The following is a 111,858-nucleotide window of genomic DNA, read 5'->3' as shown; positions in this document are numbered from 1 at the left end:
CCTGGGACGGTGACAAGCTCACGCTTTGGACCTCGAACCAGATGATCGCCTGGGGCGTAACCGACATCGCGAAGACGCTGGGTATTGCCAAGGAGAATGTTCGCCTGGTCTCGCCTTTCGTCGGCGGCGGTTTCGGCGGCAAGCTATTCGTGCGTTCAGATGCATTGCTTGCGGCGCTAGGAGCCCGCGCCGTCGGGAGGCCGGTGAAGGTGGCGCTGCAGCGCCCGCTGATGTTCAACAATACGACACACCGTCCGGCAACGATCCAGCGCATCCGCATCGGGGCCAACAGGGACGGCAAGATCACGGCGATCGGCCACGAGGAATGGTCGGGCAATCTGCCCGGCGGCAGGCCCGAGGGCGCGGTCAGCCAGACGCGGCTGCTTTATGCCGGGGCCAACCGCATGACCGCCACCCGCCTCGCGGCGCTGGACCTGGCCGAAGGCAACGCCATGCGCGCGCCGGGCGAAGCTTCGGGCATGATGGCGCTGGAGATTGCGATCGACGAAATGGCGGAGAAGCTCGGGATCGATCCGATCGAGTTTCGAATCCTCAACGATACCCAGAACGATCCGGAAAGGCCGGCGCGGCCATTCTCGCAGCGTCAGCTCACCGAATGTTTTCGCACCGGCGCCGAGCGCTTCGGCTGGAGCAAGCGCGATCCACGGCCGGGCCGGGTCCGTGATGGACGCTGGATGATCGGCATCGGCGCCGCCGCCGCATTCCGTAGCAATTTGCTGGTCAAGTCGGCCGCACGCGTGCGGCTCGACAGGGCCGGCATTGTAACGGTCGAGACCGACATGACCGACATCGGCACCGGCAGCTACACCATCATCGCGCAGACCGCCGCCGAGATGATGGGCGTGCCGCTGGAGAAGGTGGTGGTCCGCCTCGGCGACTCGAGCTTCCCGGTTTCATCAGGCTCCGGCGGGCAGTTTGGCGGCAACAATTCGACCGCCGGCGTCTATGCCGCCTGTGTCAAGCTCCGCGAAGCGATCGCGCAGAAATTAGGCTTCAATTCCGCGGAGGCCGAGTTCGCCGATGGCGAGGTGCGCGCCGGCAATCGCCGCGTGCCGCTGGCGCAGGCCGCGGCCGATGGTGGCCTCACGGCCGAAGACGGCATCGAATACGGCGATCTCGACAAGAAATACCAGCAATCGACCTTCGGTGCGCACTTCGTCGAAGTCGGCGTCGATAGCGCGACCGCGGAGATCCGCGTCCGCCGCATGCTCGCGGTCTGCGCCGCCGGCCGCATTCTCAATCCTAAGACGGCGCGCAGCCAGATCATCGGGGCGATGACCATGGGCGTCGGCGCGGCACTGATGGAGGAGCTCGTGGTCGACAAGCGCGCGGGCTTCTTCGTCAACCACGACCTCGCCGCCTACGAGGTGCCGGTACACGCCGATATTCCGCATCAGGACATGATCTTCCTCGACGAGACCGATCCCGTATCATCGCCGATGAAGGCCAAGGGCGTCGCCGAGCTCGGTATCTGCGGCGTGGCGGCGGCGGTCGCCAACGCGATCTACAACGCGACCGGCGTGCGCGTGCGCGAGTATCCGATCACGCTCGACAAGCTCCTTGAGCAAATGCCGGACGTCGGTTGAGGCTTGAGCGCGGCCGCATTGAACTTCGAGGCCTGACCAGTCATCACGTTCGAGCCCGGTGCGCGCACGGCACATCCGAGGGGATGACGTGGTGTATGTGGCGCGCCATATCCCCGTTATTGCGAGTCATCGGGCGCGCGTTCGCGCGACCCGGTGGCGGGATGACGGCTTGTGTGGTTCGGCACTTTACGTCAATGCAAGCCAACGGGTCGGCCCCGCCGCGCGTCTCGAACCATGAGGCCGCTGGCCTCAACCTGCGCCCGCTCTTTTCGCCCCAATCCCATTTCCCCTTGGCTGAAAAACGCTTTATGGTGGCCCTCGCTTCGCGCTTGGCGAAATCTAATTCATGATCAAGATCAAAGGCTTGGCATAGGGCTGGCGCCTTTGGAGGGTGGTTTGACGCGCTATATTTCTACGCGGGGGGAGGCCCCGCTCCTGGGTTTTTGCGATGTGATGCTGACCGGGCTCGCCCGCGACGGCGGGCTGTACGTGCCCGAGGTCTGGCCGCAGCTCTCGCGCGAGACCATCGCCTCGTTTTTCGGCCGGCCCTATTGGGAGGTCGCGGTCGACGTGATCAAGCCGTTTGCCGCGGGCGAGATCTCCGACGCCGATCTCGGCCGCATGGCGAACGAAGCCTACGCGACGTTCCGTCATCCGGCCGTGGTGCCGCTCGATCAGACCGGGCCCAATCAATTCCTGCTGGAGCTGTTCCACGGCCCGACGCTGGCGTTCAAGGATGTCGCGATGCAGTTGATCTCGCGGCTGATGGATCACGTGCTGGCCAAGCGCAACCGGCGCACCACTATCGTGGTCGCCACCTCGGGCGACACCGGCGGCGCCGCTGTCGACGCATTTGCGGGTCTCGACAATGTCGATCTGGTTGTGCTGTTCCCGAACGGGCGCATCTCCGACGTGCAGCGGCGGATGATGACGACGACCGGCGCATCCAATGTGCACGCGCTCGCGATCGAAGGCACCTTCGACGATTGCCAGGCGATCGTGAAGGCGATGTTCAACCATCACGGCTTTCGCGACGCGGTCGCGCTATCGGGCGTCAATTCGATCAACTGGGCGCGGATCGTCGCGCAGGTGGTGTATTACTTCACGTCTGCGGTGGCGCTCGGCGCGCCCGCGCGCACCGTGGATTTCACCGTGCCGACCGGAAATTTCGGCGATATCTTCGCCGGCTATGTCGCCAAGAAGATGGGGCTGCCGGTGCGCTGGCTGCGCATCGCCTCCAACATCAACGACATCCTGCCGCGCACGCTCAAGACCGGCATCTATGAAGTGCGCGAGGTGCACGCCTCCGCTTCGCCCTCGATGGACATCCAGGTCTCCTCGAATTTCGAGCGGCTGTTGTTCGAGGCGAGCCGCCGCGATGCCGACACGGTCCGCCGGCTGATGGCCTCGCTGAAGCAGTCCGGGCGTTTCGTGCTGCCGGATGCCATGCTGGCCGCGGTCCGCGAGGAGTTCGACGCCGGCCGCGCCGACGAGACCGAGACATCGGCGGCGATCCGCGCCGCCTGGCGCGAGGCTGGCGATCTCGTCGATCCCCACACCGCGGTGGCGTTGGCGGTGGCCGATCGTGACACCTCCGATTCGAAGATCCCCAACATCGTGCTGTCGACCGCGCATCCGGCCAAGTTTCCCGATGCGGTGGAAGCCGCATGCGGCGTGCGGCCGCAACTGCCGGCCTGGCTCGACGGCCTGATGACCAAATCCGAACACATCACGGTGATGAAAAACGATTCGGCCGAAGTGGAGCGATTCGTGCGCTCGGTCAGTCGCGCCGCCAAGCAGGGAGTTGCCGGATGAGCGTCGACGTGACCAAGCTGCCGTCCGGCCTGACCGTCGTCACCGACACCATGCCGCATCTGGAAACGGCGGCGCTGGGCGTCTGGGCCGGCGTCGGCGGCCGCGACGAAAAGCCGAACGAGCACGGCATCTCGCATCTTCTCGAACACATGGCCTTCAAGGGCACCACCAGGCGCTCCTCGCGCGAGATCGTCGAGGAAATCGAGGCGGTCGGCGGCGATCTCAATGCGGGAACCTCGACCGAGACGACGGCCTATTATGCGCGGGTGATGAAGGCCGACGTGCCGCTGGCACTCGACGTGCTTGCCGACATCCTCACCAATCCGTCCTTCGTGCCGGACGAACTGGAGCGCGAGAAGAGCGTCATCGTGCAGGAAATCGGCGCGGCGCAGGATACGCCCGACGACGTCGTGTTCGAGCATCTCAACGAACTCTGCTTTCCGGATCAGCCGATGGGCCGTTCGCTGCTCGGCACCGCCAAGACGCTGAAAAATTTCGATCGCGACATGCTGCGCGGCTATCTCGCAACGCATTACCGCGGGCCCGACATGGTGGTGGCCGCCGCCGGCGCGGTCGACCACAAGCGCGTGGTGGAGGAGGCGGCGCAGAAATTTTCAAGCTTCGACGCCACGCCCGCGCCGAAGCCGCAGCCGGCCATGTTCGGCAAGGGCGGCTCACGCGTCGTGCACCGCGATCTCGAACAGGCGCATTTGACGCTGGCGCTCGAAGGCGTGCCGCAGACCGACCTGTCGCTGTTCTCGCTGCAGGTCTTCACCAACACGCTCGGCGGCGGCATGTCGTCGCGGCTGTTCCAGGAAGTGCGGGAAAAGCGCGGCCTGTGCTACTCGATTTACACCTTCCACGCGCCCTATACCGACACCGGCTTTTTCGGCCTCTACACCGGCACCGATCCCGGCGACGCGCCGGAGATGATGGAAGTGATCGTCGACGTCATCAACGACGCCGTCGAAACCCTCACCGAAGCCGAGATTGCCCGCGCCAAGGCGCAGATGAAGGCGGGACTGTTGATGGCGCTGGAAAGCTGCTCGTCGCGGGCCGAACAGCTGGCGCGGCACGTGCTGGCCTATGGCCGGCCGCTGACCGTGGAGGAACTGGTCGCCCGGATCGATGCGGTCTCCATCGAATCGACGCGCAACGCGGCGCATGCGTTATTGTCGCGCAGCCGGCCGGCGGTCGTCGCGCTTGGCAGCGGCAGGGGTCTGGACACCGCGGTGTCTTTTGCGGAAGGATTGACGACGTCGAAGGCAAGAACGCTGCTACACTAGCGTTAACCTCGCCCCGCTTGCGGGGAGAGCATAGGCCGCCTTCCGGCGGCCGTACTGGCAAACGCCGAGGCGACAGGCTCGGCTACGGCGAAGCGCCGGGTGAGGGGCTCTCTCCGCGGATACGGCTCGTGGAGACAGCCCCTCACCCCGACCCTCTCCCCGCAAGAGCGGGGCGAGGGAGGGCTAGTTAGAGCGGGGGAGAGAAGGCATGGCCCTGTTTCGTTTGCCATCCAGCGGACCGGCCGCGCTCGCACCGCGCGGCCACGGCCTGTTGCTGCGCGCTCCCCAGATGTCCGATTTCGTCCAATGGGCGCAACTGCGCGAACAGAGCCGGGCCTATCTCACGCCGTGGGAGCCGATCTGGCCGTCGGATGATCTGACACGCGCCGGTTTCCGCCGTCGGCTTCGCCGCTACGCCGAGGATATTGCCGCCGACCGCTCCTATCCGTTCATCATCTTCCGCGAATCGGACGGCGCCATGATCGGCGGCATCACGCTCGCCAATGTTCGCCGCGGCATCGCGCAGGCCGGCACCATCGGCTATTGGGTCGGCGAGCCCCACGCGCATCGCGGCTACATGACGGCGGCGCTGCGAGTGCTGCTGCCGACGCTGTTCGGCGAGCTCAACCTGCACCGCATCGAGGCCGCCTGCATTCCCTCCAACACGCCGTCGATCCGGGTGCTGGAGAAGTGCGGCTTCACGCGCGAGGGGCTGGCGCGGCGCTATCTCTGCATCAACGGCATCTGGCAGGACCACCTGCTGTTCGGCCTGCTGCACGAGGATTTCCGCGGCTGAACCGTTGATTTCTAAGCCTTTTGGGTGCCTTGGGTTCGCCGCCATTGGGCTGCTATAACGCCGCCGGGAAACAATGACGCGGGAATGGGGATTTCAGGGACTCGCATGGGTGACAATCGTTTGGCCAAGGTGATGGCCGCGGCGGCCGTTGCGGGCGGTCTGGCCTGCCTGATCGTGGCGCCGGCGTCGGCGCAATCGCTGACCGATCGTTTCAAGAGCTTGTTTGGCGGCGGCAAGTCGGAGGAGGAGCCGGCCGCCAATGCGCCGGCGGCTCCCCAGGACACCGGCGATCTGACCTGTCCGCCGGTCACCGTCAGGTCGGGCGCCTCCACTTATGCGGTCGGGGCGCCGGGCAAGCAGCCGGTCGGCAATGACCTGCGCTTTCAGGCGACGATCAGCAAGATGGCCCGGGAATGCAGTCTCAACGGCGGCGTGATCACTGTGCGGATCGGCATTCAGGGCCGCGTCATCGCCGGCCCCGCCGGCGCGCCTGCCTCGGTCCAGGTTCCGATCCGGGTTGCCGTGGTGCAGGGCGGCGTATCCGAAAAGACCATCGCCACCAAGGCCTACCAGACCACCGTCAATATGACCGAAACCGGCAGCGAGCCCTTTACGCTGGTCGCCGAAGATATCAGCTATCCGGTGCCTCCCGGCGCTGCGGGCGACAGCTACATCTTCTATATCGGCTTCGACCCGCAGGCCCTGAAGCCGGAACGCCCGGCGCCGAAACGGAAGAAGCAATAGAAAAGCCGGCGCGAGATAATCGCGCCGGCTTTTTGGTTGGTGTAAGCCGATCAGTTCAGCTTGGCGCGAACCTCGGCGATACCCTTGGCAAGCAGGTCGTCGGCAACCGAGCCCTTGACCGATTGCGATAGGATGGTCGAGGCGGCTTCGACCGCGGCGTTAGCGGCCGCCGCGCGGACGTCGGCCAGTGCCTGGGCTTCGGCGAGCGCGATCTTGCTCTCGGCGGTCTTGGTGCGGCGAACTACGAAGTCTTCCATCTTGGCCTTGGCGTCGGTCGCGATGCGCTCGGCTTCGGCCTTGGCGTTGGCGATGATTTCCTCGGCCTCTCGCTCGGCGCTGGCGCGGCGGGTCTGGTACTCGCCGAGCAGCTTGGCCGCCTCATCCTTGAGACGGCGGGCGTCGTCAAGCTCGGCCTTGATACGTTCGCTGCGATGATCGAGCGCCGTCAGCACCGTCTTGTGAATGCCGAGATAGGCAAACAATACCATCAGGATGACGAAGGCGATTGCGACCCAGGTTTCCGGTTCGGTGAACATCGGTCTATCCCTTCAACGAAGCATCGACGGCTTTGCTCACCGTCTTGCCGTCGGGCAGCACGCCGGTGAGCCGCTGCACGATCGCGCCGGCCGCGTCCGCGGCGATGCCGCGGACATTGCTCATCGCGGTTTCCCGCGTCGCCGCGATCTGCTTCTCGGCTGCGGTGAGCTTGGCGGCGAGCTGATCTTCCAGCGCCTTGCGCTCGGCTTCCGCGGCCGCGTTCAGCTTCTCGCGGGTCTCGTTGCCGATGGCCTGAGCGCGGGCGCGGGCGGAAGCGAGTTCGGTCTCATACGCCTTGAGCGCTGCGTCCGACTCGTCTTTCAGCTTCTGCGCCGCCGCCAGGTCGCTCTCGATTGCGTTCTGGCGTGCGTCGATCACGCTTTCGACGCGCGGCAGTGCAAAGCGGGACACGATCACATAGAGCGCGACGAACGCAATGAAGAGCGACACCAGCTGCGAAGCAAACGTGTTCGACTCGAACGGAGGAAAGCCTCCGCCGTGTCCGCCGTCGGCTTCGGTGTGGGCGCCGGTGCCCTTGGCCGGGGTACCATGACTTTTTTCAGCCACGGGGGTCTCCTGTTGCTGTCAGGCGCGCCGCCCGGGGGCGGCGCGAGTGGGTGCAGCTCAGAGCGGAACGAACAGCAAGAGCAGCGCGATCAGCAGCGAGAAAATGCCGAGCGCTTCAGTCACGGCGAAGCCGAAGATCAGGTTGCCGAACTGGCCCTGGGCTGCGGAAGGATTGCGCACGGCAGCGGCAAGGTAGTTGCCGAAGATGATGCCCACGCCGACGCCCGCGCCGCCCATGCCAATTGCTGCGATGCCTGCGCCGATAAGTTTAGCTGCTGCCGGTTCCATTTCTATAGCTCCTTGAGGGGTAAGATAGAGGTGTGGGTGGAATTCCCCGGACCGCTTAGTGTCCCGGATGAATAGCGTCGTTGAGGTAGATGCAGGTCAGGATCGCGAACACATACGCCTGCAGGAAAGCCACCAGCAGTTCGAGCGCAGTCAGCGCGACGGTGAGCGCCAGCGGCAGCACGCCGCCGACCCAGCCGATCGCGCCGAGCGAAACGCCCAGCATGGCGATGAAGCCCGCGAACACCTTCAGCGCGATGTGACCGGCCAGCATGTTGGCGAACAGACGAACGCTGTGGGAGACCGGCCGCAGGAAGAACGACAGGATTTCGATGAACATGACCAGCGGCAGGATGTAGATCGGCACGCCGGAAGGCACGAAAATCTTGAAGAACTTGAAGCCGTTCTTGTAGAGGCCGTAGATCAGGACGGTGAAGAAAACCAGGAACGCGAGTGCCGCGGTGACGATGATATGGCTGGAAACCGTGAACGTATACGGGATGATGCCGATCAGGTTCGAGATGCAGATGAACATGAACAGCGAGAAGATCAGCGGGAAGAACTTCATCCCTTCTGCGCCGGCGGTAGAGCGGATCGTCGAGGCGACGAACTCGTAGGAGATTTCCGCGATCGACTGCAGCCTTCCCGGAACCAGCTGCCGGCCCGCCATGCCGCCGATCATCAGCAGCGAAATCACCGCTACCGAGAGGAACATGTACAGCGTCGAGTTGGTGAAGGCGATCGTATGATTGCCGATATGGCCGATCGTGAAGAGGGGTTCGATATTGAACTGGTGGATCGGGTCGATTTTCATCCGCGCGGCTCTTTATCCACCGGCCTGGCCGGCAATCGAATTTCACATGTCGTTACTTTCCGTCGATGCTCAGCGTCTGCGGGAAGCTACGCCTGCAGATCTCACCACGTTGACCACACCGGCGACGAAGCCGAGCAGCAGAAACACGATGAAACCGAACGGCGATGTCGACAACAAACGGTCGAACCCCCAACCCAACGCCGCTCCGACGACAACGCCCGCGACCAACTCCGAGGAAAGCCGGAAACCCAGCGCCATCGCAGATGCTCTGGCTGCCGTATCTCCGCTTTCAGTTCCGGGTTGATCAGTCCTGGGTTTCCGGCTGTCGCGAATTTCGGACAACCGTTGATCCAGACTTCCGAGCCTTGCGGAAAGCGCAGCTTCGTCGGAGGACGGCTGAGCGCGATTTCCACCTGCGTTGCTGTTTTTGTCTTCGGCCATGCCCAAGACATTAAACGATGCCAACGGTTGATGGAAATTACGTCCGTCACCCTTGAAAGCCGCGCGGACCATACTTACCGCGCCTAATCAAGTCAAGATTGGGCCCTAACCAGTTAGTGCATTGATTTGATTGGGATTATTCTGGCGCCGCCGGCGATGCTGTGGACTGTCACTGCAGTGCAGCAGCTAATCCCGAGACGATCGATCTTGCGCCTGTCTGGGCGGTCTGTTGGGATGCTCCGAATGAAGCGAGAATCGTCCCGGGAGGGCGCATGCCGCGTCAGGTCGATTACTATTTCTCGATCCAATCGCCGTGGGCCTATATCGGCCACCAAGCCTTTCGCGATCTGGTAACTACCTACGATCTCAAGGTAAATCACAAGCCGGTGGTGCTGGTCGATCTGTTCTCGGAGACCGGCGGCCTGCCCTTGATGAAGCGCCACCCGGTCCGCCAGCGCTATCGGATGGTCGAACTGCAGCGCTGGCGCGACAGGCGCGGTCTGAATTTTCATCTGCAGCCGGCGAACTGGCCGTTCAACGCGCGCCTGGCCGATGGCGTCGTGATCGCGGCGCTGGAGAGCGGCCTCGATCCCGACCGGTATCTGCGGCGGGCCTTCGCCGGCGTCTGGGAAGATCAGCTCAATCTCGCCGACCCCGCAACGATTGCGAAACTTGCCGACGAATCCGGGCTGCCCGGCAAGCAGCTGGTGGAGCGCTCGCGCTCGGAAGACATCACGGCGGCCTATGAGCAGAACCGGCAGGATGCGCTGGCGGCCGACGTGTTCGGCTCGCCGGTCTATGTGCTGGATGGCGAAGTGTTCTGGGGACAGGATCGCCTCGAATTGCTGGAGGATGCGTTGAAGTCCGGCCGCGCGCCCTATAGCTCTAGGGTAGGGCCGCCTTGAAAGCGCCCCGGCGGTCGAGGAAACCAGTACCGTCCTGAGGCGGGAGCAAGCCGATGCGCACAGCGAGATCGTCCTCGAAATTTTTGAAGTCAGCCGTGCTGGTCGCGTGCCTCGCCGGCGCGGAAGCCGCCTTCGCGGGAATGCCGGATGCCGAAAACGGCCGCTACACGCTGTCGACGACGGCCGATGGCGTGCTCCGCCTCGACACCCGTACCGGCGCGGTCTCGACCTGCAATAATTCGGGCGCGGGCTGGGCCTGCTATGCCGTGCCCGATGAGCGCGCGGTGATGGACGCGGAAATCGGCCGGCTGCAAGCCGATATCATGCGGATGCAAGCCGAGAATGAACGGCTCAAGGCCGACCTCGCTTCGCGCGAACCCACCGTATCCGGCAAGATCGAAGAGCCGCTGCCGAAAGCGGATTCGCTGAAGCCGAGCGAACCGAAGATTGCCGAGGGCGAGCGCAAGATCGAAATCCCGCTGCCGAGCGATCGCGACATGGATCGCATGATGTCGTTCCTGGAGCGGGCGTGGCGGCGCCTGATCGAGATGGCCAACCGCGTGCAGCGCGACATCAACGGCAAGATTTGATAGGCATTGACCTTGTAGGGTGGGCAAGGTGAAGCGTGCCCACCACCTTTATCGTTGCAAGAACTGGTGGGCACGGCGCGAAGCGCGCCTTTGCCCACCTACGAGATTAATTTCGATGCCCGCATCCAAATCGTTTTCCCGCACCACTCCCTCTGTCGTTGCCGCCGATGCCGTCGTGTCTTCGCTGCTGACGGTGCAGACATCCGGCATGGGATTCACCGATCTCACCGCCGAAGTCGCGCAGTTCGTGCGCGAGGCGCGGGCGCGTGAGGGCGCGGTGACGCTGTTCATCCGTCACACCTCGGCGTCGCTGACGATTCAGGAAAATGCCGACCCGACCGTGCTCGTCGATCTGACGACGGCGCTGAACCGGCTCGCGCCCGAGAATGCCGGCTGGCGTCACGATACCGAGGGGCCGGACGACATGCCGGCGCATGTCAAGACCATGCTGACGGCGACGTCGCTGCACGTTCCGGTGCTTCAGGGCGCGCTCGCGCTCGGCACGTGGCAGGCGATCTATCTGGTCGAGCATCGCGCGCGGTCGCACCGCCGCGAGATCGTGCTGCAGTTCGTGGGCAGCGTCAATTAGAGCATCCGCAAAAGCAAACCGGCCGCGGATCGCTCCGCGGCCGGTTCGTGATGACGTCCGGCTTGCCGCCGAACGCAATCGATTACTTCGTGATATCGACGTCCTTGGTTTCCGGCAGGAAGAAGAAGCCGACGACCGCGGTGATCGACGCGAAGATGATCGGATACCAGAGGCCAGCGTAGATATCGCCGGTCGAAGCCACGATCGCGAATGCGGTCGCCGGCAGCAACCCGCCGAACCAGCCGTTGCCGATGTGATAGGGCAGCGACATCGAGGTGTAGCGGATCTTGGTCGGGAACAGCTCGACCAGCATCGCCGCAATCGGCCCGTACACCATGGTTACGAAGAGCACCAGGATGAACAGCAGCCCGATGATGGCCGCGACGTTCGGTTTGAAGATATCGAACGGGTGAGCCATCTTCACGATCTGGGCGTCGCCAGGCTTGGGATAGCCTGCGGCCTGCACCGCTGCCAGGACAGCCGGATTAGACGTCTTGGCGTCGGCGTAAGCCACGTCCTTTCCATTGACAACGACCTTCACGCCGGAGCCTGCAGCGCCATAGCTGGTCGTGTATTTGACCGACTGCTGTGCCAGGAAGGCGCGAGCGGTATCGCATGGCGCGGAGAAGACGCGGGTGCCGACCGGATTGAACAGGTCGCCGCAGCCCTTGGCGTCGGCCACCACCTCAACCTTTACCGTTTCGATCGCCTTTTCCAGCGCCGGGTTGGCGTTGGTGGTGATCATCCGGAAAATCGGGAAGAAGGTCAGCGCCGCAATCAGGCAGCCCGCCAGGATGATCGGCTTGCGGCCGATCTTGTCGGATAGCGCCCCGAACACGATGAAGAATCCGGTGCCGAGCAGCAGCGACCAGGCGATCAGAAGGTTGGCGGTGTAGCCGTCGACCTTGAGAATCGATTGCATGAAGAACAGCGCGTAGAACTGGCCGGTGTACCAGACCACGCCCTGACCCATCACGCCGCCGATCAGCGCGAGGATGACGAGCTTGGCATTGCTCCAGTTGGCGAAGGCCTCGGTCAGCGGCGCCTTCGAGCCCTTGCCCTCTTCCTTCATCTTCTGGAACACCGGCGACTCATTCAACCGCAACCGGATCCAGACCGAGATGCCGAGCAGCACTACGGAGACGAGGAACGGAATGCGCCAGCCCCACTTGGCGAAATCTGCCTCGCCAAGCGCCGTGCGGGTGAACAGGATCACCAGCAGCGACAGGAATAGCCCGAGCGTGGCCGTGGTCTGAATGAACGAGGTGTAATAACCGCGCTTGCCCATCGGCGCGTGCTCGGCGACGTAGGTCGCCGCGCCGCCGTATTCGCCGCCGAGCGCGAGGCCCTGCAGCAGGCGCAAACCGATCAGGATGATTGGGGCCGCAATGCCGATGGTGGCCGCGTTTGGCAACACGCCGACGATGAAGGTCGACAGGCCCATGATCAGAATAGTGACGAGGAAGGTGTATTTGCGGCCGACGATGTCGCCGACGCGGCCGAACACGATGGCGCCGAACGGACGAACGATAAAGCCCGCGGCGAACGCCAGCAGCGCGAAGATGTCCCGCGTGGCCTGGTTGAACATCGGCTGATTTGTTGCGGAATCGATGACGCCGAAGAACTGCGCGCCGATGATGCTGGCAAGCGAACCGAACAGGTAAAAGTCGTACCATTCGAAGACGGTGCCGAGCGAGGAGGCGAGAATGACGAAACGTTCGTCCTTCGTCATCCCGGCAGCCTTGCCGGATGTGGCAGTCATAGTAGACATTTTGGATCGCTCCCCTTCCTTTTTGACCCACAAGGATGTGCGTTGCGTCGGATCGACGCTCAATTATTTTTTAGGTTTCCTACATGTTCGGGGAGTTTGGCCCAATAGTACTTTAGTACTTTCGGCTGGCATCGAGCAGCTGCGCCCGATTCAGGATGGGCCCCTTGCTGCTGCCCGTTGTCTGAATTCTTCCTGCGCAATCAACAGACAGCGTCGATTTCCGGAACACGGGATGTCTTGCATCCAGGCCTGTTCTCAATGCTTTGGTAGCCGGCCCAAAAACAGCAAGCAGAAACCCAAAACCCGCCGGTTGGCGCGGTCTCAAACTAAAGTCCAATAACGGACAAGAAAGCGCGATGGTCCACAGCGCGATCGAGATCACCGCGGTCCAGCAGTGCGAACTGCAAATAAGTCTCGAAGGGGCACGACCAAAATACGGCGATCACGGGATCGGTGCCCTTGCAGAAAAACCGCCAGACGTAATTCGGTGAGTCTGAATCTGCCATCAAGCCGAGCAACACCTGGTGAAGCATTGTGTATATCAACGTTGCCGGAATGAAGTTGGAAATGCGGAAGTACCGGTAGCTTGGCGAGATGTTGCTACGTCCGCGGGTATGTCGACCGCATCGTGCAATGGCACGTCGACTCTGCATTATCCGGCCAACCAAGCTGCGGATTTCGTGCCTGGTTCAGTTCGATTGAGCCAAAAGTCTTATAAGATGGCCGTCTCATTAGGATTAGACTGGTTTCCGCGCTTTCGCTCCCAACAGATGGGAAGGAAGGCAGCGGTGGCTCGCGGCGCCGAAGGCCGTTTGAAGCTCTTCTCGGGTGGTTCAAAATACCTCGAGGTCAGGCGCTGTACGTAAACGTCGCCCAAAGCCCTCGGGCCCCGAGAAATTAAAGCTCTGAGAAAATGCGAGGTGATGCCCTGAAATCATAGGAGCCGTAGATGGCAATTCAAATTCCGAGCGATTTCCGTCGCGTGATCATCGCCGCATCGGTGGGAAATATCATCGAATGGTATGATTTCTATATCTTCGGCAGCTTGGCCGCAGTTCTGTCGGTCAAGTTCTTTGAACAATCCCATCCGGTTGCAGCTCTGCTGAGCACGATTGCACTGTTCACTGCAGGATTTCTGATCCGTCCATTGGGAGCGTTCCTTTTCGGATGGATGGGCGACCGGGTGGGCCGCAAGTATACGTTCCTTATTACGCTCACCGGAATGGGACTGGGCACCGGAGCGATCGGGTTGATCCCGACCTACGAGTCGATCGGGCTGACCGCCGCATTCATTCTCTTCGGCTTGCGGATGGTCCAGGGCCTGTGCCTTGGCGGCGAGTATGGCGGCGCTATCACCTATGTTGCGGAGCATGTGCCAGATGAAAGCCGCGGTTATTACACCGGCTGGCTGCAGACCTCGCCGACACTCGGGATCGTGGTGTCGCTGGCCGTGATCATCGCGACGCGCAGCTACTTCGGCAACCAGGTCTTCGACCAATGGGCCTGGCGTGTCCCGTTCCTGGTGTCCTTCCTGCTGGTGGCCATTGCAATCTACATTCGGCTCCAGTTGCAGGAGACGCCGATCTTCCAGGAGATCAAGGCCAAGGGCCAGATGACCAGGAATCCCTGGAAGGAGGCCTTCATCAGCGCCAACATCAAATATGTTGGAATCGCCACCATCGTGCTGATCGGGCAAGGCGTGGTTTGGTATAGCGGTCAGTTCTGGGCGTTGTATTTCCTGCAGCAAGTTTCCAAGGTGGACCCGCTGACCTCGGCTTACATCGTGGGTGCTGCGCTGCTTATTGCAACGCCGAGCTTGATCTTTTTTGGCTGGCTGTCCGACGTCATCGGCCGCAAACCGGTGATCCTGGGCGGCATGTTGCTCGCCGCGATCACTTACTATCCGCTGTATTTGTGGCTGGGAACGGTCACGCAGCCCGGCAACATCAACTATCCGATCGCGATCTTCATCATCTTCATCCTCGTTTGCTATGTCGGGATGGTGTATGGGCCGGTCGGGGCGTTTCTGGCGGAATTCTTCCCCGGCAGGATTCGATACACGTCGGTGTCGGTGCCGTATCACATCGGCAACGGTTGGGGTGGTGGATTGGTGCCGTTCGTCACTTCGGCAGCCTTCGCGGCCACCGGCAGCATCGGCTACGCGCTGATCTATCCCATCGTGGTGCCCGCGGTGTGCTTCGTGCTCGCCGTCTTCCTGATGCCGGAGACCCGTAAAATCAGCATCTGGCAACCGATTGAGCCCAGAACCGCATCATAACAAGGTCGCCTGTGTGCAGGGCCGCCAAGCCCTGCACATCTTTCTCGCGACCTCCTATTCAGGAATTAACGCAGGACGTCTTCGGAGCGCGAAGCGTTTTCTCCGAGTTCCCGTTTTGGGCGGTCCGACTTCCCGGGTTGTTCATTTTGCATTGCACCATTCGCAGGGAATCGGCGCCGATTAACTGCTTTTGCGCTATGCGGGAAAGGTTGCCTTGCAAGTCGCCCGCCGACGGGGGACAATCAAATTTGCTGTCGAACAGCAGCGAGTTGCATGTTTGCCCGACGTTGCGTCGGTGTTCCGGATCAGATGACTGCTGCCAATACCCACCTCGTCATTGCCGATGACCATCCGCTCTTCCGCGACGCGTTGCGGCAGGCGGTCGCGAGTGTCGTGGCGTCGGCCGTCGTCAGCGAGGCCGGATCGTTCGACGACCTCACTGCGCTGTTGGAGCGGGATTCCGACGTCGACCTGATCCTGCTCGATCTCACCATGCCCGGGATCTCGGGCTTCTCCGGCCTGATCTATCTGCGCGCGCAATATCCGGCGATTCCGGTGGTGATCGTGTCCGCCAGCGACGATGCCGGCACGATCCGGAGGTCGCTGGATTTCGGTGCCTCGGGCTTCATCCCCAAGCGCTTCGGCGTCGAGACATTGCGCGACGCCATCATGAAGGTGATGGAGGGCGATGTCTGGATTCCGCCGGACACCGATCTCGCTTCGGCCGACGATCCCGACATGGCCCGGCTGCGTGACCGCCTGGTCACGCTGACCCCGCAGCAGGTGCGCGTGCTGATGATGCTGTCGGAGGGCCTGCTCAACAAGCAGATCGCCTATGAGCTCGGCGTCTCCGAAGCGACCATCAAGGCGCATGTCTCGGCGATCCTGCAAAAGCTCGGCGTCGAAAGCCGGACGCAGGCGGTGATCGCTGCCGCAAAAATCTCCGGCGGCCAGTGGCGCCAGGGCACGCCGACGGGGTAATCGGGGAATGTCCGGCTCCGGAAGGGCGCTGCTGTTCGACATCGACGGCACGCTGGCAGATACCGACGCGTGCATCTTGAAGCGTTCAATCGGGTGTTCGCGCCTCACGGCCATGTCTTCGATCGCGCCCGCGCCTCGAAAGAGTTGATGGGCTTTTCCAATATTTCGATTAGCGAACGGTTTTTGCCGGGCCACCCGCCGGAGCGCCAGGCGGCCATCATGACGGAAAAGGAAGAGGCGTTCCGCGCGCTCGCGTCGGGGCAGATCAAGCCGGTAGCCGGTCTGATGAAACTGCTTGAGATAGCGGATCGCGCCGATGTCCCCTTGGTGGCGGTCACCAACGCGCCGCGCCTCAACGCCGAGATGATGCTTTCCGGGCTTGGCATCATGCAACGGTTCAAGGCTGTGATCATCGGCGACGAGCTTGCGCATGGCAAGCCGCACCCGCTGCCCTATCTGGATGGCCTGCGCGCCGTTGGCGCCGCGCCCGGCCGCTCTCTTGCGTTTGAGGATTCCTGCTCCGGCGTGCAAGCCGCCTCCGCCGCTGGCATCGCGACGATCGGCATGCGGACGAGCCTCGGTCATGACGACCTGATCGCCGCCGGCGCGGTCGCTACCGCCGCGAGTTTTGATGATCCGGAACTGGTCAGGCTGGTCGCGCAGAAGATGGACTGGTAGGGGTCAACGAGCGGCAGCCCTCGGTGACGCCATGGAATGCCCTCGGGATGAGATCGAATCTCTCGCTGCCGTCATTCCGGGGCTGGTCCTTCGGACCATCCCGGAATGACGGCAGGATCACTCCGCCGCGATCATCTGCTGCGCGCGCCACTGGCCGAGCAGGGCGCGGAGCGAGGCCGGCTTGACCGGCTTGTTGAGGATCGCGATGTTTTCCTCGCGCGCGGCGGCGCGGACGTTCGGGCTGCGGTCGGCCGTGATCAGGATGGCGGGAATGTTTTCGCCGAAGCGGCGGCGGATCTCGCGGATCGCGGCAACGCCGTTCCCGCGGTCGAGATGATAGTCGACAAGAAGGCCGGTCACGCTTTGGCCGGAAGATTCGATTGCCGCGATCGCGGCCTCGGGGTCGGCCACCGCGATCACCTCGGCGTCCCAGGCCGTGAGCAGCGTTTTCATTCCGTCGAGGATCGCCGGGTCGTTTTCGATGCAGACGATCAGGGCGCCGCTCATCGGCGTCTTCGACAGCGGCGTCGCGCTGGTGACGGCGGCGGTGTGATTGATCGCCTTGGCGACCGGCACGGTTACCGAGAACACCGAGCCGCCGCTGGCATTGGCGTCGATCGCGATGCCGTGGTTGAGCACCCGCGCCAGCCGCTCGACGATCGATAGTCCAAGACCGAGGCCGCGCGCGATCCGCGCGCCCTGTTCGAGCCGATGAAACTCCTTGAAGATCTCGCCGCGCTTCGCCACGGGAATGCCGACGCCGGTGTCGTAGACGGCGATCTGCAGCGACTGTCCGTGACGGCGGCAGCCGACCAGCACGCGCCCGCGCGGGGTGTATTTGATCGCGTTGGAGATGAAATTCTGCAGCAGCCGGCGCAGCAGCGAGCGGTCGGATTGCACCGGCAGCGAGCAGGGCACGAAGGTCAGCTCCAGCCCCTTGGCACGGGCGATCGGTGCAAACTCGATCTCAAGCGACCGCATCAGATCGGCCATCTTGAAGCTGGAGATCGAGGTGGTCATTGCCCCCGCATCGAGCCGCGAGATGTCGAGGAGCGCGCCGAGGATCTCCTCGATCGCCTCCAGCGAGTCGTCGATGTTCTCGACCAGACGCGAATCCTCGCCGCCGTTCTGCCGTTCGACGAGGCTCGTCACATAGAGCCGCGCCGCATTGAGCGGTTGCAGGATGTCGTGGCTGGCCGCCGCCAGGAAACGCGTCTTCGAGATGTTGGCGTCCTCGGCGGTGCTCTTGGCCTGCGCCAGTTCGGAATTCAGGCGGGTGAGTTCCTCGGTGCGGTCGCGCACGCGCTTTTCAAGCGTCGCATTGGCGCGTTCCAGCGCTTCGGCGGCCTCGAAGCTCGGGGTTACGTCGGAGAAGGTGATGACGAGGCCGCCACCCGGCATCCGGTTGGAGCGAACCTCGATCACCATGTGGCGGTCGGGCAGGCGCTCCAGATAAGGTTCGCCTTCGGTGGTGTAGGCCTCCAGCCGCCGCGCCAACAGCGCATCGGAATCGCCGGCACCGGACGGGTTGACCGCGTCCATGAATTCGAGAATTTCCTGCAAGGGAATGCCGAGCTGCACGAGGTGCGGCGGCAGCGCGAGAATTTCGCCGAACTGGCGGTTCGAGCAGATCAGTTGCAGATCGGCATCGAACACCGCGATGCCCTGGCGCACGTGGTTGAGCGCGGTCTGCAGGATCTCGCGGTTGAAATGCAGCGCGGCGTGGGAATCGTCGAGCAGCTTCAGCGCGGCCTTGGCGGAGACGGTACGCTTGCGCAACAGCAGCGACATCACGAGGCGCGAGGAGGCTGCGCCGATCGAGGAGGCGATCAGGCGTTCGGCGTATTGCAGCAGCTCGAAATCGGCCGGCGCGGCCGGGTCGACAGCGCCGGGATGATTGGCCGCAAAGTTCGCGAAGGCCTGGGCAGCGCGCTCGGGGCCGAGATATTGTGCCACCGTGCTCTGGATGTCCTGCACCGTCACCGTGGTGCGCCAGCGCCGGAAGGTCGGGGCGATCGGCGCCAGCGTATTCGGCACGAACAGGTCGGCTTGCAACCGTTCGATCGAGGACGGCTGGCGCGCGATCGACATCAGCACGTAGGTCAGGATGTTGAGCGCCAGCGACCAGAACACGCCGTGCATCAAGGGCGGCAGATCGGTGCCGAGCAGGGCCTGCGGACGCAGCGCCGTGATGCCGAATGGGCCGTGCTGCAACAGCAAAAGACCGGCCGTGCCTTCCAGGAAGCTCGGCAGGAACAGCGTGTACGCCCACACCGCGATGCCGACCAGCATGCCGCCCATCGCTCCGCGCGCGGTTCCGTGCCGCCAGAACAGGCCGCCGAAGAAGGCCGGCGCCAATTGCGCGAGCGCCGCAAACGACAACAGGCCGATCGCCGCCAACTGGGTATTGCCGAGCGCGCGATAATAGAAATACGCCATCACCATGATGCCGAAGATCGCGAAGCGCCGTATCCTGAGCAGGAAGTCGCCGAAATCCTTGCTGCCGTCGCGCGCGCCGGGGCTTCCCTGCAGCACCATCGGCAGCACGATATCGTTGGAAACCATGATCGAGAGCGCGACGCATTCCACGATCACCATCGCGGTCGCAGCCGACAAGCCGCCGACGAACACGACAACGCTGAGCAGTGTGGAATTGGCCTCGATCGGTAGCGCCAGCACATACATGTCGCTGTCGACGGCGCCGAACGGGAAGGTGACGAGACCTGCGATCGCGATCGGAATCACGAACAGGTTGATGGCGATCAGGTAGAGCGGAAACAGCCAGCGGGCGCGGTGGACCTCCTCGAGGCTGGAGTTCTCGACCACGCTGACGTGAAACTGCCGCGGCAGCAGCATGATCGCGCAGAACGACAACAGCGTCATGGTCAGGAAATTGCCGATCGACGGCACATAGCTGATGGCGCGCACCGCTTCGGGGCTCTTCATTGCACGTTCGATCAGTTCGACGGGCGTGAACATCCAGAAGGTGACGAAGGCGCCAGCGGCGATAAAGGCCACCAGCTTGACGATGGATTCGGTGGCGATCGCCAGCATCAGGCCGTGCTGGTGCTCGGTGGCGTCGGTCTGGCGGGTGCCGAACAGCACGGCGAATACCGCCATCGCCACCGTGACGACCAGCGCGATGTCGCCGATCAGCGGGATCGAGGAGAACAGCTTATCCTCGGTCAGGATCGTCTCCAGCGAGGATGCCACCGCCTTGAGCTGCAGCGCGATGTAGGGCACGGAGCCTATGATCGCGATCATCGCTACCGTGCCGGCGACCGCCTGGCTCTTGCCGTAGCGCGCCGCGATGAAGTCGGCGATCGAGGTGATGTTCTGCGATTTGGCCAGGTGGATCACCCGCCGCAAGAGCGGCGTGCAAAGCCCGATCATCAGGATCGGCCCGACATAGATCGCAAGAAAATCGACGCTGGTGCGGGTGGCGAAGCCGACCGAGCCGAAGAAGGTCCAGGAGGTGCAATAGATCGCCAGCGACAGCGGATAGATCAGCATGCTGGCGCGGCCGCGCTGGCTCGGCGACAGGCGGTCGCCGTAGCTGGCGACGACGAACAGCAAGCCGATATAGGCGAACGCGGCGGCGACTACGCCCCAATCGTGCAGCATCGCTCTCGGGTCTCCGTTAATCCCGGCACTTGGATTGTGAACGTGCTTCTTCACGGCGGCCGGGCACGTGCAAGCGCCATGGCCGGAACAGGGGAATATAAACACTTTGGGCCAGCCGCGCACCGCGCGACCGGCCCAACTTGCGAGGTTTGGCGGGTAGGGTTACTCGGCTGCCAGCGATTTGCGGTTCAGCTTCAGGCCGAGGCGGTCCCAGACCTGCAGCAGCGCTTCGGCGAGCTGATCGATCAGGCCGTCATCGTGGTAGGGCGAGGGCGTGATCCTTAAGCGCTCGGTGCCCTTGGCGACCGTCGGATAGTTGATCGGCTGGATGTAGATGCCGTGCTCCTCGAGCAGGATATCGGACGCCTGCTTGCACTTTTCGGGGTCACCGACGAACAGCGGCACGATATGGGTGTCGCTCGACATCACCGGCAGCCCGGCGGCATTGAGGATCGCCTTGACGCGGGCGGCGCGGTCCTGGTGGCGCTCGCGCTCCCAATTGGAGGTCTTCAGGTGACGGATCGCGGCGGTCGCGGCCGAGCAGATCGCCGGCGGCAGCGCGGTCGTGAAGATGAAGCCCGGCGCATAGGAGCGCACCGCGTCGATGATCTCGGCCTTGCCCGCAATGTAGCCGCCGAGGCAGCCGAAGGCTTTCGCGAGCGTGCCTTCGAGCACGTCGATGCGGTGCATGACGCCGTCGCGCTCGGCGATGCCGCCGCCGCGCGGGCCGTACATGCCGACCGCATGGACTTCGTCGACATAGGTCAGTGCGCCGTATTTCTCGGCGAGATCGCAGATTTTGGCGAGCGGGGCGACGTCGCCGTCCATCGAATAAAGGCTCTCGCAGACGATCAGCTTGGGCCTATCAGGGCCTGCCGCGATCAGGAGCTCTTCGAGATGCGCAAGGTCGTTGTGGCGGAAGATCTGCCGCTCGCAAGCAGCCTGGCGGACGCCTTCGATCATCGAATTGTGGTTGAGCGCATCCGACAGGATCAGGCAATTCGGGATCAGCTTGGCGATCGTCGAGATGCCGGTCTGGTTCGAGACATAGCCCGAGGTGAACAGCAGCGAGGCTTCCTTGCCGTGCAGGTCGGCCAGTTCCTGTTCGAGCTGCACCAGCGGATGATGGGTGCCGGCGATGTTGCGGGTGCCGCCGGCGCCGGTGCCAACGCGGGTCGCAGTCTCCACCATGGCGCCGACCACCTTCGGGTGCTGGCCCATGCCGAGATAGTCATTGGAGCACCAGATCACGACATTTCGGCTGCCCTTCGGCGAGTGCCAGACCGCATGCGGAAACCGTCCCGCGATCCGCTCGAGGTCGGCGAACACGCGGTAGCGCCGCTCGTCATGCAGTCGGGTGAGGGCGGTATTGAAAAATTTGCTGTAATCCATCGCAAGACCTGGAACGGAACCGGCCGAATTGGCTCGGGCCTTTTTAGAGCTTTTCCAGCTTTGATGTCTACGCGAATTCCCACACCTCCGGGATGCTACTTAGCCCCTGGAAACGTTGATCCGGATCAAGGTGCTAGCTGTGATTTGCGGTCCCGGTATTTGCGGCTGCGGAAACGCAATCGGCGGTTTCCGCGTCAGGTGGTCCGGAACCGCAGCACGCCGTCGCTGACCTCGCAGGTCAGACGGCCTTCGACCAGCATGTAATTGACGTGTGCCACCAGCTCGCCGGCGGCAAAGCCCATCTGGTGCTCGTCCAGCACGTGCTTGTGGAACACCACCGGTACCAGCTCCTTGGAGGTCTGCGGCACTTCCCGGCAGGCTTCCGCAATCAGGCGGCAGCGGTCCTCGTGATGGTCGGCGAGCTGCTTGATGCGGGTCTTCAGCCCGTAGAACGGCACGCCATGACCGGGCAGCACCATCACGTCATAGGGCAGGGTGGTGGTGAGGCTGGCGAGCGAGGCCAGATATTCCCCGAGCGAGTTCTGGTCGGGCTCGACCGCCCAGACACTGACATTCGGCGAAATCTTGCTCAGCACCTGGTCGGCGGAGAGGAACAGTTTGTCGGCGGCGCAATACAGCATCACCTGGTCGAGCGCATGGCCGCCGCCGGTGATCACCTTGAAGCGCCGCGTGCCGATCACGACCTCGTCGCCATGCGAGATGCGGCGATAGGACGGCGGCAGCACGGAGACCCGCTTCAGATAGTCCTGGCCGCGCCCGAGCAGCCTGTCGGTGAGGTCCTCGTCCATGCCGTGGCGTCGGAAGAACAGGCGCTGCGCATTGCGCCGTTCCTCGGTGCCACGGTTCTGGTGATAGACCGACTGGAGGTATTCCACCTGCGACATGTAGAGCGGGCAATTGAAGCGCTCGGTGATCCAGCCCGCCAAGCCGACATGGTCGGGGTGCGAATGGGTCACGATCAGGCGCTTTACTCTCACGTCAGCGAGCGGCCCTTCGAACAGCGTGGTCCAAGCCGCAATCGATTCCTCGTTGCCGAAACCGGAATCGACCATGGTCCAGCCGTCACCATCGGCGAGCAAATAGATGTTCACATGATTGAGGCGGAACGGCAGTTTGAGGCGCGCCCAGAGCACGCCGGGCATGACCTCCACGACCTGATCATGGCCGGGGTGGCTTTCCCAGGGATACCTCAGGGTCTCCGCGATGGACTGGATGCTGTCGGTTTTCGAATGCATGCTACCGGCTTAGCGGTAGAGGCCGCGCCGCGCTAGCTGAAAAACGGGCTGGCTGTCATTCCGGGGCGATGCGTCAGCATCGAACCCGGAATCTCGAGATTCCGGGTCTGGTCCTTCGGACCATCCCGGAATGACGGCGTACGTCGTTAGGCAGCCCGGATATTCGTCAGGAACGCGTCGATTTCCTCGCGCAGCACGTCGGCCTCGCGGCGCAGCGCGTCGGAGGCGGTCAGCACCTGGCCGGCGGCAGTTCCGGCCTGGGCCGAGGCGCTGGAAACGCCGACGATGTTGGTGGAGACCTCGCTGGTGCCGCCGGCGGCATGCTGGATGTTGCGGGCGATCTCGCGCGTCGCCGCACCCTGCTCCTCGACCGCGGCCGCGATTGCAGTGGTCACCTCGTTGATCTCGGCGATCGTGCTGCTGATGTTCCGGATCGCGGAAACCGCCGTCTCCGTCACCGTCTGCATGCTGACGATCTGCTGGCGGATCTCGTCGGTGGCCTTCGCGGTCTGGTTGGCGAGGCTCTTCACCTCGGAGGCCACCACGGCGAATCCGCGCCCGGCATCGCCGGCGCGCGCCGCTTCGATGGTCGCGTTCAGCGCCAGCAGGTTGGTCTGCGAGGCGATGGTCTGGATCAGGTCGACCACCACGCTGATGCGCGCGGCGTTGTCGGCGAGCCCCTGCATGGTGGCGTCGGTGGCGCCGGCATCGTCGACCGCCTTGCGGGCGATCTCCGCCGAGGTGATGACCTGACGGCCGATTTCCTCGATCGAGGAGGACAATTCCTCGGTGCCGGACGACACGGTCTGCACATTGGCGGAAGTCTGCTCGGCGGCGGTCGCAACCGCCGTCACCAGTGCGCTGGATTGATCGGCGGTCGCCGACATGCTTTTCGCGGTCGATTGCATCGAGCCTGCCGCGGTCTGCAGGCTCTCGAGCGCGGTGCGGACGGTGCTTTCGAACTCGACAATACGGGCTTCCATGCGCGAGGCGCGCTCAGCCTTGGCGATGCGGTCCTTGTCCTGCTCGGCGGATAGCGCGCGACTCTGGATCATGCTTTCGCGGAACACCTGCAGCGAGTCGACCATCGCGCCGATCTCGTCCTGCTGGTGGCTTTGATAAACCTCCGATTCGAGGTCGCCGCTCGACAGCAATTGCATCGAGCGCTGCAGATTGCTGATCCGCCGCAGGATGTTGCGGCCGACATAGAGCCAGACGAACAGGATCGAGCCGACCAGGGTCGCGACGCCGAGGGCGAGCATGACGATGGTCCCGAACGAAATCTCCTGACGCGCCTGCCAGGCGGCCGCGTCGGTTTCCTTCTGCACGGCGTCGACGAGTTGCTGCACGCTGATGCCGAGGCCGACATTGAGCTTGCGGGTTTCCTCCAGAATGGTCTGGCCGTAATCGTCCGCGTCCAATTCCTGCTGGCGAACCTTGAAGATGCCGTTCTTGCCGTCGGCAAGCGCCAGCAGGTCCAGCGTTGCTGTCCGGACGACATTCATCGCCGTGGTCTTGGGCAACTGCTCGGCATTCGCCTTCACGCGCGCCTGCGCGGTGCGGAAGTCCTTCGCGATGGCCTCTAACGTATCACCATTGGTCGCCGAAAGCGCGGCGATCATGTCGAACGCCATCATATTGCCGCTGGCCGCGATGTCGGCGAGCTGGTCGGCGGTCTTGTGGGCCTTGATGGCGTCAGATTGGGAGAAGTTGGGCGCGGCGTAGATGCTGTAGAGGTCGGTTTGGGCGTCGATCGCGGCGGGGCCGGCGGCGGCGATGAAACGCCGCTGTGCCTTGCGCACGGCTTCGTAGAGTCGCTCGTGCTGCGCGGCCAGTTCGAGCCGCTCCTGCGCGGCCGCGCCGAGGCTCTTGATCACCTCATCGATGCTCTTCATGTTCTCGGTGAGCGCGGCAACCACCGCCTTGTCCGCACCGAGCTCGACGATCTCGCCGAGCTTCTGCAGCGCGACCGCCTGGGTCTCCTTCATTTTCCTGGTGCGATCGTTCAGCGCCTGTTCGCTGCGCGCGGCCAAAAGCGCCGGCCCCTGGCTGGCGAGGCTCGCGCTCTGCGCCGAGAGCTGCAGGCTGGCGGCGAGACGGGGGATGTCCCGTCCGCTTAAGTCCACCATGGTCCCGCCGAGCCGCCCGAGCATCAATCCTGCGCCGGCAGAGATGACGATCGCCATGCCGGCGATGACGGCGAAGGCGGCAAACAGACTGCCTCGAACACCGAAACCTTTGAATCGTGATTTGGACCGTGCCGTCATCTGCCCGCTTCCCCGTCTACGCTACCTTGGGATGTTCCCTCGGCGCGGCAGTATCGCGGTACCCGGTTAACAAGTTTGGAAAAACGGGACTATTTTCGCCATTATTTCGGCTCGTTTGCTGCACCGGGTTTTTTCGCACACCGGAAAACACAGCACCAACGCAAAAAGGCCGGCATGAAAGCCGGCCTTCTGCAATTCGCGGTTGAAAGCGCTCAGTAGCGGGCGGCCACCGGGCCTGCGAAGTTGAAGCGATAATTGACGCCGGCCTTTAGCGTATGGTCGTCATTGTGGAAGCTTCCGAACGGCGCCAGCGCGGCAGGGCTCACGAAGCGGGTGCTGCCGAAGTCGTAATACATGTATTCGCCTTTGACCGACCAGTTCGGGGCGAACATGTATTCGACGCCGCCACCGACGGTCCAGCCGTTGCTGTGGTTGCCGTCGAGCAGGAAGGGGATCGGCGCACCGGCCAGCGTCAGCCTCTCGCTGTTGTCGGAATAGGCGTAACCGCCTTTGACGTAGACCAGGCCCGGGCCCCAGGTGTAGCCGAGGCGGGCCGTGATCGAGCCGAGGCCGCGCTGGTCGTTGGTGTAGACGTAGCCGCCGGGGAAGGTGGCGGTGAGATTGTTCTTGCCGAGCCAGGAATACTGGCCCTCGGTGCCGAGCACCCAGTTCGGCGCGAATTGCCAGTCGATGCCGGCCTGAACGCCGCCGAGCAGGCGGGCGCTGGAATCGCTCAGCACCGCGCCGTTGAAATCGTGGCTGCCGGTGAACGCGCCGCCGAGATGGCCGCCGATATAGAAGCCGGTCCAGTTGTAGATCGGCGCCGCATAGGCGGGGGCCTTGTTGTAGTAGGGGCGCGCGCCGAGATCGGCGCCGACGGCCGGCACAGCGACGGTAAGGGCTGCGATGGCCACGAGGGCTGCGAGAATCTTCTTCATTGTGCTGGTCTCCGAAAACCGTTCGGCGACACCCCCATGCGGGGCGCCATCCATGGCCACGCACTTAGACAGCTTTTATCTAAAATGCTGTCACTCCGAGGTGACAGCAGGCTGTAACCCAACCCATTGGCCGACAAACGTTTTTTGTACTTAATGAAGGCCTAATCAAAGGTGAGCAAAGGCTTAATTTCGCGGAGCCGTTCGGCCTTCACGTTAAGCTTTGCTTAAGCAATGCGGCGCCGGACGTCGCTGCGCATCTGTTCGCGGAAGGCCTGCCGGCGCGCCGGGCGATCTTTTACCGGCACGTCGTGGCGGTCGAACACATTGAACATTTCGAGGATCGGATAGCGGTCGCTGGCCATCGCTAGGATGCGCAGGAGCTCGGCTACCGGGCCGGTCGGCCCGGTGACCTCCCATTTGCGGATGGTGTCGGCGCCATCGGACGCCGGGAGCCCGCAGAGTTTGGCCATGTCGGCTACCGACAACGGCTGGCCGATGGCCTCACCGAGATGCTGGCGAAGTTTCTTCAATTCGGCTCCGGTCACGGGTTCCCCATTACAACTCGACATTTGTGAAGTGCGTCACACACCAGATCGGACGCGAGGACTATACGCAGCCTATTAGGTTTCCTGATGAGGAGGATAACCATGCGCCGATTGCTTGAAAGCCTTACACCGGAGGCCCGCCAGATCTATTGGAAATGGGTCGGCGGCATGTTCGCACTCTATGTCGTCCTGATGCTCACTGCTGCCGGCGTATTCATCGGTCACGAATCACCGCGCAAGCTGGCGCAGGAACCGGCCACCGCTGTGGCAAGCGACGGCCAGCCGCGCGCCACGCCCGAGGCCGCATCGCCGCTGCGGCAGGCTGCGCGGTACTAGACGCCAATTGCGTTGCGCGCCACCACGTCGCGATAGAAAGCGACGCTGAGTTTTGGTGTCCGGCGCTGCGTCTCGAAGTCGACGTGGTAGAGCCCGAAGCGCTTTCCGTAACCGAAGATCCATTCGAAATTGTCCATCAGGCTCCAGAGGAAATAGCCGCGGATCGGCACGCCTTCCGACGTCGCGCGCTGCAATTGCCGCAAATAGTTGCGCAGATACATGATGCGATCGAGGTCGTAGACCTGGCCGTCGGCGTGCAGCTTGTCTTCTGACGAGGTGCCGTTCTCGCTGATATAGATGGTCTTTATGTTCCAGACTTTCGCCGCCAGCCGCGGCGCCCAGTAGATCGTCTCCGGTCCCACTCTGAGCCATTCCGAATTCATGTGCGGGAACGAGGCGGGAAACGGCAGCACGCTCCAGCCCGGCGCCTTGTCGGAAGCGGCGATATAGAATTGCGGCGCGTAGATGTTGAGACCGACGAAGTCGTTCGGCTCTGAAATGATCTTCAATTCAGAATCGGTGAATCTCGGCGCGTTCTTGCCGGCGAACCGCAGAAACCCGTCGGTGTATCTGCCTTCCAGGATGACGCCGAGGAAGCCTGAGTTCAGTTCGCGCGTCGCCATCTCGGCGGCGCGAACGTTTTCCGGCGTGTCGAATGCCGGCACGCAAGCCGCGATGTTTTCGGCCGGCCCCACTCTGGTGCCCGCGCGCCCCTGCGCGCGGATCGCCTGCACGGCAAGGCCATGCGCCAGTGCCACATGGTGACGGACCTGGTTGACTTCCGCGTCCGGCAGTTTGAGACCGGGAGCATCGATGCCCCATCCATAGCCGAAATTCACAAACCTTCCGGCTTCGTTGATCGTGAAGATCGATCTGACGCGATCGCTGATCCGCGCCGCTACATGGCCGGCATACTCCCCAAACGCTTTTGAGGTTTCGCTGGAGCGCCAGCCGCCGACCCTGTCTTCGAGCGCCTGCGGCAGATCCCAGTGATAGAGCGTCGCGTATGGCTCGATGCCCTGGTTGAGCAGTTCGTCGATGAGGCGGTCGTAGAAATCGAGGCCCTTGGGATTCGGCTTGCCCGTTCCTTCCGGAAACACCCGCGGCCAGGCGATCGAAAACCGGTAGGCCTTTGCACCCACTTCCCGGATCAGGCCGATGTCCTCCTTGTAGCGGTGATAGTGTTCGTTGGCGCGGTCGCCAGAGGTGCCGTCCTCGATCTTGCCCGGCGTGTGTGAAAATGTGTCCCAGATCGAGCGGCCGCGGCCGTCCTCGTTCACCGCGCCCTCGATCTGATAGGACGAGGTCGCGGTGCCCCATACGAAGTCCTTCGGAAAACTCGCCAGTGTGGGGCGGTCGGCTTCGGATTGCGCGGCGGCATCGACAGGGCGCGCGGCCATGCCGAGCGCCGACAGGCCGGCAAGCTTCGCAAAATGCCGGCGCGAGAATTTTCCGAACATCGTCATCTCCGGTCAGCGTTCGTCAATTTGGTAGGCGGATATGCTGTCGATCTCGAATGCGACGGTCGCCGGCGTTTCGCCGTCGACGAATCCGACACCCTCGAAAAATTTCGAACCCATGGCGAGATTGACGATCATGTACATCGGATCGTCGAAGCCGACCGGGACCTTGATCTCGGAGACCGGCTGGCGGTCGATGAAATAGGTGATGCGGTCCGGCTGCCACAGCACGCCATAGTTATGAAAAACGGTCGCTGCATCCGCGACCTTGACATCGAATCCGCAGGATTCGATGCGTTGTGTGGATGGAATCCGCCAATGCGTCGTCATCACGATATCGCCGGGCCGTTGTCCGCGGCCCTCCATAATGTCGACTTCCGGCGGCCAGCCGCCGTCATCGGCCAGCATCCAGAACGCCGGCCATACCGCGGTGCCGACCGGGACCTTGGCGCGGATTTCGAAGTATCCGTACTTCTGGGAAAACCGGCTCTGCGTCGTCAGCACGCCGGAAATATATTCATTGTTGAACAGCACGCTCTTCAGCGCCGGCGGGGTGCGGCTGGCTGTGATGGAGAGAATGCCGTCGTTGACGCTGAACGGATCGAGGCCGAGCGGCGCTGTTTCCCGCCCGCCATAACGCGGATCGACATAGATCTGCTGCTCGCCGTTCCAACTGGTCTTGCGCTTGAAATCGGAACCATCGCCGCCCCAATAGCGCGCTTCCGGCCAGGCGGCGCCGCCGGCGTAATGCGGTACCCACCTGTCGCCCTGCAGCGGATGGGTATCGAAATCGTCGTGGAAGGTCCGGTGCAAAGACACCGACGCAAATGAAGCGGGGTTCGGCGCCTCGACGCGGCGGCAGCGCTCGCCAAGCATGGCGGTCGCGACCTGCAGTGTGAGTTTGGCCGTTGCGTTGGCGAGATCGGCCTGCGCGAACGCCGGCACGGCGAACAGGCTGCCGGTCATGACCAAAGCGCACAGCATCGATCCCTCGGCCGCCGATTGGCTTAGAGACGACGGAAGATCGGTCACTGACGATGCCCTCGATCTGATGGTGTTCTGAACGCGATCTGATAGTGTTCTGAAAGGCGGACGGCGTACGTACCTCGTTTGAGGTACGTAGTTATACGGGGTGGAAGCTTAACGGCAAGGTAGCCCTGATGTCCGAGAGTAGGGTGAGTTAGAGCGTCTGATGCCGCTGGCGCCGAGTGTCGGCTCGGTCTTGCGAACCATCGGCAGAATTGCTCAATTTCTTTTCAGTTCTGCAATATCGAGAGAGACCGTTTCTTCATTATTGGTGCGTACGGATTCTTCCTGAAATGCTCGTCTATTTTGTCACAGACGAACCGACGAAGCTGCCTGCGATTCGTGCCATGCTCGAGCCGCAACACGCCGTCGTGCCGTGGGTGCTCGATAGCGACGGCACCGGCATCAGGGCGCATGGCGTGCTGATGGTCGACGTCGATTTGCGGCAGATGCCGCGCGCCGATCAGCTCAAGCTCATCCTGCAAGAGCTTACCGCGGTTCCGGAGCGGCTGTTTGTCGTTCCAGCCCACGCCCGTTCGATGGTGGCGCAGGCCTATGCGCTTGGCGCGACCGCGGTCATTTCGCGCGCCAAGGAAGCTGTCCCCAAGATCGCGCAGATCGAATACGCGGAATCTGCCGCGGAGGCCGCCGCGGATCCGGCACTGGCGATGGACTCCGGCGCGGCCGCCTTCGCCTCGATGTTTTCGAACGTGCGCCTCGGCAGGCCCCTGAAGGTTGCGGATGCGAAGCGCGCGACGTCAGAGATCGTGCAGCGCGTCGGACAAGACGGGCTTTCGACATGGCTCGACGAGGTCCGGCGCTATCACGAGGGCACGTTTCAGCACTGCCTGCTGGTAACAGGCGTCGCGGTCGCCTTTGCGCTGGATGTCGGATTCTCCGAGCGAGACGTATCGCGGCTCGGCATGGCAGCAACCCTTCACGACATCGGCAAGGCGCGCATCCCGCTGTCGATCCTGGATAAACCGGGACGCCTCGATCCCGACGAGGAAGCGATCATCCGGCGTCATCCCGCGATCGGATATGATCTGTTGAGGGGCGTCGCCGGCATCAGCCCGGAGATCCTGGACGGTGTGAGGCATCATCATGAGTATCTGGATGGCTCCGGCTATCCGGATGGACTGAAGGCATCGCAGATTTCCGATCTGGTCCGGTTGCTGACGATTTCAGACATCTTCGCGGCGCTGATCGAGTCGAGGCCGTACAGGGCGCCGATGCCACGGCCCGACGCCTACGAGATCCTGCGCAGCATGGAAGGCAAGCTGGAGGGAGCGCTGCTCAGGGCGTTCCGCAATGTCGCGCTCGGGTCGTGAACATCGGCTTTGCGCTAGTTGGTCGGGCTGTTGGCGCCAGCATTTGCCGTCGAGCTTCTTGTCGAACGCCTCTATTTGGCTTGGCAGCGGCGTTACCTCTTCTGATCGGCCGGCAAGTTTTCAATGACCTAGGAGGCTGCAGCCCGGGCGATGTCAGCCATTCGTTGATGTGAGCGGCCGTACTTGCTTGTCGGGCTCGCCGTAGAAGCAGTTCGCGGGCAGTGCGCGGAGGAAGCTTGTCTGCTGCCTCCTGAAAGCGTTGAGCCTCTTCTGCTAGCCGCTCTTCAAAAGTCTTCGCGTGTTTGACCCGTCTCCGCCGTTGATCCATCGGGTCCTCCTCACTCCTGCCTTGGTCACTCCAGGTAATCAAAGACCCTTGGGCCGCCGCGTCTGTCCGGCGGCCGACCAATCAAGCCGGCCATCGCAGCGGATTATGAGCTTTATCAGCGGCCGCGCCGCACGAGCTGCGGCGACTTCCGCGAGACGGTCTGTCCGCTCAATTTGCCAGAGTGGCCTCATGCTCGACGAGCGTCTGATAGCATTCGCAAGACAGCCGCTCTAACGCGCCGCGGTCCAGTATTTTAATGACGCCGCGCGAATAGGTGATAATGCCTTGCTCCTGGATCCTGACGGCCACCTCTGTCACAGAGGTCCTACGGACTCCAAGCATGTCGGCAAGGAGCTCTTGCGTCAGCGTGACGGTATCACCTGCCGCTCGATCGGCTGACTGCAATAGCCAGCGACAAAAGCGCTGATCGATTTGATGCAGCGCATTGCACGCCGCAGTGATGCGGGCCTGATTTAGCAGCACTTCATTGTAGTTGATGCAGATGTCCCGTACCTGTGGGCTTGAGGCGACGGCTCTCCTGAAAGCTGCCGAGGATATCCTGCTGGCTGTCATCGACAACTGAACGTTCACGCGGACAAGCGATTTGTAGAGACCCAACCCCGCCATTGCGCCGACCACACCCTCACGTCCGACTGTTGCGGTCTCGATAGACTTGCCGTCGCGCATCACGGAGAGCAATGAAAACATGCCGTTGTGAGGGAAATAGACCTGTTCAACCTCGCCGCCGGCTTCATAGACGGACGTACCTTGAGGTAGCATAACGGTCGTAAGATGAGCCGCGACTGCCTCAAACGCGCTGCGCGGCAGCGAGGCGAGCAGCTTGTTGTCCAGCGGCGTGGTTGAAGGCGCGTGCAATTGCGGTGTCCATGCCCGGTCGGTCGGGCGATCTACCGCAGATGATGGATGCGAGCTCCGAGGGGACGCTCCGCGGGATCAAGTTACAGTAAAAAACACTGATGGTCCTTGTCCGTCCGGTTTCCGTCTCAGGACCAAGCTTGTGCCGAATCGCGTACAGGGCCTGCCTGTAAGGTCGCCGGTGCTTTCTATCGGAAAGCTGTGTCGTCAGAGCCCTCAACTGTCGGAAGTCCGACACTGTCATCTAGACGGGCAAGAGCCATCCTGACGCGGCCTTTGGCTCTTCTTCCTGTGTATTGGGCGCTCCTTGGAACGAATAGTCAACAAGCGAATTGGCTCCTCGACACCGCCTACGTCCGATTTCCGACGTTAGGAATGGGGTGGAAGCGCACCTGCGGCAGGGACGCAGGTCTCAAAGCGCCAAGTTCGGCAATTCGACAGTTAGCAGGGTCCGATGGAGCATTTAGCTGGCCGTCGCCCGGTCGTGCTCGTCGTCGAGGACGAGGCGATGCTGCGATGGCATGCCGTAGCAATGATCGAGGATGCCGGCTTCGATGTGATCGAGGCGGCAAACGCGGCCGAGGCAATTGCCGTGCTCGAAGCACGAACAGATATTCGCGTGATCTTCACCGACATTCAGATGCCGGGTTCGATCGACGGCTTGCGGTTAGCCCACTTGGTGCGAAACCGCTGGCCGCCGATCAAGATCATCGCGACCTCGGGTCGGCTCCGGCTCCGCGACTGTGAACTCCCCGAGGGAGGACGGTTCTTGACCAAGCCCTACAGCGTGAACGAGATCACCGGGACGCTGCGCGAGCTGATGGGTGCATAGGACGCGGAGACTGAAAGCGCCACAGGCTTGCTCCAAAGGCAATGTAAGGTTCGTCCTCAAAGCCGTTCGGCAAAAACCTTGTAGAGCTCACCCGAGAAAGTGCTGATTTGTTGAATAGAGACGCTTGGCAGGGCAGGCCATTCGTAGAACATCGCGCAGTCCTGGGTGCATCGCAGCCGTGGGTCTATCACGCCCAGCGCGAAATGCTCACGTCGTTCAGCAGCTCGTTGGTGCCGATAGGAAGAGATGGTGCTGCCAGACAGGATTGAACTGTCGACCTCTCCATTACCAATGGAGTGCTCTACCACTGAGCTACGGCAGCATGCCTGGTATTCAGGAATCGGCCCTAGAGGCCCTCAGGCGGCCGGTTCTTGCCACAAGGGCCCCTTTGGTGCAAGCGCGCGGGCAGGCCGGGAGGGGCCCAAAATCGTCAAAAATCGGCACAGGCGGCATCAACGGGGACAACTTCGGGCCAATCCGGTTCCCGTCCCTCCACCTCTTGACCTCGAAGTACGTGGAATCGGAGTTCAGCGGCGAGAGAGCGATGCGGCCTCGCCCGGCGCGCCTGCTCCACTGGGCAGTGCACAGATGTCGCGGTTTGGTTATGCTTTGCGATCGCGGTTATTGGGTCGGGCATGAAGGGCGATCGAGGCAAGGACACGGGAAAAACCGGCGCGGCTGTGAAGGACTCGCGACGCGACCGGCTGAAGCTGGCGTTGCGCGAAAACCTCAAGCGGCGGAAGGCGCAGGCCCGCGGGCGCAGCGATGCCGGACCTTCCGAAAGTGCCGATACGTCCCTAAATGACGCCAGCGGAGAAAAGCCGGGCGCGTAAGCGTCGAGACAAAATTCGCCCACGCTGCCCTGGCACGCTCTCTGCACCGTTCTGTTTCTTTTTTGGGCGATGACAATGAGTGCAGATACCACGACCGGTCCGGCGGCCGGCGTCAATGCTTACGCGTTTCCACGTCATGAGCAGACTTTTCCGGTCCTGATGCCTCAGGAAATCGAGCGCATGCGCCGGTTCGGGGAATTGCGGAGCTATCGGGACGGCGAAGCCCTGTTCGAGACCGGCAAGGTCGGTCCCGGCATGTTCGTGGTGCTGTCAGGCACGGTCGCCATCACCCAGCGCGATGGCCTCGGTCACATCACGCCGGTCATCGATCAGGGGCCCGGACAATTCCTGGCCGAAATCGGCCAGCTTTCCGGCCGCGTCGCCCTTGTCGACGGCCATGCCGACGGCGACGTCGAAACGCTGCTGATTCCGCCGGATCAGTTGCGCGCGCTTCTGGTTGCCGAAGCCGAACTCGGCGAGCGCATCATGCGCGCGCTGATCCTGCGCCGGGTCAGCCTGATCCAGGGCGGCGCCGGCGGCCCGGTGCTGATCGGCCCGACCTCGCTCGGTGACATGGCGCGGCTGCAGAATTTCCTGGGACGTAACGGCCAGCCGCATCACGTGCTCGATCCCGCCACCGACAAGGACGCCGCCGACCTCGTCGCGCGCTATGCCACGTCGCGCGCCGACCTGCCCTTGGTCGTGTGTCCCGACGGGACGGTGCTGCGCAACCCGTCGGAGCCGGCGATTGCCTATGCGATCGGCATGATCGGCGAGCACAACCATGAAAAGCTTTATGACGTTGCGGTCGTCGGCAGCGGGCCGGCGGGGCTGGCCACCGCCGTCTATGCGGCCTCCGAAGGATTGTCGGTCGCCGTGTTCGATGCGCGCGCCTTCGGCGGCCAGGCCGGCGCCAGCGCCAGGATCGAAAACTATTTGGGCTTTCCGACCGGCATTTCCGGCCAGGCACTCGCCGGACGTGCCTTCAACCAGGCGCAAAAATTCGGCGCCGAGATGCTGATCCCGGTCTCGATCAGGTCGCTCGATTGCAGCCGCAACGACGGCGTCTTTGCACTGGCGACCGACTGCGGAAAGTCGATGCGCGCCAAATCCGTCGTGGTGGCGAGCGGGGCACGTTATCGCCGGCCCGAGATCGCAAATCTCGAAAAATTCGAGGGACGCGGCGTCTGGTACTGGGCCTCGCCGATCGAGGCGAAGCTGTGCATCGGGCAGGATGTCGTGCTGGTCGGCGGCGGCAACTCCGCAGGTCAGGCCGCGGTGTTCCTGTCCGGCCATGCGCGCAAGGTCTACATGATCATCCGCGGCGGCGGGCTCGGGGCCAGCATGTCACGCTATCTGATCGAGCGCATCGAGGCGACTGACAACATTGAACTGATATTCAACGCCGAAGTGGTCGGCCTCGAGGGTGATGAAGACGCCTCGCTGGCGCGCGTGCGCTGGCGCAGCCGCCTCGCGCCCGAGGAGCACTCGCTCGACATCCGCAATCTCTTCTTGTTTGTTGGCGCCGATCCTGCAACCGGCTGGCTCGAGGGCTGCGGCGTCATGGTCGATCGCGGCGGCTTTGTCGTGACCGGCGCGCAATGCACGCAGAAAGACGGGCCACCGGCGTCGCCGCTGGAGACGTCCGTGCCGGGCGTGTTCGCGGTCGGCGACGTGCGCTCCGGCTCCGTCAAGCGTGTCGGTGGTGCGATCGGCGAGGGCGCGCAGGTGGTGGCCGCGCTGCATGGCTATCTGGCCGATGCCATGAAACCGGCGCTATGATGCGGCATGGCGTGACGCGATGACGAGAAAGGATTGCAGCCATTAGATTCAATTCTTCCGCGTCTTCTCTGCGGGCATTTGTCACAAGTCTGCAAATATTTCGTGCATCATACTACTTTGGTTGATGCGTCATTCATGCCTGCCTTGCCGCTGCCGCACGCGATGATTGTGGAAATATTCCATGCCGCGTCGTAACGTCTGCGAAGTTTCCAACGAGGGGGCGCATCATGATTTTGGGGATGAGTTTGGCGACATTTGTTCTCGTGCATGTCATCATCAGCCTGATCGCCATCGTGGCGGGCCTGGTCGTGATGTTCGGCATGCTCGGCTCGAAGCAGATGCCTGGCCTGACCGCGATCTTCCTGGTGTTCACGATCCTGACCAGCGCGTCGGGCTTTCTGATCCCGCCGCTATTGTCCGACAAGCTGTTGCCCTCGCACATGATGGGCATTCTGTCGCTGGTGCTGCTGGCGATCGCCTGCTTTGCGCTGTACGGCATGAAGCTCAACGGCGCCTGGCGCTGGATCTACGCGCTGACCGCGCTGGTCTCGCTCTATCTCAACGTATTCGTGCTGGTGATCCAGAGCTTCCTGAAAGTGCCGGTGCTGCACGCGCTGGCGCCGAGCGTGCCGCCGGCCGAGCCGCCATTCGCCGTGGTTCAGGGCATCGTGCTGGTGTTCTTCGCCGTCGTGATCATCGGCGTGCTCCGGCGCTACCGGCCGGCGTGACAGCTTGATCGTCATTCCGGGATGGTGCGCCAGCACCAGACCCGGAATCTCGTTCAACAACATCCAGATTCGTCCACGCGAAGACGCGTGTCCCGGAATGACGGCCTAACAAGAGGAGAATTCGTAATGCCCACCATATCAACCAAAGACGGCGTCGAGATCTTCTACAAGGATTGGGGCAAGGGGCAGCCCATCGTGTTCAGCCACGGTTGGCCGCTCTCGGCCGACGACTGGGACGCGCAGATGCTGTTCTTCCTCAACAACGGGTTTCGCGTGATTGCCCATGACCGGCGCGGCCATGGCCGCTCCAGCCAGGTCGCCGACGGCCACGACATGGATCACTATGCCGACGACCTCGCGGCGCTGACCGCGCATCTCGATTTGAACAATGCCGTTCACGTCGGCCATTCCACCGGTGGCGGCGAGGTGGTGCACTACATCGCCCGCCACGGCGAGAGCCGGGTCGCGAAGGCCGCGATCATTGCGGCGGTGCCGCCGCTGATGGTGCAGACGCCGGCCAATCCGGGCGGCTTGCCGAAACAGGTCTTTGACGGCATGCAGGCGCAGCTCGCGGCCGGTCGCTCGCAATTCTATCGCGATATCGCCGCCGGCCCGTTCTACGGCTACAACCGACCGGGCGCCAAGCCGTCCGAAGCCGTGATCGAGAACTGGTGGCGGCAGGGCATGATGGGCGGCGCCAAAGCGCATTACGACGGCATCGTCGCCTTCTCGCAGACCGACTTCACCGAGGATCTCAAGAAGATCACCGTTCCCGTGCTGGTGATGCATGGCGACGACGACCAGATCGTGCCGTACGAAGACTCCGCGCCGCTGTCGGCGAAGCTTCTGAAGAACGGCACGCTAAAGACCTACAAGGGCTTCCCGCACGGCATGCCGACGACGGAGGCGGAGACTATCAACGCCGATCTGCTGGCGTTTATCAAGGGCTGAGCGTCCGCGCGTGAGCGTCATTCCGGGGCGCTCATGAAGTGAGCGAACTATGGGGCGCCCTCGCGCAACTGAGAATCTCGAGATTCCGGGTTCGATGCTAACGCATCGCCCCGGAATGACAGCCTGTGGCCCTGAGCATCCACCCCATCAAATCGCCGCAAATCTCACCGCTTCTGCTCCTGACGCGCGCTCATAATTTGTGCAGACCAGGGGGTGGCATGGACCGCATTCGTATTGTCGGCGGCAGCAAGCTCAACGGCACCATCGCGATTTCGGGCGCGAAGAATGCGGCTCTGCCGCTGATGATCGCAGCCCTCCTCACCGAGGATACGCTGATCCTGGACAACGTGCCGCGGCTGGCCGACGTCGCGCAATTGCAGCGCATCCTCGGCAATCACGGCGTCGACATCATGTCCGCGGGCAAGCGGCCGGGCGACCGCGCCTACCAGGGCCAGACCCTGCATATTTCCGCGGCTGACATCATCGACACCACGGCGCCTTATGAACTGGTGTCGCGGATGCGCGCCAGCTTCTGGGTGATCGCGCCCTTGCTTGCGCGGATGCATGAAGCGAAAGTCTCGCTGCCCGGCGGCTGCGCCATCGGCACGCGGCCGGTCGATCTCCTGATCATGGCGTTGGAAAAACTCGGCGCCGAGCTCACCATCGACGGCGGCTATGTGGTCGCGAAGGCGCCCGGCGGCCTGCGCGGCGGTATAATCGATTTCCCCAAGGTGACGGTGAGCGGCACCCATGTGGCGCTGATGGCGGCAACGCTGGCCAAGGGCACGACCGTCATCACCAATGCCGCCTGCGAGCCGGAAATCGCCGATGTCGCCGATTGCCTGAACAAGATGGGCGCGCGCATCCTGGGGGCCGGCACGCCGCAGATCGTGGTCGAGGGAGTCGAGACGCTGCATGGCGCGCGGCACACCGCGCTGCCTGATAGAATCGAGGCCGGCACCTATGCGATGGCGGTCGCCATGACTGGCGGCGACGTGCAGTTGTCCGGCGCCCGGCCCGAGCTGTTGCAGTCGGCGCTCGACGTGCTGGCCGAGGCCGGCGCCGATATCACCATCAATAATGGCGGCATCCGGGTCGCCAGGAATGGCGCCGGCCTCCGCCCGGTGACGGTGTCGACCGCGCCGTTCCCGGGTTTCCCGACCGACCTGCAGGCGCAATTGATGGCACTGATGGCCTGCGCCGGCGGCTCCTCGCAGATCACCGAGACGATTTTCGAGAACCGTTTCATGCATGTGCAGGAACTGGCGCGGTTCGGTGCGCGTATATCGCTGGACGGCGAGACCGCGACCATCGACGGCGGCGCAAAACTGCGCGGCGCGCCTGTGATGGCGACCGATCTGCGCGCGTCGGTTTCGCTGGTTATCGCAGGACTTGCCGCCGAGGGCGAAACCATGGTCAACCGCGTCTATCATCTGGACCGCGGCTTTGAGCGGCTGGAGGACAAGCTTTCGGCCTGCGGTGCGTCGATCGAGCGCATCAGAGATTGAATACGATCGAAGACCAGCGAGGCATTAGCGAGATTCTTGGGATGCCAGCGGACCCGCTCAAACTGATCGCGCTCGACGCCGACGATCTCGCCGTCATATCGGCCCATGTGCAGGATGCCCGCGTCCAGGCCGCCGATATCGTCTGGCGGCAGGACCAGAAGCGGCTGGTGGTGGGCCTGGACCGGCTGGACTGGGAGCAGACGCTGTCGGGTGGAACCGAGCCGCGCCGCTCGATAGCGGCGCTGCGCTTCGACCGGGTTCTGGCCTGCAAGTCGCGCAATATCGATCTGCAGCAGCCCCAAGCGGTGCTGGAACTGGTCGGAATCGAATTTCACCCCGGCGAGGCCCCCGCCGGCAGCGCGCTGTTGCTGTTTGCCCACGGCGGCGCGCTGCGGCTCGACGTCGAATGCCTGGAATGCGAGCTGACCGACCTCGGCACCGACGATCTCGGCACCAGCGACCTCGCGATCGCGCCGCTGGGGCCGGAGGGGTGACAATCCGTCATTCCGGGTTCGATGCTGCGCATCGCCCCGGAATCACGGTGCATCCCAACCCCCATTCGCCCCAACCCGGGACAGCAAGGGTTGACGGCCCCTGGCTGCCGCGCCATTGAGCATGGGCCTCCGACGTCTCCCAGAAAGCCGCCATGCCCGTTCGTCTGGATACCAGCAGCGCCGATTTCGGTTCACGATTTGCGCAATTCCTCGCCGCCAAGCGCGAGGTTTCGGCCGATGTCGAGCGCGCCACCAGGGCCATCATCGAGGACGTGGCGGCGCGCGGCGATGCCGCCCTGATCGAGGCGACCGGGAAATTCGACCGGCTCGAGCTCGACGCGGCCGGCTTGCGCGTGACCACGGCCGAGATCGACGCTGCCGTGGAGACCTGCGACGCCGCCACCGTCGATGCCCTGAAATTCGCCCGCGACCGGATCGAGGCCTTCCACCTCAGGCAACTGCCGAAGGATGAGCGCTTCACCGATGCGCTGGGCGTCGAGCTCGGCTGGCGCTGGAGCGCGGTCGACGCGGTCGGCCTCTACGTGCCCGGCGGCACCGCGGCCTATCCATCGTCGGTCTTGATGAATGCCGTGCCGGCCAAGGTCGCCGGCGTGCCTCGCGTCGTCATGGTGGTGCCGGCGCCGGACGGCAAGCTCAACCCGCTGGTGCTGGCGGCTGCCCATCTCGGCGGCGTCTCCGAAATCTACCGCGTCGGCGGCGCGCAGGCGGTGGCGGCGCTGGCCTATGGCACGGCGACGATCGCGCCGGTCGCCAAGATCGTCGGCCCCGGCAACGCCTATGTCGCCGCCGCCAAGCGGCTGGTGTTCGGCAAGGTCGGCATCGACATGATCGCCGGTCCCTCGGAAGTGCTTGTCATCGCCGACGACACCGGCAACGCCGGCTGGATCGCCGCCGATCTGTTGGCGCAGGCCGAGCATGACGCGAGCGCGCAGTCGATCCTGATCACCGACAGCGCGGGCCTCGCCGCCGACGTCGAGCGCGTGGTGGAGTCGCAATTGGCGACGCTGCCCCGCGCCGATATCGCGCGGGCCTCGTGGAACGATTTCGGCGCCATCGTTATGGTCAACAAGCTCGACGACGCCGTGGAGCTGGCGAATGCGATCGCGGCCGAGCATCTGGAAATCATGACCGCGGACGCGGAAGCGCTCGCGGCCAAGGTCCGCAATGCCGGCGCGATCTTTCTTGGGCCCCATACGCCGGAGGCGATCGGCGACTATGTCGGCGGCTCCAACCACGTGCTACCGACCGCCCGCTCGGCGCGGTTTTCGTCCGGGCTCGGCGTGCTAGACTTCATGAAGCGCACCTCGATTCTCAAATGCGGGCCGGACCAGTTGCGCGCGCTGGGGCCTGCTGCGATGACCTTGGGCAAGGCCGAGGGTTTGGACGCCCACTCACGCTCCGTCGGATTGCGCCTCAATTTGCCATGAACAAGCCGCCGCCAGACGATGACCAGCACAACCGCATCGTCGCGGTGACGCTTGACGAGGAATCGATCGGCCGTTCCGGTCCGGATATCGAGCATGAGCGCGCGATCGCGATCTATGATCTGATCGAGCAGAACTTGTTCGCGCCGGAAGGGGCGGTGCCGGGGCCGTATACGCTGCACATCGCCATTACCGGCAACCGGCTGATGTTCGACATCCGCCACGAGGACGGCACGCCGGTGGTCGCGCATTTGCTGTCGCTGACGCCGTTCCGGCGGATCGTGAAGGATTATTTCATGATCTGCGACAGCTACTACCAGGCGATCCGCACCGCCACCCCCGACAAGATCGAGGCGATCGACATGGGCCGCCGCGGCATCCACGACGAAGGCTCGCGCACGCTGCAGGAGCGGCTGAAGGGCAAGGTGCGCGTCGATTTCGAAACCGCGCGCCGCCTGTTCACGCTGATCTGCGTGCTGCACTGGAAGGGGCAGGACGCATGACGCCGAGCCAAAGGTCCGCGCTAGCGAAAGGTGCGAAGCGGCTTTCGGATCACGTCATGCGTGAAAGAAGAAGCATGATGTCGCACAGCCGGATTTCGTAACGCATGGAGGCGCCGCTCCGCGCCCGCCATCCGCAGGCCGTGCTGTTTGCATGCGGCCTGAACAGCGTCCGTTCGCCGATGGCGCAAAGCCTGCTGCAGCAGATGTTTCCGCAAGGCCTCTATGTCAGGTCCGCCGGCGTCAAGAAGGGCGAGCTCGATCCGTTCGCGGTCGCCGTGATGGCCGAGCTAGGCCAGGACATTTCCGGCCACAAGCCGATCACGTTCGAGGAGCTCGAGGATTGGGAAGGGCTCAATTTCGATCTCATCATCACACTGTCGCCGGAAGCCCACCACAAGGCGCTGGAGCTGACGCGCACCATGGCCGCCGACGTCGAATACTGGCCGACGCCCGACCCGACTGACGCGGAAGGCAACCGCGAGCAGAAGCTCGCCGCCTATCGCGAGGTCTGCGACGGCCTGCTGCTGCGCATCCGCCGCCGTTTTTCCAGGGCGGGCGCGCCGAGCGGGTAGATGGTCGCCCGCGTTTCCCTTCACCCTCCCCTGGAGGGGAGGGTCGCCGCTCATGAAATGAGCGGTGGGGTGGGGTGACGGTCTCTCCGCTCGGAACAGCGCCCGAGTTGAGAGACCGTCACCCCACCCCGTCCCGCATTTCGCTGCGCTCCATGCGAGCCGACCCTCCCCCTCCAGGGGACGGTAAGCAAGAACGGTCAGCCAGAAACGAAAGTGCCCTCAATCACTTGCCCCCCGGTTGTGGAATGGAGTGCCTTCCGATAGTTTCCGCGCGCGCGATCCCACCCGAATCCTTATCCCCGACAAACTCCGCATGCTTGGCCGTCCCAAACTCGTTCTTGCTTCCGGTTCGCCGCGGCGGCTCAGCCTGCTCAACCAGGCGGGCATCGAGCCTGATGCGCTGCGCCCGGCCGATGTCGATGAGACGCCGAAGCGGGGCGAACTGCCGCGCGCCTGCGCCAACCGCCTGGCGCGGGCCAAGGCCGATGCGGCGCTGAAATCCGTGCATCTGGACGACGAGCTGCGCGGCGCCTTCATTCTCGCCGCCGATACCGTCGTCGCGGTCGGCCGCCGCATCCTGCCGAAGGCCAATCTGGTCGACGAGGCCGCGCAGTGCCTGCGGCTGCTCTCGGGCCGCAATCACCGCGTCTACACCGCGATCTGCCTGGTGACGCCGAAGGAGGCGTTCCGCCAGCGCCTGATCGAGACCCGGGTGCGCTTCAAGCGGCTCAGCGAGGACGACATCCAGGCCTATATCGGTTCCGGTGAATGGCGCGGCAAAGCCGGCGGCTATGCCGTGCAGGGCATCGCCGGCTCCTTCGTGGTCAAGATGGTCGGCTCCTACACCAACGTGGTCGGGCTGCCGCTCTATGAATCGGTCACGCTGCTCGGCGGGGAGGGCTTTCCGATCCGGTTCGGCTGGCTCAATGCCGGCTAAGCCGCCCGAGGATGCCGGCGCGCCCAAGCCGCCGCCGAAACCCTGCCCGGTCTGCGGCAAGCCGGCCGATGCGGCCACGCTGCCGTTCTGTTCCAAACGCTGCCGCGACGTTGATTTGAACCGCTGGCTATCCGGCCATTACGTCATCCCCGGCCGCCCCACCGATCCCGAAGACGCGGAATAGCCGTGTTCTGCCAAATATTTGGGGATGGGACGCCAGGCGGGCAGCGCCCGGCGCAGCCAACGGCCAAGCCGGGTGGACACGGCCGCCCGACCTCTCTATAAACCGCCCGCTCGGTTCGGCCTTCGGCCCTTCGAGTATGCCCAGGTAGCTCAGTTGGTAGAGCATGCGACTGAAAATCGCAGTGTCGGTGGTTCGATCCCGCCCCTGGGCACCATTCCTGTCTCAATTCGGATTGGTCTGAGGTGAGGGCGCTATGCGCCATCGCGGAGCGCGATACCGCGACCAATCCTGCTCAGGAACCTGCTAGGTCCAAAAATCGTTTGGACCGGGCGAAGCTCATTTCATCGTCATAGCTCGTTCCTGGCCAGGTTTCCGCGCCTGAAGGACGCCTAAAAATGGCCAAGAGGTTCAAGATCGGCAATCATGTCAAATGGAATTCCGAGGCCGGTCGAGTCTCGGGAACGATCATCGCCATTCACACCCGTGATTTCGCTTACAAGGGTCGCGTGCGCCACGCCTCGCCGGACGATCCTCAATATAAAATCAAGAGCGACAAGACCGACCATATCGCAGCCCATAAGGGCAGCGCGCTCGATCATGCGTAGCGAAGGCAGCGCGTGACCCTTCCGTTCTTCACGATCGGCCATTCCAACCGAAGCCTCGAGGAGTTCGTTGCGCTCTTGACGGGAAACGGGATTGACCTCGTCACAGACATCAGAACCGTGCCGCGGTCGAGAACCAATCCGCAATTCAACAAGGATACGCTTCCCGAAATCCTGGCGTCCTTCGGCATCGCCTATGAGCATATGGCGGCCCTCGGCGGTCTTCGCGGCAAGGCACGAAGCCTGCCTCCGGCCGTCAACGGTTTCTGGACCAACGAGAGCTTTCATAACTATGCCGATTATGCACTGTCGGCGCAGTTTCGCGCGGGCCTCACGCATCTGCGCGACGAGGGACACCAGCGACGTTGCGCGATCATGTGTTCAGAAGCGGTATGGTGGCGCTGTCACCGTCGCATCGTCACCGACTATCTCATCGCGTGCGGGGAAACCGCTTTCCACATCATGGGGCATGGTCGCCTGGAGCCTGCCCGCCTTACTCAAGGCGCCGTCGTTCAACCTGACGGGACGATCGTTTATCCGGCTATGAATCAGCCGGACTCATGACCGCCGATGGATGCCGTTTGAGAATCGTGAACCGCAGAGGTTGTCAAAAAAGAAGGAAATCGTGGCGATGGTGATAGCAAGCTTAGCCCGGATGAGCGAAGAGACATCCGGGTTTTGGCCGCATATCGCTTTGCTCATGCGGGCCACTTGCTGGAGCAATGGTCATTGAAGGCGGCACGTCGACCGCCCCTGAGCGCGGGCATCCTGATGTACCGATGCAGCGGCACGGGGCTCGAAGTCCTCCTCGTGCATCCGGGCGGACCATACTGGCGACGCAAGGACGAGGGCGCATGGTCGATCCCGAAAGGAGAGATGGACGGAGAAGAGGATGCCAGCGCCGTTGCGAGGCGTGAATTCGCCGAGGAGACCGGCGTCGTGCTTGCGGGTCAGCCACTCGAACCGCTGGGCGAAATTCGCCAGCGTGCTGGAAAGCGGGTGATCGCCTTCGCCGTCGAGGGCGATCTCGATGTTCACGCCATCCGGAGCAATATGTTTGAGATCGAATGGCCGCCGAGAAGCGGCAAGATGCAGGCATTCCCGGAGATCGATCGTGCGGAATGGTTTGACCTCGCTGCTGCACGGGCGAAGATTCTCGAAGGGCAGCGGCCGCTGCTCGATCGCCTTGCCGAGCTTGTCGGCCAATCAGGAACGCCGCCATGAATGATCCGTTTGATCTGAAGCGTTTTGTCGATGCGCAAGCGCCGGTTTACCAGCGCGTCGTGGACGAGCTGAGCCGTGGCCGCAAGCAAAGCCACTGGATGTGGTTCATCTTCCCTCAGCTCGCCGGTCTCGGCTTTAGCGAAATGGCGGAACGCTATGCGATCACCTCGCGCGACGAGGCGATCGCCTATCTCAAGCACGATATCCTGGGGGCTCGGCTTCTCCAATGCACCGCTCTCGTCAACGCCGTTGAAGGCCACACCATCCGGGAGATTCTCGGCAGCCCTGACGATCTGAAGTTTCGCTCGTCGATGACCTTGTTCGCCTCGGTGTCTTCCGATCCCGCGTTTCCTGCCGCAATCGCCAAATACCATGGCGGTGTGGCCGATCGCCGAACGCTCGAGCTGCTTGGCCGTTAGGGCCTAAGCAAACGTAGCCCGGATGAGCAAAGCGATATCCGGATTTTCGTCGGTGTCGCCCCCGCACATCGCTCCGCTCATGCGGGTACCTGCCCCTTGCCAAAAACAAAAGACCCCCGGCGTAACCGCCGCGGGCCTTCACCTCAATGAGGGGATGCAACTCCCTCATCAATACCACTCGCCAGCGCAGCAATGCGCTATGAACCTGGCTCGCGCGCGAGACGTTCGGCTTTCAGGCGCTCAAAGTTGGCGCGGAAAGCTTCGTCCGCCGCTTTGCGTTCGCGGACTGCCTGCTCGGCATCGAGGCGGCGCTGCTCCGCCTTCGCGGCGCGCTCCTCTGCCGAGGTCGGGGGCTTCTCTCGGTGTTCAAAAGGATGCATGCCTATCAACGCGCCAAGCGAACCGAAGTTCCCTCATGTGACGGCCTCAGCCCCTTCCAATAGCTTTTGAGATATCTCGTTGTTCAAGCCCGTTGGCCTGCTGACGGCGCAAGGCATGCGCTCAGGAACGGCCTGTTCCTAGGAAGCCAGGGATATCAGTTGCTCCGCCCTGAAGCGCTGGTAGGCGCTGATGGCATTGTTCGAGAGCAGCAGGCGTCGCCGCTCGCCGCGCCTGATCATCGCTTCAATCGTATCGAGCAGATGATTGGCCGCGACGTCGGGGTTGCCGAGCTCGCCGGTTGCCTCGAGGTAGTCCCAGGCAATCTCGAAAGAGTCCGCAATCAGTTTTGCCAGCGTCTCGCGCATGACGGGCAACGTCATCGCGTCCGCTCTGTTCCTTCTGAAGCTCGAAAGAGCTTGCGCGCACATCCGCTTCGGCGATTGCGATGATTGATCTTGCAAGCGTGGCTCGTTTCAATTGCTGCACATGCGCAAACAGCCTTGAAGCCCCTGTTGGGACGCCGGCGGAGCCTGTCAACAGGCGCTCAGTCGCGCGATCCGTGGCTCATGGCGGGCGACGTGCTGCCGCTGATTTGCCTTGCAGCGCAAGTGCAAATTGCTGCTCGCGAGGTGCGACCAATTGGCACGACGGGCAAATCAGTAAAACCTGTCCAGCCCCTCGGCGCAAAAATATTCCGCTTCACTTGCAACCCAAATCAAATCCATAACTCCGCGCATCTCACCCACCCAAGGGGCGTTGGCCACGTCACGAACGCGCGGTGAGATGCGGTGGACGTGAATGGCGCTCGCTGACGTAAAGCGCCTGAAGCGGACGGCGAAGTCGTGTGGTTCGGACGCCGCGGTGCTGGCGTTAAGTCCCTAAGAAGCGAAGCTTCTCGGGGGCGACGGAGGCAAAAGAGCCGTTCTCCGGGAAGAGCACGAAGTAAGCCGTAACCATCGCGCAGGGAAAGCCGGAATGCCTCCGCTGCCCTGTATGCTCGTGTGCGTTTCCTCTATGCGCAACGGCACACGAGACCTCGGGTGCAGCGTGCACCCGGCTTTCCCTGCGCCCTTGGTTCGTTGGAGGGCGAAAGTTCAAGCAATACTCGGGCGCCTTACGCCGCGAGAATGCGGACGCACACCTCCCGCTGTTTGACAGTTGGATCCGAGCAGCGACTACACGACGAGCTCTGAAAGCGACAGGCGGAGCGATCGCATCGGCGTTAAGGAACCAACCACCGCCATCGCGGCCGATCTCCGTGATTTTACGGAGGCCTTCGACATAAACACTGAGCGTGAATGAAACCGGAACTTAAGCCTGCTGCGGCTAGGTTTCGGGGATTGCAGGACCTCGGCAGTTCCCCGCGGCGGCTATTCGGGCCATTCGGGCGGAGACAGTCGATTTCATATTTGAAGGCGTTGCCATGCTCTGCGAGCGTCACTCCGTGGTTCCGGCTCGCGCACCGTCGCGGGCCGTGACTCGTGCCCGTAGGCTACTCCGCAGAGCCGCGAACGGAGTTCTGCGAAATGCCCCGATGCAGATCGCGCTGTTCTTCTTGCCGCTGGTCTGGGCCGGCTACCTCGCGATCACGTCGCAGGAGAGGACGGAAGCGCTGCAACAGGCGCGGGCCCACGGAGACAGTGTCGCCGAACTGTTCGAGGAAAACACCGAGCGGATATTCGAACGGGTGGATCAGTCGCTGCGGGTTGCGCGCGCGCTTTACGCAAAGGATCCGGCCGCCTTCGACCTGAAATATTGGGCCGACAAGGCGCAGATGGCGAGCGGCGACGTGGTGCAGTTCGCGCTGATCGGACTGAACGGCTATATGATCGAAACGACGGCCGGCTATTCCGGTCCGCCGCTCTACCTCGGAGACCGCGAGCACTTCATCAAGACGATGGAGATGGCCGAAGACCGGCTCTATGTTGCAAAGCCGGTGCTGGGGCGGGCGTCGAACAAATGGACCATCCAGCTCGCAAGAAAGCTGTTTGACAACGCGAAGAATCCGGCGGGCATCGTCGTCGGCTCGATCAGCGTGGACGTAATCGGGAGGTTCTACGACACCGCAAAGCTCGGTGTCGGAGGAACGCTTGTTCTGAGGAATGCCGACTACATCGTGCTCGCCGCGCGGGGAATAGACCAGGGCACGGTGCTGGGACAGTGGGCACCCGGCCACGTTCAGAGCGAGTTACGGGACGGCTTCTACAGCCAATATTGGAATTGGAGCGAAAACGAAGGCCGCCCGAACCGCAGCAACAGACTGGTCACAGCGCGCCGATCGCACGCGCTTCCGCTGATCTTTACCGCCGGTATTTCGGAGCAGGAGATCTATTCGCGCGCCCAATCCAGGCAGAAAATCTATCTCAGTGGCGCGCTTCTGCTCACGTGCATCATCCTGCTTGCGACCGCGCTCTACTGGCGGCGACAGCGGGCGCTCGACGGCGCACAGCGGCAATTGCGCGACTCCGTCAGCAAATTCGAGGACGCGCTGCGAAATCTTCCGCAAGGTTTGAGCATGTTCGATGGAAACGATCGCCTGATTGCATTCAATCGGCAATGGCTCGACTCCTATGTGCTTTCGCCTGATGACATTCGCATCGGCATGGACTTCCGGGAGGTGTTTTCGAAGCAGGAAGCCGTGCGCGATCTCGATGCCTATCTGGCTGACCTGAAGGGCCGTCTCGCCAAATCGGAACACACCTCGAATACGGTGCAATTCCCGGATGGGCGCGCCATCTATATTTCCTATGGACGGCGCGAGAGCGGCGGTTGGGTTGCGACGCATGAAGACATCACCGCGCGCAAGGCTTCCGAGGACCGGATCGAGAGGTTGGCCCACTATGACAGCCTAACGGGCCTTGCGAATCGTAACCTGTTCCGGGCGTGCCTTGACGAAGCGCTGGACAAGTATTTCGCGCTCAATACGCCGTTTGCCGTGCTCCTGCTGGATCTCGACAAGTTCAAGTCGGTCAACGACGCGCTCGGCCATCAATGCGGCGATGCGCTGCTCAAGCAGGTCGCTCGCCGGATCAAGGCGAAGGTCCGGGACGTCGGGACGACGCCGGCCCGGATCGGAGGTGACGAGTTTGCGCTGGTCGTGGCGCCGGGGCAGGCCTCGCTGCAGGACAGTGCCACAACGCTCGCCGCGCGGTTGGTCGAAGCCATTGCCGAACCCTATGAAATAGATGGCCACCCGGTCGTGATCGGCTGCAGCATCGGCGTCGCCATGGTGCCGGAGCACGGCACGCGCATCGATGAGCTGCTTCGCAACGCCGACCTTGCGCTCTACAAGTCGAAGAATGCCGGCCGCAATTGCTTCAACGTCTACTCGCCGGAGCTCAAGGCCGAAGCCGACCAGCGCAACATCCTTGAAATCGAGCTGCGCGAGGCGATCTGGCGCGAAGAGATTGAGGTCTTCTATCAGCCGGTGTTCGAGCTCGGCACGGGGCACGTGAAATCGGTTGAGGCGCTGGCGCGCTGGCGCCACAGGACCAGAGGCTTGATCCCTCCGGCTGAATTCATTCCGGTTGCGGAAGAGAGTGGGCTGATCGTTGAGCTCGGCAATCTGGTGCTCGCCAAGGCGTGTCGCCACGCCGTGATGATGCCTGATGATATCAAGGTTGCGGTCAACCTCTCCGCCCTGCAATTTACCGGCGGCAATCTTGTCGATTCCGTGATGCTGGCGCTGATGGACAGCGGCCTTGCCGAAACTCGGCTGGAGCTCGAGATCACCGAAAGTGTTTTTCTGGCCGACAGCCAGGACAATCTCAAGACGCTCGAACGCCTGAAGCGGCTTGGCGTTTCCATCGCACTCGACGATTTCGGCGTCGGCTATTCGTCGCTGTCTTATCTGACCGCCTTTCCATTCAACAAGGTCAAGATCGATAAGTCGTTCATCGACAGGATCGGCCGCTCCGAGACCGTCGCCGTCCTCGGATCGATCGTCCAGCTTGCAAAGACATTGAATCTCTCGATCGTCGCCGAAGGCGTCGAGACATTCGAGCAGGTCGAAAAGATCCGCTCGCTCGGAATTGCCTTGGGTCAGGGTAATTTCTTCAGCGAACCCGTGCCGCTGGGCGAACTATTGCTGCAAGGTTTTGCCGATAGCGAACGGCAAGCCGTCGCCTAGCCGGCGGATTGCTTGCCCATCCAGACAGGAACTCAGCTCCGCATGTCGCGTTGCGTTACGAACGGAACACGCCCAATCCGATTGGTTCGCCGTAAGCTGGAGTAAGTGCCATGCCGCGATCCTCAGGAAGAGCCAAGATCGGCGCAGGTCAAATCATCTTGCTCAGTGTACTTGCCGCTCTGCTTGTCGTCACAGGTGTCTGCGCTGCGTACGTCTGGAATGCCAGCAGCGACGTTCCGATGAGCGTGCATGGCTGGATCGCGCTCGGGCTTGGCACTTTCTTCTCGCTGCTGATCGGATGCGGCCTGATGGCTCTGATGTTCTTCAGCAGCCGAAGCGGTCATGACGAGGCGGCCACTCCGCATTTCAGGGAGCCTCGCGAGGGCGAAGATCGCGGGTGAGTTTGTCTTTAAAACCCGAACACGCTGAAGATCGCACCGAAGATCGCCGCGATGACGGCCACGACGCCGAACAGGACGGCGGCCACTGCATCGAGCAGCATTTCGATCATGTCCGATGCGGAGCTCGCGGCAACGATCACGACGCAGCAACCGGCGCCGATCAACAGTGACGTGACCATACTGAACATCATGATCCACAGCGTCATAAAGATCAGCCCGCCGAGCATGACCGCGACCGCAATGCGACGGGCAGGGCTGCCCTGCAATGCAGGCCGTGCAACTGGCTCTGGCGAATTCATGACCGGCATCCCTCTATCCGATGATCCCGATTGTCGTTGTCGGGCCGGAAAAGGTTCAAGCCGGTCAGGTCAGCCGCTGCGTTCTGTTCCGCCGCCTCACGCCGCCAGCGCGTCCGGGTTCACCTCGCCCTTGGCGATCTCGGTGAGCAGCGCATCCGCCGCCTTCTCCTCCTCCAGGCTGGCGTGCAGCATCGCCTGGTCGTTGCGCAGGTCCAGCTGGCCCGCGAGCGCTGCGGCCGAGCCGTAGGCGGCGATTTCATAATGCTCGAGCTTCTGGGCCGACGCGATCAGGCCCGCGTCGCGAAGATCGTCGCCCTCCAGTATGCCGAGCATCTTCCGGGTTTCACGGATGAGTGCCTCCATGGCCTGGTCGACATGCGCCGCCGGGTCCACGCCATGCTGGTTAAGAATGGCTACAAGGCGATCCTTCTGCGCGATCGTCTCCGCATGGTGATCCACTAGCGCGTTCTTCAGCGCCGGGTGAGATGCGGCTGCCGCCATGCGCAACAACGCTTCCGCAAGCTGGTCCTCGACGCTGACCAATTCCTGCAGCTCGGCAAGGTACATGTCCTTGAAATGGCTGATTTCCATGACGAAATCCTTCCTGTAAGGATGCGTGTGCGATTGCCGGCAGTGGCCCTGTCGTTTTCCCGGATGAATACCGGTACGGGCCGCGCGCTGTTTGCGTCCAGGCCTGCAATGTCCTTCCAACGGAGCGGCGACGCATCTGGTTCCGGTCCAAGACCGAAGAGGCTGCGATGACCGAATGGTACTTTGTCTGGGTCGAAGGCCTGCGTGGGCCGATGCCGCAGAAATGGTCGTCAGACGGGCTTTGGGGGCAGATCAGCCGCCAGGATGTCATCGTTCGTTTTGCGCTGAGCGACGAAGAGGCGCATCTGTCGCTGGACGAATTAGCGAGGCGGCATCCCATTCCCGACGGCAGATAGCGGCTGCGGTTCCGCGATGCCAACAGCGCCTGCAATGTTGTTCCCGTCGCTGCCCGCAAATTTTTTCAAACAGCGACTTTCTGCGGAACATTGCGAATTTAATTTTGTTGCCGGGTTGAACGGGCCCAAAGAGGCACCATTGTCCCGAATTCAATTCGCGGTGCTCGCGGAATTGAAGGCGAACCTGCGAGCCAGCTCACGATGCTGGTCGGGGGACGAGCAATCAGGATCAGACACTCTGCTTGATGCCTTTCGTATCCTTCGCAGGAAGCAGCCGCGTGCGGTCAGCCGTCGCGCAGTCCTCAACCAACCAAAAGCGAAGCAAGGAGTCGTGCATGAAATTGAACTCGGCACAGGTGGAACGCGCTCTGATGCAATTCGAAGCCCAAGCGCTTCCCGACGACCATCCGGTGGTCCCGCAACTGGCCAGCATGTTTGGGGATCATACATTCTTTCTCGACAGCGGCGGGCTGAACGTCCTGGAGCCGGCTGAGGCCTCCAAGCCGGAATCGTCCGTCGGCATGATCGTCAACCTTGCTTATTGGAGCGATGAGACGCTGACGAAATTGTCGCCGCACGAGCCCGAACCTACAGGCGTGATCGTCAGTCTCGAATCCAGGCACTGAGTCGTCGAGTCCGGAACTCGCGCTGTCAGCGACTTGTCGTGCGCGGCCGCGTGCTGCGCACGGCGTGGCGGCGCCGGTCAGGTTTCGAAGTGGACCCCGATCCGCGTCTCTTTTCGCCAGACGACGCGGCACGGCACATGGATATGGTCGGCCTCGATCACCAGCGTGAAGCGCTCGGGAATGCCGACGGGCGAAATCACCTCGAGCGCGGCGCCGGTTTCGGAAAGATTGCGGACCGTGCAATCGATGGCGGCGCCGCCGCCAAACGAAATCTTGCCCGACTTCAACAGCCGACGCCGCGGTGCTATTCTGTGCTCGTCCGCCACATGGACCTCCACCTGAACAGGGAAGTTTCCACGGGCGAGGTTACTATCCGGTTACCGAGCGCTGCAGCCTTGATGCAACGCCAAGTAGTTGGTCCGCGCACGGCCGCCCGATCCGGTCATTGGGCGCGGCCATCCGTTCGTGCCCGCCGCCCCTCGATCGGATAAGCCGGGTCGTTGAACCCCGGCGTCGAGGGATGCCCGCTCACCACCAGGCGATCAATCAGCGCCTCGTCTTCGGCCGTGAAGCGGTAGTCGAGCGCCTTGATATAATCGTCCCATTGCTCCTCGGTGCGGGGGCCGGCGATCACCCCGCTCACGAAGGACGAATTCAGCACCCATGAAACCGCGAACTGCCCGGCGGTGATGCCGCGGGCCTCGGCGTGCCGCCTGATCTCCTGGGCGAGCTGCAGCGATTCCGGCCGCCACTCGGTCTGCATCATGCGCTTGTCGGCACGGCCGGCGCGCGTCTCCTTGTCCGGCGCGGCATCCGGCCTGTACTTGCCGGTCAGCACGCCGCGGGCCAACGGGCTATAGGGCACGATGCCGAGGCCGTAATAGCCGCAAGCCGGGAAGTGCTCGACCTCGGGCATGCGGTTCATGGCATTGTAATAGGGCTGGCTGACGATTGGGCGGTCGATGCCATTGACGTCGCAGATGTTGCAGATCTCGGCGACGCGCCAGGCGCGGTAGTTCGAGACGCCGAAATAGCGGATCTTGCCCTGGCGCATCAAATCGCCCATCGCGCGCACCGTCTCCTCCAGCGGCGTCGCGTGGTCCTCCTTGTGCAGATAGTAGATGTCGATGAAGTCGGTGCCGAGCCGCTGCAGGCTTTCGTCCGCCGCCTGCATCACCCAGCGCCGCGACAGCCCGCCGCGATTGGGATCGTCGCCGATCTGGTTGGCGAGCTTGGTCGCGAGAATCCAGCTCGCGCGATTGTTCGAAATGGCGCGGCCGACCACCCGCTCGGACTGGCCGTCATTATAGGCGTCCGCGGTATCGATGAAGTTGATGCCGGCCTCGCGCGCCTTCGCAATGATACGCGACGACGTCGCCTCGTCGGTCGGACCGCCGAACATCATGGTGCCCAGACAGATCGGCGAAATCTTCAGGCCGCTGCGGCCGAGTTGGCGGTATTGCATGGGGTGGGTCCTCATAGTGCGTACCGAACAGCATAGCGGCTGGGTCTCGTCATTGCGAGCGAAGCGAAGCAATCCATCTCTCGGCAAAGAAAATATGGATTGCTTCGTCGCTTCGCTCCTCGCAATGACGGGGTAAGGGCGACGACTATCAACCCTCGCTCTTCAGTATTTTGAACACACCGCTCGCCATCGCGATACAGCGCTTGTCGACGGTCACTTCCGTCGTGATGAAAATCAGGCTGCGGGTCGAGCGCACCACGTGCGGCCTCGACACCAAAACCTCTCCAATCTTGCCGGCCTCGACGAAGTGGGTATCGAGCTGCACGGTCGCCAGCGTCGGCTTGCCGGAGACGAAGCGGGCGGTCATGCCGCAGGTGCGGTCGGCAAACGTCATGATCACGCCGCCTTGCACCAGGCCGCGCCGGTTGTGGTGCTTGTCCTCGGTCAGAAGCGCGTATTCATGGTTGCCGTCGACGACGCGTTGCCACAAGGGGCCGATCAGGTGCAGGAAGCCGGTGGTTTCGACGATCTTCCAGCCGTCGGATTTGAGCTTGTCCGCGGCCTTGGCCGTCATGTCGTGCCTTCCGATCTCTGCGGTCTGTCATGCTGTCCGGATCATTTCATCTGATGCGCCGGTGTTGTAGTCAAGCAGGATGGCCTGGTCATTTGACGATACCACACGGGGGAATATTGCAGACCTCTGCGCGGCGTTCACGCGCTCACCATCGGCTGAGACGACATCCGGGCTGAAGCGCGCCGCGGTCGCCATTGCCCTCACCGAGGCCGAGGCAGGCGGCGGCACGTCGTTTCTTCTGACCCGCCGCGCGGCGAACTTGCGCTCGCATGCTGCTCAATGGGCGCTGCCGGGCGGGCGCTGCGACCCGGGCGAGACGCAGACACGGGCGGCGCTGCGCGAGCTTCACGAAGAACTTGGCGTGAACTTGAGTGAGGGTGATGTGTTGGGCCTGCTCGACGATTATCCGACGCGCTCAGGCTATCTGATCACGCCGGTGGTGGTCTGGGTTAGCGCCAGTGCCGATATTGTTCTTAATCTAGCGGAGGTCGCCTCGGTGCACCGCGTCGCGCTCGAGGACATCGAACGAAACGACGTCTTCAGCTTCACCACCATCCCGGAAAGCACACGGCGGGTGATCCGCTTTCGCCATGCCGGCCAGCACATCCACGCGCCGACCGCGGCATTGATCTATCAATTTGCCGAGGTGCTGGCTGGGCGGGAAACACGGGTGGCGGAATTGGAGCAGCCGGTGTTTGCGTGGAGGTGAGACCGTCGTCGTGAGCGACACATTCATCTCACCATGTGAGATATGACGGTTCACGATGACGAGCGCCTGGTCCGGCAGTCAACTTGCGAATAGTACTTGTTTCAGCGACGATGGCGTCCAACAAAAAGAACATTCCTGGGAGCGCGCTTGTCATGTTCACGTGGATCAAGAGCCTGTGTGTTGCCGCTGCACTGCTCGGTGCGAGCGTAGCCATCGATCCAGCGCGCGCCCAGACCTATCCCGCCCGCGCGATTACCTTGGTCATTCCATTCGCGCCCGGCGGCAGCACCTCGATCGTCGGCCGCGCCATTGCCGACAAGATGAGCGAGTTGCTCGGCGAAAAAGTCGTGGTCGATAACCGTCCCGGGGCCGGCGGCACCGTCGGCACCAGGGCCGTCGCGAAAAGCGATCCGGATGGCTACACGCTGCTCCTGGGCTACACCGGCACGCTGGCGATCGGTCCCTCGCTGTACAAGAATCCCGGCTACGATCCGCGCAAGGATTTTGCACCGATCGGCATGATCGGCAACGCGCCGAATTCGCTGGTGGTGCATCCGTCGTTTCCGCCCAAGACCGTCGCCGAATTGATTGCCTATGCCAAAGCCAATCCCGACAAGGTCAATTTCGGCTCGGCCGGCGCCGGGACCGCCAGCCATATCACCGGCGAATATTTCGCCCGTGCGGCCGGCATCAAGCTGGTGCACATCCCCTATAAAGGCACCGGCCCGGCGCTGACCGATCTCCTCGGCGGCCACATTCCAATGGCATTCGCGCCGATCCCGGCCTCACACACCAATGTCGCTGCCGGCAAATTGCGCGCGCTCGCGGTCACCAGCATTACCCGTTCCGGCCTGTTGCCCGAGGTGCCGACGATGATCGAAGCGGGCCTGTCCGGCTTCGACGCGTCGCTCTATTACGGCCTTGCCGCTCCTGCCGGCACGCCGCGACCGATCGTCGCCAAGCTCAACAAGGCGTTGCGCGACGCGCTCGCCGCCGACGAAGTGAAGAAGCAACTCGGCAATGATGGCACCGAGATCACGCCCGGCACACCGGAAGATTATGCCGACTTCATCGACAAGGATGAAAAGAAATGGTCGCAGCTCGTGAAAGCCAGCGGCGTGGAGCAGGAGTGACTTTCTTCCACAAGGGAAGAAGGAAGAGAAGAGCGCCTGTTGTCGCGCCTTTCGGGGGCTGACATCTCGGGCGCGCTTGCTACAACGGTGCCATGCGCCTGCCATTGATTCGCATTGGTTCCGGATTAGCTGCGCTCGCGCTGCTCGCGAGTGCGCCGCCTGCCGTGGCCACGGAGCTGCTCCCTCCCTCAACCGCCGACGCCATGGCGCAGGCGGCCTCGCCGCAGGCGATGGCCGAATATCGCCGCAAGCTGAAGGAATATCAGGAAGCGCGCGCCGCGTTCGAAGAGGAGGCCGGCGCCTATTGGGCTGCGATCTCGGAAAAGCGTAAGGGCCGCAACGCCAAGCGTCGCGAGCGCCAGGCTATTACGCTCGACGACTACGTGCTGACGCAGCCGCCGGTCTACACCGGTCCGAAGCGCCCGGTCAGTCCGGAGCCGGAGGAAGAAGCGCCGCCGCGCGAGCGCAAGCCGCTGCCGGTGGTCGCCGATTTCCTCAAGGCCGCCGCCGACCATTTTCAGTTCGTGCCGCAGCGTCCCGCCACCGAAATCGAGTTCAAGCGTGCCTATGCTCGCTACGCGCTCGCGGCCGGACTGACGCGTGAGCAGGCGGTGCGGGTCTATTCGTTCGAGACCGGCGGCAGCGGCAATTACGACATGCAGTCGGGGCTCAATCCCGCGAAGCCAGGCTCGCGCGCGATCTCGACCGCGATCGGCTACAATCAGTTGCTCACCACCAACAGTGTCGAACTGCTCGCCGAGCAGGGCCACGAATTCATCAAGGAACTGACGGCGAGGGCCGCGACGCTCTCGGGCGCGCCGCGCAAGACGATGGATCACAAGCTTGCCGTGCTGAAACGGATGGTGGCGTTCACGCGCACCGTGCCGGACACCTGGTCCGAGCATGAGAAACTCGCCAATACGCCGCAAGGCTGGGCTGTGCACGCCATGGTGCTCGACATCGACGTCGGGCCGATGCTGCAGACGCACAAGCTGTTGACGTCGGTGATCTTCGCGCGCGCCAAAGGCTACAATCGGCCGCTGACCGCCGCCGAACTCGAAATGATGAACCTGACCGGCGACGGCACCGGGCTCGACATGGTGACCATGCCGCAAGCGATGCGTGAGCGGGTGCCGACCTCGAATTTCTTCCAGCGTGGCGGTTACGAGCGCAACCCCGTCGCGATCCGTCACAACACGGTGGCGAAACTATTGGCCGTAACCGACGAGCGCATGGATTTCAACTCCGGCAAGCCCGGCGCGAAAGAGCTGGCGGGAGTGTTTTAGTCGTTCCGCGCCTTCAAACTGTCATGCCCCGCGAAGGCGGGGCATCCAGTATTCGGCGCAATCAGAGCAAAGTCGCGGACCGTGCGGCGTACTGGATCATCGCGGATGATGACATCCTGTTCGCAGCAGATCGCCCCTCACTCCGACCCGAACATGAACTTGCCGTCGGGTTCCAGATAGGGGCCTGAGCGCATATAGAGCTGCCCGTTCTGGCCGATGAAGAACAATGTGCCCTTCGGCACCTTCTTGGCGCCCTTGAGCAGAAGGCCTGCATTGTTGGTGCCCAGCTTGTACGCGAGCGTCTTGCCGTCCTTGCTGTAGGCATAGCCCATGTCGGACTTCAGCTCCCAGGGCGTGGGCGCCTGCGCGAATGCCGATGTCGCCAGTCCGGTCAGTAGGGCTGCCATCAAAACTGATTTTGTAGAAACAACCGTCATCGTCATCCTCCCCGCGGGCATAAGCGGCTTCTGTCCCACGCTTTGAACAAATCACGAACGGTGTTGCTCCGTCAATTGACACCTTCGACGCATCACACGGCCCTTGAGACTTTGTGATTTCCCGCCTCCGACTTCGCGACTATGTTCGCGTTTCCGGCTACAAGCATGCATTGCGAAAAACCCCATAGGGATGGTCAGGATGAACTACGTCATGAAGATCGGTTGTGGTGTAGCGCTGTCGTTCATGACGCTGGCTTCCGCGGCGGCCGAGAATTTCAAGCTCTCCAACAATCAGCGGATTGCCTGCAGCCGCGGATTGAGTGCGGGCAAGCTCAATACCTCGACCTGCAAATCCTATGCGTACGTGTTCAATACCAAGACCTCTGAATATTTCCGTTGCCAAGTCTCGCTAGCGCTGACGCGAGACAACAAGGAGGTCATCAACGTGCAGGCCGACGGCGGCTGCGCCAAGAGGCCGCGCATCTTCGATACCGATTCGAGTTATTCGTTCGATGCCACCGAAACTGAAGGGCCGAACACCAATTCGTTCTTCGGTCCCGGAGGCTATGCGGTATGGGCCAGCGACAACGATACGCTGAAGGTGCGTGGTTGCATCATCATCTCGTCCGGTCTCGGCTCCGACATCTCGAAATGCATCGACATGAAATTCGAGTGAGCCTCGTTCACGGCAGCTTGCCGGAGCCGGCCGCAAGCTGGGAACGGGAGCGAGCAAATTTTCGCACTGCCACCGGCTTGCCGAACAGGTAGCCCTGGACCAGATCGAAGCCCATGTCATGCACGGCGAGATAATCGGCGCGGCTCTCGATGCCCTGGGCGGTGGCGCGGGCGCCGTTGTCGCGGGCGAGTTCGATGATGCGCCGGCATACCGTCTGCTTCAGCCGGTTGTCGGCGCAGCCGCTGACATATTGCTGGTCGACCTTCAGTTCGGCGAACGGAAAACTGCGAAGCTCCAGAAGCGAAGGCCATTCCGCGCCGACATTGTCGATGGCGATCGCGATATTGTGCAGGCGCAGCCGTCGGGCCGCGTCGATCGCAAGCTCCGGATTGTTGATCACCTCGCTGCTGTCGACTTCGATCAGGAGTCCGCCAAAGGCCGGGTGAGCCGGCATCGCGCGGCATAGGTCGTGCACCGCAGCGCCATTGCCGAAGAACGCTACCGGCAGGTTGATCGAGAGATCGACCGGACCCTGGCTCTCCAGGAGATAGCGCCAATCCTCGATGGCGCGGCCAACTACGAATTCAGACAGGCCGCGAAAATGCGGATCCTTGTCGTCCGGAATGAAGTAGGCCGGCGGGACCACGCCCCAGGCAGGATGCCGCATCCTGACCAGCGCCTCGGCGCCGCTGGGCATCAGCGTGCGCACGTTGATCTTCTGCTGATACCACAATTCGAGCCAGCCGGCCTTCAACGCCTCGGCGACATCGACGGCGGGGCTCGGCGCCGGCTCGGCCGGCAGCAGCTCCGCGACGCTGGCACGCAGGCTCGCGGCGCCGAACGGCGTCGGCAGCGAGGCCAGCATGGCAATACCGTATTCTTCGCCAATTTGCCTGACGGCTTTAACCATGATCGAGTCGGGCTGACCGATCACGAGAACCTTGCCGGTGAAATTCCTGCGAACGATGGCTTCGAGAATTTCGCCGACATTGAGCCCGTCGACACAGACACTGAGCACGATCAGATCCGGCTGCTCCGCCTGCAACACGCCAGCCAGATCGCCGGCCTGCCCGCATTCGCTGGTGATGAAGCCGAGATCCTCCAGAGCGTCGGAAAGGAACGATCGGAGGTGCTTTTTGCTATCGACGACGCAGGCCCTTGGCGTCAGCTTCCGATGCCCGAAATGCGCTGCGCGCGAATACTCGCCAAAGTTGATCTGCTCCATGACGCCCTCCCGACAGATACCCCGGCGTCAGTCGTACATCCGTGTTGAGGTCGCAATAATGGAATTTTTCGGGAGGTCACATGATTACTTCAGTAGGGTTAAAGCCGCTGACAAGAATAAAATTTTAGGGAAACTGCCGGCCTCAGCGGCCTATTGGCGAGGTCGGACATGCCTATCCGGCGATTTCCCAGGTGTCAGTTAGCCGATGCCATATCTGGGCAATATTTGATCAGCGCGGCTTGTTAATCCCTGTGTCGCTTGTCGGCGCCGCGCCGGTCATGGAAGCGCACTCTGGGCTGAGGTGCCTCCGCAGAACGTCGCAGGAGCAGCAATGGTGCGACGCACGCAACTTATTCAGGCAAAAAATGACCGCGGCCCTCGACAGGCCGCGGTCGCTGCAACCAGCATTCCGGATGTCGCGTCAGCTCGACCAGGACGGCGAATATTGAAGCCTAGCCGCCGACGCCCTTCTCCTTGAAGTATTTCAGCGCGCCGGGATGGAATGGGATCGGCGAGCGGTCCTGCACCTGGTTGTCGAGCGAGAAGCTCTCGGCCTCCTTGTGCACGGCGACGATGTCGGCCTTCTTCTCCACCAGCGTCTTGACGATGGTGTAGGCGTCCTCGTTGCTCATCTTGTCGCCGGTGACGATCAGATTCCACACTTCGGTGATCGAGTTATCCTTGTCGTAACCGGGATAGGAGCCCGCCTTGATCTTGCTCGCCGAATAGAGCTTGCCGTATTTGGCATTCATCTTCTCGGCCAGGTCGCCATGGTCGATCAGCTTCATCTTCAGGCCGGGTGTCGCCGCGAGATCGGTAATTGCGGCGGTCGGAATTCCGCCGACCCAGAAGAACGCGTCGATCTTGCGGTCCTTCACCGCGTTGACGGATTCGGCAACGCCGAGCCGCTCGCGCTTCATATCCTTGTCCTTGTCGAGGCCGGCCGCCTCGATGACGCGGAATGCCATCACTTCAGTGGCGCTGCCGGGCGAACCGGTCGAAACGCGCTTGCCCTTGAGGTCCGCCATGGTCTGGATGCCGGTGCCTTCCACCGTCACCACATGCATGCGGTTTGGATAGACCACGAGCAGCGCCTGCAACGGCACCTTGCCGCTCTTGAACTTGTCCTCTCCCTTCAGCGCATCGAGCGCGGCGTCGGCCATGGTGAAGGCGAGCTCGCTTTTTCCCGCGCCGATCAGCTTGAGATTGTCGACCGAGCCGCCGGTGACTTCGGCGGTGGCCTGCACATTGGGCAGGTTCTTCGAGAGCACATTGGCGACGGCGCCGCCGAGCGGATAGTAAACGCCGCCGGTGCCGCCGGTGCCGATCGACATGGTCTTCTGTTGGGCATGGGCTGCGCCGGCAAAGGCGAGCCCCAGAGCCATCGCCAGTATCGCTGCGGTCTTTTTCATTTTTGTCTCCTCAATCGCTTCTTCTCTATGTTGTGAGCGCGGGTCGCTCTGGCGACCGCGTTCTGGCCTGCCACAGCAATACGCCGAAACCGATGATCAGGCCCGGCACATAGGTGTAGCTGATATCGCGTCCAGTAATCCATTCGACGATTGCCTCAATCAGGCTTGGGAACACCAGCAGCAATCCGGATAGCAGAAGTAGTCCGCGCTCGACCGGTGTATTTTGTCGCAGCGCCCAGTTCTGGGCAAACGCGGCCAGTGCCAGCAGGCCAAGGCTTGTCTTGACCGTGATCTCGATGATGTCGAGCCACGATCCGCCCTTGGGGATCGTCATCAGCAGGCCGCCGCCCTGCGGGTCGAGCACGAAGACGAACGGCACCAGGAACGCGGGCAGCGTGTATTTCCAGGACTGCAACGTAGTCTTGTAGGGATCGCCGCCGGTAATGGCCGCCGCCGCGAACGGCGACAGCGCCGTCGGGGGCGATACCTCCGATAGCACCGCATAATAGAAGATGAACATGTGCGCGGCGTAGTCGGGCACGCCGAGCTTGGTCAGCGCGGGTGCTGCGATGACGGCGCATATGATGTAGGAGGCGGTCACGGGCACTGCGAGGCCGATGATCCAGACGATCAGCGAGGTGTAGATCGCAGTCAACAGCAGGCTGCCGCCGGCATAGCTGATCACGATCGACGAAAATTTGAGGCCGAGACCGGTCAGCGTTACGATGCCGACGACGATGCCGGCGCAGGCGCAGGTGGTCGCCGCATTGAGCGCGCCGATCGAGCCATCGGCCAGCGCCTTCACCAGTTTGCTCGGCATCAGCGCGGTCTCCCGCCGCAGGAAGCTCAGCGCGAACGTCACGACGATGGCGTAGAATACCGACAGCGACGGCGAGTAGCCGATCACCATGAACACGACGACGGCGAGCAGCGAGATGAAATGGAAGCCGTAGCGCGCGGTCATCTGACCGAGCGACATCTCGGGCGTGAAGGTCACGTTCTTGGCGTGGAATTTCTTGGCGTCCAGCTCGACCATGAACAAGAGCGACATGTAGTAAAGACAGGTCGGGATGGTCGCCATCCAGATCACGTCGAGATAGCTGATCTTGAGAAACTCGGCGATCAGGAACGCGGCGGCGCCGAGCACCGGCGGCGACAGGATCGCGCCGAGCCCGCCGGCTGCAAGCAATCCGCCCGCGGCGTTTCGCTCGAAGCCCGCCTTGGCCATCATCGGATAGGCCACGGTGCCGATCATCACGGTAGTCGCGACGCCCGACCCGGAGGGGCCGCCGAGCAGGAACGACGACAGCACCACGGTGCGGCCGGCGCTGTTCGGCTTGCCGCCCATCAAGGCCAGTGAGAAATCGATGAAGAACTTGCCGGCGCCGGAATGCTGCAGGAACGCGCCGTAGATCGTGAACAGGATGATCAGCGTCGCCGAGACGTCGACCGCGACGCCGAAAATGCCTTCGAGCGTGATGAAGAGGTGGCCGACCAGACGAGCCAGGTCGTAGCCGCGATGAGTCCAGGGCGCCGGCAGATATGGACCAAGCATCGCATAGGCGATGAACAGGAGCGACACCACGGGCATGATCGCGCCGGTGGTGCGCCGCGTCGCTTCCAGCAGCAGCACGATAAAGACGATGCCGACGATCACGTCCCAGCGGTCGGGTACGGTGGCGCGATCGGTAAAGTCCTCGCCGCCCCACAGCGCATAGACGATGGTCGCGACTGCGACTATCCCGGGGACGATGTCCCACCAGCGCACGCGGTTGCGAAAGCGCGTCGCCAGCGGAAACAGCAAGAAGCTCAGGACCAGTGTGAAGGCGACGTGGGTGTAGCGAAGCTCCTGAGTTGGCACGATCGCATAGGCCGCATAGAGGTGGAACAGGCTCATGGCCACGGCGATCGTGGTCGAGATTCTGCCCGCCCAGCCCATCAGGCGGTTAGCCGCGCCTTCTTCCGCCTCGATGTAGGCTTCCGCCTTGTGCAAGGCCTCGTCCGAAACGGCGACGACCTCGTCATTGGGCGGTGTTGTCTTGTCTATGGCCATACTTCCCCCGGGGACCGGTTAACTTTCCGGCCCGACTGCGGCGGGCCTCCTTCGCGGGCCGCATTCAGTCCGGTTTGGGCGGCGGTGGCAAGGGGCTTTTCGGCCTATGTTCAAGTCGCTGCTTTAGCTTTTCGGACAGGTTGACCCGGGGCCGCCGTCCGTCCAATTTCCCGGCCCAAAATTCGGATGCGCCCCGTTTGTGCGCGCTGCAATGCAACGACAACCCAAAGGGAGAAGAAGTCGATGGAACGGCTCAAGGGCAAGGTGGCGATGGTGGTGGGCGCGGGATCGATCGGTCCCGGCTGGGGCAACGGCAAGGCGACCGCCGTCACCTTCGCGCGCGAAGGCGCGCAGGTGTTCTGCGTCGACCGTAACGCCGCCGCGGCGCAAGAGACCGTCGACATCATCATGGGCGAGGGCGGTAAGGCAACCGCGTTCACCGCTGACGTCTCGCGCGAAGCCGAGGTGGCAGCGATGGTGGCGGCGTGCCTGAAGGCCTATGGCCGCATCGACGTGCTCGACAACAATGTCGGCATTGCCGAAATGGGCAGCGTCGTCGAGGTCAACGAAGCGGAGTGGGACCGCGTCTTCGCCGTCAACCTCAAGAGCGCCTATTTTGCCATGAAGCACGTCATTCCCCTGATGCAGAAGCAGGGCGGCGGCTCGATCATCAACATCTCGTCGGTCGCATCGATTCGCCATCTCGGCATTTCCTACGTCACCTATGGCGCCTCGAAGGCGGCGATGAACCAGATGACGCGCACGACCGCCGTGCAATTCGCAAAAGATCATGTTCGCGTGAACTGCATCCTGCCGGGGTTGATGAAAACGCCGATGGTCGAGCACTCGGCCGGTCTGGCGGCCAGCTATTCGGCCGGCGACGTCGAGGCGATGTGGCGGGCGCGCGATGCGCAGGTGCCGATGGGTCACATGGGCGACGCCTGGGACGTCGCCAATGCCGCGCTGTTTCTCGCGTCCGACGAATCCCGCTATGTCACCGGGATCGAGTTGGTGGTCGATGGCGGGGTCACCGTGAAATCGACCTAGCCGCTACAGCCACTCGCTGGTCGTCCCGGCGAACGCCGGGACCCATGCTCCATGTCTTGTCATTTGAAGAAAGTCGGCAGACGCTGCCTGTAACAACAAGCGCCGCGGGGTAAGGGGCCGGGCGTTAGCCCCGCGCGCTCAATTCTGCCCAGTCCAGTTCTTCCTCGAGCTGGTGAAATGCATCGTCGCCGATTTCCTCAGATTCCCGCAAGGTGAGGATCGATTGCCGCGCGGCGCGAATGGCGCGCCGGCGCAACGGGTCGGCCGGCAGTTCGCTGCTGGAAACACCGCCATCGTCACCGGCGCCGAGCAACAGCGCGCGATATTCAAGCCGGAGAAGCTCCGCTGCCTCGGATGGGTCGCCGTCGATTTCATTTAGCGCCGCCCGATAGGCAGCGGCACGAGCGCGCGCCACTTCTGACGTCACCGGGTTCTCGTCCCGCAGCCGCAGCGCCGTGATCAGCGGCCGCAGTGTCAGGCCCTGAATCACGAGCGATCCGAGCACCACCGTGAACGCCGTCAGCAGCATCAGGTCGCGATAGGGAAAGTTTTCGGGCAGCGCGAAAGCCGCCGCCAATGTAACGATGCCGCGCATGCCGCACCAGGAGACGACAATGCCGCCCTGAAAGGTGGGGGCGGTCATCGGCCGCTCCGGGTGCAGCAAGCGGCGCGCGATCACAAGCCGCAGCACCGCACCATACGACATCACCCAGGCGATGCGCGTCAGGATGACGATGCCGAGCACGGCGGCGGCTACCAGACAATACTTCCATCGCACGGGATCATCGAGCCGTTCCCATATGGGGCGCAACTGCAGGCCGATCAGCACAAATGCCAGCACGTTGAGGACAAAGACCATGGTTTCCCACACCGCATAGGTGGGCACACGCAGCCGCGCCGGCATTTGCGCCGGCGAGGTGCGTGCGAGCGTGATCGCATAGACGACGATGGTCAGGATGCCGGACAGGCCGATATGCTCGGCGACGATCCATACCGTGAAGGTGCCGGCAAATTGCACGATGATCGCGCTCGGCGCCTCCGTGATCCGCCGCGTCAGCGGCGTCCAAAGCCGGGCGCACAGATAACCGGCCAGCAGACTTCCGATCAGTGCGAAGGCGATCGAGGGGGCATGCTCGCTCCATTTAAGATGCTGGACCGCCACCGCGCCGACCGCGACGCGATAGATCAACAGCGCGCTGGCGTCATTGAGCAGGCTTTCGCCTTCGAGAATCTTGAGCAGCCGGTAAGGCAGCTTGACCTGGCGCAAGATTGCGGTCGCGGCCGCGGCATCCGGCGGCGCGACGATGGCGCCAAGGGCGACCGCTGCTGCCCAGGGCATGTCGGGCAGCAGCCAGTGCACCAGCATCGCGACCGACGCGGTGGTGAGGCCGACCGCGACGAAGACGAGGGTAGAGACCGGCAGCCAATTGTTTCGGAGGTCGCGAACCGAGGTGTCGAAAGCCGCATCCAGCAACACCGGCGCCACGAACAGCGCCAGCGCCAGATCTGGCTCAAGCGTCCAGGACGGCCCCGAAGGCACGAATGCCAGCAACATGCCGCCGAGTGCAAGGAATGTCGGGTAGGGCACCTGGAGCCGCCGCGCCAGCGCGGACAACAGTACCGCGCCAAGCAGCAGCCCAATAATCCATTCGAATGCAAGCAAATCGGAGATTCCTGCCGGTCGAGATCGATGTAAGCATCAATCTAGCATCAAAACCGGCAAGTCTTGCTGACTTGCAAGCCTTTCTGACCACGAAGATCAAATCCTCGCCGGACGGCCGCGTCCGGGCTACTGCGCCATCGCAAGGATGCCGCCGGCGAAGGAATGCCAGAGTGGCGAGAGACTGATCGGCCAGTTCAGAAACTTGATGGCGATCAGGGCAATGCCGCCATAGACATAGACGGGATGCGGCCGGCCGCGCATGCGCCAGTCGAAAACCATGGCGACCACGAGCAGAAGATAGGCGACGATGGCGGGCGGAATGGTCACCGGGACAGGCGGCGGGCCGAGCGGCCCGGGAGGCGCCAGGAAGGTGAGAAACCAGCGCGCGACCGCGGCGTCCAGCAGCGAGATGGCGGCCAGCAGCATCAGCCGCTTGTGCGTTTCCGGCCGGCGAACGGCGGCAATGGCGAGCGTAAACACCACGGCGAAGAACAGAATTCCGCTTAGTGGAACGATCGCGAATGCGATTCCGTCATCGGCCAATCCCGCCGCCGCCGAGCGCTTCATCGCATTGACCGTGACCAGGAAGCCGAAGATCGTCATCGCGGTTGCCAGCGAGACACCAATCATGCCGATGCTACGGTGCCGGGCGACCTTGCCGGACGCGGCGAGCCAGCTCTGGAATACGAAATAAAGCGACCAGGCGAAGAACAGCAGGCCGTGAAAGTGCACGACGGGCGATGCCGAGAACGATCGCTGCGCCATTGGCAGCCAGTAGGTCGGCGCGAAGCCGAGAAAGGCAACGGCCGTGCAGGCCAGCGCCATGTAGAAGTAAAAATAGCCGGTTTGGGATTGCGCGATGGCGCGCGTCGGATTGAAGTCGGTCAATGTGGTCATGGTTATTGAGTCCGCGAGAACTGCAAAAGGTTCACCGCAGATTTTCTCACGGATCGTATTCTTCCATGTGTGAAGAGAATTACGTTTCCCGCAGGTCACGTTTCGGCCAAAATGTGGTGCCGCGACGTGATAATCGGAAATTCGAAGCCGGCCGTTGTCGAAAAAGTGCACCCCTTGCTAGGATCGGGCGGCAATCAAAGCGTATCCTGGATCAATCGATGCGATTCCATCCCGACATCCGCAGCCTAGTTGTGGCTTCCCTGCTGTCGATGACGTCAGCCAATGGAGCGTTGGCGACCGGCGCGGAGCCCGTCAAGGATGTGCGGATCGATCCTGCGACCTGTCTTGCTGCCAGCCTTGCGCATGATCAGGACCGAACGATCCATGTCTGCAGTGCGCTGATCGACAACGCAAAGACCGAAAAGGGCGATCGCATCAAGGCGCTGATCGCGCGCGCCAGCGCCTACGAACGCAAGGACATGATCGATCGCGCGATTGCCGACTATGACGGCGTGTTGCGCCTCGATCCGGCGCATGCGGATGCGTATAATGCGCGCGGCGAACTCTGGCGCAAGAAGGGTGATCTGCCCAAGGCGGTGGCGGATTTTGCCGCGGCGATCAAGCTGAACCCGGATCACGTCGTCGCAAGGGCCAACCACCGGGCGCTGGCGCAGGAGGCGGAGCGGCAGGGCGTCCTGAAAGCGATCGCCGGCAAGCCGAGTTTTGACTGTGCCACCGCGCGCCGCAAGGTTGAGAAGGCGATCTGCGCCAATCCCGAACTGGCCGATCTCGACCGCGAGGTTCAGGGATCGTACCAGAGGGCGACCGCCGAGAAGTTGGCCCCGCAGCAGGCGCGCAAGCTGCGGCGCGAGCAGGACGAGTATCTCTCCCGCCGCAACAGGGAATACGGCCGGCCCGGCTACGATCTTAAGAAGGCCATGCGCGACCGCCTGCAACAGATCAACGGGATCGACGGATATTAGGCCGTGTGGATCTCGAGGCACGCTTGCCCCTGGACCTTCGAACCTCGGCGAGATCCGCGGCGACACAGTGATCGGGTGCGGCATGGCCGCGACGTACTTCATTCATTGAAGAGCCGATCATGCGATCATTCATTTCGCCAGTTGTCGCGAGCGCGGCGCTAACTCTTGCCATCCTGACTTCCAGTGGCGCCCGCGCCCAATCGACGACCGCCGAGCGGCCGGTTGTCTGTGCAGCGCTTTCGGTTGCCGAGCCCGCGACGCTGATCGATGTTTGCACCGCCCTGATCGAAAATCCGGCGACGACAGAAAGCGAGCGGCTCGACGCCATGATCACCCGCGCTGCCGCGCTGCACGGCGCAGGCCGGACCGACAAGGCGTTGGCCGAAATCGATTCCGTCATTACCAGGGATCCGAGCCGCGCCCGCGCCTTCCGCGCTCGCGGTGAGATCCTTCGCCAGACCGGCAAGGTGGAGGCCGCGTTCGACGCGCTGAACCAGGCGATCCGGCTGGAGCCGGACAATGCCACCGGTTACGCAAATCGCGGCAATGCGTTCAACAATGTCAGGAAGTACGATCGCGCCATCGAGGACTACAATGAGGCGCTGCGGCTGAAGCCGGACTTCGCGCAAGCCTTTGCCGATCGCGGCGCCGCCTGGTATTTCAAGGGCGAATACCAAAAGGCGATCGCCGATTACGACGAGGCGCTCCGTCTCGAACCGCACCGTGCCCGGACCTACAGCAACCGTTCCGCGGCCTTCCGCAAAATCGGCCGCAACGAACGGGCGATCGAGGACGTTACCACGGCGATCCGGATCGACCCGACCGAGCCGGAATTCTTCGACAATCGTGGGCTCGACCTCGCCGGCAATGGCGATTACGCGGGTGCAATCGCCGATTATGACGAGGCGATCAAGCTGCGTCCCGAGGCGAAATTTCTGACCAACCGTGGCGACGCGTACCAGGCGCGAAAGGATTACGACCGCGCTATTGCGGATTACGATGCGGCGTTGAGGCTCGATCCAAAGTTCCAGCGCGCCTACAACAATCGCGGCGCGGCCTGGGTCAAGAAGGGCGACCGTCGCCGCGCGCTGCAGGATTATGCGGAAGCCGTTCGTCTCAATCCCTCCGATGGCACCGCCGCCGCCAATCACAAGGAGATCATGCAGCAAATCGAGCGGCTCGGTTCGCTCACCTACCAGAAGAATCTGCCGAGCTTCAATTGCGCCACCGCGAAGCGACAGGTCGAAAAGGCGATCTGCGCTGACGCAAGCCTTGCCCAACTCGACCGCAACATCAGCGACATGTTTCTGCGGGCGATCGCGAATGCGGAAGCCGATAGCCATCGTGCGGCGCTAGCGCTAACCCGGCAGCAGCGCGACTTTATCGAGAAGCGCAATGCCTCGTTCGGCAAGCGCGGCTATGACCTCCGCCAGGCCATGGAGGCGAGGCTGGAGAAGCTCAACGCGATTGCCCGGCAGTGAGGCTTAGCCGGGCGGTCGAGCCATTCTTGGCTTGATCTGGCGCAACTTCCCGTGACAATGCCTGCAATAATGCTTGCCCAGCCGTCATGGCCGGGCTTGCCCGTCTTCGCTAGAGCTTCGCCGGACTAATATCGTATGCCCGGCGAAGCCTTGGCGTAGCCGGGTCCCCGGTCATCCACGCCTTGCGGTCTTCGAACCAAAGCAAGTACGTGGATGCCCGGGACAAGCCCGAGCCATGACGACAATGGGCGAACGATCGGGAAGTGACGCCATGAACATCCAGGACAACAGCCGCTACCACGAGGTCCATGCCCGCTCGCTGGCCGATCCGGAAGCGTTTTGGGCCGAAGCCGCGCGCGAGATCGACTGGATCGAGCCGGCCAGGAAGATCTTCGATCCCTCGATGGACATCTATGGCCGCTGGTTCGCCGGTGCCGTGGTCAACACCTGCTACAACGCGCTCGACCGCCATGTCGCGGGCGGACGCGCCGACCAGGTAGCGCTGATCCACGATTCGCCGCTGACCAACACCATCTCGAAATTCACCTACGCCGAGATGCTGAAGGAGGTGCAGACGCTCGCGGCGGTGATGCAGGATTTCGGCGTCGCCAAGGGCGATCGCGTCATCCTCTATATGCCGCTGGTTCCGGAAGCGGTGTTCGCGATGCTGGCCTGCGCGCGGATCGGCGCGGTGCACTCGGTGGTGTTCGGCGGCTTCGCGGCGAAGGAACTCGCGACCCGCATCGATGACGCCAAGCCTAAGCTGATCTTCTCGGCGAGCTGCGGCATCGAGCCCGGCCGCATCGTGCAATACAAGCCGCTGCTCGACCAGGCGATCAATCTTTCCAGCGCAAAACCGCAAGCGTGCATCATCCTACAGCGGCCGCAGCACGGTTGCGAACTCACCGCCGGCCGCGATCAAGACTGGGCAACGCTGCGTCGCGCGGCGCTTGCGGCGGGCAAGGCCGCGCCGTGCACGCCAGTGCTCGCGACCGATCCGCTCTACATTCTCTACACCTCCGGCACCACGGGAATTCCGAAGGGGGTCGTGCGCGACAATGGAGGGCATCTGGTCGCGCTGAAATGGTCGATGTTCAATCTCTACGGTGTCAAGCCGGGCGAAGTCTGGTGGTGCGGCTCCGACATCGGCTGGGTGGTCGGCCACAGCTACATCGTCTATGGCCCGCTGATTCATGGCGCGACCTCGATCATGTATGAGGGCAAGCCGGTCGGCACGCCGGACGCCGGCGCATTCTGGCGCGTCATTTCCGAGCACAAGGCGGTTGCGCTGTTCACCGCGCCGACCGCCTTCCGCGCCATCCGCAAGGAAGACCCTGACGGCGCCTTCATCCGCAAGTACGACCTGTCGAAGTTTCGCACGCTGTTCCTGGCCGGCGAGCGCGCCGATCCGCCGACGGTGGAATGGGCGGAGGCGCAGTTGAAGGTGCCTGTCATCGATCACTGGTGGCAGACCGAAACCGGCTGGTGCATCGCCGGCAATCCGGTGGGCCTTGGCATGTTGCCGGTCAAGCACGGCTCGCCGACCGTGCCGATGCCGGGCTATCAGGTCGACGTCGTCGACGAGGCCTCCAGGCAGGTCGCAGCGGGCGCCATGGGCTCGATCGTGATCAAGCTGCCGATGCCGCCCGGTTGCCTGCCGACGCTGTGGCAGCAGGATGAGCGCTTCAGGGAAGCCTACCTCACCGAATTCCCCGGCTACTACAAGACCTCGGACGCCGGCTATAAGGACGAGGACGGCTATGTCTGGGTGATGGGCCGTACCGATGACATCATCAACGTCGCCGGTCATCGGCTCTCCACCGGCGGCATGGAGGAAATCCTCGCCTCTCATCCGGATGTCGCCGAATGCGCCGTGCTCGGCATCAAGGACGCCATCAAGGGCGAAGTGCCTTGCGGATTCCTGGTGCTGAAGGCCGGCGTGACGCGCAAGCCGGCCGAGATCGAAGAGGAGATCGTGGCGCTGGTGCGCGACAAGCTCGGCCCGGTCGCCGCCTTCAAGCTCGCCATCACGGTCGGGCGGTTGCCGAAGACGCGTTCGGGAAAAATCCTGCGCGGCACCATCAAGAAGATCGCCGACGGCGAGAGCTGGGCCATGCCGGCGACCATCGAGGACCCGAAGGTGCTCGATGAAATCGCCGAGGCACTGAAGGGCAGGGTGTAGAGTTCCTCGTCATGCCCGGGCTTGACCCGGGCATCCATCGCCTTAAGAAGCTGCCATCTTTTCGATGGATTGCCGGGTCATCCCCGGTCAAGTCGGGGACAGGCGCCCGGCAATGACGAGTTGGAACAACGGGAGCCCCGCATGCAGTCCGGACTTGCAAAGCACGTCATCGCCCTCATGCTGGCTGCTCCGCTGCTCACCGGCTGCCTTGAGCGCGGCCAGCCGACCATGGTCGACACCAGCACCGACGATGACGCGTTCTGTCGCTCGAACAATGTCGCGGTAGGATCGAATGATTACGTCAATTGCCGCAAGAACCGCGATGTGCAGCGCGGCAATGCCAACGCGCGCGCCGATCGCGCCCAGCGCAATCTCGCCGAGCAGATGCTGAACAATCCGACCAGGCCGTGATCAGGAGGTCCGTATGAACGAAGATGTCTTCAATGTCAGCCTGCGCAAATTTCTCAAGCAAGTCGGCGTCACCTCGCAGCGTGAGATCGAAAAGGCAGTGCGCGATGCCATTGAGTCGGGAAAGCTGAAGGGCCACGAAAAGCTGCCGGCAAAGATGGTTCTCACGATCAGCGGCATCGGCCTGTCGCATGAGATCGATGAAGAGATCGAGCTGGGCTGAGTGGTTTGTTCGGGAACCTGCCGGCGCAGGCGCGAAGCCCCTGTTGCGGCAGCGAACGGCCGTTGCGCAGAAAAGATACTTTGCAGTAACGGCTTGTCCCTGCCACTGCCGCTCGCGTTTCGAATCGATGCTATAAGTCGGGCATGGAACAACTTGCAATCAAGCTGCTGGGGTTTGCCGCAGCGACGTGCACAACCGTCGCTTATGCCCCGCAATTCATCAAGGTCTGGAGAACCCGCTCCACCGAGGACATTTCACTGGGCATGTTCCTCGTCATGCTGCTTGGCCTCGTGCTTTGGCTGCTGTACGGCCTGTTTTCCGGCGATGTCCCGCTCATCATCGCCAATGCCATTACGATCATCCTGGCCGGCGGGATTCTGCTCATGAAGCTGAAATACGGCTGAACCCCCAAACAAAAACGCGGCAGGTTGCCCCGCCGCGCCTGGCATCAGCCGTAGCCGATAATCCCTACTCTTCCTCGTCCTGCTTCTTGCCGCCGATATTCTTGAGCTTGGCGAACACCGCGTCGACGTTGAGGTCGTCTTCCCTCTTCTCGCTCGGCTCGAACTCCGGCTCCTTCTTCGTGGTCTCGGACGCGGGCAGCAGGGTGGCGCCGCCATAGGCCGCAGGCACCGGCTTTTCCTTGGCGGCGCGCTGCACCTCGAAATCGAGCTCGATCTGCGAGCAGAGGCCAAGCGTCACCGGATCCATCGGGGTCAGCGTCGAGGCATTCCAGTGGGTCCGGTCGCGGACTGAGGCGATGGTCGTCTTGGTGGTGCCGACCAGCCGCATGATCTGGGCGTCCTTCAATTCGGGATGGTTGCGGACCAGCCAGAGGATCGCGCTGGGGCGCTCGTGGCGGCGCGACACAGGGGTGTAGCGCGGGCCCTTCTTCTTGGCGGCGGGCGGCAGTACGACCTTGCTCTCGCCGAGCTTGAGGCGGTAATTCGGGTCCTTTTCGCCCTTTTCGATCTCGTCGCGGGTCAATTGCCCGGTCGAAATCGGGTCCATGCCCTTGATGCCCTGGGCGGCGTCGCCGTCGGCGATGGCGCGGACCTCAAGGGGGTGCATTTTGGTGAAATCGGCCACCTGGTCGAAGGTCAAAGCGGTATTATCAACCAGCCACACGGCCGTCGCCTTGGGCATCAGCGGTGCATTGCTCATGGCAAATCTCCTTTGTGCCTCGCCCACCTCTTTCGGAGGCGAAGCCTATGGTCATCGGTGATGACGGGAATTCAACGCCTATATAGGCCTTCCGGCCCCATTGGCGCAATGGCCTGCTAAAGTGCCTTGACACAGGCCCAAAGCAGTCCCAAGTCCTTATCCGAACTGGCCGTTCCCAGCCCGCCGGCTAGGGGTGATTCGGTCCCGAGATAGCCCCCATGCCTGCTGTGCCGACGTCAGCCAAACCAGACCTCCGAATCGTGCTTTGTTCCCCCCGTGGCTTCTGCGCCGGGGTGGTCCGTGCCATCGATACCGTCGAGCGGGCGCTCGCCATCTATGGCGCCCCCGTCTATGTGCGTCACGAGATCGTGCATAACCGCTACGTGGTCGACAGCCTCAAGACCAAGGGCGCGATTTTTGTCGAGGAACTCGCCGAAATCCCCGACAATACCAACGCGCCGGTGGTGTTTTCGGCCCACGGGGTTCCGAAATCGGTTCCGGCCGAGGCCAAATCCCGCAACTTCTTCTCGCTGGACGCGACCTGCCCGCTGGTCACCAAGGTGCACCGCGAGGCCGCGATCCACTTCAAGCGCGGCCGTGAAATCCTCCTGATCGGGCATTCGCACCACCCCGAGGTGGTCGGCACGCTCGGCCAGTTGCCGCAGGGCGCTGTGACATTGATCGAGACCCCTGACGACGCCATGACCTTCACGCCGAAGGATCCGGACAACCTCGCTTTCGTCACGCAAACGACCCTGTCGATCGATGACACCGCCGAGATCGTGGCTCTCCTGAAGGAGCGCTTCCCGAACATCAACGGCCCGCACAAGGAAGACATCTGCTACGCCACCACAAACCGCCAGCTTGCGGTGAAGAAGGTGGCGCCAGTGGTCGATGCCCTCATCGTGGTCGGCGCGCCGAACTCGTCGAACTCGCAGCGCCTGCGCGAAGTCGCCGAGCGCGAGGGCTGCAAGATCGCGATCCTGGCGCAGCGCGCCTCAGATCTCGACTGGTCCCGCTTCGAAGGCATCAAGAGCCTCGGTATCACCGCCGGTGCCTCCGCGCCGGAAGTGATCGTCGAGGAGATCATGGGCGCCTTCGCCGAGCGCTACGAGCTGCATGTGGAGACGGTTTCGGCCGCGGAAGAGAACGAATTCTTCCCGCTGCCGCGCTCGCTGCGACCCGACGCCGCCTGAGGTTCTTCATGGCGGTTTACACCGACGTCGCCGCCGAAGACCTCGCGGAGTTCCTGAAGGGCTACGATATCGGCGAGCTGCTCTCCTACAAAGGCATCGCCGAGGGCGTCGAGAATTCCAACTTCCTGCTGCACACCAGCACGGGTTCTTTCATCCTCACGCTCTACGAAAAGCGCGTCGCGGTCGACGACCTGCCATATTTCCTGTCGCTGATGGCGCACTTGGCCGAGCGCGGCGTGCATTGTCCGCAGCCGGCCAGAAACCGCAACGGCGAGGTCTATAGCGAACTCGCCGGGCGCCCCGCAGCGATCATCAACTTCCTGGAGGGCATGTGGCCGCGGCGGCCCAACGTCGCCCATTGCACCGGTGTCGGCGGGGCGTTGGCGAAGATGCATCTGGCAGGCCGCGACTTTCCGATGTTTCGCAAGAACCCGCTGTCGGTCGAGGGCTGGCGGCCGCTGTTCGATGTTGCCGCCCCGCGCGCCGACAGTGTCGCCCCGGGCCTGCAGGACTTCATCGCGCGCGAACTTGATCATCTCGAAGCGTCCTGGCCGAAAGATCTTCCGCTCGGCGTCATCCACGCCGATCTGTTCCCGGACAACGTGTTCTTCCTCGGCGAGAGACTGTCCGGCCTGATCGACTTCCCGTTTTCCTGCAACGACATCCTGGCCTACGACATCGCGATCTGCCTGAACGCGTGGTGCTTCGAGCCGGATCATTCGTTCAACGTCACCAAGGCGCGCGGACTGCTCAACGCCTATGGCCGCGAGCGGCCATTGTCGGAAGCCGAGCAGGAGGCGCTGCCGCTTTTGGCGCGCGGCGCGGCGCTGCGGTTCCTGCTGACGCGGCTGGTTGATTTCCTCAACGTGCCGCCGGGCGCGCTGGTGAAGCCGAAGGACCCGCTCGAATATGTCCGCAAGCTGCGCTTCCACCAGAATGTCGCGAGCGTGCGCGATTACGGCCTGACGCACCCCGGATTTGCCGCTTGAGCGAATTGCCTCATGTGACGGTTTTCACCGACGGCGCCTGCTCGGGCAATCCCGGCCCCGGCGGCTGGGGGGCCATCCTGCGGTTCGGCGACAAGGAAAAGGAACTGAAGGGCGGCGAGCCGCACACCACCAACAATCGCATGGAGCTGATGGCGGCAATCTCGGCCTTGGAAGCGCTGAAGAAGCCGTGCGTGGTCGATCTCACCACCGACAGCCAGTATGTCCGCCAGGGCATCAGCGGCTGGATCCATGGCTGGAAGCGGAATGGCTGGCGCACCGCCGACAAGAAGCCGGTCAAGAACGTCGATCTCTGGCAGCGCCTCGACGCTGCCCTGAAGCCGCATCAGGTGCGCTGGCACTGGATCAGGGGCCATGCCGGCCACGCCGAAAACGAGCGCGCCGATCAGTTGGCGCGCGAGGGCGTGGCGATGGCGCGGCTGCAGGAGAGAGTGGGGAAGTAGCACTGCGCCCTGCCATACCGCGCGCCGTCATCACCCGCGAAGACGAAGGCGGGTGATCTAGTATTCCAGAGGCGTGGAGAAATAAGGAGAAGTCGCAGCGTACTGGATCGCCCGGTCAAGCCGGGCGATGACAGCGTTGTTGCGGCGACTGTGCTGCGCGACGACGCGTCGTTCAGCTCACAACTGCGCCAGCAGCGTATCGCCGCCGGAGACCTCGACCTTGCCGGGCGCAGGCTCGAGGTTGAGCTTCTTCACGACGCCATCCTCCACCAGCATCGAATAGCGCTTGGAGCGGATGCCGAGGCCGTTGCCGGAGGCATCTAACTCCATGCCGATCGCCTTGGTGAAGTCGGCATTGCCGTCGGCGAGGAATACGGCTTCATCGCGCTGGTCGGTGTCGCGCTTCCAGGCGTTCATGACGAAGGCGTCGTTGACGGAGACGATCGCGATGGTGTTCACGCCCTTGTCCTTGATGGCATAGGCGTTGAGGAAGATGCTCGGCAGGTGCATCTTGTGGCAGGTGCCGGTATAGGCGCCGGGGACTGCGAACAGCGCGACTTTCTTGCCCTTGAAAATATCGTCGGTGGTTTTGACCTGCGGGCCTTCCGCAGTCATCACGCGAAACTTGGCTTCCGGCAGCTTGTCGCCAACTTGGATCGTCATCGTCAGTTCTCCCTCAATGAGCGGTTGGTGTCTTAGACCGGGCGGGTGACCGGCACAATATTCGGGGTACGGGAAACGGCAACGGTCGACGCCGTTCACGCTTCCGTCATCAGGGCGAAAAGCCGCCTTCGTCGAGAAAGGCCTGCTCCTCCGGCGTGGTGGTGCGGCCCAACACGCGGTTGCGGTGGGGGAAGCGGCCGAACCGCCGGATGATATCGGCGTGATGCTCGGCCCATTTGAGGTTTTCGGCATGGCCGGCCGCGCGCGACAGCTCGATGCAGCGCAACTGGTCGCTCAGGTGCTCCGAATGCATGAAGGGTAGGTAGAGGAATTCGCGTAACGCGGGATCGATCCGCGCATCTGCGCCGCGCTCGATGGCGCGGTGCGCTACCTCGCGGGCAAGGCGGTCGCTGGCGTAGGTCCTGATGTCGCCGCGGAACATGTTGCGGGGAAACTGGTCGAGCACGATGACGAGCGCCAGCGCGCCGTCATCGCTCGTTTCCCATGACGATAATTCGCCGGCCGCTGCTCTCTGCCAAAGGCCGAGAAAGCGCCGGCACACCTCCGCGTCGAAAGCGTCGTCGCGCGTGTACCAGCGCTCAGGGCCGGCCTCGCGCCAGAACGCCAGGATGTCGGCCGGCGCGACGTCGGTCTCGCTCATGTCGAGAGCTCCGCTGGCTTTCTCAGGCCGCGGCCTTCTTCTCGTCGCGCAGTTCGCGGCGCAGGATCTTGCCGACATTGGTCTTCGGCAAATCGGTCCTGAACTCGATCTGCTTTGGGACCTTGTAGGCGGTGAGCTGCGTCGTGCAGAACTTGATGACGTCGTCGGCCGAAAGGTTTTGATCCCTCTTGACGATGAACGCCTTCACCGCCTCGCCCGATTTCGAATCCGCCACACCGATCACGGCGCATTCCAGCACGCCTGGATGGCTCGCGATCACTTCCTCGATCTCGTTCGGGTAGACGTTGAAGCCCGAGACCAGGATCATGTCCTTCTTGCGATCGACGATCTTGGTGTAGCCGCGCTCGTCCATCACGCCAATGTCGCCGGTGCGGAAGAAGCCGTCCGCGGTCATCACGTTCGCGGTCTCTTCCGGCCTATTCCAGTAGCCGGCCATCACCTGCGGACCCTTGGCGCAGATCTCGCCGGCTTCGCCGAGCGGCACTTCCTTGCCCTCGTCGTCACGGATCGAGATGTAGGTCGACGGCACGGGAATGCCGATCGAGCCGGAGAACTGGTCGGTATCGGCCGGGTTGCAGGTCAGCGTCGGCGAGGTCTCGGAGAGGCCGTAGCCTTCCGAGAGCGCGCAGCCCGTCACCTTCAGCCATTTCTCGGCGACCGGCTTCTGCGTCGCCATGCCTCCGCCGAACGAGGTCTTCAGCTTGGAGAAGTCGACCTTGTCGAAGCCGGGCGCGTTGAGCAGGGCATTGTAGAGCGTGTTGACCGCCGGGAAGCTGTTGACCTGGTACTTCTGCAGCTCCTTGATGAAGCCCGGTATGTCGCGCGGATTCGGGATCAGGAGATTGACGCCGCCGGCGCGCATCGCCAGCAGGAAGCACGCCGTCAGCGCGAAGATGTGATAGAGCGGCAGCGCGCAGACGATGAAGAGCTGCTCGACTTGCGGCGGCTTTTTCAGCGCCGGCTGCAGCCAGGCGTCGTTCTGCAGCACGTTGGCGAGGATGTTCCTGTGCAGCAGCGTCGCGCCCTTGGAGACGCCGGTGGTGCCGCCGGTATATTGCAGGAACGCGACGTCCTCGCGCGTGAGCTGCGGCTTGTTCAGCTTCATGCCGCGGCCGGCGGCGAGCGCCTCGTTGAACGAGACCGCGCCCGGGATCGACCAGGCCGGCACCATCTTCTTCACTTTGCGCACCACCAGGTTGACGATCACGCCCTTGAAGCCGAGCAGGTCGCCCATGCTGCCGACGATCACATGCTTCACGGACGTCTTCGCAATCACCTGCTGCACCGTGGTTGCGAAATTCTCCAGAACGACGATCGCTTCGGCGCCGGAATCCTTGAGCTGATGCTCGAGTTCGCGCGGGGTATAGAGCGGGTTGACGTTCACGACCGCGTAGCCGGCGCGCAGCACAGCGGCCGTCGAAACCGGATATTGCAGCACGTTCGGCATCATCAGCGCGACGCGGGCGCCCTTCTGCAGGCCCTTGCTCTGCAAGTATGCCGCAAATGCGGCCGACATCTCGTCGAGGTCGCGGTAGCTGATCGACTTGTCCATGCAGATGAACGCCTTGCGATCAGCGAACTTCTTGAAGCTCTCTTCCAGCAGCTCAACCAGTGATGAGTACTGCGTGACGTCGATATCGGCTGGCACGCCGGCCGGATATTGCTTGAGCCAGATCCGCTCCATGGTATCTCCCCTCTGGTTGTTTCCCTGTTTCTCGGCCGGGCGCGCCTTGTTTTGGGCAGTATTGTGAATGCCGCCGCCGATGGCAAGCGGCTGCGCGCTATCGACGCATTTCGGCAAACTGGAGTAGTTCGGCCGAAGGGCAGGAAAACTGCCAACTAAACTGCCAAATTACGTGGCTTGGCGGCCCGTTAACCAGCCGGCTTGTTTTCGCCCTTGGGTTTAGCGGCGGCGTTTGGCTTGGCCGGCTTCGGCGCGGGCTTGTCGCCGACGGCGACCGGTTTGGCGGCGGCCGGCTTTCTTTCAACGGCAGCGGCCGGTTTGGCCGCAGCCTCAGGCTTGGCGTTCGCATGCCGGACGGCAGCAGGCTTGGCTGCCGGTTTTGCGTTGGCTTCGGCTTTAGGCGCCGTCGCGGCGTCAGGCTTCTTCGCGGCAATCTTCGATTTCTTGCCGCGCTTTGCCGGCGTCTGCTTCTCGGTATCCGCGGCAACGGCTGCGATCAAAGCGGCGCCAGTCTTGGTCGGACCGGTATAGACCGGGATGGGCTCGGACGGCTCCACCGCGGCCGCCAGCAATTCCGAGGGTTTACCCGTCGGCGGCTGCAGCCCGGCAGTGAAGAACGTGACCGCGCTCTCGCCGGTCGACGCGCTGCCGTTGGAGGCCACGATGTCGGCGTCCTCGTCGGTCGCGGGCCGCTTGCGCTTGCCGTTGCACATCTCGTCGCGCAGGTTCGGGGGCGAAGCATCGATCGGAACCAGACTGTCGACGGTGCCGAGCGCGGGCTTCAGCCAGCCCAGCCCGTTGCCGAAGCCTCGCTCCAGCAATTGCGCCGCGCGCACCGCGCGCGCCTGGCCAGAGGACGCGCCGAGCACGACGGCGATCAACCGCTTGCCGTTGCGCGTGGCGGAAGCAACCAGGTTGTAGCCGGAAGCGCAGATGAAGCCGGTCTTGAAACCGTCGGCGCCGGGATAACGTCCGATCAGCTTGTTGAAATTCTGCGTCACCCTGCGGCCGTAGCGAATCGAAGGGATGTGCATGAAGTATTCGTATTCCGGCAGGTCACGAATGACGGCGCGCGCCAGGATCGCAAGATCGCGCGCGGAGGTGACCTGCCCGTCCGCCGGCAGGCCGTTGGGATTGACGTAGCTCGTCTGCGTCATGCCGAGCTTTTGTGCGGTCTGGTTCATCATCGCCGAGAAACCGTCGACGGATCCGCCGACGCCTTCGGCGAGCACCACGGCCATGTCGTTGGCCGACTTCACCATCATCATCTTCAGCGCGTTGTCGATGGTGACCTGGGTGCCCGGAGGAAAACCCATCTTGGACGGCGACTGCGAGGCTGCGACCGGCGACACCGTCAAGAGCGTGTCGAGCGACAGACGCCCCTCCTTCACCGCCTTCAGCGTGACATAGGCGGTCATAATCTTGGTCACCGAGGCGGGATACCAAGGCATGGTGGCATTGTCGGCCTGCAGGACCTTGCCGGTATCGGCTTCGACGACCAGCAGCGCTTCAGCCTGCGCGGCGCGCGGCGTCACGACGGCAAGCGCCGCCACAAGGACAATCCAGTTCAATGAGGAAGCGCGAAGCAGCGGGCGAAGAAAATGCACTTTTCCGTTCCGGTCCTTTGAGACCCGCCTTCGAGAAGGAGGTCCTCTAGATCTATCGTTCGGGTTTCAAGCGTGTCCGGTGCCGTCGCTTTGCGGCTGTGCGCAAACCTATACCGGCTTGCCGATCCAGAACAGAGGCCAGGCAACTTAATCGTGGACGAAATGGGCGCAATTTCGGCGGCATTTGAACCGGTAGTGGCCGCCTTGCGTTATTTGACCTCGATTCCAGCGCGTGCGCTCTCCTGCACCATGAACTGGGCCTTTGCGAGTTCCGCAAAGCGTCCGCCCGTGGCCACCAGTTCATCAAAAGTTCCATTTTCGATCACGCGGCCATTGTCGAACACCAGGATACGGGTCGCGTTGCGGATGGTCGAAAGCCGGTGCGCGATCACGAAGGTGGTCCGGCCCTTCATCACCTCGTCGAGGGCGGCATTGACCTTGGCCTCGGTGACGGCGTCGAGCGCGCTGGTCGCCTCGTCGAGGATCAGGATCGGCGGGTCCTTCAACAATGCGCGGGCGATCGACAGGCGCTGGCGCTCGCCGCCGGAGAGCATCCGGCCGCGTTCGCCGGCATGGGTCTCGAACTTGTTTTCGCTGCGCTCGATGAACTCCAGCGCCTGCGCGCGGCTTGCGGCGATGCGCATTTCCTCCTCGGTCGCGTCCGGCTTGCCGACGCGCAGGTTGTCGGCGATCGAACGATTGAACAGCAGCGCTTCCTGAAACACCACGCCGATGTTCCGTCGCAGCGCCGTCAGCTTCAACGCGCGAATGTCCATGCCGTCGATCTTGATGATGCCGGACTGCGGATCGAAGGCGCGGTGCAACAGCGCGATCGCCGTGGACTTGCCGGCGCCGGTCGGGCCGACCAGCGCGATGGTTTGGCCGGGGAGAGCGGTAAACGAAACGTCTTCGACCGCCGGCCGTTTGCCGTCATAGGAAAACGAGACATCGTGGAATTCGACGAGGCCGGAAAGCCGCCCGGTATCGACCGCGCCGGGCCGGTCGCGCACCGCGGGGACTGCGTCGAGTACGTCGAAGAATTCCTGCAGGCGCGGGGCTTCCATGAACACGCTGTTGATGAAGCTCACGACTTGTTCGAGCTTCTGGATCAGCATGGTCGCAAAACTCACGAACATCACGATCTCGCCGACCGTTGTCTGCCCCTGCGCGTGCAGGTAGATGCCGACGGTGAAGATCGCGAGCACGGTGATGGTGGTGGAAGCGCGCGTGATAATGGTGACCAGCGCCCACCAGCCTAGCACCGGCATCTGCGCGGCGAGCAGCTTGGCGGCGACGAAGCGCAGGCCCTGCACTTCGGCATCGATCCGTACGAAGCTCTGCACCAGCGCGACGTTGCCAAGCGCATCAGAAGCGCGCGCCGAGAGATCGCTGTACCGCGCCTCGACGTCGCTCTGCATGCCGTAGGTCTTGCGCACGACAAACGTGGTCAGCGCCGTGAACACCACGCACAGCACGAACAGCAGGATCGCCAGTCGCCAATTGATGTAGAGCGCCAGCGGCAGCAGCACGACCAGCGACAGGATCGCCGCAAAATGTTCGCGGAAGAATGCGACCCAGAGCCGCCATAGTGCGTCCGTACCGTTCAGCATCACCTTCATCAGCCGGCCCGAATGGGTGCCGGTGTGGAAGGTCAGCGGCAACTGCATGATGTGCTCGAAGTAATCGGTCAGCACCACCTGGCGCTGCCGGTGCGCCAGCTTGTCAGCATGGAGCGCGACGGCGGCGCTGCACGCGATGGTGAACAGGCCGAACACAACCCAGGCCGCCAGTAGCGGCCAGGCCGAGTTCGTGGCCAGCGGTCCGGTCTGCGGCTTGCCGGAGAGCACGTCGACGATCTTGCCGAACAGCACCGGCTCGGCGAATTGCGCGCCGGCCAGCAGCAGGTTGGCAACAGCAAGAATCCAGCCCAGCCGCGCCTCCTTGCCGAGCAGTTCGAGGACACGGGTGTAAAGGCGCAGCATGGACATCAGGTGGGCACTCGCGAGGCGATTCAATCGCCCATTGTAAGCAGGGTTGATCGGGACGACTAGTCAGGCGGGCACACGTCAACGATCTGGGCAAGCAGCCCAGAGCACGAGTGGAAAACGGCGCCCACTCAATGAATCAACCGGCCGTTGAGCGGCGGCAGGAATTGGTCGTCGAAAATGTCGGAGGTCTGAGGCCGCTTCTGAAACTTGAAGTCTTCCGCGACCTGATCGATCGAGCGTTCGAACCGCGCCGGATCGATTGCGCCGATTCCGTTGCGCTTCACCTCGCTGGTTAGGATGTTGTCGCGCAGGATGGTTTGCAGGCGTTCGAGCTCGAGGTCCTTCGAGCCGCCGTCCATGCGATTTGCGACCTCGGCCGCGGCATTTGCGGGGTCCTTGATCGCAATCTGCAACCCGCCGATCGCGGCCCGCAGGAACCCTTTCACTGCCTCGGGCTTGGCTGCCGCCAGCGCCGGGTTGACGATGATCGCGAAACCGTAGGCCTCGCAGCCATATTCGGCGAATTTCAGCACCGCAAGGTCGTCGGCCGGCACGCCGCGGTCCTTCAGATTGATCGCCGACAGATAGGAGAAGCCGGTGACGGCGTCGATCTGGCCTGCCGACAGCATCGGCTCGCGCACCGCGGCGCTGATGCTGCTCTGTTTCACGCTCTTGATCTTGATGCCGTTCTGGAGTGCCACCGCCGGCCACAGCCGGACCGACAGGTCGCCCTCGGCGACGCCGAGAGTCTTGCCCTCGATATCCGTCAGCGCACGGACGCCGCGGCTCTTGCGGGCGATGATGGCGTAGGGCGCCTTGTTGAACAGCACGAACACCGCCTTGATCCTCGGGCCGCCCTGCTTGTCCTTGTCGCGAAACCGCATCAGGGCGTTGATATCGACGAGGGCGAAATCGCTGGTGCCCGCCGCGACGCGCGCAATCGCGTCCGACGATCCACTGGCGATGTTGGTCGTGACGGCAAGTGCTTCCGCGCTGAACAGGCCACCGGAAGCGGCCATCACGAACGGCGCCGCCGTGGCATCGATCGGTCGATCGAGTGAAAACTGGACGGCAAGCGGAGGCCGGGGTTCGTCCGCGGCGAGGGCGCCATTCGCCGTGCAGCCCACGATCGCGCAAAGGCCAGCAAGGAAAGCCAAGAGAACGCTCAGACGAGAGCGGACGGCGTTGGTCCTGGTAGCACGCATCGCGATTACATCAGCAAGAGGTGGGACAAGTTGCCGGGCTGGCGATGTCGGCTTCGTGACAGCACCGGCGATATGACTTAGCCCTTGGGCGGGGCAGTGTGCAGCATTTAACCTGAACGGCCGATGACTGCCACGATTTTGCCGGGGATCGTTCAGCTACCGTTCGGATTCGGGAACCTAGTATCCGCTCCGGGGTTAGCTATCGAAGGCCCGTCAGGCCAGCTCCCACGGAGGATGTCGAGATGTTTGCGCGAAAAGGAGTGTTTTCATCGATTGGCCGCGCCAGTGCGGTGGCGACGGTTGTGGCCGTGGCGCTGACGGCAGTCGCGCCGACCACGACGTTCGCCGGCTCCGCGACCTCGGGCAAGGGCGTTACAGCATCGACCGGGACCAGTGACGTGACCGATATCAGCGCCCGCCGACGGCACTATCGCGGTGGTGGTGGTGCCGCGGCAGCAGCGGCTTTTGCCGGCATTGTCGGCACTGGACTTGCGATCGCCGCCGCCCAGAACCGCCGCGACTACTACTATGACCACTACGGCTACTATGGCGGTCCGGCCTATTACGGGCGCCCGGCACCGTACTATTACGGGCACGGCCCGTACTATGGCAGCCCCTATTATGGCGGCTGGTAACCGCGACGACCGCCACCCGCTGTTAAAGATGAATCCACCGGCCGGCGTGGCCGGTGGATTTTTTTTGGTTGCAGGTGCGGCCGTTAACACGCGGGCCATGGCTTTGCATTAGGCTTGCAGGATGAGTGATTCGCTCGAACGGCTTTATCAGGCTGTCATCGCGGCCCGGGACCTCGATCCGGCAACGTCGCGCACCGCCCGGCTGTTTCAGCGCGGCCCCTCCAAGATGGCCAAGAAGCTCGCCGAGGAAGCCATCGAAGTCGTGATCGATGCCGTCAACGGCAAGACCGACGCGGTGGTCCGCGAGAGCGCCGATCTGCTCTATAACCTGACCGTCCTGTGGGCAGCGGCCGGCGTCAAGCCGGAGGATGTCTGGCGCGAAATGGAGCGGCGCGAGGATCTGCTCGGCATCGCCGAGAAGATGCCGAAGGCCGTCAAGGCGCCCAAAACCGCACCGGGCAAGCTGCCCAAGACGACACCAACTCCGGCGCTCAGGCGGCGAATTGTCGCGCTGGAAGGCCACTCCATTCAAAAGCGACGCTGAATCGGTTCAAAATCCGAGCTTTTCCGGCATGGACAAATCCGCTCCATGATGGTTCATGCGCGCATGCTCAAACGGACCTACGACTGGTGCATCGACGCCGCCGACAAGCCTTACGCGCTCTGGATCATGGCGGCGGTCGCCTTTGCGGAAAGCTCGTTCTTTCCGATTCCGCCCGACATCATGCTGTTGCCGATGTCGCTGGCGCAGCCGAAGAAGGCATGGTGGTTCGCGACGGTTTGCACGATCGCGTCCGTGGCCGGCGGCATCGTCGGATACGCGATCGGCGCATTGCTTTACGACTCGGTCGGGCACTGGCTGATCACGGTCTACGGCCTCAGCGACAAGGTCGAAACCTTCCGCGCTTCCTATGCAGAATGGGGCGCGGTGATCATTCTTCTCAAGGGCCTGACGCCGATCCCCTACAAGCTCGTCACCATCACCTCGGGGTTTGCCGGCTATAACATCTGGCTGTTCATCCTGTGCTCCATCGTGGCGCGCGGCGGGCGGTTCTTCGTGGTCGCGGTGCTGCTCAACCGCTATGGCGACCTGATCCGGGCCGAGCTGGAAAAGCGCCTCGGCACATGGGTGGCCATCGGCGCCGTCGTCCTGGTGCTCGGCTTCTACATCGCGTTCAGGCTGGTCTAGCGCTTTGCCGGCATCCCGGCTTCAGGCTAAGTTTCGTGTCATGTCCGATCGGATAGGCTGCTTGCTCAAGCTGTTCGGGGCGCAGCTAGCGACTGCGGGCCTCGCTGCATCGATGCTGGCGATCTCTGTCGAGGCCGGCTGGCCGCAGGCCGCCCCGCCGCCGTCGCTTGGCGTGCAGTCGCCGGCCCAGCAGCCGGTGCCGGCGCCGCCGGGGTCGCAGCAGATCGAGCCCTCGGGCCCGCCGCGCGATGAGAATCCGGGCCTGATCAACGAGATCGGAAAGCTGTTCGAGAAATCAAAATTGCTGCTGCCGCCGCTGAAGAGCCCGGGCGAGACCATCGAGGATTTCAACGCGGGCGCCAAGGGCGCCGGCGAGAGCCTGTCGAATATCGCAAGACCCTCGCTCATGGTGAGCGGTCGTGCGGCCTGCCTCGTGGCGGCCAACGGCGCGCCGGACTGCAAGGCCGGCGCCGACCGGCTGTGCCAGAGCAAGGGCTTCAAGGAAGGCAAAAGCCTCGACACCGATGCGGCCGAGAAATGCTCGCCGAAAGTGTACCTGCCGGGCTACAAGCGCCAGCCGGGCGACTGCAAGACCGAAAATTACGTGACCAGGGCGCTCTGCCAGTAGCGCACCTTCAGCTCCCGGAGAGATGCGCAAACGCATCGCGGCCAGCGTCAAAACGCAATAATTGACACTGGAAAGATTGCCTTGCTGCTTGGTATGACGTCTGGCAACTCTTTGAGCCACACTGCTTGAATAACCGAAGGATCGTCTCTCAATGTCCATGCCCGCGCTGTTCAAGGGCCGCCTGTCGATACCGGTGATCGGGTCGCCGCTGTTCATCATCTCCGTGCCCGATCTCGTGATCGCCCAGTGCAAGGCCGGAGTGGTCGGATCGTTTCCGGCGCTGAACGCGCGGCCGGCCTCGCTGCTCGACGAGTGGCTGGCGCGGATCACCGAAGAACTTGCGGCCTATGACAGGGCGCATCCGGAGCGGCCGTCGGCGCCGTTTGCGGTCAACCAGATCGTTCACAAGTCCAACAACCGGCTCGATCACGACCTTGCGGTCTGCGAGAAGTACAAGGTGCCGATGCTGATCACCTCGCTCGGCGCGCGCGAAGATCTCAACCAGGCGGCGCATAACTGGGGCGGCATCGTCTTCCACGACGTGATCAATCAGAAATTCGCGCACAAGGCGATCGAGAAAGGGGCCGACGGCCTGATCCTGGTGGCGGCCGGCGCCGGCGGCCATGCCGGCACGATCTCGCCGCTTGCCTTCGTCGCGGAGACGCGTGCCTGGTTCGACGGGCCGATCGCGCTGTCGGGCGCGATTGCCAACGGCCGCGCGATCCGCGCGGCGCGCATTCTCGGTGCCGACTTCGCCTATATCGGCTCGGCCTTTATCGCGACCGAGGAGGCCAACGCGGTCGAGGCCTATAAGGAAATGATCACGTCCTCGTCGGCGGAGGACATCGTCTATTCGAACCTGTTCACCGGCGTGCACGGCAATTATCTCAAGCCGTCGATCGTCAAGGCCGGCCTCAACCCCGACGACCTGCCGACCTCCGATCCCACCAAGATGAGCTTTGGCACCGACGCTTCCGGCGAGCGCACCAAGCCGAAAGCCTGGAAGGAGATCTGGGGCAGTGGCCAAGGTATCGGCGGTATCGGCAAGGTGGTGCCGGCCGCCGAGTTGATCGCGCGGTTCAAGAAGGAATATGACGAGGCGGTCGACCCCGCGTTGTAATGCGTGTTGCGGGGCGCGCCCCGTCGTGAATGCGACGGAGGATCGATGATGGCCCGACAGGATCTGAGCGCCCGTTTTGCGCTGGTAACGGGCGCGTCCCGCGGTATCGGCGCGGCGATTGCGCGGATGCTGGCGGGTGCCGGCGCCGCGGTTGCAGTCAATTACCGCGAGCGCGCGGCTGACGCTGATGCGGTTGTCGCGGACATCAAGGCTGGCGGCGGCCGTGCCATCGCGGTCGCGGCCGACGTCTCGCAGGCTGCGGCCGTTACGGCCATGGTCGAACAGGTCGCCGCCGCACTCGGCCCGATCGACATTCTCGTCAACAATGCGGGCTTAGCGATCGTGCGCGGCGTCGATGATCTCACCGAGGATGATTTCGACCGCACCATTGCCGTAAACCTGAAATCGGCGTTCCTGTGCACGCAAGCCGTGCTGCCGGCGATGCGGGCGCGCAAATGGGGCCGGATCGTCAACATCTCGTCGGGCGCGGCGCGCGGTGCCGGCGCCATCGGCGTGCATTACAACGCGTCCAAGGCCGGCATGGAAGGGCTGACGCGCGGCTACGCGGCGCGGCTTGTCAAGGACGGCATCACGGTGAACGCGGTGGCGCCGTCGCTGATCGAGACCGACATGATGGGCGGCCGCACCGATCTGGCGCGCAACATCCCGCTCGGCCGCATGGGGCAGGCCAACGAGGTGGCGCAAGCTGTCGCGATGGTGCTCGGCAACAGCTACATGACCGGGCAGACCATCGTTCTCAACGGCGGCATGGCGTTCATTTGACGCGCCGTTCTGATCTCGACGTCCAGCGAATAGCGCGCAGCGCTCCGCCCGCGGTGGGCTCGACTCGTCCCGCGGGAGCAGGCAAGAAGCTCGTCCCTTGATCGCCAAGACCTCTCATCCGATGGAAGCCATCTTTCGCGTTGACGGCAACGACGTCGTCACCAGCCCGTTTGCCGCGGGACCATGGGACCCGAGCATGCAGCATGGTTCGCCGCCGGCAGCGCTCGTCGTATGGGCAGCGGAGCGGATTGCGACGCCAGTCCCCATGCGGATCGCGCGCGCGACCGTCGACCTGATGCGCCCGGTGCCGGTGGCGCCGCTCAGAATCGAGAGCGAAGTCCTGCGCGAGGGGCGCAAGATCCAGCTTTGCGCCGTTAGGCTGCTTGCCGAAGGGGTGGTGGTGGTCGCGGCCACCGTGCTGAAGATCAAGGTGCAGGCCCAGGAACTGCCCGCGGAGGCCGCGATAGAGCCGATCGAGCTATCGGGGCCGGATCGATCGCGCGTCGAGCCTGCGGATTTTTCCTCCAGCCCATTCGTATCAGGCATGTCGCTGCGGGCCGCCCGCGGCCGGTTCGGCTCGCCCGGCCCGGGCGCGATCTGGTACCGCGTCGACCGACCGATCGTGGAAGGCGCGGCGCTGTCGCAGGCGATGCGGGCGATGGCGGCAGCGGATTTTTGCAACGGCACCTCGGCCGTGCTGGATTTCCGCGAATGGACCTTTCTCAACGCCGACCTCACCGTGAACTTTGCGCGGGAGCCGGTCGGCGACTGGATCCTGCTTGATGCCGAGTCCTGGATCGGTCCTGACGGCGCGGGGCTCGCCATGGCGCGGCTCGGCGACGAGCGCGGCTATTTCGGCCGTGCCATCCAGAGCCTGGTCATCGACAAGCGCTGAGCGCTGTTACACGGCGCGATGAAGCCGCGATCACTGGGATCGCGGCTTCCCGGTCATTCGAGATCGAGCGCCTGGTAGCGTCCGCTTTCATCGAGCGCCGTGCCCCAGATCTTGTGCGAGGCCTGGTGTTCGGAGCGGCCAAAGCCGAGCGAGGTGCCGAGACCAAGGTCGAGATTGCGCATGGTCTCCAGCGTATCGATCAGCTTCTCGGTGTCGAGCTGAGGCCCGGCCCGCTTGATGCCCTGGATCAGGACGTTGGCGGCGACATAGCCTTCGAGCGACACGTAGTCGGGCGCCTCGCCGGGGAAATATTTGGCGAGCGCGTTCTTGTACTCCAGCACGGCCGACGAATAGCCCGACACCGCCGGCACCACCTGCGTCACGATCACGCCGTTGGTGTAACGCGGTCCCAGCAGCTTCAGCTCTTCGGCAAGCGCGGTGGAGCCGACGAACGAGACGTTGGAGTAGATCATGCCGGGATAGAGGTCGCGCGTCTTCTCGATGAACCTCGCCGCGGCCCGGTAGGTGGCGACCATGACGACCGCCTTGATCGGCGGCTTCGCGACCTTCAACTGGTTGATCGCATCATCGACGTCGACGGTGTTTCGCGCATAGCCGAGCCGAAGGATGGCACCGTCGTTGACGCCCATCGATCGGAACGCCTTTGCAACGCCCGCAAATCCGGCGTCGCCGTAGGAATCCTGCTGCGCGAAGACCGCGATCTGCCGGGGCTGCAGCCGGCGTATCTTGACGAGGTAACGAACGACGGCGTCGGTTTCCTCGGCGTAGCTGGCGCGATAGTTGAAAACGTAACGGTCCGGCGGATCGTTGCGCAGGATGTTGGCGCCGGTGAAGGCCCCGAAGAACAGCATCCGCCGTTCGAGCGCATAGGGGATCGCCACCGCCGAGGTGGGTGTGCCGACATTGCCGACGATGCCGAACACCTGGTCCTTTTCATAGAGCTGCTTCATCGCATCGAGCGTGCGCGAGGGTTCATAGCCGTCGTCGGCGGCATACAATTTGAGCATTCGCCCGTCGATGCCGCCAGCATCGTTGATCCGGTTGAAGGCGGTCTCGATCCCGAGCTTCATCTGGCGGCCGAGCTCCCTGGAGGAGCCGGAGAAGGGGGCCGCGATTCCGAAACGGATTTCCTTTTCGCTGATGCCGCGCGGCAGCGGACCGGCCGGGACGTTGGCGGTCGGCGCGGTCGCCGCGTTTGCGGCAGTTGCCGCGGCGGCGGGCGATGGGCCGATGACGCTGGAGAGGCTGGGACCTGCGATCGAGCGTTCGAGATCGGCAAGCTGACGGTCGGCGCGGATGCAATCGATCCGGCCCGAGGTAACGGCGGCGCGGCCGTCGGCCACACTGCGATCGAACGTCTGGGTGAGATCAGAACGCTCCGCCTCGTTCGACGACGCCTCGCGGATCACCAGCGTGAATTTGTCGACAATGGTCTGGATGCGGGGACGGGCAATGTCGCGGCACGCCTGTGCCGAGCCGATCACGGGGCCGACGCGGCCGGCAAGGTCGCGCACGATCGCAATGTCGCCGGCAGCCTGGGCACTGCCCGCGATACCGAACAGCACGGCCCCGACCAGCAAGGTGATCCGGCGCGAGGTCATGGCAAACTCCTTGAGAACAGGATGGTGGAAAGTCGCTCCTTGGGCATTGTCATTCTTCCATCTGGATCATGGGTTGGCGCGTTGCGGCGCGGCCTGATCCGGCTTCTCACGCCACTGCATGAACTGCTGGAGCAATTGTCCCGACTGCTCCGACTGCGCCGGCGCACTCGGCGGCGTGGAGGCGAGAAGCGACTGGAATTCGTTGATCGCAGGCTTTTGCGAAGCCTCTCCGGATTGTGACAGCGCGCTCTTGATCGACTGCGCGAGGCCGGAGAAGGCCGATGCCTGCTCACCGTCGCTCTGCCCCGATCCGGGCACCGCCACCACAAAGAACAGGGCCACGAGAGCCGCGACGCCGATCGCGGCCGCAAAGCGCGCCGCGACGCTCCACAATGCCTTTTTCGACTCCAGGTCGGGTTCGTGCATCACCTCAGGGTCGAGCGGGTGGCGCAGCGCGTTGGAGACGGCGCTCTCGAGCTGGGTGTCGAAAGACGCCGGAGAAAACGGCGTCGTCGCGGGGCCAGAATCGCGCCGGGAAGCCGACCGCTCACGTAGCCAACGCGGCGCGTAGTACAGGGGATCGCGCGGATTGATATGGTCCTGCTCACTCACACTACTCATACGCTCACTCCTCATGGCGCCCGTCGGATGATCCGGCGGATTGGTTGGCGGCGAAACGGCTGCGGACGCGCCGGACAGAATTTCCAGGTGATGGAAGAGGCGCGCGGTATCGTCCGCGTCCGCTTTCCGCTCGCTGTCGAGTTCATTCGGAAGATTTGAATCAAGGCGTGATGCGTCGTCCTTAAGCCCGACACCTGTCTGCGAGACCGAATCTCGCGACCACGCCATCCCCACGGCTTCCACTGCCCTCGTCCCCTGCCGGCAAATGTCCGTCTGCCCGACGGATTGAGCTGCCAGACCCGGAAGTCCGACAGCACACATAAGTTTGTTGGAGCCGCGCAAGGACGAATTTAGGTCGGAAACGTGACGAAAGTAAGTTGAGGCTCTGTTAACTACAACCGCGCGCATCCCTGTTTTCAAAGGCTTTGGCGCGCGTCTGCCCCGATTAGCAGCTGGAATCGGCCACAAATGCGCCGGATTCCCGGCCTGTTCCGCCGTCTTCTGCGCGCACCGCGCGTTTTCGCATTAATTACTCGTTAACCAAGTTCGTCGATTCTTAACCATTCAATAAGAAAGGCGAGTCGAACATCATGGACGTCCGAACGGATCCCACGCGTCAACTGGTTCGGCTGCGCGGCCGTTCGTACGTAGCGTTCGTGTTCAGTCCCGTCGTGCCGATTGTGGATTGGCTTGCCGAGATCGACGCCACGCTGGCGCGCTCGCCCGGCTATTTCGTCGGCAAGCCGATCGTGCTCGATCTCTCAGCCGTTGACCTCTCAAGCTCCGCCATCGCCCATCTGCTCGGCAGCCTGAACGAGCGCAACATCCGCGTTCTCGGCATCGAAGGCGTGGAGGAAGAGCGCCTGGCAGCCAACATGCCGCCGCTGCTGACCGGCGGCCGCGCCTGCGTGATCACGCGAAACGAGCCGGCGCAGAAGTCCGAGCCCGAACCCAAGCCGAAGCCGACCTCGCTGCTGCTGGAAACCCCGGTCCGTTCGGGCCAGTCCATCGTCTTCATGGAAGGCGATGTAACCATCCTGGGTTCGGTCGGCTCGGGCGCGGAGATCGTCGCCGGCGGATCGATCCACATCTACGGCACGCTGCGCGGCCGCGCCATGGCAGGCGTCAACGGCAATTCGGCCGCGCGAATCTACTGCCAGAAAATCGAAGCCGAGCTGCTTGCCATCGACGGCTACTACCAGACTGCTGAAGAAATCGACGTCTCGCTCCGCAATCGCCCGGCACAGGCCTGGCTGGAGGGCGAGACCATGAAAATTACCCCGCTGAATTAACCGGCTAAGGAGATCACGTATGGCCAAGGTCCTGGTCGTTACCTCTGGCAAAGGAGGCGTTGGAAAGACTACCTCGACGGCCGCGCTCGGCGCGGCGCTTGCGCAAGGCGGGCAAAGCGTCGTGGTAGTAGATTTCGATGTCGGCCTGCGCAACCTCGATCTCGTGATGGGCGCCGAACGCCGCGTCGTGTTCGATCTCATCAACGTGGTACAGGGCGTGGCCAAGCTGCCGCAGGCCTTGATCCGCGACAAGCGGCTGGAAAATCTCTGGCTGCTGCCGGCCTCACAGACCCGCGACAAGGACGCACTGACAGACGAGGGCGTCGGCCGCGTTATCGCCGAGCTCAGGAGCCGGTTCGACTGGATTCTGTGCGACAGCCCGGCCGGCATCGAGCGCGGCGCGACGCTCGCCATGCGCTATGCCGACGAAGCCGTCATCGTCACCAATCCCGAAGTGTCCTCGGTGCGCGACTCCGACCGCATCATCGGCATGCTCGATTCGAAGACGGTGAGGGCGGAGCGCGGCGAGCGGGTGGAAAAGCATGTGCTGATCACCCGCTATGATCCGGCGCGTGCGGCGCGCGGCGAGATGCTCAACATCGACGACATCCTGGAAATCCTCGCGACGCCTCTGCTCGGCATCATCCCAGAGAGCCAGGACGTCCTGAAGGCGTCCAACGTCGGCACGCCGGTGACGCTCAACAACGCCGAGAGCGCGCCGGCCCGCGCCTATATCGATGCCGCGCGCCGCCTGATGGGCGAAGAGGTCGCCATGACCGTGCCGGCCGAGCGCAAGGGCTTCATGAATCGGCTGCTGGGACGGAGGGCTGCATGAGCTTGAACTTGCTGCGGCTGTTCGGTGGCCGCAATGCAACCGCCCCGGTCGCGCGGGAACGGCTGCAAATTCTGCTGGCACATGAGCGCGGCTTGCTCGGCCAATCCGACCTTTTGGTCACGCTGCGCGAGGAGATTCTCGCTGTCGTGTCGAAACACGTGATGCTCGACCCCGACAAGGTCATCGTCAAGCTGGAGCGCGGAAAGACGGTCTCGACGCTCGAAGTCGACATCGAAGTGCCCAATAATTTCGACAAGAAGGCTGCCGCCGAAAGGCGCATGGCCGGTTGAAAGGGCTCGGTCGGCTGAGGGGCGACACCGACGAGGTTGCGCGGGGCGGCTTTCTGCTTAAGATTGCACCGTCTAGCTTCGGTCCGACCATGAATTCGGTGCAGCCTGTTCTTCCAATGACCGGCGGATGTTCGTGCGGCGCAATCCGCTACGAGATATCGTCGTTTCCGCTGCTGCTCTACACCTGCAATTGCACGGATTGCCAAACCGCGTCCGACAGCGCATTTGCGCTCAACATGCCAGTGGCGACCAAGGACTTTCACCTGCTAAAGGGCGAACCGAAGGGATGGCGTCGTCCGTCCCCGACCGGTGCCGATGTCACATCCTGGTTCTGCGGAGATTGTGGCGGTCGAATCTACGGCGAACGTGCGGAACGCCCGGAATCCATCAATATTCGCGCGGGAACCCTCGGCGAGACCAGATGGTTGAACCCGGCTGCCCACATGTTCATGCGAAGCGCGCAGCCTTGGATCCAACCGGCCGCCAATGCTGAATGCCACGAGATCGGGCCAAGCGATTTCCGGCCGCTCGCTGAAAAGTGGCGGGCGATGTGGCCGGAATTCTTTCCGCAAACATAGCTCTCGTGTCCCGGATGCTGCGCAGCGCGTCGCTCTTCGCGACGTGGTGCGCTGCTGACCCGGGACCCAGCAGCCGGGGCGTGGACCCCGGCTCTGCGGAGCGTCACTTCGTGCCGCACCGCGTCCGGGACACGCTTCACGGTCGCGAGGCTTCCCCATCATCCGCTCGCGGCTGGTCCAGAAGCCTGCCTTCAGCACCTTCTTGTCGACCTTGCCGACGCCGGTCATCGGCAACTCGCTAACGAACTTGATGTGCTTGGGCGCGTGCGCCGACCCTCTCCTGGCCTTGACCAGCTTGATCAGTTCGTCTGCATTCGGCTTTACTATAGCGTGTTCGAGCGAAGTGGATACCGGTTCGCGTGAAGAAAACGCGTCAAGCCAACAACTAACGCTAGCACAACAAGCAAGCGGCTCAAGTCAGGAACAACGCCTTGCCGTCGATCGATCTGCTTGCGGGCTTTCGCGACCGCCTCAGCCTGCCGCTGATTGCGGCGCCGATGTTTCTCGTCTCCGGCACAGACCTGGTGGTAGCCGCCTGCCGCAACGGCGTGATCGGTTCGTTTCCGACCGTGAATTGCCGCAGCCCCGAACAACTCGATCAATGGCTAACGGACATCGATGACCGGCTGAAGCAGCATTCGGATGCAAGCGGCAAGCCTGCAGCGCCTGTATGCGCCAATCTGATCGTGCATCGCTCCAATACGCGGTTGGAGCAGGATCTGCAGGTGCTGCTGCGTCACCGGCCGGAAATGGTGATCACCTCCGTCGGCTCGCCGGCGCCGGTATTGAAGCCGTTGCGCGATGCCGGCGCGCTGGTGTTTGCCGACGTCGCATCCATCCGCCATGCCGAACGCGCGGTCTCCGCTGGTGCCGATGGGCTGGTGCTGTTGACGGCAGGCGCGGGCGGCCAGACCGGCTGGCTCAATCCCTTCGTATTCGTGCGCGCGGTACGCGCCTTCTTCGACGGCCCGCTGGTGCTGGCGGGCGGCATCGCGGATGGTCACGCCCTGCGCGCGGCCGAAGCGCTCGGCTGCGACCTCGCCTATATGGGCACCAAATTCATCGCGACGCGCGAGAGCATGGCGGATGCGCGATACAAGGAGATGCTGGTCGCCAGCAGCGCCGACGACATCCTGCTGACCAAAGCCTTCACAGGCTTGCAGACCAACATGCTGCGTTCCTCGATCGAGGCCGCCGGCCTTGATCCGGACGATTTGCCGGCGCGCGGCGCGATCGATATCGCCAAGGATATCGATATCGGCGCGCTCGAGAACGGCCCTAAGCGCTGGAAGGACATCTGGAGCGCGGGTCATTCCGTCACGGGGGTGACCGAGCTGTTGTCCGTCGAGGAGATGGTCGCGCGGACGCTCGCAGAGTATCGTGCAGCCGCCGCCCGCATAAGACTTGGCTAGGTCCCTCCGTTCGCGCTTCATGTTGCCGTGATTTGCCAAGTTCCCTGCGCGACGCGCGGCATGGCTGCGATGCGGGCAAATGCCAAGAGAAAACCGCCGCAGTGGCAAACTTCCGACACAAGACGACGGCGAAAACAGGCAATCCGACATGACGCACGCGCGAAGGCAAACCGATTTCGGTTTTGCCGTCGGGCTCATTTTATTCGAGAGGCCTTCGTGTCGCACAAGCTGCTCCCCTCGATCCTACTAGTCTTCGTCCTGTACGCGTTCCCGGCGTGCGCACAGCAAGGCTCGACGCCGGCTGCGCCTGCCGCCGGCAATGCCGAAGCCTTGACGCCCGATCAGGCCAGGCGGGCGCTCGATACGCTCTCCGACGAGAAGAAGCGCGCACAGGTGATCGAGACGCTGCGCGCGGTCGCCAATGCCTCGCCGCAACAGGCCGCGGCCGGCGAGCCGAAATCCGCGATACCGCTCACGGCCGACAGCCTCGGCGCACAGCTTCTGCTGGCGGTGTCCGAGCAGGTCGGCGAGATTTCGCGCGAGGTCACCGACGCGGTGCGCACGCTGACGCATTTCCGCGCGTTCTACTACTGGTTCGTGCGGACCGCCAATGATCCGTCTGCCTATCATCAGTTGCTCGATATCGCCTGGAAGCTGGCGCTGGTGTTCATCTGCGCGCTTGCCGCCGAGTGGCTGGTCTTCCGGCTCATCAAGCGGCCGGTGGCGCTCCTGGAAGCGCGGCTTCCGCAAATGGCGCCGGCCCCGGCGACGACGCTGGCGGTAGCCGATCCGCCATCGTCGACGGTGGATATTGCCGCGGCGCCCGCGCAGCAGCGGCGGCGGCTCAGCCTGGCGCGCACGTGGCAGTCGCTGGTCAGGCTGCCTTTCGTGCTCGGGCGTCTCGTGCTCGAACTGCTTCCGGTGCTCGTCTTCATCGGCATGGCTACGACGTTGCTCGGCACCGGGATCGGCTATTACGCAACAACCCGGCTCGTGATTCTCGCGGTCGTCAACGCCTATGCGCTGTCGCGCGCGTTGATCTGCGTGGTGCGGGCGCTGGCCGGGCCGTTCGGCCTGATCCGCGTGCGCGCCGAAACTGCCGCCTATACCGAGATATGGGCACGGCGGATCGTGACGGTGGCTGTCTCCGGCATCGCCTTTGCCAACGTGGCGCTGCTTCTGGGCCTGCATCGCGCCGGCTACGCCGCGCTGCTCCGCCTGGTGATGCTGGTCGTGCATCTGTTCATCGTCGTCATTATCCTGCAGTGCCGGAGGCCGGTCGCCGATGCCATTCGCGCCCCGGCCGGCCGCACGGACGCCGCGGCCAGGATTCGCAATCGCGTCGCCGGCCTCTGGCACTACCTTGCGATCGCGCTCGACCTCGCACTGTGGGCGGTGTGGGCGCTCAATATCCGCAACGGTTATGCGCTGCTGCTGCAGTATTTTGTCGGCACCATCGCAGTCGCGCTGATCGTGCGGCTCTCGACCCTGCTCGTGCTGAGCCTGATCGATCGCGGCTTTCGCATCAGCCCGGATCTTCTGCAGCGCTTCCCGGGCCTGGAGGCCCGCGCCAACCGTTATTTGCCGCTGCTGCGCAACATCGTCTCGGCCGTGATTGCCTTCATTGGCCTCGTTGCGCTCCTCGAGGTCTGGGGCGTCGATGCCATCGTCTGGTTCTATGGCGGCCAGATCGGCAGCCGCTTACTGTCCGCGGTGGTGACCGTCGGTGTTGCCGCCCTAGTGGCGGCTGCGATCTGGGAAGTCAGCAACGCGCTTCTCGATCGCAAAATCACTGCGCTGTCCCGTGAGGGCCATTATGCGCGCGCGGCGCGGTTGCGCACCTTCCAGCCGATGCTGCGGACGGCGCTGCTGTGTCTGATCGTCATCGTCGTCGGCCTGACTGCACTGAGCGAGATCGGCGTCAACGTCGCGCCATTGCTTGCCGGCGCCGGCATCGTCGGCATCGCCATCGGCTTCGGCTCGCAGAAACTGGTGCAGGACCTCATCACCGGGCTGTTTCTCCTGCTTGAGAATACCGTCCAGGTCGGCGATACCGTCACGCTGTCGGGCCTGTCGGGCGTGGTGGAAAACGTCTCGATCCGCACGCTCCGCCTGCGTGCCGGCGACGGCTCGGTGCACATCGTGCCGTTCAGCGCGGTGACGACCATCACCAATTCGAGCCGCGGCGCCGGTAACGCCGCCGTCAGCGTCAACGTCTCCTACAAGGAGGACACCGACCGCGCCGGCCAGATCCTCAAGGATATCGTCGCCGAAATGCGCCGCGAGCCCGAATTCCAGCACCTGATCCGCGGCGATCTCGAATTGTGGGGCGTCGACAAGGTGGACGGCTCGATGGCCTCGATCGTCGGCCAGATCCGCTGCAGCGATGCAGGCCGCTGGCCGGTGCAGCGCGAGTTCAACCGCCGCATGAAGCGGCAATTCCAGGAGTGCGGCGTCGAGATCGCGCCCACAAGTCAAACCATCCTGATGCAGGTTCCCGCGGCTGCCGATGTGGCCGCAAATGCGCAGCTCCGACGGGCGGCGGGCTAGCTTTGTTGGCCACGAGACGGCATTTGCATCTCTCAGCGCACGATCCGTCCCAGGATGCGCGCGGCCTGGTCGATCTCTTTCTCGTTCCACGCGGCGAAGCCGAGAAACAAACCCTGCTCGCCGGTCCTGTGATACAGCATGCTCGACAGTGGCCGGCTGACGACGCCGGCCTCGATCAGCCGTGCTGACAGTTCCTGATCGTTGGTTTGGCGGCGGCACGTTGCCAGCAACTGCATGCCGCCGGCCGGAGCTTCGACGCTGAGACGGTCGCCTGCTTCGGCGGCTAGCGCCTGCAGCATGTGGTCGCGCCTCGCCTTATATAGACGCGTCATCCGTCTGATGTGGCCGAGATAGGCGCCTGCATTGATGAATTCGGCCAGCGCGTCCTGCATCATGATCGACGTCAGCATTCCCATGTGCCGCTGCGCGAGTTCAAAGTGGCCGATCAGCGCTTCCGGAACGACAATGTAGCCGATGCGAATGTCCGCATAGGTCGCCTTCGAGAAGGTGCCGAGATAGAATACGCGCGGTGACGGCGCCAGCCCCTGCAGCGCGGCCACCGGGCGTGCCTCATAGTGGAATTCGCCGTCATAGTCGTCTTCGATGATGCAAGCGTCCGCGGCTTCGGCGAAACGGAGAAGTTCGAGGCGGCGGCCGATCGGCATCAGCCGCCCGGTCGGGTACTGGTGCGACGGGGTGACGAAGATCAGCCGCGGCGTTTCCTTGCGAGCGGCGATGGCCATGCCCTGCGCGTCGAGCGGTATGGCGGAGACAATGGCGCTGGCGGCATGGAAGGCGGCGTTGGCGCCGCCATAGCCCGGACTTTCGATCCAGGCGTGATCACCCGGTTCGAGCATCGCCATGGCCGTCAGCGTCAAGCCGGCTTGCGCTGTCGGCACGATCAGGACCTGGCTGGCCTCGGCCTTGATTCCGCGATGAACCGCGAGATGCCTCAGCAGGGCTTGCTGTAGCGGCGGATGGTTGATGGGACGATCGCGGCGTAACAGGGCGTTCCGCGCCGCGCGCCGCAGGTACCGGCTCCACTCATCGTGCGCAAACTCGCGCTCGTCGGCGAGCCCTGGCTGAAAGGGCCGGGGCCGCCCGGCATGAAGCGGCGGCCAGTTCGCCCGGTGCAGGCTGCTTGCCCAGGCCGACACGCTGATCCGCGCGCGTCCGCTGCGGCTGCTGCGCGATGACAGCTTGCGGCGATCGAGCGTCAGGCCATCGGCCACGATCGTGCGACGTCCGGCGGAAAGGGCGACATAGCCTTCCGCGGCCAATTGCTCGATCGCAAACGAGACGGTGTTGCGCGACAGCGCCAGCGATTGCGCGAGTTGCCGGCTCGAGGGCAGGCGCTGGCCGGGTGCGAGCCGTCCTTCGGTGATGAGGTGGCGCAACTGGTCGGTGAGCTGGCGCGTCAGCGTCTCGCCGCCGTCGCGCTCCAGATGCAGCATTCCGGGCAGCAGGTCGTCCACAACTGGCCCCATCATTTCGCAAAAACTGGTTCTTTCATTAGTGCCAGTTGGAAGGCTAGGCAAATATCGGCTTATGACGGGATCTGTTCGAGATGACCAGCGGACTTTCAACCCGCAGCGCGGCGGCGCTGCTTGCCGGTGTCGTGCTCGCCTGGGGAACCAACTGGCCGGTGACGAAGATGGTCGTGCACGACGTACCTCCCCTATGGGCAACGGCGATACGCTGCATGATCGCCGCGGCGACGCTTGCGCCAATGTTGTGGGCGCAGGGGGCCTTCATCGTGCCGAAGCGCGGCGACCTGCCGGTCGTGTTCTGCACCTCGATCCTGCACCTGGTGGCGTTTTCCGCGCTGGTGGCGGCCGGACTTCAGTTCGTGCCGGCAGGCAGGGCGATCGTGCTCGGCTATACGACACCGCTATGGGTGGCGATCGGAGCCGCGCTGTTTTTGTCGGAAGACATCACCCGAAAGCGCGTGATCGGTATCGGCTTCGGCCTGGCCGGCCTCGCCGTCATCTTCAGTCCGCAGACGCTGGACTGGAGCGACCGCAACGCGCTGTTCGGCAGCGGCCTGATCCTGATCGCGGCGTTCTGCTGGGCCGCCAACATTGTTTACGTCCGCGCGCACAAATGGATTTCGACGCCGTTTCAACTGGTGTTCTGGCAGGTGCTGCTGGCGGCCGCATTGCTCGCGAGCATCGCGTGGGTGATGGAGGGCGCGCCGCACATCGTGTGGACCGCGCGTCTTGCCGCCCTGATGCTCTACAGCGGCATCGTCTGCACGGCGTTCGCCAACTGGTCAATGACGATGGTGAATCGCAGCCTGCCAGCGGTCACGACGTCGCTGTGCCTTCTCGCGACGCCGTTGTTCGGAATCTGCAGCGCGATCTTGATCCTGAAAGAGCCGCTTGAGCCTTCGCTCTTCCTCGTGATGGCCTTGATCATCGGCGGGATCGCGCTCGGCACCGTCGCCGGTCCATGGCGCCCGAAAGCCGTTCAGTTCGCCACGAAATACCAATCGCCGCCGTAGCGGACGAGCTGGCTCGGCGGCTTGTCCTCGAACTCGAAGAATTTTTTGGGATCGCCGCCCGGCGGCACGCGCAAGAAGCCGGTGAAATAGTGCTTCAGGCCGCGCGTGGTCAGAAACAGCACATAGGTGCCTTCGTCAGCCTCATCGATCACGACTTCATTGCCGCCTGCGGAAACATTGGGCTCGCCGTCGCCGAGCGCGATCAGGTTCTTGTTGTGGCTGACGTTCGGCTTGAGTTCGCCAGCCTCGATCCGCGCCACGATCCGTTCGCGCGTCTTGCGGTGCCAGTTGAAATTCTGCTGCAGGGCGATCTGGTGCAGCGGGGCGTAGACGAGAACGACAAAGGTCAGCGCATAGACCAGAAAGGGGAGAGCGAATTTCATCCCGCCTTTTTGGATGCGCAGCAGGAGCGTCGCCGACCACAGCGCGCAGCCGCAGAACAACAGCGCCATCAGCGGCACGACCAGGAGCAGCACGAAGCCGGAAGGCCAGTCCGCCATCGCCAGCTCGAAGGTCGCGGCCGACAGCGTGACTGCCGAGACCAGCGTGGCGGCCGCCAACGGCGCGCGGACCGACGGACCGGTCGTGGCCATTGTCGTCGCTGCCGCCGATTCCGCCATGCCCTGCTGCTCCGCTTCCGCCGGCCGGGCTTGCCCCGCCGCTCTTAACGCGCCGTTAACCATATCCGCCCCAACAATAGCCCCAGAGGATGATCCGCCGCCACGGCGAGCGATGAGCAAATGGAAGGGGCGTGGAATGGATTTCGATCGGCATCTCGCTGCCAAAACCCCCGTGACCATCGATGAGCTGCGGCGGCGGGTGATGTTTGCGCTCGATCGGCATCCGCTCTGCCGCGGCATTGAATTCGATGTCGTCAGCTTGCCCCGCAGCCGCAAAAGCAACTGGACCGTTACGCTGCAGGCGGTCGCCCCCGGCGCCCTGTGGGAGGCGTCCGAGATCGTTGCCGACATCCAGGAAGTCTATGAACTGGCCGCGGCGGCTTGATTTCGGCTGTTTTTGAGACGATTTCCCCATCTTTTTCGATCGCATCAGGGCTCCCATCGGCATCGTAAAGCCTCAATTGTCATCCAGTTTTCGGCAAAAGGGCCAAACATCGGCGGGAATGGAGACCTTTTTGACCAAAACAATGACGATTGTCGCGCTGATCTGTTTTCTCGTGGTCGGCGCCGCCGTCACTGCGATCATCGGCCGGGACAGCGTACCCGCGGCGCCGCCCCAACTGGCTGCCACTTCTGCTGTCGCCGTCCAGGCGCCGGTGTCGAACAAGGAAAGCAAGAAGGATCGGCTTGCCGTCGTGAGCTACGCCACAGCCGCCTTCGAGCCGCCGCAGACCGCGGCGCTGAGCGAGCCGCTGCGCCAGGCCTATGCGTCGACCGCACCTGCCGATATCGGGCTGCCGAAGGAGGTTGCCCCTAGCGCGACGACCGCAACGCCGGCTGCGCCGCCGCCAAAACCCAAGGCCGTCGCCAAGCCGCCGCCGCAACCGCAGAAAAACTACGCGCTGCTCAGCGACGCGCAGATCGCCGGAATCAAGGACCGCCTGAAACTGTCTGCATCGCAGGAATACTATTGGCCTCCGGTGGAAACCGCATTGCGCGCCGTCGCCCGCAAGATTCACGCGGGCCGTCAAGCCAACCCGAATGCACCGGGCGTGCCGATCGATCCCGATTCCGCAGAAGTCCAGCAGTTGAAATCGGCGGCGATGCCGCTGCTCTTCCAGTTGCGTGAAGACCAGAAGAGCGAGGTCCGCTCGCTCGCCCGCATCATCGGTCTGGAAAAAGTCGCTGCGATGATCTGAGCCGCAGCGCTGCGATTGCAGCGCCGGTTCCAATCTCCTCCCACTGCCCGCCGGAACATCGACCCCATCCACGCGTTGCCCGCGAGGATGAGGGAGCCGGAATCATGCGGACATCAACGGCTTATTTTGCAGGGGCGGGAACCGTGGTCGTCGCGGTCGCTGTCGGTCTCGGCGGTGGCTATTTTGCCGCGAATATCGTCAACCCGCCTGTGCAGACGGTCTCCAAGTTGGAACGCAGGATGTCGGCGGAACCGATCCCCGTCTCCACGGCGCCCGCAGAGCCGGTGCCCTATGCGGCTGCGCCGGCCGCGACCAGTCCGGTGCCCGCGCCTGCCCAAGAGCAGCAGCAAGCGCAGCAGCAGCAAGCGCAGCCACAGCCCCAGACGCAACCGCCCCCGCAAACGCAGGCAGCAACACCCGCTGCCAGTGCTCCACCTGCCGAAGAAAAGATCGCCAACAACGTCGCGGCCGCGCAACCCGCACCGTCACCGCCGCAACCTTCGAGGCCCGCCGAACAAGCTGACGAAAAGACCGTTGCGCCGCGGGAATCCCACGCCCGCGCCAGTGACGCTGACATCAAGCGAGCGGCGGTCGAAAAGCGGCGCGCCGAACGGCGGCAGCAGCAGTGGACCGACAAGCGCCGATGGAAGCAGCCACGTGAGCAGCAGCTACGCGAACAGGAGCTCGATGTCGTCGAGGACAGGGTCCGTGAGGCGACCGAGCCGCGGCGGATCAGGATTCGCGAAGAGGGCGAGCCAAGGGGCTTCTTTGGCGAGCCAGTGCGAAGGGACATGTTCGCTGAGCCGGCGAGAAGCGAGATGCCGCGGATCAGGCTGTTCGATCAGGATGATTGATTCTATTGCAGCGAGTGCAAGCGTCGGAGCGTGATGACTCTGGAACGTCATCGCGCTCCTCTTGTCTGCGCGTGATCGCCCCGCGAACGCGTTTGTCCAAAGAATTGGTGGCGACCTTCCGGACAGGCGTCTAACCGCCGTGCGACTCCACTACCTTGCGGCAGCCATCCGACAGCTTCGCCTTGTTCGCGCGCAGGCAGGCATTCATCTGCGGCGGCTTGCCGATGTGCTCGGCGCAGAGTTTTCCGGCATCCGAACGGCAGGCCATCTGCTCCTGGGGCGTGGGACCGGATTGCGCATGAGCCAGCGAGCCGGCGGCGAGCGAGAAGATCAGCGCGGCGGCCGCGGCATGGATCGATTTCATCATGGATCACCTTTCGAACAAGAATGGAGTGATTGAAAGTGCGCGAAAGCTCGTCGAGGTTGCGCGCGGGGTCCATGCCATGTTCATGGGCATCGGAAAGCGGGCTTTGGGTGTCCCGCGCGCGCTCACACCATTTTCATGGGATGTTGCCGCAGCCAGCGTTGGCTCATGTACATCTCGCGTCGGCTGCGGTGACCGATCGGCACATCGCAAAGAGCTGCACGCCCAATTCGGGAGAGATGACACATGTTGAAGAAGACAGGTTGGCTGAGCGCCGGTCTGACGCTTGCTGCGGTTTCAGTCCTTGCGTCCTTCGCGCTGGGCGGGGTGGGTTCGGCCCAGGCAGCGGTGGTTTACTGCAAGACGGTCGGCGTGCCGAAGGGTTGTGTGGCGCGGCCGACCGCACCAGTGGCTGTGGTTGCGACGCCGGTCGTCGGAGTAGCCGCCGTCGGCGTTGGTGCTCCGGGCGTCGGCGTTCGTCCTGGTACCCCCATGAACCGTGGCGGTCCGGTCAATCGCGTCGGCCGCCGCTGAGGCAAAGCGTTTTCAAACGAAGCGTGTCCTCGGACTTGATCCGAGGATAGGCACCGGTTCGCCTAAAGGAAACGCGTAAACTTAAAATCCGCAGTCAGCCGATCGCGCCGTCGCTGTCGGGAAAGCGGTGGGGCAATGTCAGCCGCACGTGTGTTCCTCGAGCCGTCGCTCGATCAGTCCCGCGATCAGTCCCTTGGGCGCAGGAGCTCAGTTCCAGCTCCGCGCCACATCGCGCCGCCCGGCTTCGCATGTTGCGCAGGCCGCGCCCGGCTTTGGTCGCGCCTGCGGCCCCGCCGTCAGGTGCGATCTCAAAGCCATTGCCGTCGTCCTCGACGGTGATGCAGCCGCGCTCGAGGCCGTCCGCGCCGGCCAGCGTCTCGATCCGCACCGTGACACGCCGCGCCCCGGCATGCTTGACCGCGTTGGTCACGGCCTCATCCAACAGTCGCACGATCTGGATGACGTGCCAGGGCCGCAGCTCGGGATGAACCGGCAGGCCTTGCGGGGTAACCGCGCGCCAGTCGAGCGCGATGTCATGCGGACGAAGCTGCGCCATGGCACGTTCGCGCCACGAACCCAGCGCCAGCATCAGATCGCCACCGATATCGTCCATCGAATCGATGACAAGGCGCAGATCCTTCAGTGCCGCGCGCGCCGCGTCGCCGATCCCCGCGCTGCCGTTGCCGCGCTCGCTCAGCGCCACGATGCTGACGAGCTGGCCGCCGAGCCCGTCATGCAGGTCGCGCATCAGCCGCGTGCGCTCGCGCGCCAGCGCCGCGGCGCGAGCGCGTTCCTCCTCGCGGGCGAAGCTGACCTTCAGCTTCTCTTCCGCCTCGCGCACCTGGGTGACCAGGCGGCCGGCAAAACCGTCGACCTGGTTTAGCGCCCGGGCGAACCGCCAGGTCAGGCCGGCGCCGATCGCCACCAGCATTACCGAATAGGATAGCCGCGAGACGAAGATGCGGTTCGGCAGTACCTGAAACACCGAGAGCAGATCGACGATCCAGCAGGTCAGCATGATCGTGACGGCGCAGCCGAGCAGGAAGCTCGCGACGTTTTGCCGTTGCAGCGTCGAGCGTGCCGTGACAACAGCCATGATGAGAAGCGAGACGCCGACCATTGGCACGGCGACAATCAGGAAAAGGGCGCGCACCAGCGCCTGATTTCCGAACAGTCCGGCCAGCGCCAAGGCGATGCCCGGAGTGAAGATGATCCAGGCGTAGCGCTGCCACTTCCAGCCCGACAGCAGCAGTGCAAAGATCAGCACCAGCGCGCTTTCAATCGGCGCCGACGAAATCAGGATCACATTGAGCCTGGAAAACGGCGTCTCGCCCATCGGCGTTTGCAGGAAGGCCTGGCCGACACCGACGGCCATCGCCCCCGCCAGAACGCGGTAGGCCGGCTCGTGGCGTCGCATCATCCACATGATGCCGAGGATGACCGCGAGTATCGCCTGCCAGGATGAGAACACCACCGGCAATGTGACGAACACCAATGTTCTGAGATTGTAGGTCGGACGCAATGCTTCATCCGGGCCGACCCAGATGCGATCGAGGAAGCCTGATATCGGACCCCAGATGAACAGCCGGATCGCGATCGTGTTGTCGCCGTCGCGCAGCACGGATGCCGGGATCACCGCGATCGCTGGCGTATTGCGGTCGGGACGGTTGGCGGCGGGATCGCGCCGGCTGTCGAGGATCACGACGTCGTTGATCGTGACCTCAACGCCATTGGTGAAACGCGGCAGGAACACCGACCACGCCTGCGCAGCGTCGCCGGCTGGACGGACAAAGTGGCCGCTGAAGCGCGGCGGATCGTGCATTGCGTTCCGTAACGAGGAGAAATACGGCAGCGTCACCGCGCGTTTGATCCCGGATTCGGTGAGATTGAACGCCGTGAGCTGATACTGAGCGGGAGGTCCGGGGAGCGACTGCAGCAGCGCGAGAACGCAGGCGGCCGCGATTACCGCCTGCAGCAGCAGATACTGAATCAGTCGGGACGTCTGCAGCCGCCGCCGCTCGCTGCCGGACAAGTCCGGTTGCGCATCGTCCCCATGATCGTTCACAGCTTGATCAAGCCTTGCTGAACCGCCTCGAACACCGCCTCGCCCCGGGTGTGCACCTCGAGCTTGCGATAAATGTTTTTGATATGCCCGGGCACGGTCTGGCGCGACAGGCCGAGATGGCTGGCGATCTCGGCATAGCTGAAGCCCTTGGCAATGCCCCAGAGGATATCGATCTCGCGCGGCGTCAGCTTGGTGGTGTTGAGCGCCGGGCCGGGCGGCGGCTCGGGCGTGTTCTGGGTCCGGCGCACGATGAAGCGGGCGATCGAGGCCGAGATCGGCGAATGTCCGGCGACGAGGTCGCGCACGGTGGCGGCGATGTCGGTCGGGAAGGCGTCCTTGAGCAGATAGCCGGTGGCGCCGACAGTAATTGCCGAGATCACGCTTTCCTCGTCGCCGAGGATCGAGATCACCATGATTTCGGTATCGGGATAGCGCCGACGCGTTTCGCGGATCAGATCGACGCCGTGGCCATCGGGCAGTTGAAGGTCGGTCAGCAACACTTTCGGTGCGCCTTGCGCGAGACAGGCGCGTGCCTCCGCGAGCGTACCGGCGGCCCTGACCTGGTATCCGGCCTTGGCCAGCGCATCCTGCAGCCGCCAAAGCGTCGGTGCGTCGTCCTCGACCAGCACGACCGTGATGGCTTCTGCCTTCGATCTCTCGCTCAGTGAATTCATCTGAAAACTCCGGCCGCTGTTCCTGCAGCCCGGCCAACTGTAACGCCGCCGCGGCTTTTTGCGACACCCATGTTCATGGGGCGGGGATTTTGCGAGATTCGGAGGAGGCACATCGGGCGAAATAGGCTTATAGGATGGCCTCCCAAACGAGGCCGTCCCCGATGCCGAAAGCTCCCAAGAATGTCCCGCCGAACCAGCGCGCGCCCGAAGCGGGCCTTGCCGTGACGCCCGATGACGTCAGGGCTGCCTCCGCTGCCATCTCCGGCTCGGTGATGATCACCGAATGCGATCAGAGCCGGACGCTAAGCGATATCTGCGGATGCAATCTCTGGCTCAAATTTGAGAACCTGCAGTTCACCTCGACCTTCAAGGAGCGCGGCGCGCTCAACCGGCTGCTGGTGCTGTCGGCGGAGGAACGGCGGCGCGGCGTGATCGCGATGTCGGCCGGCAACCACGCGCAGGGCGTCGCCTATCATGCCAACCGGCTCGGCATTCCCGCAACCATCGTGATGCCGATCGGCACGCCGATGGTGAAGATCGAGAACACAAGGCGTCACGGCGTGGAGACGATTATTTCCGGCAAGACCCTGGAGGAGGCCGCGGAGTTCGCACGCGCGCATGGCAAGGTGCAGGAGCTGACCATGATCCACCCCTATGACGATCCGCTGATCATCGCGGGCCAGGGCACCATCGCGCTCGAAATGCTGGCTTCGGTGCCGCAGCTCGATGTGCTGGTGATCCCGATCGGCGGCGGCGGGTTGATTTCCGGCATGGCGATTGCGGCCAAATCGCTGAAGCCGGAGTTGCAGATCGTTGGCGTGCAGGCGCAGCTCTATCCCTCGATGTACAACGCCATCAAGGGCCAGCATCTGCCGATGCGCGGCGATACGCTGGCCGAAGGCATCGCGGTCAAGGTGCCGGGCCGGATCACCACCGAAATCATCCGTCATCTCGTCGACGAGATCGTGCTCGTCACCGAAGACCAGATCGAGCGTGCGGTTGCAATGCTGATCGCGATCGAAAAGACCGTGGTCGAGGGCGCCGGTGCCACGGGCCTCGCCGCGGTGCTGGCCGCGCCGCAGCGTTTTGCCGGCCGCAATGTCGGCCTGGTGCTGACCGGCGGCAACATCGACACAAGGCTGATCGCCTCCGTCCTGACCCGCGAGCTCGCGCGCGAGGGACGGCTCACGCAGATCGCGATCGACATTGTCGACCGTCCCGGCCAGCTCGCCGCCGTCTCGGCGCTGCTTGCGGACGCCGGCGCCAACATCATCGAGGTCTCGCACCAGCGCACCTTCTCCGACCTGCCCGCGAAGGGCACCCTGCTAGAGGTCGTGATCGAAACGCGCGACCGCGTGCATCTGGAGGAAGTGATGAAGCGGCTGGGTGAGGCCGGATTTGTCGCGTGGCTGCCCGGGCGAAGGTGATGCTTTTCTGAGCGGAGCATTCCCTGATGGATTTGAATGAATTTCTTCCAACGTATTTAACTACTCGGACGCAATATCGAACGATGCGACGTCAATTCCTCGTCTCAATAGCGCTATGTGCGACCGCTTGGTCCCTCGGGTGGGTCCAAGCGGCGCGCGCTGCCGAGGCGGTCAATTCCAGCGTTCCCTACTACCGTACGAAGGGTTTTTCCCAACGCGTTGCGCTTGATTTCCGGGAGGTTGCAATAGTTTCGCCGAATGGCAATGCCGTCGTCTACCTCGAGGGCGGTACTCACTTCGCCGCGGAGCGCAAGGTGTTGCACATCGCGCGGCTCGATGCGGGGAATGACTGGAGAAGCCATCCGCTGGCCATGGGTGCGTTGTGGCAATTCAGTGATGCTGATCGCTCCGTCCCCGCTTATAGATGGGCATCGAACTCGGCCGGCGTCTGGACTGCGACGCGCGAAAACATCGGCCCCGATGGAATAAACAGGTCGGGCCTGCAACCCGCATTCATCGCTTTGGAGGACAACCGCATCCAGCTCTTTGAGCCACCTCGTCATGCGGCGGGTCCACTGGACGGGCTGTTGTGGGCAGGTGGTGACGGATTGGCTCTCGCTCGCTTCGGCGCAAGGGGCGCATCATATCAGCCGCAGCGTCACGACAAAAATCCGACATTTGCAATTGTCGATGCAAGACGCGGGACAGTGCTCGACACGCTTCCATTCGACGTCTTCAGAGCGATCAGCAAGGAACATTACATCGCCAACCTTGACAACGCCGCAGCCACCAGGTTGCAAAACGGCAAGGTGCGCGCCGTTCTGCTCGCTCTCAACCAATGGGCCGTGTGGACTCAAGGCGAGCGGCCGCGGATATTGTTAAGTCCCTATTCTGACCCCAAAGAGCGCCACAACAAAATAGCAATATCGCGAGATGGATCGCGTCTCTTGGTCGCCCGACAGCACTGCGACGGCGGCTATGAGGACGTAAGTGAGCCTGACGCCTTGCGGAGGAGACCGACGACGCCACCTTGCAAGCCAGTCGAAAGCGTTATCGCTGCCCTGCATGATCTCGAAACAGGCCGCCAGCTTTGGGACGTTCGCGCGACCGTTCATCGAAAGACCCAGTATCCAAATCCGGCGATTAGCGACGATGGGCGCTATGCACTCATCGGACTTCCGTACAAAGGCTCTGATTCACAAATTGCATTGATCTCGATGAATGACGGAAAGACTGTGCAAACTTTCCGGCCGCCGGGATATGCGTTGAACTCTATGGGTTTCCTTGGGGGAGGACGTGGTGTGTGGATACACGGTGACGGCGCAACTGATCTCTATGAGCATAGTGCTCAGGCACAATGACTCGATTGCGGAAGTAACCGCCAAGCTACATCGCGGGAGTTCGCCTCGCGGATAAAGTCGAACAGCGCCTGCGACCCCTTGCTACCCGCGAATGCGTTGCTCGATGTTGGCCGCCGGTCCCCCCGCGCGCACGTTGCGAGTGCTTGATGGATGCGCTTGTGAGCCGGCGAAGCTTTTCCACGGGCCAATAGTCTCGACGATGATATTAATTCCGGCCACGGCGCTTTCGATTTGGCGCTGCACGCTGTCGACCTCGGATTTCAGGAACTCCTGCATTTTCTGGAGTTCGGAAGCCAGCTTATGAAGGTCGTCTATTGAGTTTGAGGTGAGCCGCGCGACGGACGAGTTGAATCGCTCAGTGGTGATCTCCAGCGGGCTGGCGGGATTCGATTTCTCTTTGCCGGGTTGTGTCGCCAGCGTCTCCTCCGGTGGAGACGTTTTCTCGTCGACTGCGGCAGACGTTGGGGTATCCATCAGATTCTCCCTTGGTGCCCGCGGCCCAGTGCAATGCGTCGTTGAGTCGTTAGGCGATTTGGTGGCGCGGCGGTGGCGATCCGGAGCCAACCTTAAGTTCCCGGTGGCCGGCTAGGCTTCGACCGTCATATGCGCAACTCAGACTGCTGCGCCCCTAGTTCACCAGCCGCACTGCGCCCGCTTCGCTCACGTCGTAGCCGCCAAGCTCGCTCGCCCGCTCGCGGAAGCCTCCCTGTCGCATGAAGTCGAACAGCGCCTGCGGTCCCTTCATAAAGTAGTCGCGCTGGCGCATCACGAGGTCGAAGCGCTCCCAGGTCAGCGGCAGGAAATCGAGGCCCGCCGCTTTCGCGACACTGCGGGTGGCGATGCCGCAATCGATGCGGCCGGCGCGGATCGCTTGCGCGATATCGGGGCCGGTCGGGAAGGCAGGCTTCGCCAGTTTCAGATCGTCGAGCGCGATTCCGGCCCGCGCGAGCAGCGCCAGCAGCAGCAATTGCGCGCCGGCGCCTGCAGGACGCTGCGCCATCCGTCCGCGCGAGGCGGCGATCGAGGCCATGTCGCTTAGGGCCAGCGGATTGCCCGGCGCGACCAGAATGCCCTGCTCGCGCCGGGCAAAGCCGAGCACGACCGCATCGTGCAGGCCTGGTGTGTCGGTGACCACGTCCAGATTGGCGGCTTCGTCGTCGCCATCCAGCCTATGTAGATGGATCGCCGCGACCATCACCTCGCCACGGGTCAGCCGCCGCAGGCCTTCCTCGCTGCCCTCGGGCAGGTTCGCCAATCCGCAATGGCTTTCGCGCAAGCCCCATTCCAGCAGCGGATCATGGCTGCCGCCGACGATCGGCGGCGCCGCCACCTGCGCCAGTGCCGCCGGCGCGATCAGGCCAGCCGATACCCAACGGTCCAGCGCGTTGCGTGGAAACAGCCAGCGCCCCGTGACCTTGCTGCAGGGCACTTCGCGGTTCGCCACCAGCTCATAGAGCTTGCGTTCCGAGAGCCGCAGATAGTCGGCCGCTTCGTCGGTTGTAAGTAGTTCGGGCATAGGAACCTGTATGCATATGGGCGCAGACATTACAAAAATTGACCATAATGATGGCATCTGCGCAAGATATCTGCCAAACAGAATCTCCATGACTAACGACGTATCCGCCCTTCACCTCGTGCTCTCCGGCGATGCCGCGCTGTTCGCCATTGTGCGGCTGTCGCTCTATGTCAGCCTGTCCGCAGTGGTGCTGGCCGCGCTGATCGGCATTCCCCTCGGCGCCTGGATCGCGCTGACAAGATTCCCGGGACGCCAGGGCGTCATCGTCCTGCTCAACGCGTTGATGGGCTTGCCGCCGGTCGTGGTCGGGCTCGCGGTCTATCTGGCGCTGTCGCGCTCCGGGCCGCTCGGCGCGTTCGGCCTGTTGTTCACGCCAAGCGCCATGATCGTTGCGCAGACCGTGCTGGTCATGCCGATCATCGCCGCGCTGACGCGGCAGACCATCGAAGATCTCTGGCTCGAATATCGCGATGAGCTTACCGCGATGAATCTGGGGCCGCTTGGCCGCGTTGCGGCGCTCATCTGGGACGCGCGCTTCAGCCTCGTCACTGCGCTGCTTGCCGGCTTCGGCCGCGCCGCGGCGGAAGTCGGCGCCATCATGATCGTCGGCGGCAATATCGAAGGCTTCACCCGCACGATGACGACCGCGATTGCGCTGGAGACGTCGAAGGGCGATCTGCCGCTCGCGGTCGGCCTCGGCCTCGTGCTGATCGTGATCGTGATCGCGGTCAATGCGCTGGCCTGGAGCGTGCGCCGCGCCGGCGAGCGGCTGGCGGGATGACGATGCGCGCGCCGTCGAGCGAACTGCCGATTGAATTCGATGGTGTGACGGTTGCGGCAGGCGGCGTCACGATCCTGGATCAGATCACGCTCACGCTGGCGCAGGGCCGGCCCACGGTGCTGATCGGCCCCAACGGCTCCGGCAAATCGACGCTGCT

General features: G+C 63.3%; 111 protein-coding genes, 2 tRNA genes and 2 pseudogenes (2 of these 115 running past the window's edge). 70 read left to right on the top strand and 45 right to left on the bottom strand.

Annotated elements, in window-relative coordinates; all coding sequences use genetic code 11:
• The 5 genes from paoC to HCN50_RS22150 all read left to right on the top strand — a co-directional run.
• Positions 1–1,607, top strand: the 3' portion of a protein-coding gene (gene paoC, locus HCN50_RS22170; protein ID WP_171711782.1) for an aldehyde oxidoreductase molybdenum-binding subunit PaoC. Its footprint begins 598 nt before the window's first position; 1,607 of the gene's 2,205 nt are visible here — the last part of the coding sequence; its start codon lies off the left edge, out of view; its stop codon occupies positions 1,605–1,607.
• A 396-nt stretch (positions 1,608–2,003) separates the two neighbouring features.
• Positions 2,004–3,422 (top strand): threonine synthase, encoded by a 1,419-nt coding sequence (thrC, locus tag HCN50_RS22165; RefSeq protein ID WP_171711781.1) that lies wholly within the window; start codon positions 2,004–2,006, stop codon positions 3,420–3,422.
• Positions 3,419–4,708 (top strand): M16 family metallopeptidase, encoded by a 1,290-nt coding sequence (locus tag HCN50_RS22160; protein ID WP_171711780.1) that lies wholly within the window; start codon positions 3,419–3,421, stop codon positions 4,706–4,708. Before thrC ends, HCN50_RS22160 begins: the two co-directional genes overlap by 4 nt.
• Positions 4,709–4,916: 208 nt before the next feature.
• Positions 4,917–5,504: a GNAT family N-acetyltransferase gene (locus tag HCN50_RS22155; RefSeq protein WP_171711779.1), complete on the top strand. Its 588-nt coding sequence runs from the start codon at positions 4,917–4,919 to the stop codon at positions 5,502–5,504.
• A 132-nt stretch (positions 5,505–5,636) separates the two neighbouring features.
• Positions 5,637–6,248: a hypothetical protein gene (locus tag HCN50_RS22150; protein WP_171712058.1), complete on the top strand. Its 612-nt coding sequence runs from the start codon at positions 5,637–5,639 to the stop codon at positions 6,246–6,248.
• Positions 6,249–6,298: 50 nt separating this feature from the next.
• Here the strand turns inward: HCN50_RS22150 and HCN50_RS22145 are convergent, their stop codons facing one another.
• The 5 genes from HCN50_RS22145 to HCN50_RS22125 form a co-directional block, all read right to left on the bottom strand.
• Complete coding sequence (locus HCN50_RS22145; RefSeq protein WP_171711778.1) at positions 6,299–6,784, bottom strand: F0F1 ATP synthase subunit B family protein; 486 nt, start codon at positions 6,782–6,784, stop codon at positions 6,299–6,301.
• Positions 6,785–6,788: 4 nt separating this feature from the next.
• Entirely contained in the window at positions 6,789–7,352 is a 564-nt protein-coding gene (locus HCN50_RS22140; protein WP_171711777.1) for a F0F1 ATP synthase subunit B family protein, read from the bottom strand.
• Positions 7,353–7,409: 57 nt separating this feature from the next.
• Positions 7,410–7,640, bottom strand: coding sequence for a F0F1 ATP synthase subunit C (locus tag HCN50_RS22135; RefSeq protein WP_028348038.1), 231 nt, complete (start codon positions 7,638–7,640; stop codon positions 7,410–7,412).
• Between the two features lie 55 nt (positions 7,641–7,695).
• The gene (locus HCN50_RS22130) at positions 7,696–8,451 is read right to left on the bottom strand and encodes a F0F1 ATP synthase subunit A (protein ID WP_171711776.1); all 756 of its coding nucleotides are present in this window, start codon (positions 8,449–8,451) and stop codon (positions 7,696–7,698) included.
• A 69-nt stretch (positions 8,452–8,520) separates the two neighbouring features.
• A complete protein-coding gene (locus HCN50_RS22125; protein ID WP_171712056.1) occupies positions 8,521–8,892 on the bottom strand; it encodes an AtpZ/AtpI family protein in 372 nt (123 codons plus the stop codon).
• Between the two features lie 272 nt (positions 8,893–9,164).
• Between HCN50_RS22125 and HCN50_RS22120 the strand changes: the two genes are divergently transcribed.
• The 3 genes from HCN50_RS22120 (at position 9,165) to HCN50_RS22110 (ending at position 10,976) form a co-directional block, all read left to right on the top strand.
• Entirely contained in the window at positions 9,165–9,797 is a 633-nt protein-coding gene (locus HCN50_RS22120) for a 2-hydroxychromene-2-carboxylate isomerase (RefSeq protein WP_171711775.1), read from the top strand.
• 53 nt (positions 9,798–9,850) lie between these two features.
• Complete coding sequence (locus tag HCN50_RS22115) at positions 9,851–10,387, top strand: hypothetical protein (RefSeq protein WP_171711774.1); 537 nt, start codon at positions 9,851–9,853, stop codon at positions 10,385–10,387.
• A 115-nt stretch (positions 10,388–10,502) separates the two neighbouring features.
• Entirely contained in the window at positions 10,503–10,976 is a 474-nt protein-coding gene (locus HCN50_RS22110) for a secondary thiamine-phosphate synthase enzyme YjbQ (protein WP_171711773.1), read from the top strand.
• A gap of 82 nt (positions 10,977–11,058) precedes the next feature.
• Here the strand turns inward: HCN50_RS22110 and HCN50_RS22105 are convergent, their stop codons facing one another.
• On the bottom strand, positions 11,059–12,708 hold the full coding sequence (locus tag HCN50_RS22105) for an MFS transporter (RefSeq protein WP_171712054.1): 1,650 nt from the start codon (positions 12,706–12,708) through the stop codon (positions 11,059–11,061).
• Positions 12,709–13,696: 988 nt separating this feature from the next.
• Between HCN50_RS22105 and HCN50_RS22100 the strand changes: the two genes are divergently transcribed.
• The 3 genes and pseudogenes from HCN50_RS22100 to HCN50_RS22090 all read left to right on the top strand — a co-directional run bounded on the left by HCN50_RS22100 (position 13,697) and on the right by HCN50_RS22090 (position 16,684).
• Positions 13,697–15,025, top strand: a complete 1,329-nt coding sequence (locus HCN50_RS22100; protein WP_171711772.1) for an MFS transporter — start codon at positions 13,697–13,699, stop codon at positions 15,023–15,025.
• A 309-nt stretch (positions 15,026–15,334) separates the two neighbouring features.
• The gene (locus HCN50_RS22095) at positions 15,335–16,006 is read left to right on the top strand and encodes a response regulator transcription factor (protein WP_171712052.1); all 672 of its coding nucleotides are present in this window, start codon (positions 15,335–15,337) and stop codon (positions 16,004–16,006) included.
• A 7-nt stretch (positions 16,007–16,013) separates the two neighbouring features.
• Positions 16,014–16,684, top strand: a pseudogene (locus HCN50_RS22090) (HAD family hydrolase).
• Positions 16,685–16,801: 117 nt separating this feature from the next.
• Here HCN50_RS22090 and HCN50_RS22085 read toward each other — a convergent pair.
• From HCN50_RS22085 to HCN50_RS22060, 6 genes are all read right to left on the bottom strand, one after another.
• Positions 16,802–20,308: a PAS domain-containing hybrid sensor histidine kinase/response regulator gene (locus HCN50_RS22085; RefSeq protein ID WP_171711771.1), complete on the bottom strand. Its 3,507-nt coding sequence runs from the start codon at positions 20,306–20,308 to the stop codon at positions 16,802–16,804.
• A gap of 162 nt (positions 20,309–20,470) precedes the next feature.
• On the bottom strand, positions 20,471–21,700 hold the full coding sequence (hemA, locus tag HCN50_RS22080; RefSeq protein WP_171711770.1) for a 5-aminolevulinate synthase: 1,230 nt from the start codon (positions 21,698–21,700) through the stop codon (positions 20,471–20,473).
• A gap of 194 nt (positions 21,701–21,894) precedes the next feature.
• The gene (locus HCN50_RS22075; RefSeq protein WP_171711769.1) at positions 21,895–22,956 is read right to left on the bottom strand and encodes an MBL fold metallo-hydrolase; all 1,062 of its coding nucleotides are present in this window, start codon (positions 22,954–22,956) and stop codon (positions 21,895–21,897) included.
• Between the two features lie 146 nt (positions 22,957–23,102).
• Positions 23,103–25,223 carry a methyl-accepting chemotaxis protein gene (locus HCN50_RS22070; protein ID WP_171711768.1) on the bottom strand — a complete coding sequence of 707 codons (2,121 nt, stop codon included), beginning with the start codon at positions 25,221–25,223 and terminating at the stop codon, positions 23,103–23,105.
• Positions 25,224–25,435: 212 nt separating this feature from the next.
• A complete protein-coding gene (locus HCN50_RS22065; RefSeq protein WP_171711767.1) occupies positions 25,436–26,161 on the bottom strand; it encodes an outer membrane protein in 726 nt (241 codons plus the stop codon).
• A 224-nt stretch (positions 26,162–26,385) separates the two neighbouring features.
• Positions 26,386–26,691: a helix-turn-helix domain-containing protein gene (locus tag HCN50_RS22060; RefSeq protein WP_235977139.1), complete on the bottom strand. Its 306-nt coding sequence runs from the start codon at positions 26,689–26,691 to the stop codon at positions 26,386–26,388.
• Positions 26,692–26,808: 117 nt separating this feature from the next.
• Here HCN50_RS22060 and HCN50_RS22055 point away from each other — a divergent pair, with 117 nt between their 5' ends.
• Positions 26,809–27,042 carry a hypothetical protein gene (locus HCN50_RS22055; protein ID WP_171711765.1) on the top strand — a complete coding sequence of 78 codons (234 nt, stop codon included), beginning with the start codon at positions 26,809–26,811 and terminating at the stop codon, positions 27,040–27,042.
• On the opposite strand, the gene HCN50_RS22050 is transcribed toward HCN50_RS22055, so the two are convergent.
• Positions 27,039–28,502, bottom strand: a complete 1,464-nt coding sequence (locus HCN50_RS22050; RefSeq protein ID WP_171711764.1) for a GH1 family beta-glucosidase — start codon at positions 28,500–28,502, stop codon at positions 27,039–27,041. The genes HCN50_RS22055 and HCN50_RS22050 overlap by 4 nt on opposite strands.
• A gap of 12 nt (positions 28,503–28,514) precedes the next feature.
• Positions 28,515–29,486: a glycoside hydrolase family 16 protein gene (locus HCN50_RS22045; protein WP_171711763.1), complete on the bottom strand. Its 972-nt coding sequence runs from the start codon at positions 29,484–29,486 to the stop codon at positions 28,515–28,517.
• Between the two features lie 335 nt (positions 29,487–29,821).
• Here HCN50_RS22045 and HCN50_RS22040 point away from each other — a divergent pair, with 335 nt between their 5' ends.
• Positions 29,822–30,859: an HD-GYP domain-containing protein gene (locus HCN50_RS22040; protein WP_171711762.1), complete on the top strand. Its 1,038-nt coding sequence runs from the start codon at positions 29,822–29,824 to the stop codon at positions 30,857–30,859.
• Between the two features lie 496 nt (positions 30,860–31,355).
• Here the strand turns inward: HCN50_RS22040 and HCN50_RS22035 are convergent, their stop codons facing one another.
• Complete coding sequence (locus tag HCN50_RS22035; RefSeq protein WP_171711761.1) at positions 31,356–32,063, bottom strand: Crp/Fnr family transcriptional regulator; 708 nt, start codon at positions 32,061–32,063, stop codon at positions 31,356–31,358.
• Positions 32,064–32,517: 454 nt separating this feature from the next.
• Between HCN50_RS22035 and HCN50_RS22030 the strand changes: the two genes are divergently transcribed.
• Entirely contained in the window at positions 32,518–32,895 is a 378-nt protein-coding gene (locus HCN50_RS22030) for a response regulator (RefSeq protein WP_171711760.1), read from the top strand.
• A gap of 247 nt (positions 32,896–33,142) precedes the next feature.
• Here HCN50_RS22030 and HCN50_RS22025 read toward each other — a convergent pair.
• Positions 33,143–33,217 (bottom strand) — tRNA-Thr (locus HCN50_RS22025).
• Positions 33,218–33,530: 313 nt separating this feature from the next.
• On the opposite strand from HCN50_RS22025, the gene HCN50_RS22020 reads away from it, so the two are divergent.
• From HCN50_RS22020 to HCN50_RS21945, 16 genes are all read left to right on the top strand, one after another.
• A complete protein-coding gene (locus tag HCN50_RS22020) occupies positions 33,531–33,728 on the top strand; it encodes a hypothetical protein (RefSeq protein WP_171711759.1) in 198 nt (65 codons plus the stop codon).
• A 75-nt stretch (positions 33,729–33,803) separates the two neighbouring features.
• Positions 33,804–35,510, top strand: coding sequence for an FAD-dependent oxidoreductase (locus HCN50_RS22015; RefSeq protein ID WP_376700310.1), 1,707 nt, complete (start codon positions 33,804–33,806; stop codon positions 35,508–35,510).
• 227 nt (positions 35,511–35,737) lie between these two features.
• Positions 35,738–36,238, top strand: coding sequence for a hypothetical protein (locus tag HCN50_RS22010; protein ID WP_171711757.1), 501 nt, complete (start codon positions 35,738–35,740; stop codon positions 36,236–36,238).
• A gap of 126 nt (positions 36,239–36,364) precedes the next feature.
• Positions 36,365–37,189, top strand: coding sequence for an alpha/beta fold hydrolase (locus tag HCN50_RS22005; protein WP_171711756.1), 825 nt, complete (start codon positions 36,365–36,367; stop codon positions 37,187–37,189).
• Between the two features lie 218 nt (positions 37,190–37,407).
• Positions 37,408–38,697 (top strand): UDP-N-acetylglucosamine 1-carboxyvinyltransferase, encoded by a 1,290-nt coding sequence (murA, locus tag HCN50_RS22000; protein ID WP_171711755.1) that lies wholly within the window; start codon positions 37,408–37,410, stop codon positions 38,695–38,697.
• Between the two features lie 41 nt (positions 38,698–38,738).
• Positions 38,739–39,191, top strand: a complete 453-nt coding sequence (locus tag HCN50_RS21995; protein ID WP_171712050.1) for a DUF2948 family protein — start codon at positions 38,739–38,741, stop codon at positions 39,189–39,191.
• 152 nt (positions 39,192–39,343) lie between these two features.
• Positions 39,344–40,639 carry a histidinol dehydrogenase gene (gene hisD / locus HCN50_RS21990; protein ID WP_171711754.1) on the top strand — a complete coding sequence of 432 codons (1,296 nt, stop codon included), beginning with the start codon at positions 39,344–39,346 and terminating at the stop codon, positions 40,637–40,639.
• Positions 40,636–41,139 (top strand): UPF0262 family protein, encoded by a 504-nt coding sequence (locus HCN50_RS21985; RefSeq protein WP_171711753.1) that lies wholly within the window; start codon positions 40,636–40,638, stop codon positions 41,137–41,139. The genes hisD and HCN50_RS21985 overlap by 4 nt, the downstream gene beginning before the upstream one ends.
• 104 nt (positions 41,140–41,243) lie before the next feature.
• Positions 41,244–41,711 carry an arsenate-mycothiol transferase ArsC gene (locus tag HCN50_RS21980; protein WP_171711752.1) on the top strand — a complete coding sequence of 156 codons (468 nt, stop codon included), beginning with the start codon at positions 41,244–41,246 and terminating at the stop codon, positions 41,709–41,711.
• Positions 41,712–42,024: 313 nt separating this feature from the next.
• The gene (locus HCN50_RS21975; RefSeq protein WP_171711751.1) at positions 42,025–42,648 is read left to right on the top strand and encodes a Maf-like protein; all 624 of its coding nucleotides are present in this window, start codon (positions 42,025–42,027) and stop codon (positions 42,646–42,648) included.
• A complete protein-coding gene (yacG, locus tag HCN50_RS21970) occupies positions 42,638–42,832 on the top strand; it encodes a DNA gyrase inhibitor YacG (RefSeq protein WP_171711750.1) in 195 nt (64 codons plus the stop codon). The genes HCN50_RS21975 and yacG overlap by 11 nt, the downstream gene beginning before the upstream one ends.
• Before the next feature lie 138 nt (positions 42,833–42,970).
• Positions 42,971–43,046 (top strand) — tRNA-Phe (locus HCN50_RS21965).
• 181 nt (positions 43,047–43,227) lie between these two features.
• Positions 43,228–43,437 (top strand): hypervirulence associated TUDOR domain-containing protein, encoded by a 210-nt coding sequence (locus tag HCN50_RS21960; RefSeq protein ID WP_171711749.1) that lies wholly within the window; start codon positions 43,228–43,230, stop codon positions 43,435–43,437.
• Positions 43,438–43,449: 12 nt separating this feature from the next.
• The gene (locus HCN50_RS21955; protein WP_171711748.1) at positions 43,450–43,998 is read left to right on the top strand and encodes a DUF488 domain-containing protein; all 549 of its coding nucleotides are present in this window, start codon (positions 43,450–43,452) and stop codon (positions 43,996–43,998) included.
• 207 nt (positions 43,999–44,205) lie between these two features.
• On the top strand, positions 44,206–44,658 hold the full coding sequence (locus tag HCN50_RS21950) for an NUDIX hydrolase (RefSeq protein ID WP_235977171.1): 453 nt from the start codon (positions 44,206–44,208) through the stop codon (positions 44,656–44,658).
• Positions 44,655–45,077, top strand: coding sequence for a DUF1810 domain-containing protein (locus tag HCN50_RS21945; RefSeq protein WP_171711747.1), 423 nt, complete (start codon positions 44,655–44,657; stop codon positions 45,075–45,077). The genes HCN50_RS21950 and HCN50_RS21945 overlap by 4 nt, the downstream gene beginning before the upstream one ends.
• A gap of 518 nt (positions 45,078–45,595) precedes the next feature.
• Here the strand turns inward: HCN50_RS21945 and HCN50_RS21940 are convergent.
• Positions 45,596–45,838 (bottom strand): hypothetical protein, encoded by a 243-nt coding sequence (locus HCN50_RS21940; protein ID WP_235977137.1) that lies wholly within the window; start codon positions 45,836–45,838, stop codon positions 45,596–45,598.
• Positions 45,839–46,992: 1,154 nt separating this feature from the next.
• Between HCN50_RS21940 and HCN50_RS21935 the strand changes: the two genes are divergently transcribed.
• Together HCN50_RS21935 and HCN50_RS33745 are read left to right on the top strand one after the other, a co-directional pair.
• The gene (locus HCN50_RS21935; protein ID WP_171711746.1) at positions 46,993–49,587 is read left to right on the top strand and encodes a bifunctional diguanylate cyclase/phosphodiesterase; all 2,595 of its coding nucleotides are present in this window, start codon (positions 46,993–46,995) and stop codon (positions 49,585–49,587) included.
• 110 nt (positions 49,588–49,697) lie between these two features.
• Entirely contained in the window at positions 49,698–49,988 is a 291-nt protein-coding gene (locus tag HCN50_RS33745; RefSeq protein ID WP_235977135.1) for a hypothetical protein, read from the top strand.
• 8 nt (positions 49,989–49,996) lie between these two features.
• Here HCN50_RS33745 and HCN50_RS21925 read toward each other — a convergent pair whose 3' ends face one another.
• The gene (locus HCN50_RS21925; protein WP_171711744.1) at positions 49,997–50,287 is read right to left on the bottom strand and encodes a hypothetical protein; all 291 of its coding nucleotides are present in this window, start codon (positions 50,285–50,287) and stop codon (positions 49,997–49,999) included.
• 96 nt (positions 50,288–50,383) lie between these two features.
• On the bottom strand, positions 50,384–50,878 hold the full coding sequence (locus tag HCN50_RS21920; protein WP_171711743.1) for a YciE/YciF ferroxidase family protein: 495 nt from the start codon (positions 50,876–50,878) through the stop codon (positions 50,384–50,386).
• Positions 50,879–51,045: 167 nt separating this feature from the next.
• On the opposite strand from HCN50_RS21920, the gene HCN50_RS21915 reads away from it, so the two are divergent.
• Together HCN50_RS21915 and HCN50_RS21910 are read left to right on the top strand one after the other, a co-directional pair.
• A complete protein-coding gene (locus tag HCN50_RS21915; protein WP_171711742.1) occupies positions 51,046–51,234 on the top strand; it encodes a hypothetical protein in 189 nt (62 codons plus the stop codon).
• A gap of 335 nt (positions 51,235–51,569) precedes the next feature.
• Entirely contained in the window at positions 51,570–51,860 is a 291-nt protein-coding gene (locus tag HCN50_RS21910) for a hypothetical protein (RefSeq protein ID WP_171711741.1), read from the top strand.
• 77 nt (positions 51,861–51,937) lie between these two features.
• On the opposite strand, the gene HCN50_RS21905 is transcribed toward HCN50_RS21910, so the two are convergent.
• From HCN50_RS21905 to HCN50_RS21895, 3 genes are all read right to left on the bottom strand, one after another.
• Entirely contained in the window at positions 51,938–52,186 is a 249-nt protein-coding gene (locus HCN50_RS21905) for a PilZ domain-containing protein (protein ID WP_171711740.1), read from the bottom strand.
• A 116-nt stretch (positions 52,187–52,302) separates the two neighbouring features.
• Positions 52,303–53,325 (bottom strand): aldo/keto reductase, encoded by a 1,023-nt coding sequence (locus HCN50_RS21900; protein ID WP_171711739.1) that lies wholly within the window; start codon positions 53,323–53,325, stop codon positions 52,303–52,305.
• A 148-nt stretch (positions 53,326–53,473) separates the two neighbouring features.
• Complete coding sequence (locus HCN50_RS21895) at positions 53,474–53,899, bottom strand: PaaI family thioesterase (RefSeq protein ID WP_171711738.1); 426 nt, start codon at positions 53,897–53,899, stop codon at positions 53,474–53,476.
• Positions 53,900–53,978: 79 nt separating this feature from the next.
• On the opposite strand from HCN50_RS21895, the gene HCN50_RS21890 reads away from it, so the two are divergent.
• From HCN50_RS21890 to HCN50_RS21880, 3 genes are all read left to right on the top strand, one after another.
• Positions 53,979–54,608, top strand: coding sequence for an NUDIX hydrolase (locus HCN50_RS21890; RefSeq protein WP_171711737.1), 630 nt, complete (start codon positions 53,979–53,981; stop codon positions 54,606–54,608).
• A 152-nt stretch (positions 54,609–54,760) separates the two neighbouring features.
• Entirely contained in the window at positions 54,761–55,741 is a 981-nt protein-coding gene (locus tag HCN50_RS21885; protein ID WP_171711736.1) for a Bug family tripartite tricarboxylate transporter substrate binding protein, read from the top strand.
• 92 nt (positions 55,742–55,833) lie between these two features.
• The gene (locus tag HCN50_RS21880; protein ID WP_171711735.1) at positions 55,834–57,027 is read left to right on the top strand and encodes a hypothetical protein; all 1,194 of its coding nucleotides are present in this window, start codon (positions 55,834–55,836) and stop codon (positions 57,025–57,027) included.
• A gap of 137 nt (positions 57,028–57,164) precedes the next feature.
• Here HCN50_RS21880 and HCN50_RS21875 read toward each other — a convergent pair whose 3' ends face one another.
• Positions 57,165–57,464, bottom strand: coding sequence for a hypothetical protein (locus tag HCN50_RS21875; RefSeq protein ID WP_171711734.1), 300 nt, complete (start codon positions 57,462–57,464; stop codon positions 57,165–57,167).
• 199 nt (positions 57,465–57,663) lie between these two features.
• Between HCN50_RS21875 and HCN50_RS21870 the strand changes: the two genes are divergently transcribed.
• The gene (locus tag HCN50_RS21870; RefSeq protein WP_171711733.1) at positions 57,664–58,140 is read left to right on the top strand and encodes a hypothetical protein; all 477 of its coding nucleotides are present in this window, start codon (positions 57,664–57,666) and stop codon (positions 58,138–58,140) included.
• Between the two features lie 7 nt (positions 58,141–58,147).
• Here HCN50_RS21870 and HCN50_RS21865 read toward each other — a convergent pair whose 3' ends face one another.
• From HCN50_RS21865 to HCN50_RS21855, 3 genes are all read right to left on the bottom strand, one after another.
• Positions 58,148–59,365 carry an EAL domain-containing response regulator gene (locus HCN50_RS21865; protein ID WP_171711732.1) on the bottom strand — a complete coding sequence of 406 codons (1,218 nt, stop codon included), beginning with the start codon at positions 59,363–59,365 and terminating at the stop codon, positions 58,148–58,150.
• A 452-nt stretch (positions 59,366–59,817) separates the two neighbouring features.
• Complete coding sequence (locus tag HCN50_RS21860; RefSeq protein ID WP_171711731.1) at positions 59,818–60,777, bottom strand: TAXI family TRAP transporter solute-binding subunit; 960 nt, start codon at positions 60,775–60,777, stop codon at positions 59,818–59,820.
• Positions 60,778–60,802: 25 nt separating this feature from the next.
• Entirely contained in the window at positions 60,803–62,830 is a 2,028-nt protein-coding gene (locus HCN50_RS21855; protein WP_171711730.1) for a TRAP transporter permease, read from the bottom strand.
• Between the two features lie 243 nt (positions 62,831–63,073).
• On the opposite strand from HCN50_RS21855, the gene HCN50_RS21850 reads away from it, so the two are divergent.
• Positions 63,074–63,877 carry an SDR family NAD(P)-dependent oxidoreductase gene (locus HCN50_RS21850; protein WP_171711729.1) on the top strand — a complete coding sequence of 268 codons (804 nt, stop codon included), beginning with the start codon at positions 63,074–63,076 and terminating at the stop codon, positions 63,875–63,877.
• 124 nt (positions 63,878–64,001) lie between these two features.
• On the opposite strand, the gene HCN50_RS21845 is transcribed toward HCN50_RS21850, so the two are convergent.
• Both HCN50_RS21845 and HCN50_RS21840 read right to left on the bottom strand, forming a co-directional pair.
• The gene (locus HCN50_RS21845; protein ID WP_171711728.1) at positions 64,002–65,540 is read right to left on the bottom strand and encodes a cation:proton antiporter; all 1,539 of its coding nucleotides are present in this window, start codon (positions 65,538–65,540) and stop codon (positions 64,002–64,004) included.
• A 126-nt stretch (positions 65,541–65,666) separates the two neighbouring features.
• Positions 65,667–66,437 carry a hypothetical protein gene (locus HCN50_RS21840; protein WP_171711727.1) on the bottom strand — a complete coding sequence of 257 codons (771 nt, stop codon included), beginning with the start codon at positions 66,435–66,437 and terminating at the stop codon, positions 65,667–65,669.
• Positions 66,438–66,655: 218 nt separating this feature from the next.
• Between HCN50_RS21840 and HCN50_RS21835 the strand changes: the two genes are divergently transcribed.
• From HCN50_RS21835 to HCN50_RS21810, 6 genes are all read left to right on the top strand, one after another.
• Complete coding sequence (locus HCN50_RS21835; RefSeq protein ID WP_171711726.1) at positions 66,656–67,420, top strand: tetratricopeptide repeat protein; 765 nt, start codon at positions 66,656–66,658, stop codon at positions 67,418–67,420.
• Positions 67,421–67,539: 119 nt separating this feature from the next.
• The gene (locus HCN50_RS21830; protein WP_171711725.1) at positions 67,540–68,901 is read left to right on the top strand and encodes a tetratricopeptide repeat protein; all 1,362 of its coding nucleotides are present in this window, start codon (positions 67,540–67,542) and stop codon (positions 68,899–68,901) included.
• A 271-nt stretch (positions 68,902–69,172) separates the two neighbouring features.
• Positions 69,173–71,083 carry a propionyl-CoA synthetase gene (locus tag HCN50_RS21825; RefSeq protein WP_171711724.1) on the top strand — a complete coding sequence of 637 codons (1,911 nt, stop codon included), beginning with the start codon at positions 69,173–69,175 and terminating at the stop codon, positions 71,081–71,083.
• 141 nt (positions 71,084–71,224) lie between these two features.
• On the top strand, positions 71,225–71,494 hold the full coding sequence (locus HCN50_RS21820; RefSeq protein WP_171711723.1) for a hypothetical protein: 270 nt from the start codon (positions 71,225–71,227) through the stop codon (positions 71,492–71,494).
• 13 nt (positions 71,495–71,507) lie between these two features.
• Complete coding sequence (locus HCN50_RS21815; protein ID WP_171711722.1) at positions 71,508–71,714, top strand: DUF6494 family protein; 207 nt, start codon at positions 71,508–71,510, stop codon at positions 71,712–71,714.
• A 143-nt stretch (positions 71,715–71,857) separates the two neighbouring features.
• Positions 71,858–72,118 carry a SemiSWEET transporter gene (locus HCN50_RS21810; protein WP_171711721.1) on the top strand — a complete coding sequence of 87 codons (261 nt, stop codon included), beginning with the start codon at positions 71,858–71,860 and terminating at the stop codon, positions 72,116–72,118.
• A gap of 64 nt (positions 72,119–72,182) precedes the next feature.
• On the opposite strand, the gene HCN50_RS21805 is transcribed toward HCN50_RS21810, so the two are convergent.
• Positions 72,183–72,878, bottom strand: a complete 696-nt coding sequence (locus tag HCN50_RS21805) for a DUF1013 domain-containing protein (protein ID WP_171711720.1) — start codon at positions 72,876–72,878, stop codon at positions 72,183–72,185.
• A 218-nt stretch (positions 72,879–73,096) separates the two neighbouring features.
• Between HCN50_RS21805 and ispH the strand changes: the two genes are divergently transcribed.
• Genes ispH through rnhA form a run of 3 tightly spaced genes read left to right on the top strand, consistent with a single transcriptional unit; the run spans position 73,097 to position 75,524 of the window.
• Complete coding sequence (ispH, locus tag HCN50_RS21800; protein ID WP_171711719.1) at positions 73,097–74,074, top strand: 4-hydroxy-3-methylbut-2-enyl diphosphate reductase; 978 nt, start codon at positions 73,097–73,099, stop codon at positions 74,072–74,074.
• An 8-nt stretch (positions 74,075–74,082) separates the two neighbouring features.
• On the top strand, positions 74,083–75,063 hold the full coding sequence (locus tag HCN50_RS21795; protein WP_171711718.1) for a homoserine kinase: 981 nt from the start codon (positions 74,083–74,085) through the stop codon (positions 75,061–75,063).
• Positions 75,060–75,524 carry a ribonuclease HI gene (gene rnhA, locus HCN50_RS21790; protein WP_028348107.1) on the top strand — a complete coding sequence of 155 codons (465 nt, stop codon included), beginning with the start codon at positions 75,060–75,062 and terminating at the stop codon, positions 75,522–75,524. Before HCN50_RS21795 ends, rnhA begins: the two co-directional genes overlap by 4 nt.
• A 177-nt stretch (positions 75,525–75,701) precedes the next feature.
• On the opposite strand, the gene HCN50_RS21785 is transcribed toward rnhA, so the two are convergent.
• From HCN50_RS21785 to HCN50_RS21760, 6 genes are all read right to left on the bottom strand, one after another.
• Positions 75,702–76,187, bottom strand: a complete 486-nt coding sequence (locus tag HCN50_RS21785; RefSeq protein ID WP_171711717.1) for a peroxiredoxin — start codon at positions 76,185–76,187, stop codon at positions 75,702–75,704.
• A 109-nt stretch (positions 76,188–76,296) separates the two neighbouring features.
• The gene (locus HCN50_RS21780) at positions 76,297–76,848 is read right to left on the bottom strand and encodes a DUF924 family protein (RefSeq protein ID WP_171711716.1); all 552 of its coding nucleotides are present in this window, start codon (positions 76,846–76,848) and stop codon (positions 76,297–76,299) included.
• 22 nt (positions 76,849–76,870) lie between these two features.
• Positions 76,871–78,553: a long-chain fatty acid--CoA ligase gene (locus HCN50_RS21775; RefSeq protein ID WP_171711715.1), complete on the bottom strand. Its 1,683-nt coding sequence runs from the start codon at positions 78,551–78,553 to the stop codon at positions 76,871–76,873.
• Between the two features lie 188 nt (positions 78,554–78,741).
• On the bottom strand, positions 78,742–80,160 hold the full coding sequence (locus tag HCN50_RS21770; protein WP_171711714.1) for a D-alanyl-D-alanine carboxypeptidase family protein: 1,419 nt from the start codon (positions 80,158–80,160) through the stop codon (positions 78,742–78,744).
• Between the two features lie 209 nt (positions 80,161–80,369).
• Entirely contained in the window at positions 80,370–82,148 is a 1,779-nt protein-coding gene (locus HCN50_RS21765) for a glucan ABC transporter ATP-binding protein/ permease (RefSeq protein WP_171711713.1), read from the bottom strand.
• 128 nt (positions 82,149–82,276) lie between these two features.
• On the bottom strand, positions 82,277–83,353 hold the full coding sequence (locus HCN50_RS21760) for an ABC transporter substrate-binding protein (protein ID WP_171711712.1): 1,077 nt from the start codon (positions 83,351–83,353) through the stop codon (positions 82,277–82,279).
• 242 nt (positions 83,354–83,595) lie between these two features.
• Here HCN50_RS21760 and HCN50_RS21755 point away from each other — a divergent pair, with 242 nt between their 5' ends.
• The 7 genes from HCN50_RS21755 (at position 83,596) to HCN50_RS21725 (ending at position 88,603) form a co-directional block, all read left to right on the top strand.
• Positions 83,596–83,988 carry a hypothetical protein gene (locus HCN50_RS21755; RefSeq protein WP_171711711.1) on the top strand — a complete coding sequence of 131 codons (393 nt, stop codon included), beginning with the start codon at positions 83,596–83,598 and terminating at the stop codon, positions 83,986–83,988.
• Between the two features lie 121 nt (positions 83,989–84,109).
• On the top strand, positions 84,110–84,532 hold the full coding sequence (hisE, locus tag HCN50_RS21750) for a phosphoribosyl-ATP diphosphatase (RefSeq protein WP_171711710.1): 423 nt from the start codon (positions 84,110–84,112) through the stop codon (positions 84,530–84,532).
• 63 nt (positions 84,533–84,595) lie between these two features.
• On the top strand, positions 84,596–85,177 hold the full coding sequence (locus HCN50_RS21745; RefSeq protein WP_171712045.1) for a YqaA family protein: 582 nt from the start codon (positions 84,596–84,598) through the stop codon (positions 85,175–85,177).
• 112 nt (positions 85,178–85,289) lie between these two features.
• Complete coding sequence (locus tag HCN50_RS21740) at positions 85,290–85,805, top strand: hypothetical protein (protein ID WP_235977169.1); 516 nt, start codon at positions 85,290–85,292, stop codon at positions 85,803–85,805.
• Between the two features lie 151 nt (positions 85,806–85,956).
• Positions 85,957–86,925 carry an NAD(P)H-dependent flavin oxidoreductase gene (locus HCN50_RS21735; RefSeq protein WP_171711709.1) on the top strand — a complete coding sequence of 323 codons (969 nt, stop codon included), beginning with the start codon at positions 85,957–85,959 and terminating at the stop codon, positions 86,923–86,925.
• 48 nt (positions 86,926–86,973) lie between these two features.
• Positions 86,974–87,708, top strand: coding sequence for an SDR family NAD(P)-dependent oxidoreductase (locus HCN50_RS21730; RefSeq protein WP_171711708.1), 735 nt, complete (start codon positions 86,974–86,976; stop codon positions 87,706–87,708).
• Between the two features lie 121 nt (positions 87,709–87,829).
• A complete protein-coding gene (locus tag HCN50_RS21725) occupies positions 87,830–88,603 on the top strand; it encodes a thioesterase family protein (protein WP_171712041.1) in 774 nt (257 codons plus the stop codon).
• A 53-nt stretch (positions 88,604–88,656) separates the two neighbouring features.
• Here the strand turns inward: HCN50_RS21725 and HCN50_RS21720 are convergent, their stop codons facing one another.
• Together HCN50_RS21720 and HCN50_RS21715 are read right to left on the bottom strand one after the other, a co-directional pair.
• The gene (locus HCN50_RS21720) at positions 88,657–90,225 is read right to left on the bottom strand and encodes an ABC transporter substrate-binding protein (RefSeq protein ID WP_171711707.1); all 1,569 of its coding nucleotides are present in this window, start codon (positions 90,223–90,225) and stop codon (positions 88,657–88,659) included.
• Between the two features lie 66 nt (positions 90,226–90,291).
• Positions 90,292–91,074 carry a hypothetical protein gene (locus HCN50_RS21715; RefSeq protein ID WP_235977132.1) on the bottom strand — a complete coding sequence of 261 codons (783 nt, stop codon included), beginning with the start codon at positions 91,072–91,074 and terminating at the stop codon, positions 90,292–90,294.
• A gap of 362 nt (positions 91,075–91,436) precedes the next feature.
• On the opposite strand from HCN50_RS21715, the gene minC reads away from it, so the two are divergent.
• The 4 genes from minC to HCN50_RS33740 all read left to right on the top strand — a co-directional run bounded on the left by minC (position 91,437) and on the right by HCN50_RS33740 (position 93,841).
• Positions 91,437–92,138: a septum site-determining protein MinC gene (minC, locus tag HCN50_RS21710; protein WP_171711706.1), complete on the top strand. Its 702-nt coding sequence runs from the start codon at positions 91,437–91,439 to the stop codon at positions 92,136–92,138.
• Between the two features lie 19 nt (positions 92,139–92,157).
• Complete coding sequence (minD, locus tag HCN50_RS21705; RefSeq protein WP_171711705.1) at positions 92,158–92,973, top strand: septum site-determining protein MinD; 816 nt, start codon at positions 92,158–92,160, stop codon at positions 92,971–92,973.
• A complete protein-coding gene (minE, locus tag HCN50_RS21700) occupies positions 92,970–93,263 on the top strand; it encodes a cell division topological specificity factor MinE (RefSeq protein ID WP_171711704.1) in 294 nt (97 codons plus the stop codon). Before minD ends, minE begins: the two co-directional genes overlap by 4 nt.
• Positions 93,264–93,352: 89 nt before the next feature.
• A complete protein-coding gene (locus HCN50_RS33740; protein ID WP_311968108.1) occupies positions 93,353–93,841 on the top strand; it encodes a GFA family protein in 489 nt (162 codons plus the stop codon).
• A 153-nt stretch (positions 93,842–93,994) separates the two neighbouring features.
• Here the strand turns inward: HCN50_RS33740 and HCN50_RS34505 are convergent.
• A pseudogene (locus tag HCN50_RS34505) lies at positions 93,995–94,162 on the bottom strand (AMP-binding protein); the annotation flags it as partial.
• A 110-nt stretch (positions 94,163–94,272) separates the two neighbouring features.
• On the opposite strand from HCN50_RS34505, the gene HCN50_RS21690 reads away from it, so the two are divergent.
• Positions 94,273–95,253 carry an NAD(P)H-dependent flavin oxidoreductase gene (locus HCN50_RS21690; RefSeq protein WP_235977128.1) on the top strand — a complete coding sequence of 327 codons (981 nt, stop codon included), beginning with the start codon at positions 94,273–94,275 and terminating at the stop codon, positions 95,251–95,253.
• 216 nt (positions 95,254–95,469) lie between these two features.
• Positions 95,470–97,803, top strand: a complete 2,334-nt coding sequence (locus HCN50_RS21685; RefSeq protein WP_171711702.1) for a mechanosensitive ion channel domain-containing protein — start codon at positions 95,470–95,472, stop codon at positions 97,801–97,803.
• A gap of 32 nt (positions 97,804–97,835) precedes the next feature.
• On the opposite strand, the gene pdxR is transcribed toward HCN50_RS21685, so the two are convergent.
• Positions 97,836–99,278 (bottom strand): MocR-like pyridoxine biosynthesis transcription factor PdxR, encoded by a 1,443-nt coding sequence (pdxR, locus tag HCN50_RS21680; protein WP_311968098.1) that lies wholly within the window; start codon positions 99,276–99,278, stop codon positions 97,836–97,838.
• A 92-nt stretch (positions 99,279–99,370) separates the two neighbouring features.
• Between pdxR and HCN50_RS21675 the strand changes: the two genes are divergently transcribed.
• Entirely contained in the window at positions 99,371–100,306 is a 936-nt protein-coding gene (locus HCN50_RS21675) for a DMT family transporter (protein WP_171711701.1), read from the top strand.
• Here the strand turns inward: HCN50_RS21675 and HCN50_RS21670 are convergent.
• Positions 100,273–100,926, bottom strand: coding sequence for a hypothetical protein (locus HCN50_RS21670; RefSeq protein WP_171711700.1), 654 nt, complete (start codon positions 100,924–100,926; stop codon positions 100,273–100,275). The two genes, HCN50_RS21675 and HCN50_RS21670, sit on opposite strands and share 34 nt — an antisense overlap.
• Before the next feature lie 136 nt (positions 100,927–101,062).
• On the opposite strand from HCN50_RS21670, the gene HCN50_RS21665 reads away from it, so the two are divergent.
• The 3 genes from HCN50_RS21665 (at position 101,063) to HCN50_RS21655 (ending at position 102,979) form a co-directional block, all read left to right on the top strand.
• On the top strand, positions 101,063–101,311 hold the full coding sequence (locus tag HCN50_RS21665; protein WP_171711699.1) for a hypothetical protein: 249 nt from the start codon (positions 101,063–101,065) through the stop codon (positions 101,309–101,311).
• A gap of 130 nt (positions 101,312–101,441) precedes the next feature.
• Complete coding sequence (locus HCN50_RS21660; protein WP_171711698.1) at positions 101,442–102,125, top strand: hypothetical protein; 684 nt, start codon at positions 101,442–101,444, stop codon at positions 102,123–102,125.
• A gap of 104 nt (positions 102,126–102,229) precedes the next feature.
• Positions 102,230–102,979, top strand: a complete 750-nt coding sequence (locus tag HCN50_RS21655) for a hypothetical protein (protein ID WP_171711697.1) — start codon at positions 102,230–102,232, stop codon at positions 102,977–102,979.
• Between the two features lie 130 nt (positions 102,980–103,109).
• Here the strand turns inward: HCN50_RS21655 and HCN50_RS21650 are convergent, their stop codons facing one another.
• The gene (locus HCN50_RS21650) at positions 103,110–103,343 is read right to left on the bottom strand and encodes a hypothetical protein (protein WP_171712034.1); all 234 of its coding nucleotides are present in this window, start codon (positions 103,341–103,343) and stop codon (positions 103,110–103,112) included.
• 246 nt (positions 103,344–103,589) lie between these two features.
• Here HCN50_RS21650 and HCN50_RS21645 point away from each other — a divergent pair, with 246 nt between their 5' ends.
• A complete protein-coding gene (locus HCN50_RS21645; RefSeq protein ID WP_171711696.1) occupies positions 103,590–103,877 on the top strand; it encodes a hypothetical protein in 288 nt (95 codons plus the stop codon).
• Positions 103,878–103,971: 94 nt separating this feature from the next.
• Here the strand turns inward: HCN50_RS21645 and HCN50_RS21640 are convergent, their stop codons facing one another.
• Positions 103,972–105,942, bottom strand: coding sequence for a sensor histidine kinase (locus HCN50_RS21640; protein ID WP_311968097.1), 1,971 nt, complete (start codon positions 105,940–105,942; stop codon positions 103,972–103,974).
• Positions 105,939–106,616 carry a response regulator gene (locus HCN50_RS21635; protein WP_376700309.1) on the bottom strand — a complete coding sequence of 226 codons (678 nt, stop codon included), beginning with the start codon at positions 106,614–106,616 and terminating at the stop codon, positions 105,939–105,941. Before HCN50_RS21635 ends, HCN50_RS21640 begins: the two co-directional genes overlap by 4 nt.
• A 161-nt stretch (positions 106,617–106,777) precedes the next feature.
• Here HCN50_RS21635 and HCN50_RS21630 point away from each other — a divergent pair, with 161 nt between their 5' ends.
• Together HCN50_RS21630 and HCN50_RS21625 are read left to right on the top strand one after the other, a co-directional pair.
• Positions 106,778–108,043 carry a threonine ammonia-lyase gene (locus HCN50_RS21630; RefSeq protein WP_171711695.1) on the top strand — a complete coding sequence of 422 codons (1,266 nt, stop codon included), beginning with the start codon at positions 106,778–106,780 and terminating at the stop codon, positions 108,041–108,043.
• Positions 108,044–108,069: 26 nt separating this feature from the next.
• The gene (locus HCN50_RS21625) at positions 108,070–109,404 is read left to right on the top strand and encodes a hypothetical protein (protein ID WP_171711694.1); all 1,335 of its coding nucleotides are present in this window, start codon (positions 108,070–108,072) and stop codon (positions 109,402–109,404) included.
• An 81-nt stretch (positions 109,405–109,485) separates the two neighbouring features.
• On the opposite strand, the gene HCN50_RS21620 is transcribed toward HCN50_RS21625, so the two are convergent.
• Positions 109,486–109,878 (bottom strand): hypothetical protein, encoded by a 393-nt coding sequence (locus tag HCN50_RS21620; RefSeq protein WP_171711693.1) that lies wholly within the window; start codon positions 109,876–109,878, stop codon positions 109,486–109,488.
• A gap of 154 nt (positions 109,879–110,032) precedes the next feature.
• Positions 110,033–110,920, bottom strand: a complete 888-nt coding sequence (locus tag HCN50_RS21615; RefSeq protein ID WP_171711692.1) for a substrate-binding domain-containing protein — start codon at positions 110,918–110,920, stop codon at positions 110,033–110,035.
• Between the two features lie 88 nt (positions 110,921–111,008).
• Here HCN50_RS21615 and HCN50_RS21610 point away from each other — a divergent pair, with 88 nt between their 5' ends.
• On the top strand, positions 111,009–111,701 hold the full coding sequence (locus HCN50_RS21610; protein WP_171711691.1) for an ABC transporter permease: 693 nt from the start codon (positions 111,009–111,011) through the stop codon (positions 111,699–111,701).
• Between the two features lie 2 nt (positions 111,702–111,703).
• Positions 111,704–111,858 carry the start of an ABC transporter ATP-binding protein gene (locus tag HCN50_RS21605; protein ID WP_171712029.1) on the top strand. Its footprint extends 568 nt past the window's final position, so the window shows 155 of its 723 coding nt (coding positions 1–155); its start codon is at positions 111,704–111,706; its stop codon lies off the right edge, out of view.

This window comes from Bradyrhizobium archetypum (genome assembly GCF_013114835.1).
Classification (GTDB): domain Bacteria; phylum Pseudomonadota; class Alphaproteobacteria; order Rhizobiales; family Xanthobacteraceae; genus Bradyrhizobium; species Bradyrhizobium archetypum.
The sequence above is the reverse complement of the archived record's forward strand: the minus strand, read 5'-3'. Positions and strand labels throughout refer to the sequence as shown.

Bases quoted from the DNA above. Each gene is read 5' to 3' on its own strand.
- HCN50_RS22160 (WP_171711780.1), top strand. From the start codon at position 3,419: ATGAGCGTCGACGTGACCAAGCTGCCGTCCGGCCTGACCGTCGTCACC.
- HCN50_RS22155 (WP_171711779.1), top strand. From the start codon at position 4,917: ATGGCCCTGTTTCGTTTGCCATCCAGCGGACCGGCCGCGCTCGCACCG.
- HCN50_RS22150 (WP_171712058.1), top strand. From the start codon at position 5,637: ATGGCCGCGGCGGCCGTTGCGGGCGGTCTGGCCTGCCTGATCGTGGCG.
- HCN50_RS22145 (WP_171711778.1), bottom strand. From the start codon at position 6,784: ATGTTCACCGAACCGGAAACCTGGGTCGCAATCGCCTTCGTCATCCTG.
- HCN50_RS22135 (WP_028348038.1), bottom strand. From the start codon at position 7,640: ATGGAACCGGCAGCAGCTAAACTTATCGGCGCAGGCATCGCAGCAATT.
- HCN50_RS22130 (WP_171711776.1), bottom strand. From the start codon at position 8,451: ATGAAAATCGACCCGATCCACCAGTTCAATATCGAACCCCTCTTCACG.
- HCN50_RS22125 (WP_171712056.1), bottom strand. From the start codon at position 8,892: ATGGCCGAAGACAAAAACAGCAACGCAGGTGGAAATCGCGCTCAGCCG.
- HCN50_RS22120 (WP_171711775.1), top strand. From the start codon at position 9,165: ATGCCGCGTCAGGTCGATTACTATTTCTCGATCCAATCGCCGTGGGCC.
- HCN50_RS22115 (WP_171711774.1), top strand. From the start codon at position 9,851: ATGCGCACAGCGAGATCGTCCTCGAAATTTTTGAAGTCAGCCGTGCTG.
- HCN50_RS22110 (WP_171711773.1), top strand. From the start codon at position 10,503: ATGCCCGCATCCAAATCGTTTTCCCGCACCACTCCCTCTGTCGTTGCC.
- HCN50_RS22105 (WP_171712054.1), bottom strand. From the start codon at position 12,708: ATGACGAAGGACGAACGTTTCGTCATTCTCGCCTCCTCGCTCGGCACC.
- HCN50_RS22100 (WP_171711772.1), top strand. From the start codon at position 13,697: ATGGCAATTCAAATTCCGAGCGATTTCCGTCGCGTGATCATCGCCGCA.
- HCN50_RS22095 (WP_171712052.1), top strand. From the start codon at position 15,335: ATGACTGCTGCCAATACCCACCTCGTCATTGCCGATGACCATCCGCTC.
- HCN50_RS22085 (WP_171711771.1), bottom strand. From the start codon at position 20,308: ATGCTGCACGATTGGGGCGTAGTCGCCGCCGCGTTCGCCTATATCGGC.
- hemA (WP_171711770.1), bottom strand. From the start codon at position 21,700: ATGGATTACAGCAAATTTTTCAATACCGCCCTCACCCGACTGCATGAC.
- HCN50_RS22075 (WP_171711769.1), bottom strand. From the start codon at position 22,956: ATGCATTCGAAAACCGACAGCATCCAGTCCATCGCGGAGACCCTGAGG.
- HCN50_RS22070 (WP_171711768.1), bottom strand. From the start codon at position 25,223: ATGACGGCACGGTCCAAATCACGATTCAAAGGTTTCGGTGTTCGAGGC.
- HCN50_RS22065 (WP_171711767.1), bottom strand. From the start codon at position 26,161: ATGAAGAAGATTCTCGCAGCCCTCGTGGCCATCGCAGCCCTTACCGTC.
- HCN50_RS22055 (WP_171711765.1), top strand. From the start codon at position 26,809: ATGCGCCGATTGCTTGAAAGCCTTACACCGGAGGCCCGCCAGATCTAT.
- HCN50_RS22050 (WP_171711764.1), bottom strand. From the start codon at position 28,502: ATGTTCGGAAAATTCTCGCGCCGGCATTTTGCGAAGCTTGCCGGCCTG.
- HCN50_RS22045 (WP_171711763.1), bottom strand. From the start codon at position 29,486: ATGCTGTGCGCTTTGGTCATGACCGGCAGCCTGTTCGCCGTGCCGGCG.
- HCN50_RS22040 (WP_171711762.1), top strand. From the start codon at position 29,822: ATGCTCGTCTATTTTGTCACAGACGAACCGACGAAGCTGCCTGCGATT.
- HCN50_RS22030 (WP_171711760.1), top strand. From the start codon at position 32,518: ATGGAGCATTTAGCTGGCCGTCGCCCGGTCGTGCTCGTCGTCGAGGAC.
- HCN50_RS22020 (WP_171711759.1), top strand. From the start codon at position 33,531: ATGAAGGGCGATCGAGGCAAGGACACGGGAAAAACCGGCGCGGCTGTG.
- HCN50_RS22015 (WP_376700310.1), top strand. From the start codon at position 33,804: ATGAGTGCAGATACCACGACCGGTCCGGCGGCCGGCGTCAATGCTTAC.
- HCN50_RS22010 (WP_171711757.1), top strand. From the start codon at position 35,738: ATGATTTTGGGGATGAGTTTGGCGACATTTGTTCTCGTGCATGTCATC.
- HCN50_RS22005 (WP_171711756.1), top strand. From the start codon at position 36,365: ATGCCCACCATATCAACCAAAGACGGCGTCGAGATCTTCTACAAGGAT.
- murA (WP_171711755.1), top strand. From the start codon at position 37,408: ATGGACCGCATTCGTATTGTCGGCGGCAGCAAGCTCAACGGCACCATC.
- HCN50_RS21995 (WP_171712050.1), top strand. From the start codon at position 38,739: ATGCCAGCGGACCCGCTCAAACTGATCGCGCTCGACGCCGACGATCTC.
- hisD (WP_171711754.1), top strand. From the start codon at position 39,344: ATGCCCGTTCGTCTGGATACCAGCAGCGCCGATTTCGGTTCACGATTT.
- HCN50_RS21985 (WP_171711753.1), top strand. From the start codon at position 40,636: ATGAACAAGCCGCCGCCAGACGATGACCAGCACAACCGCATCGTCGCG.
- HCN50_RS21980 (WP_171711752.1), top strand. From the start codon at position 41,244: ATGGAGGCGCCGCTCCGCGCCCGCCATCCGCAGGCCGTGCTGTTTGCA.
- HCN50_RS21975 (WP_171711751.1), top strand. From the start codon at position 42,025: ATGCTTGGCCGTCCCAAACTCGTTCTTGCTTCCGGTTCGCCGCGGCGG.
- yacG (WP_171711750.1), top strand. From the start codon at position 42,638: ATGCCGGCTAAGCCGCCCGAGGATGCCGGCGCGCCCAAGCCGCCGCCG.
- HCN50_RS21960 (WP_171711749.1), top strand. From the start codon at position 43,228: ATGGCCAAGAGGTTCAAGATCGGCAATCATGTCAAATGGAATTCCGAG.
- HCN50_RS21950 (WP_235977171.1), top strand. From the start codon at position 44,206: ATGTACCGATGCAGCGGCACGGGGCTCGAAGTCCTCCTCGTGCATCCG.
- HCN50_RS21945 (WP_171711747.1), top strand. From the start codon at position 44,655: ATGAATGATCCGTTTGATCTGAAGCGTTTTGTCGATGCGCAAGCGCCG.
- HCN50_RS21940 (WP_235977137.1), bottom strand. From the start codon at position 45,838: ATGACGTTGCCCGTCATGCGCGAGACGCTGGCAAAACTGATTGCGGAC.
- HCN50_RS21935 (WP_171711746.1), top strand. From the start codon at position 46,993: ATGCAGATCGCGCTGTTCTTCTTGCCGCTGGTCTGGGCCGGCTACCTC.
- HCN50_RS33745 (WP_235977135.1), top strand. From the start codon at position 49,698: ATGCCGCGATCCTCAGGAAGAGCCAAGATCGGCGCAGGTCAAATCATC.
- HCN50_RS21925 (WP_171711744.1), bottom strand. From the start codon at position 50,287: ATGAATTCGCCAGAGCCAGTTGCACGGCCTGCATTGCAGGGCAGCCCT.
- HCN50_RS21920 (WP_171711743.1), bottom strand. From the start codon at position 50,878: ATGGAAATCAGCCATTTCAAGGACATGTACCTTGCCGAGCTGCAGGAA.
- HCN50_RS21915 (WP_171711742.1), top strand. From the start codon at position 51,046: ATGACCGAATGGTACTTTGTCTGGGTCGAAGGCCTGCGTGGGCCGATG.
- HCN50_RS21910 (WP_171711741.1), top strand. From the start codon at position 51,570: ATGAAATTGAACTCGGCACAGGTGGAACGCGCTCTGATGCAATTCGAA.
- HCN50_RS21900 (WP_171711739.1), bottom strand. From the start codon at position 53,325: ATGCAATACCGCCAACTCGGCCGCAGCGGCCTGAAGATTTCGCCGATC.
- HCN50_RS21895 (WP_171711738.1), bottom strand. From the start codon at position 53,899: ATGACGGCCAAGGCCGCGGACAAGCTCAAATCCGACGGCTGGAAGATC.
- HCN50_RS21890 (WP_171711737.1), top strand. From the start codon at position 53,979: ATGGCCTGGTCATTTGACGATACCACACGGGGGAATATTGCAGACCTC.
- HCN50_RS21885 (WP_171711736.1), top strand. From the start codon at position 54,761: ATGTTCACGTGGATCAAGAGCCTGTGTGTTGCCGCTGCACTGCTCGGT.
- HCN50_RS21880 (WP_171711735.1), top strand. From the start codon at position 55,834: ATGCGCCTGCCATTGATTCGCATTGGTTCCGGATTAGCTGCGCTCGCG.
- HCN50_RS21875 (WP_171711734.1), bottom strand. From the start codon at position 57,464: ATGACGGTTGTTTCTACAAAATCAGTTTTGATGGCAGCCCTACTGACC.
- HCN50_RS21870 (WP_171711733.1), top strand. From the start codon at position 57,664: ATGAACTACGTCATGAAGATCGGTTGTGGTGTAGCGCTGTCGTTCATG.
- HCN50_RS21865 (WP_171711732.1), bottom strand. From the start codon at position 59,365: ATGGAGCAGATCAACTTTGGCGAGTATTCGCGCGCAGCGCATTTCGGG.
- HCN50_RS21860 (WP_171711731.1), bottom strand. From the start codon at position 60,777: ATGAAAAAGACCGCAGCGATACTGGCGATGGCTCTGGGGCTCGCCTTT.
- HCN50_RS21855 (WP_171711730.1), bottom strand. From the start codon at position 62,830: ATGGCCATAGACAAGACAACACCGCCCAATGACGAGGTCGTCGCCGTT.
- HCN50_RS21850 (WP_171711729.1), top strand. From the start codon at position 63,074: ATGGAACGGCTCAAGGGCAAGGTGGCGATGGTGGTGGGCGCGGGATCG.
- HCN50_RS21840 (WP_171711727.1), bottom strand. From the start codon at position 66,437: ATGACCACATTGACCGACTTCAATCCGACGCGCGCCATCGCGCAATCC.
- HCN50_RS21835 (WP_171711726.1), top strand. From the start codon at position 66,656: ATGCGATTCCATCCCGACATCCGCAGCCTAGTTGTGGCTTCCCTGCTG.
- HCN50_RS21830 (WP_171711725.1), top strand. From the start codon at position 67,540: ATGCGATCATTCATTTCGCCAGTTGTCGCGAGCGCGGCGCTAACTCTT.
- HCN50_RS21825 (WP_171711724.1), top strand. From the start codon at position 69,173: ATGAACATCCAGGACAACAGCCGCTACCACGAGGTCCATGCCCGCTCG.
- HCN50_RS21820 (WP_171711723.1), top strand. From the start codon at position 71,225: ATGCAGTCCGGACTTGCAAAGCACGTCATCGCCCTCATGCTGGCTGCT.
- HCN50_RS21815 (WP_171711722.1), top strand. From the start codon at position 71,508: ATGAACGAAGATGTCTTCAATGTCAGCCTGCGCAAATTTCTCAAGCAA.
- HCN50_RS21810 (WP_171711721.1), top strand. From the start codon at position 71,858: ATGGAACAACTTGCAATCAAGCTGCTGGGGTTTGCCGCAGCGACGTGC.
- HCN50_RS21805 (WP_171711720.1), bottom strand. From the start codon at position 72,878: ATGAGCAATGCACCGCTGATGCCCAAGGCGACGGCCGTGTGGCTGGTT.
- ispH (WP_171711719.1), top strand. From the start codon at position 73,097: ATGCCTGCTGTGCCGACGTCAGCCAAACCAGACCTCCGAATCGTGCTT.
- HCN50_RS21795 (WP_171711718.1), top strand. From the start codon at position 74,083: ATGGCGGTTTACACCGACGTCGCCGCCGAAGACCTCGCGGAGTTCCTG.
- HCN50_RS21785 (WP_171711717.1), bottom strand. From the start codon at position 76,187: ATGACGATCCAAGTTGGCGACAAGCTGCCGGAAGCCAAGTTTCGCGTG.
- HCN50_RS21780 (WP_171711716.1), bottom strand. From the start codon at position 76,848: ATGAGCGAGACCGACGTCGCGCCGGCCGACATCCTGGCGTTCTGGCGC.
- HCN50_RS21775 (WP_171711715.1), bottom strand. From the start codon at position 78,553: ATGGAGCGGATCTGGCTCAAGCAATATCCGGCCGGCGTGCCAGCCGAT.
- HCN50_RS21765 (WP_171711713.1), bottom strand. From the start codon at position 82,148: ATGTCCATGCTGCGCCTTTACACCCGTGTCCTCGAACTGCTCGGCAAG.
- HCN50_RS21760 (WP_171711712.1), bottom strand. From the start codon at position 83,353: ATGCGTGCTACCAGGACCAACGCCGTCCGCTCTCGTCTGAGCGTTCTC.
- HCN50_RS21755 (WP_171711711.1), top strand. From the start codon at position 83,596: ATGTTTGCGCGAAAAGGAGTGTTTTCATCGATTGGCCGCGCCAGTGCG.
- hisE (WP_171711710.1), top strand. From the start codon at position 84,110: ATGAGTGATTCGCTCGAACGGCTTTATCAGGCTGTCATCGCGGCCCGG.
- HCN50_RS21745 (WP_171712045.1), top strand. From the start codon at position 84,596: ATGCTCAAACGGACCTACGACTGGTGCATCGACGCCGCCGACAAGCCT.
- HCN50_RS21740 (WP_235977169.1), top strand. From the start codon at position 85,290: ATGCTGGCGATCTCTGTCGAGGCCGGCTGGCCGCAGGCCGCCCCGCCG.
- HCN50_RS21735 (WP_171711709.1), top strand. From the start codon at position 85,957: ATGTCCATGCCCGCGCTGTTCAAGGGCCGCCTGTCGATACCGGTGATC.
- HCN50_RS21730 (WP_171711708.1), top strand. From the start codon at position 86,974: ATGGCCCGACAGGATCTGAGCGCCCGTTTTGCGCTGGTAACGGGCGCG.
- HCN50_RS21725 (WP_171712041.1), top strand. From the start codon at position 87,830: ATGGAAGCCATCTTTCGCGTTGACGGCAACGACGTCGTCACCAGCCCG.
- HCN50_RS21720 (WP_171711707.1), bottom strand. From the start codon at position 90,225: ATGACCTCGCGCCGGATCACCTTGCTGGTCGGGGCCGTGCTGTTCGGT.
- HCN50_RS21715 (WP_235977132.1), bottom strand. From the start codon at position 91,074: ATGGCGTGGTCGCGAGATTCGGTCTCGCAGACAGGTGTCGGGCTTAAG.
- minC (WP_171711706.1), top strand. From the start codon at position 91,437: ATGGACGTCCGAACGGATCCCACGCGTCAACTGGTTCGGCTGCGCGGC.
- minD (WP_171711705.1), top strand. From the start codon at position 92,158: ATGGCCAAGGTCCTGGTCGTTACCTCTGGCAAAGGAGGCGTTGGAAAG.
- minE (WP_171711704.1), top strand. From the start codon at position 92,970: ATGAGCTTGAACTTGCTGCGGCTGTTCGGTGGCCGCAATGCAACCGCC.
- HCN50_RS33740 (WP_311968108.1), top strand. From the start codon at position 93,353: ATGAATTCGGTGCAGCCTGTTCTTCCAATGACCGGCGGATGTTCGTGC.
- HCN50_RS21675 (WP_171711701.1), top strand. From the start codon at position 99,371: ATGACCAGCGGACTTTCAACCCGCAGCGCGGCGGCGCTGCTTGCCGGT.
- HCN50_RS21670 (WP_171711700.1), bottom strand. From the start codon at position 100,926: ATGGCGGAATCGGCGGCAGCGACGACAATGGCCACGACCGGTCCGTCG.
- HCN50_RS21665 (WP_171711699.1), top strand. From the start codon at position 101,063: ATGGATTTCGATCGGCATCTCGCTGCCAAAACCCCCGTGACCATCGAT.
- HCN50_RS21655 (WP_171711697.1), top strand. From the start codon at position 102,230: ATGCGGACATCAACGGCTTATTTTGCAGGGGCGGGAACCGTGGTCGTC.
- HCN50_RS21650 (WP_171712034.1), bottom strand. From the start codon at position 103,343: ATGAAATCGATCCATGCCGCGGCCGCCGCGCTGATCTTCTCGCTCGCC.
- HCN50_RS21645 (WP_171711696.1), top strand. From the start codon at position 103,590: ATGTTGAAGAAGACAGGTTGGCTGAGCGCCGGTCTGACGCTTGCTGCG.
- HCN50_RS21635 (WP_376700309.1), bottom strand. From the start codon at position 106,616: ATGAATTCACTGAGCGAGAGATCGAAGGCAGAAGCCATCACGGTCGTG.
- HCN50_RS21630 (WP_171711695.1), top strand. From the start codon at position 106,778: ATGCCGAAAGCTCCCAAGAATGTCCCGCCGAACCAGCGCGCGCCCGAA.
- HCN50_RS21625 (WP_171711694.1), top strand. From the start codon at position 108,070: ATGGATTTGAATGAATTTCTTCCAACGTATTTAACTACTCGGACGCAA.
- HCN50_RS21620 (WP_171711693.1), bottom strand. From the start codon at position 109,878: ATGGATACCCCAACGTCTGCCGCAGTCGACGAGAAAACGTCTCCACCG.
- HCN50_RS21615 (WP_171711692.1), bottom strand. From the start codon at position 110,920: ATGCCCGAACTACTTACAACCGACGAAGCGGCCGACTATCTGCGGCTC.
- HCN50_RS21610 (WP_171711691.1), top strand. From the start codon at position 111,009: ATGACTAACGACGTATCCGCCCTTCACCTCGTGCTCTCCGGCGATGCC.